Annotated in this window: 110 protein-coding genes, 1 other RNA gene, 1 pseudogene and 1 riboswitch (1 of these 113 only partly in view); of the genes and pseudogenes, 67 read left to right on the top strand and 45 right to left on the bottom strand. The window is 60.5% G+C overall.

Annotation, left to right across the window (positions count from 1 at the left end):
• Together garD and TK42_RS15675 are read left to right on the top strand one after the other, a co-directional pair.
• Positions 1-1,046, top strand: partial view of a galactarate dehydratase gene (gene garD, locus TK42_RS15680; protein ID WP_103734632.1) — the 3' portion only. 508 nt of this gene lie to the left of the window's left edge; only the last 1,046 of its 1,554 coding nucleotides appear in the window; the start codon falls outside the window, past its left edge; it ends in the stop codon at positions 1,044-1,046.
• A 174-nt stretch (positions 1,047-1,220) separates the two neighbouring features.
• On the top strand, positions 1,221-2,162 hold the full coding sequence (locus TK42_RS15675) for an AEC family transporter (protein WP_103734631.1): 942 nt from the start codon (positions 1,221-1,223) through the stop codon (positions 2,160-2,162).
• Here TK42_RS15675 and TK42_RS15670 read toward each other — a convergent pair.
• From TK42_RS15670 to gatC, 6 genes and pseudogenes are all read right to left on the bottom strand, one after another.
• A pseudogene (locus TK42_RS15670) lies at positions 2,159-2,531 on the bottom strand (carboxymuconolactone decarboxylase family protein). The gene TK42_RS15675 and the pseudogene TK42_RS15670 overlap by 4 nt on opposite strands.
• Positions 2,528-3,607 carry a calcium/sodium antiporter gene (locus TK42_RS15665; RefSeq protein ID WP_005784796.1) on the bottom strand — a complete coding sequence of 360 codons (1,080 nt, stop codon included), beginning with the start codon at positions 3,605-3,607 and terminating at the stop codon, positions 2,528-2,530. Before TK42_RS15665 ends, TK42_RS15670 begins: the two are co-directional and overlap by 4 nt.
• Positions 3,608-3,633: 26 nt before the next feature.
• The gene (locus TK42_RS15660) at positions 3,634-4,005 is read right to left on the bottom strand and encodes a septal ring lytic transglycosylase RlpA family protein (protein ID WP_005784798.1); all 372 of its coding nucleotides are present in this window, start codon (positions 4,003-4,005) and stop codon (positions 3,634-3,636) included.
• Between the two features lie 99 nt (positions 4,006-4,104).
• On the bottom strand, positions 4,105-5,550 hold the full coding sequence (gene gatB, locus TK42_RS15655; RefSeq protein ID WP_005784800.1) for an Asp-tRNA(Asn)/Glu-tRNA(Gln) amidotransferase subunit GatB: 1,446 nt from the start codon (positions 5,548-5,550) through the stop codon (positions 4,105-4,107).
• Positions 5,551-5,560: 10 nt separating this feature from the next.
• The gene (gene gatA, locus TK42_RS15650; RefSeq protein WP_032877795.1) at positions 5,561-7,012 is read right to left on the bottom strand and encodes an Asp-tRNA(Asn)/Glu-tRNA(Gln) amidotransferase subunit GatA; all 1,452 of its coding nucleotides are present in this window, start codon (positions 7,010-7,012) and stop codon (positions 5,561-5,563) included.
• 16 nt (positions 7,013-7,028) lie between these two features.
• Positions 7,029-7,316, bottom strand: coding sequence for an Asp-tRNA(Asn)/Glu-tRNA(Gln) amidotransferase subunit GatC (gene gatC / locus TK42_RS15645; protein WP_005784804.1), 288 nt, complete (start codon positions 7,314-7,316; stop codon positions 7,029-7,031).
• A gap of 210 nt (positions 7,317-7,526) precedes the next feature.
• Here gatC and mreB point away from each other — a divergent pair, with 210 nt between their 5' ends.
• The 8 genes from mreB (at position 7,527) to tldD (ending at position 18,717) form a co-directional block, all read left to right on the top strand.
• Positions 7,527-8,564: a rod shape-determining protein MreB gene (gene mreB, locus TK42_RS15640; RefSeq protein ID WP_002555108.1), complete on the top strand. Its 1,038-nt coding sequence runs from the start codon at positions 7,527-7,529 to the stop codon at positions 8,562-8,564.
• A gap of 139 nt (positions 8,565-8,703) precedes the next feature.
• Positions 8,704-9,804: a rod shape-determining protein MreC gene (mreC, locus tag TK42_RS15635; protein WP_103734630.1), complete on the top strand. Its 1,101-nt coding sequence runs from the start codon at positions 8,704-8,706 to the stop codon at positions 9,802-9,804.
• Positions 9,804-10,292 carry a rod shape-determining protein MreD gene (gene mreD, locus TK42_RS15630; protein ID WP_003188558.1) on the top strand — a complete coding sequence of 163 codons (489 nt, stop codon included), beginning with the start codon at positions 9,804-9,806 and terminating at the stop codon, positions 10,290-10,292. Before mreC ends, mreD begins: the two co-directional genes overlap by 1 nt.
• 50 nt (positions 10,293-10,342) lie before the next feature.
• Positions 10,343-10,939 carry a nucleoside triphosphate pyrophosphatase gene (locus TK42_RS15625; protein WP_103734629.1) on the top strand — a complete coding sequence of 199 codons (597 nt, stop codon included), beginning with the start codon at positions 10,343-10,345 and terminating at the stop codon, positions 10,937-10,939.
• A gap of 70 nt (positions 10,940-11,009) precedes the next feature.
• Positions 11,010-12,467 carry a ribonuclease G gene (gene rng / locus TK42_RS15620; RefSeq protein ID WP_046070915.1) on the top strand — a complete coding sequence of 486 codons (1,458 nt, stop codon included), beginning with the start codon at positions 11,010-11,012 and terminating at the stop codon, positions 12,465-12,467.
• 78 nt (positions 12,468-12,545) lie between these two features.
• On the top strand, positions 12,546-16,361 hold the full coding sequence (locus TK42_RS15615) for a YhdP family protein (RefSeq protein WP_103734628.1): 3,816 nt from the start codon (positions 12,546-12,548) through the stop codon (positions 16,359-16,361).
• Positions 16,362-16,409: 48 nt separating this feature from the next.
• Entirely contained in the window at positions 16,410-17,258 is an 849-nt protein-coding gene (locus TK42_RS15610; RefSeq protein WP_032877791.1) for a carbon-nitrogen hydrolase family protein, read from the top strand.
• A gap of 16 nt (positions 17,259-17,274) precedes the next feature.
• The gene (gene tldD / locus TK42_RS15605) at positions 17,275-18,717 is read left to right on the top strand and encodes a metalloprotease TldD (RefSeq protein WP_012722229.1); all 1,443 of its coding nucleotides are present in this window, start codon (positions 17,275-17,277) and stop codon (positions 18,715-18,717) included.
• Between the two features lie 44 nt (positions 18,718-18,761).
• Here the strand turns inward: tldD and yjgA are convergent, their stop codons facing one another.
• Positions 18,762-19,283: a ribosome biogenesis factor YjgA gene (yjgA, locus tag TK42_RS15600; RefSeq protein ID WP_103734627.1), complete on the bottom strand. Its 522-nt coding sequence runs from the start codon at positions 19,281-19,283 to the stop codon at positions 18,762-18,764.
• Positions 19,284-19,391: 108 nt separating this feature from the next.
• Here yjgA and pmbA point away from each other — a divergent pair, with 108 nt between their 5' ends.
• The 6 genes from pmbA (at position 19,392) to TK42_RS15570 (ending at position 24,645) form a co-directional block, all read left to right on the top strand.
• Positions 19,392-20,738, top strand: coding sequence for a metalloprotease PmbA (gene pmbA / locus TK42_RS15595; protein WP_103734626.1), 1,347 nt, complete (start codon positions 19,392-19,394; stop codon positions 20,736-20,738).
• Positions 20,739-20,885: 147 nt separating this feature from the next.
• Complete coding sequence (locus TK42_RS15590; protein ID WP_032877790.1) at positions 20,886-21,281, top strand: hypothetical protein; 396 nt, start codon at positions 20,886-20,888, stop codon at positions 21,279-21,281.
• On the top strand, positions 21,274-22,650 hold the full coding sequence (locus tag TK42_RS15585) for an aspartate ammonia-lyase (RefSeq protein WP_078820293.1): 1,377 nt from the start codon (positions 21,274-21,276) through the stop codon (positions 22,648-22,650). The genes TK42_RS15590 and TK42_RS15585 overlap by 8 nt, the downstream gene beginning before the upstream one ends.
• A 27-nt stretch (positions 22,651-22,677) precedes the next feature.
• Positions 22,678-23,106, top strand: coding sequence for a hypothetical protein (locus TK42_RS15580; protein WP_005784824.1), 429 nt, complete (start codon positions 22,678-22,680; stop codon positions 23,104-23,106).
• Position 23,107: 1 nt separating this feature from the next.
• The gene (locus TK42_RS15575) at positions 23,108-23,719 is read left to right on the top strand and encodes a superoxide dismutase (RefSeq protein ID WP_032877788.1); all 612 of its coding nucleotides are present in this window, start codon (positions 23,108-23,110) and stop codon (positions 23,717-23,719) included.
• 32 nt (positions 23,720-23,751) lie between these two features.
• The gene (locus TK42_RS15570) at positions 23,752-24,645 is read left to right on the top strand and encodes a ZIP family metal transporter (protein ID WP_005784830.1); all 894 of its coding nucleotides are present in this window, start codon (positions 23,752-23,754) and stop codon (positions 24,643-24,645) included.
• Between the two features lie 21 nt (positions 24,646-24,666).
• Here TK42_RS15570 and TK42_RS15565 read toward each other — a convergent pair whose 3' ends face one another.
• From TK42_RS15565 to TK42_RS15520, 10 genes are all read right to left on the bottom strand, one after another.
• Complete coding sequence (locus TK42_RS15565) at positions 24,667-24,939, bottom strand: HPr family phosphocarrier protein (protein ID WP_032877786.1); 273 nt, start codon at positions 24,937-24,939, stop codon at positions 24,667-24,669.
• Positions 24,940-24,955: 16 nt separating this feature from the next.
• The gene (gene rapZ, locus TK42_RS15560) at positions 24,956-25,813 is read right to left on the bottom strand and encodes an RNase adapter RapZ (RefSeq protein ID WP_005784834.1); all 858 of its coding nucleotides are present in this window, start codon (positions 25,811-25,813) and stop codon (positions 24,956-24,958) included.
• Between the two features lie 2 nt (positions 25,814-25,815).
• Positions 25,816-26,280, bottom strand: coding sequence for a PTS IIA-like nitrogen regulatory protein PtsN (ptsN, locus tag TK42_RS15555; protein ID WP_032877784.1), 465 nt, complete (start codon positions 26,278-26,280; stop codon positions 25,816-25,818).
• Positions 26,281-26,289: 9 nt separating this feature from the next.
• Positions 26,290-26,595 carry a ribosome hibernation-promoting factor, HPF/YfiA family gene (hpf, locus tag TK42_RS15550; RefSeq protein WP_003171804.1) on the bottom strand — a complete coding sequence of 102 codons (306 nt, stop codon included), beginning with the start codon at positions 26,593-26,595 and terminating at the stop codon, positions 26,290-26,292.
• 75 nt (positions 26,596-26,670) lie between these two features.
• A complete protein-coding gene (locus TK42_RS15545; protein ID WP_005784839.1) occupies positions 26,671-28,164 on the bottom strand; it encodes an RNA polymerase factor sigma-54 in 1,494 nt (497 codons plus the stop codon).
• Positions 28,165-28,347: 183 nt separating this feature from the next.
• On the bottom strand, positions 28,348-29,073 hold the full coding sequence (gene lptB, locus TK42_RS15540) for an LPS export ABC transporter ATP-binding protein (protein ID WP_005784841.1): 726 nt from the start codon (positions 29,071-29,073) through the stop codon (positions 28,348-28,350).
• A complete protein-coding gene (gene lptA, locus TK42_RS15535; RefSeq protein WP_032877782.1) occupies positions 29,073-29,606 on the bottom strand; it encodes a lipopolysaccharide transport periplasmic protein LptA in 534 nt (177 codons plus the stop codon). The genes lptB and lptA overlap by 1 nt, the downstream gene beginning before the upstream one ends.
• Positions 29,593-30,165 (bottom strand): LPS export ABC transporter periplasmic protein LptC, encoded by a 573-nt coding sequence (gene lptC / locus TK42_RS15530; protein WP_032877780.1) that lies wholly within the window; start codon positions 30,163-30,165, stop codon positions 29,593-29,595. The genes lptA and lptC overlap by 14 nt, the downstream gene beginning before the upstream one ends.
• Before the next feature lie 8 nt (positions 30,166-30,173).
• Positions 30,174-30,698, bottom strand: a complete 525-nt coding sequence (locus tag TK42_RS15525; RefSeq protein ID WP_005784847.1) for an HAD family hydrolase — start codon at positions 30,696-30,698, stop codon at positions 30,174-30,176.
• Complete coding sequence (locus TK42_RS15520) at positions 30,699-31,673, bottom strand: KpsF/GutQ family sugar-phosphate isomerase (protein WP_032877777.1); 975 nt, start codon at positions 31,671-31,673, stop codon at positions 30,699-30,701.
• Between the two features lie 298 nt (positions 31,674-31,971).
• On the opposite strand from TK42_RS15520, the gene TK42_RS15515 reads away from it, so the two are divergent.
• The 10 genes from TK42_RS15515 to hisC all read left to right on the top strand — a co-directional run bounded on the left by TK42_RS15515 (position 31,972) and on the right by hisC (position 39,935).
• Positions 31,972-32,781 (top strand): ATP-binding cassette domain-containing protein, encoded by an 810-nt coding sequence (locus TK42_RS15515; protein WP_005784851.1) that lies wholly within the window; start codon positions 31,972-31,974, stop codon positions 32,779-32,781.
• Positions 32,781-33,578 (top strand): lipid asymmetry maintenance ABC transporter permease subunit MlaE, encoded by a 798-nt coding sequence (mlaE, locus tag TK42_RS15510; RefSeq protein WP_005784853.1) that lies wholly within the window; start codon positions 32,781-32,783, stop codon positions 33,576-33,578. Before TK42_RS15515 ends, mlaE begins: the two co-directional genes overlap by 1 nt.
• Complete coding sequence (mlaD, locus tag TK42_RS15505) at positions 33,578-34,045, top strand: outer membrane lipid asymmetry maintenance protein MlaD (protein WP_005784855.1); 468 nt, start codon at positions 33,578-33,580, stop codon at positions 34,043-34,045. Before mlaE ends, mlaD begins: the two co-directional genes overlap by 1 nt.
• 11 nt (positions 34,046-34,056) lie before the next feature.
• Positions 34,057-34,704 carry a phospholipid-binding protein MlaC gene (locus TK42_RS15500; RefSeq protein WP_032877773.1) on the top strand — a complete coding sequence of 216 codons (648 nt, stop codon included), beginning with the start codon at positions 34,057-34,059 and terminating at the stop codon, positions 34,702-34,704.
• A complete protein-coding gene (locus tag TK42_RS15495) occupies positions 34,701-35,006 on the top strand; it encodes a lipid asymmetry maintenance protein MlaB (RefSeq protein WP_103734625.1) in 306 nt (101 codons plus the stop codon). Before TK42_RS15500 ends, TK42_RS15495 begins: the two co-directional genes overlap by 4 nt.
• Before the next feature lie 116 nt (positions 35,007-35,122).
• Complete coding sequence (locus TK42_RS15490) at positions 35,123-35,362, top strand: BolA family protein (protein WP_003188597.1); 240 nt, start codon at positions 35,123-35,125, stop codon at positions 35,360-35,362.
• 23 nt (positions 35,363-35,385) lie between these two features.
• Positions 35,386-36,651 (top strand): UDP-N-acetylglucosamine 1-carboxyvinyltransferase, encoded by a 1,266-nt coding sequence (gene murA, locus TK42_RS15485; protein ID WP_005784861.1) that lies wholly within the window; start codon positions 35,386-35,388, stop codon positions 36,649-36,651.
• Between the two features lie 147 nt (positions 36,652-36,798).
• Complete coding sequence (gene hisG / locus TK42_RS15480; RefSeq protein ID WP_003188599.1) at positions 36,799-37,434, top strand: ATP phosphoribosyltransferase; 636 nt, start codon at positions 36,799-36,801, stop codon at positions 37,432-37,434.
• Between the two features lie 128 nt (positions 37,435-37,562).
• On the top strand, positions 37,563-38,879 hold the full coding sequence (gene hisD / locus TK42_RS15475; protein WP_003188601.1) for a histidinol dehydrogenase: 1,317 nt from the start codon (positions 37,563-37,565) through the stop codon (positions 38,877-38,879).
• A 3-nt stretch (positions 38,880-38,882) separates the two neighbouring features.
• Positions 38,883-39,935 (top strand): histidinol-phosphate transaminase, encoded by a 1,053-nt coding sequence (hisC, locus tag TK42_RS15470; protein ID WP_032877769.1) that lies wholly within the window; start codon positions 38,883-38,885, stop codon positions 39,933-39,935.
• Between the two features lie 130 nt (positions 39,936-40,065).
• Here the strand turns inward: hisC and TK42_RS15465 are convergent, their stop codons facing one another.
• Positions 40,066-41,340, bottom strand: a complete 1,275-nt coding sequence (locus TK42_RS15465; protein WP_032877767.1) for a uracil-xanthine permease family protein — start codon at positions 41,338-41,340, stop codon at positions 40,066-40,068.
• Between the two features lie 2 nt (positions 41,341-41,342).
• The gene (upp, locus tag TK42_RS15460; RefSeq protein WP_003188608.1) at positions 41,343-41,981 is read right to left on the bottom strand and encodes a uracil phosphoribosyltransferase; all 639 of its coding nucleotides are present in this window, start codon (positions 41,979-41,981) and stop codon (positions 41,343-41,345) included.
• A gap of 164 nt (positions 41,982-42,145) precedes the next feature.
• On the opposite strand from upp, the gene TK42_RS15455 reads away from it, so the two are divergent.
• From TK42_RS15455 to TK42_RS15445, 3 genes are all read left to right on the top strand, one after another.
• Positions 42,146-42,703: a hypoxanthine-guanine phosphoribosyltransferase gene (locus TK42_RS15455; protein ID WP_005784869.1), complete on the top strand. Its 558-nt coding sequence runs from the start codon at positions 42,146-42,148 to the stop codon at positions 42,701-42,703.
• 3 nt (positions 42,704-42,706) lie between these two features.
• The gene (locus TK42_RS15450; protein WP_032877765.1) at positions 42,707-43,174 is read left to right on the top strand and encodes a WbuC family cupin fold metalloprotein; all 468 of its coding nucleotides are present in this window, start codon (positions 42,707-42,709) and stop codon (positions 43,172-43,174) included.
• 72 nt (positions 43,175-43,246) lie between these two features.
• The gene (locus TK42_RS15445) at positions 43,247-43,534 is read left to right on the top strand and encodes a PA4642 family protein (RefSeq protein WP_078820296.1); all 288 of its coding nucleotides are present in this window, start codon (positions 43,247-43,249) and stop codon (positions 43,532-43,534) included.
• Positions 43,535-43,587: 53 nt separating this feature from the next.
• Here TK42_RS15445 and mqo read toward each other — a convergent pair whose 3' ends face one another.
• Positions 43,588-45,096, bottom strand: coding sequence for a malate dehydrogenase (quinone) (mqo, locus tag TK42_RS15440; RefSeq protein WP_103734624.1), 1,509 nt, complete (start codon positions 45,094-45,096; stop codon positions 43,588-43,590).
• 726 nt (positions 45,097-45,822) lie between these two features.
• Positions 45,823-46,056 (bottom strand): hypothetical protein, encoded by a 234-nt coding sequence (locus tag TK42_RS15435; protein ID WP_032877761.1) that lies wholly within the window; start codon positions 46,054-46,056, stop codon positions 45,823-45,825.
• A gap of 182 nt (positions 46,057-46,238) precedes the next feature.
• Between TK42_RS15435 and TK42_RS15430 the strand changes: the two genes are divergently transcribed.
• Positions 46,239-46,823: a YajG family lipoprotein gene (locus TK42_RS15430; protein ID WP_032877759.1), complete on the top strand. Its 585-nt coding sequence runs from the start codon at positions 46,239-46,241 to the stop codon at positions 46,821-46,823.
• Between the two features lie 59 nt (positions 46,824-46,882).
• On the opposite strand, the gene TK42_RS15425 is transcribed toward TK42_RS15430, so the two are convergent.
• Entirely contained in the window at positions 46,883-47,092 is a 210-nt protein-coding gene (locus tag TK42_RS15425) for a hypothetical protein (RefSeq protein WP_005784881.1), read from the bottom strand.
• 182 nt (positions 47,093-47,274) lie between these two features.
• Between TK42_RS15425 and TK42_RS15420 the strand changes: the two genes are divergently transcribed.
• Positions 47,275-47,523 (top strand): hypothetical protein, encoded by a 249-nt coding sequence (locus TK42_RS15420; protein WP_032877757.1) that lies wholly within the window; start codon positions 47,275-47,277, stop codon positions 47,521-47,523.
• 166 nt (positions 47,524-47,689) lie between these two features.
• On the opposite strand, the gene TK42_RS15415 is transcribed toward TK42_RS15420, so the two are convergent.
• Positions 47,690-48,853 (bottom strand): 1-acyl-sn-glycerol-3-phosphate acyltransferase, encoded by a 1,164-nt coding sequence (locus TK42_RS15415; RefSeq protein WP_177464492.1) that lies wholly within the window; start codon positions 48,851-48,853, stop codon positions 47,690-47,692.
• A 132-nt stretch (positions 48,854-48,985) separates the two neighbouring features.
• On the opposite strand from TK42_RS15415, the gene TK42_RS15410 reads away from it, so the two are divergent.
• The 4 genes from TK42_RS15410 to TK42_RS15395 all read left to right on the top strand — a co-directional run bounded on the left by TK42_RS15410 (position 48,986) and on the right by TK42_RS15395 (position 51,046).
• A complete protein-coding gene (locus tag TK42_RS15410) occupies positions 48,986-49,168 on the top strand; it encodes a CPXCG motif-containing cysteine-rich protein (RefSeq protein WP_032877753.1) in 183 nt (60 codons plus the stop codon).
• Between the two features lie 31 nt (positions 49,169-49,199).
• Entirely contained in the window at positions 49,200-49,460 is a 261-nt protein-coding gene (locus TK42_RS15405; protein WP_032877751.1) for a putative signal transducing protein, read from the top strand.
• Positions 49,461-49,497: 37 nt separating this feature from the next.
• A complete protein-coding gene (locus tag TK42_RS15400; RefSeq protein ID WP_005784892.1) occupies positions 49,498-50,118 on the top strand; it encodes an SOS response-associated peptidase in 621 nt (206 codons plus the stop codon).
• A 109-nt stretch (positions 50,119-50,227) separates the two neighbouring features.
• Positions 50,228-51,046 (top strand): M48 family metallopeptidase, encoded by an 819-nt coding sequence (locus TK42_RS15395; protein ID WP_078820301.1) that lies wholly within the window; start codon positions 50,228-50,230, stop codon positions 51,044-51,046.
• Between the two features lie 66 nt (positions 51,047-51,112).
• Here TK42_RS15395 and TK42_RS15390 read toward each other — a convergent pair whose 3' ends face one another.
• The 3 genes from TK42_RS15390 to TK42_RS15380 form a co-directional block, all read right to left on the bottom strand.
• Complete coding sequence (locus TK42_RS15390) at positions 51,113-51,697, bottom strand: TMEM165/GDT1 family protein (RefSeq protein ID WP_005784895.1); 585 nt, start codon at positions 51,695-51,697, stop codon at positions 51,113-51,115.
• Between the two features lie 88 nt (positions 51,698-51,785).
• Positions 51,786-51,904: riboswitch (yybP-ykoY riboswitch) on the bottom strand.
• A gap of 51 nt (positions 51,905-51,955) precedes the next feature.
• Positions 51,956-52,954, bottom strand: coding sequence for a class I SAM-dependent methyltransferase (locus tag TK42_RS15385; protein ID WP_032877748.1), 999 nt, complete (start codon positions 52,952-52,954; stop codon positions 51,956-51,958).
• Between the two features lie 30 nt (positions 52,955-52,984).
• Complete coding sequence (locus tag TK42_RS15380) at positions 52,985-53,947, bottom strand: 2-hydroxyacid dehydrogenase (RefSeq protein ID WP_282443223.1); 963 nt, start codon at positions 53,945-53,947, stop codon at positions 52,985-52,987.
• Between the two features lie 87 nt (positions 53,948-54,034).
• Here TK42_RS15380 and TK42_RS15375 point away from each other — a divergent pair, with 87 nt between their 5' ends.
• The 5 genes from TK42_RS15375 (at position 54,035) to TK42_RS15355 (ending at position 63,197) form a co-directional block, all read left to right on the top strand.
• Positions 54,035-54,667: a LysE family translocator gene (locus tag TK42_RS15375; RefSeq protein ID WP_078820303.1), complete on the top strand. Its 633-nt coding sequence runs from the start codon at positions 54,035-54,037 to the stop codon at positions 54,665-54,667.
• Between the two features lie 265 nt (positions 54,668-54,932).
• Positions 54,933-56,615 carry a fatty acid--CoA ligase gene (locus TK42_RS15370; protein ID WP_103734623.1) on the top strand — a complete coding sequence of 561 codons (1,683 nt, stop codon included), beginning with the start codon at positions 54,933-54,935 and terminating at the stop codon, positions 56,613-56,615.
• Between the two features lie 332 nt (positions 56,616-56,947).
• Positions 56,948-58,807, top strand: a complete 1,860-nt coding sequence (locus TK42_RS15365; protein WP_032877744.1) for a DUF1302 domain-containing protein — start codon at positions 56,948-56,950, stop codon at positions 58,805-58,807.
• A 42-nt stretch (positions 58,808-58,849) separates the two neighbouring features.
• Entirely contained in the window at positions 58,850-60,214 is a 1,365-nt protein-coding gene (locus TK42_RS15360) for a DUF1329 domain-containing protein (protein ID WP_005784906.1), read from the top strand.
• Between the two features lie 250 nt (positions 60,215-60,464).
• On the top strand, positions 60,465-63,197 hold the full coding sequence (locus TK42_RS15355) for a LuxR C-terminal-related transcriptional regulator (protein ID WP_103734622.1): 2,733 nt from the start codon (positions 60,465-60,467) through the stop codon (positions 63,195-63,197).
• 12 nt (positions 63,198-63,209) lie between these two features.
• Here the strand turns inward: TK42_RS15355 and TK42_RS15350 are convergent, their stop codons facing one another.
• The 4 genes from TK42_RS15350 to TK42_RS15335 are packed head-to-tail and all read right to left on the bottom strand — an operon-like array spanning position 63,210 to position 66,643.
• Entirely contained in the window at positions 63,210-63,767 is a 558-nt protein-coding gene (locus TK42_RS15350; protein WP_032877738.1) for a membrane integrity-associated transporter subunit PqiC, read from the bottom strand.
• A 14-nt stretch (positions 63,768-63,781) separates the two neighbouring features.
• Positions 63,782-65,431, bottom strand: a complete 1,650-nt coding sequence (locus TK42_RS15345; RefSeq protein ID WP_032877736.1) for an intermembrane transport protein PqiB — start codon at positions 65,429-65,431, stop codon at positions 63,782-63,784.
• Entirely contained in the window at positions 65,412-66,056 is a 645-nt protein-coding gene (locus TK42_RS15340; RefSeq protein ID WP_032877734.1) for a paraquat-inducible protein A, read from the bottom strand. Before TK42_RS15340 ends, TK42_RS15345 begins: the two co-directional genes overlap by 20 nt.
• Positions 66,053-66,643, bottom strand: coding sequence for a paraquat-inducible protein A (locus TK42_RS15335; RefSeq protein WP_005784917.1), 591 nt, complete (start codon positions 66,641-66,643; stop codon positions 66,053-66,055). The genes TK42_RS15340 and TK42_RS15335 overlap by 4 nt, the downstream gene beginning before the upstream one ends.
• Positions 66,644-66,792: 149 nt before the next feature.
• Here TK42_RS15335 and TK42_RS15330 point away from each other — a divergent pair, with 149 nt between their 5' ends.
• Positions 66,793-67,437, top strand: a complete 645-nt coding sequence (locus tag TK42_RS15330; RefSeq protein ID WP_032877732.1) for an MBL fold metallo-hydrolase — start codon at positions 66,793-66,795, stop codon at positions 67,435-67,437.
• 174 nt (positions 67,438-67,611) lie between these two features.
• Positions 67,612-68,391 carry an OmpA family protein gene (locus TK42_RS15325; protein ID WP_103734621.1) on the top strand — a complete coding sequence of 260 codons (780 nt, stop codon included), beginning with the start codon at positions 67,612-67,614 and terminating at the stop codon, positions 68,389-68,391.
• 69 nt (positions 68,392-68,460) lie between these two features.
• Here the strand turns inward: TK42_RS15325 and TK42_RS15320 are convergent, their stop codons facing one another.
• From TK42_RS15320 to TK42_RS15305, 4 genes are all read right to left on the bottom strand, one after another.
• The gene (locus tag TK42_RS15320; RefSeq protein WP_005784922.1) at positions 68,461-69,042 is read right to left on the bottom strand and encodes a BON domain-containing protein; all 582 of its coding nucleotides are present in this window, start codon (positions 69,040-69,042) and stop codon (positions 68,461-68,463) included.
• Positions 69,039-69,632 (bottom strand): phosphoheptose isomerase, encoded by a 594-nt coding sequence (locus tag TK42_RS15315; RefSeq protein WP_007904374.1) that lies wholly within the window; start codon positions 69,630-69,632, stop codon positions 69,039-69,041. The genes TK42_RS15320 and TK42_RS15315 overlap by 4 nt, the downstream gene beginning before the upstream one ends.
• Before the next feature lie 93 nt (positions 69,633-69,725).
• Positions 69,726-70,097 (bottom strand): YraN family protein, encoded by a 372-nt coding sequence (locus tag TK42_RS15310; RefSeq protein ID WP_005784926.1) that lies wholly within the window; start codon positions 70,095-70,097, stop codon positions 69,726-69,728.
• On the bottom strand, positions 70,097-71,908 hold the full coding sequence (locus tag TK42_RS15305; RefSeq protein ID WP_078820309.1) for a penicillin-binding protein activator: 1,812 nt from the start codon (positions 71,906-71,908) through the stop codon (positions 70,097-70,099). Before TK42_RS15305 ends, TK42_RS15310 begins: the two co-directional genes overlap by 1 nt.
• Before the next feature lie 176 nt (positions 71,909-72,084).
• On the opposite strand from TK42_RS15305, the gene rsmI reads away from it, so the two are divergent.
• The 18 genes from rsmI (at position 72,085) to lpxC (ending at position 91,617) form a co-directional block, all read left to right on the top strand.
• Positions 72,085-72,990, top strand: coding sequence for a 16S rRNA (cytidine(1402)-2'-O)-methyltransferase (gene rsmI / locus TK42_RS15300; protein WP_164699512.1), 906 nt, complete (start codon positions 72,085-72,087; stop codon positions 72,988-72,990).
• 95 nt (positions 72,991-73,085) lie between these two features.
• Positions 73,086-73,439, top strand: an RNA gene (gene rnpB, locus TK42_RS15295) — RNase P RNA component class A.
• Between the two features lie 355 nt (positions 73,440-73,794).
• Positions 73,795-74,250: a division/cell wall cluster transcriptional repressor MraZ gene (gene mraZ, locus TK42_RS15290; protein ID WP_003171868.1), complete on the top strand. Its 456-nt coding sequence runs from the start codon at positions 73,795-73,797 to the stop codon at positions 74,248-74,250.
• Positions 74,247-75,194 carry a 16S rRNA (cytosine(1402)-N(4))-methyltransferase RsmH gene (gene rsmH, locus TK42_RS15285; RefSeq protein WP_005784932.1) on the top strand — a complete coding sequence of 316 codons (948 nt, stop codon included), beginning with the start codon at positions 74,247-74,249 and terminating at the stop codon, positions 75,192-75,194. The genes mraZ and rsmH overlap by 4 nt, the downstream gene beginning before the upstream one ends.
• A complete protein-coding gene (gene ftsL / locus TK42_RS15280; RefSeq protein ID WP_003188663.1) occupies positions 75,191-75,484 on the top strand; it encodes a cell division protein FtsL in 294 nt (97 codons plus the stop codon). Before rsmH ends, ftsL begins: the two co-directional genes overlap by 4 nt.
• Positions 75,484-77,226, top strand: coding sequence for a penicillin-binding protein 2 (locus TK42_RS15275; protein ID WP_164699553.1), 1,743 nt, complete (start codon positions 75,484-75,486; stop codon positions 77,224-77,226). Before ftsL ends, TK42_RS15275 begins: the two co-directional genes overlap by 1 nt.
• Positions 77,226-78,689 (top strand): UDP-N-acetylmuramoyl-L-alanyl-D-glutamate--2,6-diaminopimelate ligase, encoded by a 1,464-nt coding sequence (locus tag TK42_RS15270; RefSeq protein ID WP_005784935.1) that lies wholly within the window; start codon positions 77,226-77,228, stop codon positions 78,687-78,689. Before TK42_RS15275 ends, TK42_RS15270 begins: the two co-directional genes overlap by 1 nt.
• Positions 78,682-80,052, top strand: a complete 1,371-nt coding sequence (murF, locus tag TK42_RS15265; protein ID WP_103734620.1) for a UDP-N-acetylmuramoyl-tripeptide--D-alanyl-D-alanine ligase — start codon at positions 78,682-78,684, stop codon at positions 80,050-80,052. Before TK42_RS15270 ends, murF begins: the two co-directional genes overlap by 8 nt.
• Positions 80,052-81,134, top strand: coding sequence for a phospho-N-acetylmuramoyl-pentapeptide-transferase (gene mraY, locus TK42_RS15260; RefSeq protein ID WP_005784939.1), 1,083 nt, complete (start codon positions 80,052-80,054; stop codon positions 81,132-81,134). Before murF ends, mraY begins: the two co-directional genes overlap by 1 nt.
• A 6-nt stretch (positions 81,135-81,140) precedes the next feature.
• Positions 81,141-82,487, top strand: a complete 1,347-nt coding sequence (gene murD, locus TK42_RS15255; RefSeq protein WP_005784940.1) for a UDP-N-acetylmuramoyl-L-alanine--D-glutamate ligase — start codon at positions 81,141-81,143, stop codon at positions 82,485-82,487.
• Positions 82,484-83,707 carry a putative lipid II flippase FtsW gene (gene ftsW / locus TK42_RS15250; protein WP_005784942.1) on the top strand — a complete coding sequence of 408 codons (1,224 nt, stop codon included), beginning with the start codon at positions 82,484-82,486 and terminating at the stop codon, positions 83,705-83,707. Before murD ends, ftsW begins: the two co-directional genes overlap by 4 nt.
• Entirely contained in the window at positions 83,697-84,767 is a 1,071-nt protein-coding gene (gene murG / locus TK42_RS15245) for an undecaprenyldiphospho-muramoylpentapeptide beta-N-acetylglucosaminyltransferase (RefSeq protein ID WP_103734619.1), read from the top strand. Before ftsW ends, murG begins: the two co-directional genes overlap by 11 nt.
• A complete protein-coding gene (gene murC, locus TK42_RS15240; RefSeq protein ID WP_005784945.1) occupies positions 84,760-86,208 on the top strand; it encodes a UDP-N-acetylmuramate--L-alanine ligase in 1,449 nt (482 codons plus the stop codon). The genes murG and murC overlap by 8 nt, the downstream gene beginning before the upstream one ends.
• Positions 86,205-87,161: a D-alanine--D-alanine ligase gene (locus TK42_RS15235; RefSeq protein WP_032877721.1), complete on the top strand. Its 957-nt coding sequence runs from the start codon at positions 86,205-86,207 to the stop codon at positions 87,159-87,161. The genes murC and TK42_RS15235 overlap by 4 nt, the downstream gene beginning before the upstream one ends.
• Positions 87,162-87,164: 3 nt before the next feature.
• Positions 87,165-88,034 (top strand): cell division protein FtsQ/DivIB, encoded by an 870-nt coding sequence (locus TK42_RS15230; protein WP_103734618.1) that lies wholly within the window; start codon positions 87,165-87,167, stop codon positions 88,032-88,034.
• 15 nt (positions 88,035-88,049) lie between these two features.
• Positions 88,050-89,312, top strand: a complete 1,263-nt coding sequence (gene ftsA / locus TK42_RS15225) for a cell division protein FtsA (RefSeq protein WP_003188682.1) — start codon at positions 88,050-88,052, stop codon at positions 89,310-89,312.
• Between the two features lie 75 nt (positions 89,313-89,387).
• The gene (gene ftsZ, locus TK42_RS15220) at positions 89,388-90,593 is read left to right on the top strand and encodes a cell division protein FtsZ (protein WP_005784951.1); all 1,206 of its coding nucleotides are present in this window, start codon (positions 89,388-89,390) and stop codon (positions 90,591-90,593) included.
• Between the two features lie 112 nt (positions 90,594-90,705).
• Positions 90,706-91,617, top strand: coding sequence for a UDP-3-O-acyl-N-acetylglucosamine deacetylase (gene lpxC / locus TK42_RS15215; RefSeq protein WP_003171886.1), 912 nt, complete (start codon positions 90,706-90,708; stop codon positions 91,615-91,617).
• Positions 91,618-91,679: 62 nt separating this feature from the next.
• Here the strand turns inward: lpxC and TK42_RS15210 are convergent, their stop codons facing one another.
• The 6 genes from TK42_RS15210 to TK42_RS15180 all read right to left on the bottom strand — a co-directional run bounded on the left by TK42_RS15210 (position 91,680) and on the right by TK42_RS15180 (position 101,272).
• The gene (locus tag TK42_RS15210) at positions 91,680-93,164 is read right to left on the bottom strand and encodes a diguanylate cyclase (RefSeq protein ID WP_103734617.1); all 1,485 of its coding nucleotides are present in this window, start codon (positions 93,162-93,164) and stop codon (positions 91,680-91,682) included.
• Between the two features lie 105 nt (positions 93,165-93,269).
• Complete coding sequence (locus TK42_RS15205; RefSeq protein ID WP_103734616.1) at positions 93,270-94,592, bottom strand: OprD family porin; 1,323 nt, start codon at positions 94,590-94,592, stop codon at positions 93,270-93,272.
• A gap of 382 nt (positions 94,593-94,974) precedes the next feature.
• On the bottom strand, positions 94,975-96,339 hold the full coding sequence (locus tag TK42_RS15195) for a heavy metal sensor histidine kinase (protein WP_032877717.1): 1,365 nt from the start codon (positions 96,337-96,339) through the stop codon (positions 94,975-94,977).
• On the bottom strand, positions 96,329-97,006 hold the full coding sequence (locus TK42_RS15190) for a heavy metal response regulator transcription factor (protein ID WP_005784958.1): 678 nt from the start codon (positions 97,004-97,006) through the stop codon (positions 96,329-96,331). Before TK42_RS15190 ends, TK42_RS15195 begins: the two co-directional genes overlap by 11 nt.
• Before the next feature lie 7 nt (positions 97,007-97,013).
• The gene (locus TK42_RS15185; RefSeq protein WP_103734614.1) at positions 97,014-100,109 is read right to left on the bottom strand and encodes a multidrug efflux RND transporter permease subunit; all 3,096 of its coding nucleotides are present in this window, start codon (positions 100,107-100,109) and stop codon (positions 97,014-97,016) included.
• Positions 100,106-101,272: an efflux RND transporter periplasmic adaptor subunit gene (locus TK42_RS15180; protein WP_103734613.1), complete on the bottom strand. Its 1,167-nt coding sequence runs from the start codon at positions 101,270-101,272 to the stop codon at positions 100,106-100,108. The genes TK42_RS15185 and TK42_RS15180 overlap by 4 nt, the downstream gene beginning before the upstream one ends.
• Positions 101,273-101,465: 193 nt before the next feature.
• Here TK42_RS15180 and TK42_RS15175 point away from each other — a divergent pair, with 193 nt between their 5' ends.
• Both TK42_RS15175 and TK42_RS15170 read left to right on the top strand, forming a co-directional pair.
• Positions 101,466-101,699 carry a hypothetical protein gene (locus TK42_RS15175; RefSeq protein WP_103734612.1) on the top strand — a complete coding sequence of 78 codons (234 nt, stop codon included), beginning with the start codon at positions 101,466-101,468 and terminating at the stop codon, positions 101,697-101,699.
• 162 nt (positions 101,700-101,861) lie between these two features.
• Complete coding sequence (locus TK42_RS15170) at positions 101,862-102,644, top strand: transporter substrate-binding domain-containing protein (RefSeq protein WP_103734611.1); 783 nt, start codon at positions 101,862-101,864, stop codon at positions 102,642-102,644.
• Between the two features lie 51 nt (positions 102,645-102,695).
• Here TK42_RS15170 and TK42_RS15165 read toward each other — a convergent pair whose 3' ends face one another.
• The 4 genes from TK42_RS15165 to TK42_RS15150 all read right to left on the bottom strand — a co-directional run bounded on the left by TK42_RS15165 (position 102,696) and on the right by TK42_RS15150 (position 106,109).
• The gene (locus tag TK42_RS15165; protein ID WP_103734610.1) at positions 102,696-103,439 is read right to left on the bottom strand and encodes a YkgJ family cysteine cluster protein; all 744 of its coding nucleotides are present in this window, start codon (positions 103,437-103,439) and stop codon (positions 102,696-102,698) included.
• A gap of 108 nt (positions 103,440-103,547) precedes the next feature.
• The gene (locus TK42_RS15160) at positions 103,548-104,030 is read right to left on the bottom strand and encodes an N-acetyltransferase (RefSeq protein ID WP_032877712.1); all 483 of its coding nucleotides are present in this window, start codon (positions 104,028-104,030) and stop codon (positions 103,548-103,550) included.
• A 3-nt stretch (positions 104,031-104,033) separates the two neighbouring features.
• Positions 104,034-104,936, bottom strand: coding sequence for a chemotaxis protein CheV (locus tag TK42_RS15155; protein WP_005784972.1), 903 nt, complete (start codon positions 104,934-104,936; stop codon positions 104,034-104,036).
• 198 nt (positions 104,937-105,134) lie between these two features.
• The gene (locus TK42_RS15150; protein WP_103734609.1) at positions 105,135-106,109 is read right to left on the bottom strand and encodes a D-glycerate dehydrogenase; all 975 of its coding nucleotides are present in this window, start codon (positions 106,107-106,109) and stop codon (positions 105,135-105,137) included.
• A gap of 210 nt (positions 106,110-106,319) precedes the next feature.
• Between TK42_RS15150 and TK42_RS15145 the strand changes: the two genes are divergently transcribed.
• Positions 106,320-106,712, top strand: coding sequence for a hypothetical protein (locus TK42_RS15145; protein ID WP_103734608.1), 393 nt, complete (start codon positions 106,320-106,322; stop codon positions 106,710-106,712).
• A 56-nt stretch (positions 106,713-106,768) separates the two neighbouring features.
• Here the strand turns inward: TK42_RS15145 and TK42_RS15140 are convergent, their stop codons facing one another.
• Positions 106,769-107,737, bottom strand: coding sequence for a LysR family transcriptional regulator (locus TK42_RS15140; RefSeq protein ID WP_032877708.1), 969 nt, complete (start codon positions 107,735-107,737; stop codon positions 106,769-106,771).
• 181 nt (positions 107,738-107,918) lie between these two features.
• On the opposite strand from TK42_RS15140, the gene TK42_RS15135 reads away from it, so the two are divergent.
• The 4 genes from TK42_RS15135 to TK42_RS15120 are packed head-to-tail and all read left to right on the top strand — an operon-like array spanning position 107,919 to position 112,679.
• A complete protein-coding gene (locus TK42_RS15135; protein WP_103734607.1) occupies positions 107,919-109,430 on the top strand; it encodes an efflux transporter outer membrane subunit in 1,512 nt (503 codons plus the stop codon).
• 10 nt (positions 109,431-109,440) lie between these two features.
• Positions 109,441-111,618: an FUSC family protein gene (locus tag TK42_RS15130; protein ID WP_103734606.1), complete on the top strand. Its 2,178-nt coding sequence runs from the start codon at positions 109,441-109,443 to the stop codon at positions 111,616-111,618.
• A complete protein-coding gene (locus tag TK42_RS15125; RefSeq protein ID WP_046070983.1) occupies positions 111,608-111,808 on the top strand; it encodes a DUF1656 domain-containing protein in 201 nt (66 codons plus the stop codon). Before TK42_RS15130 ends, TK42_RS15125 begins: the two co-directional genes overlap by 11 nt.
• 10 nt (positions 111,809-111,818) lie before the next feature.
• On the top strand, positions 111,819-112,679 hold the full coding sequence (locus TK42_RS15120; RefSeq protein ID WP_032877703.1) for an HlyD family secretion protein: 861 nt from the start codon (positions 111,819-111,821) through the stop codon (positions 112,677-112,679).
• The last annotated feature ends 124 nt before the right edge of the window (positions 112,680-112,803 follow it).

Genomic DNA, 112,803 nt, shown 5'->3' with positions numbered 1-112,803 from the left:
TGACTCACAGCTACGGCTGCGGCGTGGCGATTACGGCGACGGATGCCTATATCCCGATCCGCACCGTGCGCAATCTGGCGCGCAACCCGAACCTGGGCGGTGAAGCCCTGGTGATCAGCCTGGGCTGCGAGAAATTGCAGGCCGGCCAGGTGATGCACGATAACGACAGCTCGGTGGACTTGAGCGAGCCGTGGTTGTATCGCCTGCAGGATTCCAGCCATGGCTTTACCGAAATGATTGAGCAGATCATGGCGCTGGCCGAGGTGCGCTTGAAGAAACTCGACCAGCGCCGTCGGGAAACCGTGCCGGCTAGCGAGCTGATCCTGGGTATGCAGTGCGGTGGTAGTGATGCGTTTTCCGGTATCACCGCCAACCCGGCGCTGGGGTATGCCTCGGACTTGTTACTGCGGGCCGGCGCGACGGTGATGTTTTCCGAAGTGACTGAAGTGCGCGATGCCATTTACCTGCTGACTTCCCGGGCGCAGAACCAGGAGGTTGCCCGGGAACTGGTCAGGGAAATGGACTGGTATGACCGTTACCTGGCCAAGGGTGAAGCAGACCGCAGTGCCAATACCACGCCGGGCAACAAGAAGGGCGGGCTGTCGAATATTGTCGAGAAGTCATTGGGCTCCATCGTCAAGTCCGGCAGCAGCGCGATCAACGGCGTGCTCGGCCCCGGCGAGCGCTTGAAGGGCAAGGGCCTGATTTTTTGCGCCACCCCGGCCAGTGATTTTGTGTGCGGCACCTTGCAACTGGCGGCAGGGATGAACCTGCATGTATTCACCACCGGGCGTGGCACGCCGTACGGGCTGGCGATGGCGCCGGTGGTCAAGGTGTCGACCCGCACCGAGCTGGCCCAGCGCTGGCCGGACCTGATCGATATCGACGCCGGGCGCATTGCCACCGGGCGCGCGAGCATCGAGGAGCTGGGCTGGGAGTTGTTTCACTTCTACCTGGACGTGGCCAGTGGCAGGAAGCAGACGTGGGCGGAGCATCACAAGTTGCATAACGACATCACGCTGTTCAACCCGGCGCCGATTACCTGAGACCGAGTCGCCTGCATCGGGAGCAAGCCCCCTCCCACATTGGTCCGCATTTCAACAGAATGAATGCGTTCAAATGTGGGAGGGGGCTTGCTCCCGATAGCGGTAGACCAGACGACACGGGCTGCATGGCTTATCATTAGCCAACTAACGACGCCCACCAAGGTTCTCCCCGGCATGCTGGCAATCTTCCTTACCACCCTCACCATCACCGCGCCGGTGTTTGCCATGCTGTTTCTGGGTGTGCTGCTCAAGCGCATCAACTGGATCAACGACAACTTTATCCATACCGCGTCGTCGCTGGTGTTCAACGTCACCATGCCGGCGCTACTGTTCCTGGGCATCCTGCATGCCGATCTGCACGCGGCACTCAAGCCGGGTTTGCTGGTCTATTTTGCCGTCGCCACCCTGGCGAGCTTTGCTTTGGCCTGGGGCTGGGCGATTTTTCGCTGCAAGCGTGAAGACCGGGGCATTTACACCCAGGGTGCGTTTCGCGGCAATAACGGGGTGATCGGCCTGGCGCTCGCCGCCAGTATGTACGGTGACTACGGGATCTCCCTGGGCGCAATCCTCGCGGCGCTGGTGATCCTGTTTTACAACACGCTGTCGACCATTGTGCTGGCGGTGTACAGCCCGGTGATCAAGTCCGACCCGTGGAGCATTTTCAAGAGTGTGGTGGCTAACCCACTGATCATCAGCGTGATCGTTGCTGCGCCGTTCGCGTACTTTCAGATCAGCTTGCCCGGCTGGTTCGAAAAGTCCTTGCAGTACCTGTCGGATACCACGCTGCCGTTGGCGTTGATTTGCATCGGCGGCACCTTGTCCATGGCCGCGCTGCGCAAGAGCGGCAACATGGCGTTGAGTGCGAGCCTGATGAAGATGATCTGGTTGCCGGTGATCGCAACCTTGGGCGCTTGGTTGCTGGGCTTTCGCGGGCCGGAGCTGGGGATTCTGTTCCTGTACTTCGGCGCGCCGACAGCCGCGGCCAGCTTCGTGATGGCCAGGGCGGCGCAAGGCAATCATGAGCTGGCGGCGGCGATTATCGTGATCACTACGCTGATGGCGGCGGTGACCACCAATATCGGGATTTTCGTATTGCAGGCGGGTGGCTGGATCTAGGCGTCTTTCTGGTAGCTTTCGATCACTTCCTGCGCCGCCCGAAAGGCATCAATCGCCGCCGGCACACCGGCATACACCGCGCAGCGCTTCGCGAATCTCGTCTACCGTGCAGCCATTATTAAGTGCACCGCGCACGTGGCCCTTGAGTTCCTGCGGGCATTTGAGGGCTGTCAGGGCGGCGAGGGTGATCAGGCTGCGGGTCTTGAGCGGCAAGCCTTCGCGGTTCCAGACAGCGCCCCACGCATGTTCATTGACGAAGTCCTGCAGCGGCTGGGTGAACGCCGTGGCATTACCCAGGGCGCGGTCGACGAATGCGTCGCCCATGACTTGGCGTCGTACCTCAACTCCGGGTTTTTTCTGATCGGTCATTTCGATTCCCTCTTGTGTTGGCGGTGCCAGGCGCGCACAGAGGTGAACAACAGCAAAGCCACCAACGCCGGCAGGACGTAATACAGCATCAATTGTTCAAGCTTGTTGGCCAGGGGCATACCGGTGGTGAAGGCCATTACGTGCAGCCCGTACGCCAGGTACAACCCCAGCAGCACCAGCCCTTCGATACGCGTCACGCGGTAGCCGGTATAAAACACCGGCAGGCACAGGACGATGGCACCGAGCATTACCGGCAAATCGAAGTCCAGGGCATTGGGTGATACCGACAGCGGCGACGGCGCCACCAGCGCGGTAAAGCCCAGCACTCCCAGCAGGTTGAACAGGTTGCTGCCGATCACGTTGCCCACCGCAATTTCCCGCTCGCCCCGCAAGGCGGCGATCAGCGATGTGGCAAGGCAGGGTAGCGAGGTGCCCACGCCGATGAGCGTCAGGCCGATGACGCGCTCCGACAAGCCCAGGTCGCCCGCCACTTCCACCGCGGCGCCCAGCAACAAATGCCCGGCCAGTACCAGCACCAATAGCCCGGCGAACATCAGCAACGCGCTGCTCAACCAGGGTGCCTTGGCCACGGTGTCCAGGGTGCGCGGGCGGCGTGAGTGACGCGTCTGGTGGTGCAGCACGCCAAGGTAAGCTACCAGCGCCACCAGCAGCAAAACACCATCGAGCGGGGTCAGCACTTCATTGGCGGCCAGGATAAACACCAGCAGACCGGCGAATATCATCACCGGGATATCCACACGCACCAGTTGCCGTGAGACCCGCAGTGGAATGATCAGCGCCGACAGGCCCAGGGTGACGAGGATATTGAAAATGCTGCTGCCAATAACGCTACCCACGGCGATATCGGTATTGCCGGCCAGCGTGGCCTGGAGGCTGACGGCCATCTGCGGCGCGCTGCTGCCGAAGGCGACAACGCTCAAGCCGATGATCAGCGGTCGCACTTTGAGGCTGGCCGCCAGGCGCACGGCGGCGCGTACCAGGATCTCGGCGCCGACGATCAACAGCAGCAAGCCGCCGACCAGTTCGAGCAGGCTCCAGGGCGAAAGGGCGTTCAATCCGAAAATACTCAAGGCGGCCTCAATCAGTTGTTCAGGGCTTGCACGCGAACCCGTGCGGTGCCGCTGCCCAGCATACGCAGTTGCTCGGCAGCCTTGCGGGAAACGTCGATCAGGCGCCCACGGGTGTGCGGGCCGCGGTCATTGATGCGCACCACGACCGATCGGTCGTTGTTCAGGTTGGTCACTTTGACCCGCGTACCGAAGGGCAGGCGCCGATGCGCAGCGGTCAAGGCGTTCTGGTTGAAGGGTTCACCACTGGCGGTTCTTTTGCCATGGTGTTTGGCGCCGTAATAGGAGGCGGTGCCGGTTTCGTCGTAACCGTTGGGGTCGATGAGACCGCTGGCGCAACCGGCCAGCAGGGAGGACAAGGCCAGGAGGCCGAGTAGACGTTTCATTGTCAGGACATCCCCAATAAAAAATGTGGAGAGGGAGCAAGCCCCCTCCCACACAGGTTGGAGCCAGACCTTGAAGTCTGCTCCAACCATTCACCGCAATCAGCCTTCGAGCTTGCTTTTAAGCAGTTCGTTCACCTGTTGCGGGTTGGCTTTGCCCTTGGAGGCTTTCATGGCCTGGCCGACAAAGAAGCCGAACATCTTGCCGCGCTTGGCTTCGTCTGCGGCGCGGTATTGCTCGACCTGTTCGGCATTCGCCGCGAGCATTTCATCGAGTACGGCCGAAATCGCGCCGCTGTCGGTGACTTGCTTGAGACCACGCTTCTCGATGATCTCGTCGGCGTTGCCTTCACCCGCGGCCATCGCTTCGAACACCGTCTTGGCGATTTTGCCGGAGATGGTGTTGTCCTTGATGCGCAGCAGCATGCCGCCCAATTGTTCGGCAGTGACGGGCGCTTCGTCGATTTCCAGGCCCTGTTTGTTCAGCAGGCTGCCCAGTTCGACCATCACCCAGTTGGCCGCCAGCTTGGCGTCGCCGGCAATGCTCACGACTTTTTCGAAGTAGTTGGCTTGTTCACGGCTGGAGGCCAGCACGCTGGCATCGTAGACCGACAGGCCGAACTGCTCCTGGAAGCGCTCGCGTTTTTGCTGCGGCAGTTCCGGCAGGGTGGCGCGGATGTCGTTGAGGAACGAATCTTCCAGCACCACCGGCAACAGGTCCGGGTCGGGGAAGTAACGGTAGTCGTTGGCTTCCTCTTTGCTGCGCATGGCGCGGGTTTCGTCTTTGTTCGGGTCGTACAGGCGCGTTTGCTGGATCACCTTGCCGCCGTCCTCGATCAATTCGATCTGGCGACGCACTTCGCTGTTGATCGCCTTCTCGATGAAGCGGAACGAGTTGACGTTCTTGATCTCGCAGCGGGTGCCGAACTCAACCTGGCCCTTTGGCCGGATCGACACGTTGCAGTCGCAACGCAGCGAGCCTTCGGCCATGTTGCCGTCGCAGATGCCCAGGTAGCGCACCAGCGCGTGGATGGTCTTGACGTAGGCCACGGCTTCCTTGGCACTGCGCATGTCCGGTTCGGAGACGATTTCCAGCAGCGGCGTGCCGGCACGGTTCAGGTCGATACCGGTGGCGCCGGGGAATTCTTCGTGCAGGCTCTTGCCGGCGTCTTCTTCCAGGTGCGCACGGGTTACGCCGACACGCTTGATGGTGCCGTCTTCCAGCGGGATGTCCAGGTGGCCCTTGCCGACGATCGGCAGTTCCATCTGGCTGATCTGGTAGCCCTTGGGCAGGTCCGGATAGAAGTAGTTCTTGCGTGCAAACACGTTGTGCTGGCCGATTTCGGCGTCAATCGCCAGGCCGAACATCACCGCCATGCGCACCGCTTCCTGGTTCAGCACCGGCAGCACACCGGGCATGCCCAGGTCGACCAGGCTGGCCTGGGTGTTGGGCTCAGAGCCGAACGTGGTGGCGCTACCGGAGAAAATCTTCGATTGGGTGGCGAGCTGGGTATGAATCTCCAGCCCGATCACAACTTCCCATTGCATAGTGTTCTCCTCAGAAGCCGGTAGGGGTGCGGGTGTGCCAGTCGGTGTGCAACTGGTACTGGTGCGCCACATTGAGCAGGCGGCCTTCCTGGAAATACGGGGCGAGCAATTGTACGCCTACCGGCAAGCCATCGACGAAACCGGCGGGCATGGACAAGCCCGGCAGGCCCGCGAGGTTGGCGGTAATGGTGTAGAGGTCTTCCAGGTACTCGGCGATCGGGTCGCCGGTCTTGGCGCCGATTTTCCAGGCCGGGTTCGGCGTGGTCGGGCCGAGGATCACGTCGACTTCTTCGAAGGCGGCCATGAAATCGTTCTTGATCAGGCGACGGATTTTCTGCGCCTTGAGGTAGTACGCGTCGTAGTAGCCGGCGGACAGGGCATAGGCACCGACCATGATCCGGCGCTGGACTTCACTGCCGAAGCCTTCGCCACGGGAGCGTTTGTACAGGTCGGTGAGGTCTTTCGGGTTTTCGCAGCGATAGCCGAAGCGCACGCCATCGAAGCGCGACAGGTTGGAAGACGCCTCTGCCGGCGCGATCACGTAATAGGCGGGAATCGCGTGCTGGTTGTTCGGCAGGCTGATTTCCTTGATCACGGCGCCTAGCTTTTCCAGCTCTTTGATGCTGTTTTGCACCAGATCGGCGATACGCGGGTCGAGGCCGGCGCTGAAGTACTCTTTCGGCACGCCGATGCGCAGGCCCTTGAGCGAGGTATTCAGGCTGGCGCTGTAGTCCGGCACGGGCTCATCGATGCTGGTGGAGTCCTGTTTATCGAAGCCTGCCATGCCTTGTAACAATATTGCACAGTCTTCAGCGGTGCGTGCCAGGGGGCCGCCCTGATCGAGACTTGAGGCGTAGGCGATCATGCCCCAGCGGGAAACGCGACCGTAGGTCGGCTTCAGGCCGGTGAGGTTGGTGAACGCGGCGGGCTGGCGGATCGAACCACCGGTGTCGGTCGCCGTAGCGGCGGGCAGGAAGCGTGCGGCCACGGCCGCAGCCGAGCCACCCGACGAACCGCCGGGCACGTGCTCAAGGTTCCACGGGTTTTTCACCGCGCCGTAGTAGCTCGACTCGTTGGCCGAACCCATGGCGAACTCGTCCATGTTGGTCTTGCCCAGGGTCACAGCCCCGGCGGCGGCCAGCTTGGAGACCACGGTGGCGTCGTAGGGCGCCTTGAAGTTGTCGAGCATCTTCGAGCCGCAGCTGGTGCGAATGCCCTGGGTGCAGAACAGGTCCTTGTGGGCGATGGGGGCGCCCAGCAGAGGGTTGTTTTCACCGTTGGCGCGACGTGCGTCGGCGGCCTTGGCCTGGCTCAGGGCCAGCTCTTGGGTGAGGCTGATGAAGCTGTTGACCTTGGGATCGTGCTCGGCGATACGCGCAAGCAGGGTTTTGGTCAGCTCTTCGCTGGAAAACGTTTTGTCGGCGAGACCGCGGGCGATCTCGGCCAGAGTCATGTGATGCATGAAAGGCTCTTTCCCTTTAGTCGATGACTTTCGGAACCAGGTACAGGCCGTTTTCGACCGCTGGCGCGATGGACTGGTAGGCCTCGCGGTTATTGCGCTCGGTCACGACGTCTGCGCGCAGGCGCTGACTGGCTTCCAGCGGGTGAGCCAGGGGCTCGATGCCGTCGGTATCGACGGCCTGCATTTGGTCAACCAGCCCGAGAATGCTGTTCAGGGCTGCGGTGGTCTGTGGAAGATCGGCGTCATTGAGGCCAAGCGAGGCCAGATGCGCGATTTTTTCCACGTCGGAGCGTTCAAGCGCCATGGGATTCTCCAGTGGAAAACAGAACGGAAGGCGTCCGTGTGTTAGATTGTCGGAACACTACCGCATTTCTACGGTCATATGGCCGCGATTGTGGGGGTTGGTGCACAGAAAGTCGGCCAATTTAGCACATTGGCGCCTTGCCCAAAATCCCTGTCGTTGTTAGAGTTTGCCGCACTTTTTTACCCACGCGTTGCCTAGGGTCCCTTTCCCATGTTCAAGAAACTGCGTGGCATGTTTTCCAGCGATCTTTCCATTGACCTGGGCACTGCCAACACCCTTATTTACGTGCGCGAGCGCGGTATCGTTCTGAATGAGCCATCGGTTGTGGCCATTCGGACCCATGGTAATCAGAAAAGTGTCGTTGCCGTTGGCACCGAGGCCAAGCGTATGCTCGGCCGTACACCAGGCAACATTGCTGCCATTCGTCCGATGAAGGATGGCGTGATCGCCGATTTCAGCGTCTGCGAGAAGATGCTGCAGTACTTCATCAACAAGGTTCACGAAAACAGTTTTCTGCAGCCCAGCCCTCGTGTGCTGATCTGCGTTCCGTGCAAGTCCACCCAGGTTGAGCGTCGTGCCATCCGTGAGTCGGCCCTTGGCGCCGGTGCCCGCGAAGTGTTCCTGATCGAAGAGCCGATGGCGGCTGCGATCGGTGCCGGCCTGCCGGTTGAAGAAGCCCGCGGCTCGATGGTGGTGGATATCGGTGGTGGTACGACCGAAATCGCCCTGATTTCCCTGAACGGTGTGGTGTATGCCGAATCCGTGCGCGTGGGTGGCGACCGTTTCGACGAAGCGATCATCACGTATGTGCGTCGCAACTACGGCAGCCTGATCGGCGAATCCACCGCCGAGCGCATCAAGCAGGAAATCGGCACCGCCTACCCGGGCGGCGAAGTTCGCGAAGTCGATGTTCGCGGTCGCAACCTGGCCGAAGGCGTTCCACGTGCCTTCACCCTGAACTCCAATGAAGTGCTGGAAGCTCTGCAAGAGTCCCTGGCCACCATCGTTCAGGCCGTGAAGAGTGCCCTGGAGCAGTCGCCGCCGGAGCTGGCTTCCGATATCGCCGAGCGTGGCCTGGTGCTGACCGGTGGTGGCGCCTTGCTGCGCGACCTCGACAAGCTGCTGGCCCAGGAAACCGGTCTGCCGGTGATCGTTGCCGAAGACCCGCTGACCTGCGTTGCTCGTGGTGGTGGTCGTGCGCTGGAAATGATGGATAAACACACCATGGACCTGCTCTCCAGCGAATAAGATTGCCTGGATGGTTCATGCTTGGTCGGCAGGCAGCACTTTGCAGTGCTGCCTGTTGGCGTTTATCTTCTTCAATCTGCATCCAGGCCGGTTTGATGCCGTATGAATAAAGAGAACATTTGCCTGGGAGGAGCGGCTTATTAAACCGCTTTTCGCCAAAGGCCCCTCATTGGGCGTGCGCTTATTGGTGCTGACCGTGCTTTCGGTCGCGCTGATGGTGGTCGATGCCCGCTTTGCACTGCTCAAGCCCGTGCGTAGCCAGATGTCGCTGGTGTTGATGCAGACCTACTGGATCACCGACCTGCCACAACGTCTCTACCAGGGCGTGGCCAGCCAATTTGGCAGCCGCACCGAGCTGATCGCCGAGAACGAAAAACTCAAGACTGAAAACCTGCTGTTGCAGGGGCGCATGCAAAAGCTGGCGGCCCTCACCGAGCAGAACGTTCGTCTGCGCGAGTTGCTCAATTCTTCCGCGTTGGTCAATGAAAAGGTTGAAGTCGCCGAGCTGATCGGCATGGATCCGAACCCGTTCACTCATCGCATCATCATCAATAAGGGTGAGCGCGACGGTGTGGTCCTCGGCCAGCCGGTGCTCGATGCCCGTGGCCTGATGGGCCAGGTGGTGGAGTTGATGCCCTACACCTCGCGCGTCCTGCTGCTGACGGACACGACCCACAGCATTCCGGTTCAGGTCAACCGCAACGGCTTGCGCGCGATTGCCAGCGGTACCGGCAACCCCGAACGCCTCGAACTGCGCCATGTTGCCGACACTGCGGATATCAAGGAAGGCGACCTGCTGGTCAGCTCCGGCCTGGGCCAGCGCTTCCCGGCCGGCTACCCGGTGGCGACGGTCAAGGAAGTGATCCACGATTCTGGCCAACCATTCGCGATCGTTCGGGCCGTGCCGACGGCTGCCCTTAACCGTAGCCGTTACCTGCTGCTGGTGTTCAGCGATAACCGCACCCCGGAGGAGCGCGCCAACGACGCCGCCCAGGCCCAGGAAGCGGAAGACAAGCAGAACGGCACCGCGCCGGTCGTCCCCGCCATTGTGCCCAAACCGGCCTTCGTCGGGCCACCAGCGCCTGCGGCTGCGCCGGCCGTTCCGGCAACCGCAGCGCCTGTCGCCACACCAGCCAAGCCTGCTGCACAGAGTGCTCGCCCGGCTAAACCGGCGGCGACCACCGCGCCTGCGAGGCCTGCGACAATCGCTCCGGCCACCACACGGCAGAGGGAGGAATAATGGCCGGTACTCATTCGCGCAATGGCTGGATCGTCTGGCTGACTTTCGCTATTGGCTTGCTGCTCAGCGTTTCGCCGCTGCCGCAATTCATGGAAATCCTGCGCCCGCTCTGGCTGGCCTTGTTGCTGGCGTTCTGGTCTTTGAACCTGCCGCACAAGGTGGGCATGGTCACTGCGATGTGCCTGGGCTTGGCGGAGGATGTGCTCTATGGCACCTTGCTGGGCCAGAATGCGTTGATCCTGACCCTGATCACTTTCCTGGTGCTGTCGTTGCAACAGCGCCTGCGCATGTTCCCTATGTGGCAGCAGTGCCTGGTGATCCTGGTGATTTTCGGTTTGGCGCAGTTGGTGCAATTGTGGCTGAGCGCATTGACCGGCAACCGTCAGCCCACCCTGGCGCTGGTCTTGCCGGCCCTGGTCAGTGCACTGCTGTGGCCCTGGATCAGTTTTGGCCTGCGTGGGCTGCGTCGCCGCTATAAAATCAATTGAATGGTTGCGAGGCTCTGCCTGGTTATCGAACCCAACAGGGAGAGGCTGCAATGATTTCGCTTTATCTGGCCTCGGGCTCCCCGCGGCGACGTGAGCTGCTGACCCAGATCGGTGTGCCTTTCACCGTAGTCAGCGCCGCGATTGATGAAACACCGCTTACCCACGAACCTGCCGTTGCCTATGTCGAGCGTCTTGCACGCGGCAAGGCAACGGCGGGTTTTGTTGCGCTTGGCCAAACCTCGGGCGCCTGCGTATTGGGCGCCGATACGGCGGTGATTATTGATGGCCAGATCCTGGGCAAACCCGTGGACCAGGCCGACGCGCTGGCAATGCTGATGGCCCTTTCGGGCCGCGAGCATGAAGTTCTCACCGCGATTGCCCTCACCGACGGCCAGCGCTGCGAAACTCGATATGTAAGCAGTCTTGTACGTTTTCGCCAGCTTTCTGTCGAAGAGGCTACAACCTACTGGCACAGTGGCGAACCCCAGGACAAGGCCGGCGGCTATGCTATCCAAGGCCTGGGTTCGGTGTTCGTTGCCGGCCTCAATGGCAGTTATTCTGCGGTGGTTGGCCTGCCCGTGTGCGAAACCGCGCAACTGCTCGTCCAATTCGGCATACCCTGTTGGCAAAACATTACCGTGCGCTGAACGCCGTATTCCAGCGCCAAGCCTTGAGCGATCGGTCACTATTGTGAAAACGCCTGAACGAGACCCAGCCATGAGTGAAGAGATTCTGATCAATATCACGCCGATGGAATCGCGCGTGGCGGTGGTAGAGAACGGTGTTCTGCAAGAAGTGCATGTCGAGCGTACCCAAAAGCGTGGGATCGTCGGCAATATCTACAAAGGCAAGGTGGTGCGCGTACTGCCAGGTATGCAGGCAGCATTTGTCGATATCGGCCTGGACCGTGCTGCGTTTATCCACGCTTCGGAAATTTCCCTGCGCGAAGGCCCTGCGGTGGAAAGCATCAGCGCCCTGGTGCATGAAGGGCAGAGTCTGGTGGTGCAAGTCACCAAGGACCCTATCGGCTCCAAGGGCGCACGCTTGACCACCCAGTTGTCGATTCCCTCGCGCTACCTGGTGTACATGCCGCGCACTGCCCATGTCGGCATTTCCCTGAAGATCGAAGACGAAGCCGAGCGTGACCGCCTGAAAAAGGTGGTCAGCGACTGCGTGGCTGCCGAGGGCATCAAGGAAGCGGGCGGGTTTATCCTGCGTACCGCCGCCGAAGGCGCCGGCGCTGATGAGATCCTTATGGATATCCGCTACCTGCGGCGGTTGTGGGATCAGATCGACGCACAGATCAAGACCATTGGCGCGCCCAGCGTCATCTATGAAGACCTGGGCCTGGCGCTGCGTACGCTGCGTGACCTGGTCAGCCCGAAAATTGAGAAAATCCGTATCGACTCGCGGGAAACCTTCCAGCGCACCACGCAATTTGTTGCCGAGCTGATGCCGGAAATTGCCGACCGCCTGGAGCACTACCCCGGCGAGCGGCCGATCTTCGACCTGTATGGCGTTGAAGACGAAATCCAGAAAGCCCTGGAGCGCAAGGTGCCGCTCAAATCCGGCGGCTACCTGGTGGTGGATCCGGCCGAAGCCATGACCACCATTGACGTTAACACTGGCGCATTCGTGGGCCATCGCAACCTCGAAGAGACCATCTTCAAGACCAACCTGGAAGCCGCCACGGCGATCGCTCGCCAACTGCGCCTGCGCAACCTCGGTGGCATCATCATCATCGACTTCATCGACATGGAAGATGAGGAGCACCAGCGCCAGGTATTGCGCACCCTCGAAAAGCAGCTGGAGCGCGATCACGCCAAGACCAACATCATCGGCATCACCGAGCTGGGCCTGGTGCAGATGACCCGCAAGCGCACCCGCGAAAGCCTTGAGCAGGTGCTGTGCGAGCCGTGCAGCAGTTGCCAGGGGCGGGGTAAATTGAAAACCCCGGAAACCGTTTGCTACGAAATTTTCCGCGAAATCCTGCGTGAGGCACGTGCCTATCAGGCCGAGGGTTATAGAGTGCTTGCCAACCAGAAAGTGGTCGATCGCCTGCTGGACGAAGAGTCGGGGAACGTCGCGGAGCTGGAGAGCTTTATCGGTCGCACGATTCGCTTCCAGGTCGAAACCATGTATTCCCAGGAACAATACGACGTGGTGCTGCTCTGATCCCCAATTGCTTGCCTTATTCGAGACCGGCGGACCTTGATCTGCCGTCCGCCAACTGTTTTTTGAGGGTCGCCTGACATGGAGCGTCTGATACGCTTTTTTGCCGCTTTGACCCGCTGGGGCTTGGGCCTGTGTGCGTTGCTGCTGGTATTGGCGGCGGTGTACGTAAGCCTGGGGCGTGAATTGACCCCATTGGTCGCCGAATATCGCGCCGAAATCGAAGCCAAGGCCCAGGCTGCAGTGGATACACCGCTGCATATCGGCAGCCTTGAAGGCCGCTGGAGCGGGTTTGCTCCGGTATTGCTGGCTCACGATGTGATGGTCGGCGAGGGCAGCAGTGCCTTGCGCCTGGACCAGGTGGAAGTGGTACCGGATATGTGGGCCAGCCTGTTGGCCCGTGAAGTGCGCATCGCCCACCTTCAAGTCAGCGGCCTGCAATTGAGCGTCAAGGAAGACAAGGACGGCCGCTGGACGCTGCAAGGCTTGCCGGTTCAGGACGACCAGCCGCTGGACCCGCAACAGTTGCTGACGCGCATGCAAATGGTCAAGCGCGTGTCGGTGCTGGACAGTCAGGTTACCTTGCAGCCCTTCGATCAGGCGCCGGTGACCGTGACCTATGTAGGCCTGAGCCTGCATACCGGCATGAGCCATCAGCGTCTGGATGCACGGCTGACCTTGCCTGATGGCCAGCCGCTTGCTGTCAGCCTGCGTAGCCGTATTCGCGCCAGCCAGTGGAAGGACGCAGAGATCGACGCCTACCTGAGCCTGCCGCAAAGCGACTGGGCCAAATGGATTCCCGCCCGGCTAACCCAGCAATGGAAACTCACGCGGTTCAAAGCCGGCGGTGAGTTTTGGCTCAGTTGGGCCAAAGGCACCGTGCAAAGCGCTGCTGTTCGCCTCAACTCGCCGCAAGTGAAGGGCAGCTACGCCGACCGCAAGCCCGTGCATCTGGAGAATCTGGCGCTGACGGCCTACCTGCAACGCAGTGATAGTGGCCTTGAAGTGCTGTTCGATTCGCTGGCAATGAACATTGGCGACACCCGCTGGGAGTCGCGCATTCAATTGCAGCAAAACCTGGCGACCGATAAAGAACAGGAAGTGTGGAAGTTGCAGGCCGATCGTCTTGACCTGACGCCGATCACGCCGCTGCTCAATGCCTTGGCGCCGTTGCCCGAAGGTTTCGCCAAGACCGTCGAGCATCTCAAGGCCACTGGCCTGTTGCGTAATGTGCTGGTGGATTTCCGCCCTCAGGACGCCACCGACCAGAAAGTCAGCTTTGCCGCGAACCTTGAGCGTGTCGGTTTCGACGCGTATTTCGGTGCGCCGGCCGCGCGTAATGTGTCCGGCAGCATCAGTGGCGACCTGGGCCATGGCGAACTGCGCATGGACAGCAAGGATTTTTCCCTGCATCTGTTCCCCATCTTCGCCAAGCCCTGGCAGTACATCCAGGCCAATGCACGCCTGACCTGGAAACTCGACAAACAGGGTTTCACCCTGATCGCTCCGTACATCAAGGTGCTGGGCGAAGAGGGCAAGGTCGCGGCGGACTTCCTGATTCGCCTGCATTTCGATCATAGCCAGGAAGACTACATGGACCTGCGGGTCGGCATGGTCGATGGCGATGGCCGTTTTACCCCCAAATACTTGCCGGCCGTGTTGAGCCCGGCGCTGGATGAGTGGCTGCGTACCGCGATTCTCAAAGGGGCAGTGGATGAAGGCTTTTTCCAGTACCAGGGGTCGCTGAGCCACAACGCCCTGCCGGCGTCGCGCAATATCAGCCTGTTCTTCAAGGTGCATGACGCCGAACTGGCCTTCCAGCCGGGTTGGCCCCATGTGAACAAGGTTAATGGTGAAGTGTTCGTCGAGGAAAGCGGCGTGCGCATCCTGGCGAGCAAGGGGCAGTTGCTCGACACCCGGGTCAAGGATGTGTACGTCAATATTCCTCACGCACCGGCCGGCAAGGACAGTCATCTGTTGCTCACCGGCGGGTTTTCCGGTGGCTTGGGTGATGGTCTGAAAATTCTTCAGGAAGCGCCCATCGGTACCGCGTCCACGTTCGCCGGCTGGAAAGGCGAGGGTGACCTGCAAGGTAGCCTGGACCTTGACGTTCCCCTGGCCAAGGGCACCGAGCCCAAGATCGTGGTGGACTTCAAGACCGACAAGGCACGCCTGCAATTGGCTGAGCCGCCCTTGGACCTCACCCAGCTCAAGGGTGATTTTCGCTTCGATAGCGCCAAGGGCCTGAGCGGTCAGAACATCTCGGCCCAGGCATTCGAGCAACCTATCACTGCGCAGATCTTCGCCGAGGGCAAGCCGGGCAATATCAGCACTCGCGTGACTGCCAAGGGGCAGGTGGCGGTCAAACGTCTTACGGATTGGCTGAACGTCAGTCAGCCGTTGCCGGTATCCGGCGATATTCCTTACCAGTTGCAGGTTATTCTGGACGGTGCGGACAGTCAGTTGATGGTCAACTCCAACCTCAAGGGTGTTGCGGTGGATCTACCGGCGCCGTTCGGCATGCCGGCCAGCCAGGGACGTGACAGCACCTTTCGCATGACGTTGCAGGGCGCTGAGCGACGTTACTGGTTTGATTACGGCGAGCTGGCGAATTTCACCTTTGCGGCACCGCCGGACAACTTCAATAACGGCCGTGGCGAATTGTTCCTGGGTGACGGTGACGCGCTGTTGCCCGGGGCCAAGGGCTTGCGCATTCGTGGCGTGCTGTCGGAACTGGATATCGATCCCTGGAAAAAGCTCGTGGACCGCTACGCGGGTAACGACCCAGGTGGCAATGCCAAGCAACTGCTAAGTGGCGCCGACTTCAGGGTAGGCAAGCTGACCGGATTTGGTACCCAGTTTGACCAGGTCAAGTTGCAGCTTGATCGCAAGCCGGCTGCCTGGGGCCTGCAGCTCGACAGCCAGCAAGCCAACGGCACGGTGAACCTGCCCGATGCCAAGGGCGCGCCGATTGCGATCAACCTCAAGTACGTCAAATTGCCCGCAGTGGACCCGACAGCCCAGGCCGACGAAAACGCACCGGACCCGCTGGCCGATATCGACCCCAAAAGCATCCCGGCACTGGACATCGCCATTGACCAGCTGTTCCAGGGCCCCGATCTGATAGGGGCATGGTCGCTGCGGATTCGTCCGACCGCCAAGGGCCTGGCCTTCAATAACCTGGACCTGGGCCTCAAGGGGATGCTGCTCAAGGGCGCCGGTGGCTGGGAGGGCGCGCCGGGCGCCAGCAGCAGTTGGTACAAGGGCCGCCTCGATGGCAGAAATATCGCCGATGTGCTCAAGGGCTGGGGTTTTGCGCCTACGGTGACCAGTGAGGATTTCCATCTGGACGTGGATGGCCGTTGGCCGGGCTCGCCGGCCTGGGTTGGGCCCAAGCGCTTTTCCGGCAGCCTGGATGCCGCATTCCGTAAAGGTCAGTTCGTTGAAGTGGAAGGGGGCGCCCAGGCATTGCGGGTGTTTGGCCTGCTTAACTTCAACTCCATTGGCCGGCGTTTGCGTTTGGACTTTTCCGACCTGTTTGGCAAAGGCTTGAGCTATGACCGAGTCAAGGGCTTGCTGGCTGCCAGTAATGGTGTGTTCGTGACCCGTGAGCCCATCACCATGACCGGGCCCTCGACCAATCTTGAGCTTAACGGCACCCTGGATCTGGTCGCCGATCGCGTCGACGCCAAGCTGCTGGTCACGTTGCCGGTGACCAACAACCTGCCCATCGCGGCGCTGATTGTCGGTGCGCCTGCCATTGGTGGTGCGTTGTTCCTGATCGACAAGCTGATCGGTGATCGGGTTTCGCGCTTTGCCAGTGTGCAGTACAAGGTGCAAGGCCCTTGGAAGGATCCGAAAATCACCTTCGACAAGCCATTTGAAAAGCCAAACTGAGAGCCTGTGGAGTAGCATGGCCCCATGCCCTGTCTGGAGTGTCGGCCCATGTCCTTTGCAGTAATCCAAATGGTCAGCCAGAGCGACGTGCTGGCCAACCTCGCCCAGGCACGCCGCCTGCTGGAGCAGGCGGCGGCAAACGGCGCGAAACTCGCGGTTTTGCCGGAGAACTTCGCCGCCATGGGACGCCGTGACGTGGCCGACATTGGCCGCGCCGAAGCATTCGGTGAAGGCCCGATCCTGCCATGGTTGAAACAGGCTGCCCGCGACCTCACCTTATGGATAGTGGCCGGCACGTTGCCGCTGCCGCCCAGGGACCATCCCCACGCCAAGGCCAACGCTTGCTCGCTGCTGATCAATGATCAGGGTGAAATCGTCGCTCGCTATGACAAGCTCCACTTGTTTGATGTGGACGTAGCGGATGCTCGCGGTCGCTATCGCGAATCCGACGACTATGCTTTTGGAAGCAATGTAGTGGTGGCGGATACGCCAGTGGGCCGCGTGGGGCTGACGGTGTGCTATGACTTGCGCTTTCCCGAGCTGTACAGCGAATTACGCGCTGCGGGGGCTGAATTGATTACCGCGCCCTCGGCCTTTACGGCGGTGACTGGGGCCGCCCATTGGGATGTGCTGATTCGGGCGCGGGCCATTGAAACCCAGTGCTACCTGCTGGCAGCGGCTCAAGGCGGTGTGCACCCAGGCCCACGGGAAACCTTTGGCCACGCGGCAATCATCGACCCTTGGGGGCGGGTGCTGGCGCAACAGGATCAAGGCGAAGCGGTGCTACTGGCCGAACGCGATAGCGGTGAACAAGCGTCGATACGGACGCGCATGCCGGTGGCGAACCACCGGCGCTTTTTCTCGCAGGGCGCGCAGCGGCCTGCTTCAGAACGATGAATTTAAGGCCAAACCTATGAGCGAGTTGTTGTCCTCAGTCAGTGAACACCTCCTGGCACCCGGTGGCGTGACCATCGAAAGTTTGCAAACCGTGCTGGGCGATCTCGCCGGGCCAGGCATTGACGCGGCTGACCTGTATTTCCAGGGGCAGATTTCCGAGTCCTGGGCCCTGGAAGACGGCATCGTCAAGGAAGGCAGTTTCAACCTCGACCAGGGAGTGGGCGTGCGTGCCCAGTCTGGTGAAAAAACGGGTTTTGCCTACAGCAATGCGATCACCCTGGAGGCGCTGGGCCTGGCAGCACGTGCTGCGCGCTCGATCTCCCGCGCTGGACAAAATGGTACGGTGCAGGCGTTCAGCACCCAGGATGTGGCTCAGTTGTATGCGCCGGATAACCCCCTGGAAGTGATCAGCCGTGCGGAAAAAGTCGAGCTGCTAAAACGTATCGACGCCGCTACTCGTGCCTTGGATCCCCGTATCCAGCAGGTTACCGTAAGCATGGCCGGTGTGTGGGAGCGCATCCTCGTTGCCTCCACCGACGGCGGGCTGGCGGCGGATGTACGGCCGCTGGTGCGTTTCAACGTGAGTGTGATCGTCGAGCAGAACGGTCGCCGCGAACGCGGTGGCCATGGCGGCGGCGGGCGTACCGACTACCGCTATTTCCTCACCGATGACCGTGCCATGGGTTATGCCCGTGAAGCGCTGCGCCAGGCGCTGGTCAACCTCGAAGCCATCCCTGCACCGGCGGGTACCTTGCCGGTGGTGCTGGGCTCGGGTTGGTCCGGCGTGCTGTTGCACGAAGCGGTCGGTCATGGCCTGGAAGGGGACTTTAACCGCAAGGGCAGTTCGGCCTACAGCGGGCGAATGGGGGAGATGGTTGCGTCCAAGCTCTGCACCATCGTGGACGACGGCACGCTGGCCGGGCGCCGTGGTTCGCTGAGCGTCGATGACGAAGGCACACCGACCGAATGCACCACCCTGATCGAAAACGGCGTGCTCAAGGGCTATATGCAAGACAAGCTCAACGCTCGCCTGATGGGCGTGGCGCGCACCGGTAACGGCCGTCGTGAGTCCTACGCGCATTTGCCGATGCCACGCATGACCAATACCTACATGCTCGGTGGCGAAAGCGATCCGGCGGAAATCATCGCCTCGGTGAAACGCGGCATCTATTGCGCCAATCTGGGCGGTGGACAGGTCGACATCACCAGCGGCAAGTTCGTGTTCTCCACCAGCGAGGCGTACCTGATCGAAGACGGCAAGATTACCGCGCCGGTCAAAGGGGCGACCTTGATTGGTAACGGGCCGGAGGCCATGAGCAAGGTGTCGATGGTCGGTAACGACCTGTCGCTGGACAGCGGCGTGGGCACATGCGGGAAGGATGGGCAGTCAGTGCCGGTAGGCGTGGGGCAGCCAACCCTGAAAATTGATGCGATCACCGTGGGTGGCACGGGGTCGTAAGGACGGAGCTTCGGGTGGCGAAGATCGCCACCCGTGGAAGAGGATCAGCGCAGGCCGCGTTGAGTCTCGTCCAGCTCACGGATGTACTTGAAGATTTTACGGCTGGTGGCCGGCGCTTTGTTGTGCGCCTGCTCGTGCTGGGCCTGACGGATCAGGGAGCGCAATTGCTGGCGGTCCGCATCCGGGTAGTCCATCACGAATTTCTCCAGCACGGTGTCATCGCCCGCGATCAGGCGGTCACGCCAACGTTCCAGGTTATGGAAGCGTTCGTTGTACTGGCGAGTGGAGGCATCGGTTTGATCAAGCAAGGTCAGAATGGCGTCAATGTCCTGATCGCGCATCAGTTTGCCGATGAACGAGATGTGCCGTTTGCGCGCGATATTCGCGGTGTGCTTGGGCGCATCAGCCAGGGCCCGGCGCATTTCGTCGGTCAATGGCAGTTTGGCAATCAAATCTTTTTTGAGCGTTGTAAGGCGCTCGCCGAGGTCAACCAGAGCATGCAGCTCGCGTTTGACCTGGGTTTTGCTTTTCTCCCCATCGAGGGAGTCGTCGTAAGAATCAACCATGGTGGCAGTCCGCAAAGAAACGCCGCCATGATAACCAGTCGGGGGCCGCTTGTCCGGCCCGGTCGCTCGATGGCCTTAACCGAAAGCAGAATTTGAGTGGAGAAAACCATGAGTGCAGCCCAAAGCGTCGGTCCGCAAGCGTTACCGGCACTGCAGGAACAAGTCGAGCAGATCCTCGCCGAGGCCAAGCGCCAGGGGGCCAGCGCCTGTGAAGTGGCGGTGTCGCTGGAGCAGGGGCTGAGGACTTCGGTGCGCCAGCGGGAAGTGGAAACGGTCGAGTTCAACCGCGACCAGGGGTTCGGCATCACCTTGTACGCAGGCCAGCGCAAAGGCTCGGCCAGCACCTCGGCCAGCGGCCCTGAAGCGATTCGCGAGACCGTTGCCGCTGCGTTGGCGATTGCCAAGCACACCTCCGAGGATGAAAGCTCGGGGCTGGCCGACAAGGCGCTGATGGCCAGGGATGTGCAGGATTTCGATCTGTTCCACGCCTGGGACATCACCCCGGAGCAAGCCATTGAACAAGCGCTGATCTGCGAAGCGGCGGCTTTCGATACCGACCCTCGGATCAAGAATGCTGATGGCACCACGCTGAGCACTCACCAGGGCTGCCGTGTGTACGGCAACAGCCATGGTTTTGTCGGCGGTTATGCGTCCACGCGTCACAGCCTCAGTTGCGTGATGATCGCCGAAGCCAACGGCCAGATGCAGTGTGACTATTGGTACGACGTGAACCGCCAGGGTGATTTGCTGGCAGACCCCGTCAGCATTGGCCAACGGGCTGCACAGCGTGCCGCCAGTCGCCTGGGCGCGCGCCCGGTGCCGACGTGCGAAGTGCCGGTGCTGTTTTCTGCGGAACTGGCCGGTGGTTTGTTCGGTAGCTTCCTGGGGGCGATTTCCGGTGGCAACCTCTATCGAAAATCGTCATTCCTTGAAGGCGCAATCGGCCAAAAGCTGTTTCCTGAGTGGTTGACCATCGATGAGCGCCCGCATTTGATGCGTGCGATGGGCAGTTCGTCGTTCGACGGTGATGGCCTGGCGACCTATGCCAAGCCGTTTGTCGAAAATGGTGAGCTGGTCTCGTATGTGTTGGGTACCTATGCCGGTCGCAAGCTTGGCCTGCCGAGTACCGCCAACTCCGGTGGCGTGCATAACCTGTTCGTGACCCATGGTGACGAAGACCAGGCTGCATTGCTGCGACGCATGGGGCGTGGCTTGCTGGTGACTGAGTTGATGGGCCAGGGCCTGAATATGGTCACCGGTGATTACTCCCGGGGCGCGGCAGGTTTCTGGGTGGAAAATGGCGAAATTCAATTCGCCGTCCAGGAAGTGACGATCGCCGGCAACATGCGCGATATGTTCAAGCAAATTGTCGCTGTGGGTAATGATCTGGAGTTGCGCAGCAATATCCGCACGGGGTCTGTGCTGATCGAGCGGATGACGGTCGCCGGTAGCTAACCTCTCCGGTACTCAAGGAAAGGCGCGCCATCCCAAGGATGGCGCGCCTTTTTTATTGCCCATGTCACAGAGGTATTAATCGGGTACTCTTGTTTTGATTCTCAATATCATTTAATAATAAATATCATTACCGAATGAGTGTGGATCATGAGTTCTGTCCTGCATGAGGATCCGTATCTGGAAAGCTGGCGCTGGATGAGCCGCCAGATTCGCTGTGGCCTCGATCCCAATGAACCTCGCCTGATCGAACATTACCTCAATGAAGGTCGATACCTGGCCTGTTGCACCGCGACCCATCCGTGGACGATCGCCGAAACTTCATTCCGCCTGCTGATCGACACCGCCAGCGATATCGCGCTGCCCTGGCATTGGCGTTCGATGTGCCTGGACCAAGCGTGGCGCCCGCTGCGCGACCTGGAAAAACTCTCCCAGTGTGCCTGCCGCCTCAAGCGCTGGCAGACCTTTGCCTGGCAGTTGGCGACCTGTGAATTACTGCCTTCGATTTCCGTTTCTGACTTGGTGCAAGGATCTAATGATGAGTAATACCCGTATCGAACGCGACAGCATGGGCGAACTGCATGTGCCGCAAGACGCGTTGTATGGCGCGCAAACCCAGCGAGCGGTGAACAACTTCCCGATCAGTCATCAGCGTATGCCCGCGCAATTCATCCGCGCCCTGATCCTGGCCAAGACAGCCGCGGCCAAGGTCAACGTCGACCTCAAGCAGATCAGCGAAGGGCAGGGCAAGGCCATTGTCGATGCCGCCCAAGGCTTGCTCGAAGGTGACTACATGCAGCACTTCCCGGTGGATATCTTCCAGACCGGTTCCGGCACCAGCTCCAACATGAACGCCAATGAAGTGATTGCGACCCTTGCCAGTCGTTTGCTTGGCGAGGTGGTCAACCCTAACGATCACGTCAACTGCGGCCAAAGCAGCAACGACATTATCCCCACCACCATTCACGTCAGCGCCGCCTTGGTACTGCATGAGCAAACGCTGCCAGCCCTGCTGCACCTGGTGCAGGTGATCGAGCAGAAGGCTGAAGAGGTGCATCCGTTCATCAAGACCGGCCGTACCCACTTGATGGACGCCATGCCGGTGCGCATGAGCCAGGTGCTCCATGGCTGGGCGCAGCAGCTCAAGGCCAATATCGGGCACTTGCAGGACCTGCTTCCGGCCTTGCAGGCACTGGCCCAGGGCGGCACAGCGGTGGGCACCGGGATCAACGCGCATCCTGAATTTGCCGGGCGTTTCAGTCAGCAACTGAGCCATTTGACCGGGGTGAAGTTCACGCCCGGCAAGGACCTTTTTGCATTGATTGGCTCCCAGGACACTGCCGTCGCAGTTTCCGGCCAGTTGAAGGCCACGGCTGTATCGCTGATGAAGATTGCCAACGACCTGCGCTGGATGAACTCCGGCCCCTTGGCCGGCCTCGGTGAAATCGAGCTGGAGGGCTTGCAGCCGGGCTCGTCGATCATGCCCGGCAAAGTCAACCCTGTGATCCCGGAAGCCACGGCGATGGTCGCCGCGCAGGTCATCGGCAATGACACCGTCATCACAGTTGCGGGTCAATCGGGCAACTTCGAGCTGAACGTGATGTTGCCGATCATCGCCCAGAACCTGCTCAGCAGCCTTGAGTTGCTGGCCAACTCCAGTCGTTTGCTGGCGGACAAGGCCATTGCCAGCTTCAAGGTCAACGAAGCCAAGCTCAAAGAAGCACTGTCGCGCAACCCGATCCTGGTCACCGCCCTTAACCCGATCATTGGTTACCAGAAGGCCGCTGAAATTGCCAAGAAGGCTTACCAGCAAGGCCGCCCGGTCATCGATGTCGCCCTTGAGCACACCGACCTGCCGCGCAGCCAACTGGAAGTCCTGCTGGACCCGGAAAAGCTCACGGCTGGCGGCGTGTAATTAACCACCCTGCTTTGGAGGCTCACCATGGAGCACTGGAAACGTACGATCGAACGGGCCAATCGCTGCTTTATGGCGGGCGAGCTGGTGGATGCCCGCGAGGCCTATCTGCAAGCCCTGGCCCTGGCCCAAGTGTTGTTCGAACGCTGGGCGGATGCCGACGAAGCAGTGGCGGCCTGCGTCATTTCTCATCACAACCTGGCGGACCTGCACTTGCGCCTGAATCAACCTGAGGAAAGCGCGGAATACCTCTGCGCCATTCACCAGCGATTGTTGCAGACCATGCAGGACCCGCGCCTTAACCCGCAGTTGCGCGAGGCGGCGTTGCGCCAGAGCAGCAAGACCTACGTCGAGCTGTTGAATTTCATCAGCGATCACGGCGAGTACCCCCGCACCCACCGGTTGCTGGGCGATGCTGCGCCGCAGTCGACCTCGTCTCACTATGGAGCACATTGATATGACTTACACCCTGCCGGCCCTGCCTTACGCCTATGACGCCCTTGAGCCGCATATCGACGCGCAAACCATGGAGATTCACTACACCAAGCATCACCAGACTTACATCAATAATCTGAATGCTGCCGTGGAGGGCACGGAATTCGCCGGTTGGCCGGTGGAGAAGCTGGTGTCCAGCGTGCAGAAATTACCGGAGAAATTACGCGTTGCCGTGGTCAATCAAGGAGGCGGCCATGCAAACCATTCGTTGTTCTGGGCGGTCATGTCACCTACAGGGGGCGGTAAACCTGAAGGCACGCTGGGCAAGGCTATCGATGAGCAATTGGGCGGTTTTGACAGTTTCAAGGAGGCATTCACCAAGGCTGCGCTGACCCGCTTCGGCAGTGGCTGGGCCTGGTTGAGCGTCACCCCGCAAAACACGCTGGTCGTGGAAAGCAGCGGCAACCAGGACAGCCCGCTGATGAGCGGCAACACGCCAATCCTCGGTCTGGACGTCTGGGAACATGCCTACTATTTGCGTTACCAGAACCGTCGCCCTGAATACATCAATGCGTTCTACAGCGTAATTAACTGGCCGGAAGTTGCTGCCCGCTACCAGGCCGCCTTGGCCTGACATTCACTCTAAAACAAGATCTAAGGGCGACTATGGGCACTGAAACACTGGCGATCAGCAGCGTGCGAATGTTCCGTTATGCGTTCGGTTCACTGCTGTTATTGGCAGGGACTGCGTTGCTGGTGGCCCATGGGCTGGCCTGGTTGGACCTTGAGCCGCGTATCCTGCGCGCGTTGCAGGGCGGCGCGATTTGCGCGCTCGGCACGGCGCTGGGCGCGGTGCCGGTCCTGGTGATACGGCGGATGCCGGTAGCGTTGAGCGACACCTTGCTGGGCTTCGGTGCAGGTGTGATGCTCGCAGCGACCGCTTTTTCCCTGGTCGTGCCGGGTATCGCCGCGGCTGAAGGCCTGGGCCTTTCGCCGTGGGGTGCGGGTGGGCTGATCAGCTTCGGCATCATGCTGGGCGCATTCGGGTTGTATCTGGTGGATCGCAAGGTCTCCGGCGCCAGCCCGGAGATGCTGGTGGGGACGCCGGATAAGCCGGTGATCCCGCCGCGCATCTGGCTGTTTGTATTCGCCATCATTGCGCACAACATTCCCGAAGGCATGGCAGTGGGCGTCTCCGCGGGAGGAGGGATGGCGGATGCTGACAGTCTCGCCATGGGCATTGCCTTGCAGGATGTACCCGAGGGCTTGGTGATCGCGCTGGTATTGGCTGGGGCGGGGATGTCGCGGATCAAGGCGTTCCTGATCGGCGCCGCATCAGGATTGGTTGAACCGGTATTTGCGGTGCTCTGCGCCTGGCTGGTGAGCCTGGCTGAGGTGTTGCTGCCGTTGGGGCTGGCGCTGGCCGCCGGTGCGATGTTGTTGGTAGTGACCCATGAAGTCATCCCCGAATCGCGTCGCAACGGTCACGAAAAGCTCGCCAGCCTGGGGTTGTGTATCGGGTTTTGCCTGATGATGGTGATGGATACGGCGTTGGGCTGAAGCCAGCTCTCGTATCGGCGGTTATTCGCCTTCATCGAATTTGTTGTTGATCAGCTCAACCAACGCCGCCATCGCTTCCTGCTCTTGCTCGCCTGCAGTGTGCAGATGAATCGTGGTGCCCTTGCCGGCTGCCAGCATCATCATCGCCATGATGCTCTTGCCATCGACCATGGACTCCGGTGTGCGCCCGGCGCGGATCTGGCAGGGAAACTTTCCGGCCACGCCGACGAACTTTGCCGACGCCCGGGCGTGCAGGCCCAGCTTGTTGATGATTTCAATTTCCAGAGCGGGCATCGCGCAGGTGTTCCTTTCAGCTTAGGTCGCGGTGGCGAACCTGGACATTCTTGAGGGTTTGTTGCAGCACCTGGCCCAGCCGCTCAGTCAGGTAAACCGAGCGGTGATGGCCACCCGTGCAGCCAATGGCAATGGTGACATACGCCCGATTGCTCGCGGCAAAACGCGGCAACCATTTAAGCAGGTAGCTGGAGATGTCCTGGAACATCTCTTCCACATCCGGCTGCGCGGCGAGGTAGTCGGCGACGGGCTGATCCAGCCCCGACTGATCGCGCAATTCCGGCTTCCAGTAAGGGTTGGGCAGGCAGCGCACATCGAACACCAGGTCGGCATCGACCGGCATGCCACGCTTGAAGCCAAACGACTCGACCAGGAACGCTGTGCCCGGCTCGGGCTGATTCAGCAGGCGCAACTTGATCGCGTCACGCAACTGGTACAGGTTCAGGCTGGTGGTGTTGATCTTCAGGTCGGCCAGATCAATGATCGGCCCCAGCAGTTTGGTCTCGTCTTCAATGGCTTCGGCCAGGGAGCGGTTGGCGCTGCTGAGCGGGTGGCGTCGACGGGTTTCGGAGAAACGCTTGAGCAGGGTTTCTTCATCGGCATCCAGGTACAGCACATCGCAATGAATGTGCTTGGCGCGCACTTCTTCGAGCAGTTCCGGGAACCGCGAGAGGTGGCTGGGCAGGTTGCGGGCGTCGATCGACACAGCGACCAGCGGCTGCGCCAGCTCGGTGTGGATAAGGGCGCGCTCCGCCAACTCCGGCAGCAGGCCGGCCGGCAGGTTGTCGATGCAATAGAAGCCGTTGTCCTCAAGCACATTGAGGGCGGTGCTTTTACCTGAGCCGGAGCGGCCGCTGACGATGATCAAACGCATGATTACTGCCCGTTTTGTTCATCCAGGACGACCTGATACAGCGCCTCGTTGCTGCTGGCACTGCGCAACTTGTCACGTACTTCCTTACGGTCGAGCATACTGGCTATCTGCCGGAGCAGTTCCAGGTGCGCATCGGTGGCGGCTTGCGGGACCAGCAGCACGAACAGCAGGTCAACCGGAGCACCGTCGATGGCGTCGAAGTCGATGGGTTTTTCCAGGTGTAGCAAGGCGCTGACCGGGGTCTGGCAGCCTTCGAGACGGCAGTGAGGAATAGCGATGCCGTTGCCAAAACCGGTGGAGCCGAGTTTTTCACGGGCAATCAGAGCCTCGAAAACATCTTGCATCTCCAGCTCAGGCACTTGGCTGCTGATCAGGTTGGCAATTTGTTCCAGGGCGCGCTTTTTACTGCCGCCCGGCACGTTCACAAGGGAGCGGCCGGGGGTCAGGATGGTTTGAAGTTGGATCATGGGGGAGGGTTAACGACCTGTACCTTGCATCAGGTGCAGATTCTTTTCCTTATGCTTTATGAGTTGGCGGTCGAGCTTGTCGTAGAGCGAGTCAATCGCCGCGTACATGTCTTCGTGTTCCGCATTGGCGACGAGCTTGGCATTCGGTACGTGCAGGGTGGCCTCGATTTTCTGCTTGAGCTTATCGACCTCCATGATGACCTGCACGTTGGTGATCTTGTCAAAATGCCCCGCAAGCTTGTTCAGCTTGCTCTCGGTGTATTCACGCAGGGGCTTGGTGACTTCCAGCTGGTGTCCACTGATGTTGACTTGCATACAGCTTCTCCTTCGTTGCCAGTGCATAAAGCGGTGGGCAGGAATACCCACCACTGGAACGCTGTGGCCCGCCCGTCACATCAACCGCTTACGCTCGCTGGAAGGCGCGATCCCAAGGGACTCACGGTACTTGGCGACGGTTCGACGGGCGACCTGAATACCTTGTGCCTCCAGTAAACCAGCGATCTTGCTGTCACTCAACGGCTTTTTCTGATTTTCCGCGGCAACCAGTTTTTTGATGATCGCGCGGATCGCCGTGGACGAGCATTCGCCGCCTTCGGAGGTGCTGACGTGGCTGGAGAAAAAGTATTTCAGCTCATAAATACCGCGCGGGGTATGCATGAATTTTTGCGTGGTTACCCGGGAAATTGTCGATTCATGCATGCCTACCGCTTCGGCGATATCGTGCAGCACCAGAGGCTTCATGGCTTCGTCCCCGTATTCCAGGAACCCGCGCTGGTGCTCGACGATCTGGGTGGCGACTTTCATCAGGGTTTCGTTGCGGCTTTGCAGGCTCTTGATGAACCATCGCGCTTCCTGCAACTGGTTGCGCATGAAGGTATTGTCGGCGCTGGTATCGGCGCGGCGCACAAAACCTGCGTATTGCGGGTTGACCCGCAGCCGTGGCACCGATTCCTGGTTCAACTCCACCAGCCAGCGCTCGTTGTCCTTGCGCACGATCACGTCGGGAACCACGTATTCGGCTTCGCTGGATTCAATCTGCGAACCGGGGCGCGGGTTGAGGCTTTGCACCAACTCGATGACCTGGCGCAAGTCGTCTTCCTTGAGCTTCATGCGGCGCATCAACTGGCTATAGTCGCGGCTACCCAGCAGATCGATGTAGTCGCTGACCAGGCGCTGGGCCTCGGCGAGCCATGGCGTCTTGGCAGGCAACTGGCGCAGTTGCAGCAACAGGCACTCGCTGAGCGTGCGGGCGCCGATGCCGGCGGGCTCGAATTGCTGGATGCGGTGCAGGACGGCTTCGATTTCGTCCAGCTCGATGTCCAGTTCCGGGTCGAAGGCTTCGAGGATCTCGTCGAGGGTTTCGTCCAGGTAACCCTGGTTATTGATGCAATCGATGAGCGTAACCGCGATCAGGCGATCAGTGTCCGACATCGGCGCCAGGTTGAGTTGCCACAGCAAGTGGCTCTGCAGGCTCTCGCCAGCCGAGGTGCGGGTGGTGAAGTCCCACTCGTCATCATCATTGCTCGGCAGGCTGCTGGCGCTGGTCTGGTAAACGTCTTCCCATGCGGTATCCACGGGAAGCTCGTTGGGAATGCGTTCGTTCCATTCGCCTTCTTCCAGGTTGTCCACCGTAGGGGCGGTTTCCTGGTAGGAGGGTTCCTGCACGTCGGGATTGGGTTTTTGCTCGATGTTGTCGGCCAGTGGGTCGGCATTGTCGAAGTCGTCGCCTTCTTCCTGGCGTTCGAGCATCGGATTGGACTCCAGGGCCTCCTGGATTTCCTGCTGCAGGTCCAGGGTCGACAATTGGAGCAGGCGGATGGCCTGTTGCAGCTGCGGTGTCATCGTCAGCTGCTGGCCCATTCTCAGGACTAGCGATGGTTTCATGGCAGGGGCTTAACACCTTATTCGCCGGCGCAATGCGCCATCCACGACAGGGCGCGTGAGCGCCAACATAAGCAAATTATATGCCTGATATCAGGGCCTTTGCCTAGAGCGCGGTAACAATAAAAAAACCAAGGTTTCTATTGACTCCTGCGCGCTCCGGCGAAAGGCGCGATACCACTCCGTCTACAGGCGGAACTCGTGACCCAGATAAACTTCCTTGACCAGTTCATTGGCCAGGATGGTCTCGGCGTCGCCTTCAGCAATCAACTGACCATCGTTGACGATATAGGCGGTTTCACAGATATCCAGCGTCTCACGGACGTTGTGGTCGGTGATCAGCACGCCAATACCCTTGGCCTTGAGGTGGTGAATGATCTGCTTGATATCGCCGACCGAAATCGGGTCAACGCCGGCAAACGGCTCATCCAGCAGGATGAACTTCGGTGCGGTGGCCAGGGCGCGGGCGATTTCCACGCGGCGGCGCTCACCACCGGACAGGCTCATGCCGAGGTTGTCGCGAATATGGTTGATGTGGAACTCCTGCAACAGGCTTTCCAGCTCTTTGCGGCGGCCGTCGCGGTCGAGTTCCTTGCGGGTCTCGAGGATCGCCATGATGTTGTCGGCTACCGACAGTTTGCGGAAGATCGACGCTTCCTGGGGCAGATAACCGATACCGGCGCGTGCACGACCGTGCATGGGCTGGTGGCTGACGTCCAGGTCGTCGATCAATACGCGACCCTGATCCGCCTGGACCAGCCCGACGATCATATAGAAACAGGTGGTCTTGCCAGCACCGTTAGGGCCGAGCAAGCCGACGATCTGGCCGCTGTCGATCGACAGGCTGACATCACGTACCACCTGGCGGCTTTTATAGGCCTTGGCCAGATGCTGGGCTTTCAGGGTTGCCATTACTGGGCCTTCTTCTTCGGCTGGATAACCATGTCAATGCGCGGACGTGGCGCGGTGACCTTGGTGCCATTGGCGCGGCCAGCAGTGGCGACCTGCTTGACGGTGTCGTAGACGATTTTCTCGCCTTCGGTCGAGTTGCCGTCGCTGCTGATCACTTTGGCGCGGTCAGTCAGTACGATGCGGTTCTGCGGCGCGTGGTACTGGATGGTTACGCCGTAGCCTTTGATCGGGCCTGGATCGGCGGCGTTTTGCTTCTGTTCGAAATAGGCAAGGTTGCCCACCGAGGTCACGACGTCGATATCGCCGGCCGGGGTGCGGGTCAGGGTGACGGTATTGCCGGTAATCTTCATCGAACCTTGAGTGATGATTACGTCGCCCTTGTAGGTCGCGACACCTTGCTTGTCATCGAGCTGCGCATCGTCAGCCGAGATGTGGATCGGTTGCTGGCTATCGTTCGGCAGAGCCCAGGCGCTCACGCTTCCCAGTGCTGCGCCCAGACCGAGCAAAATAGGGAGGGTTTTAACGAGCCTCATACTGTCCTCTTACGTTCGATAGCAGGTGTATCCTGCTTTCTTTCAAATACGCTTTCATTCCCTTGCCAGTCGATACACCGCCAGCGCCGTCGATTCTAACGTCTTGCTCGGTCTGCGCATATTGCTTCTGTGGGAATACCGTCATGCGACTGCTGGTAATGATGGTGTCGCGGTTCTGCGCGTCTGTACGTGCGACGCGTACCGAGTCGATCAGTTCAACTTCGGTGCCGTCCGAGTTCACCTCGCCACGCTTGCTGGTCACGTGCCAGGGAAATTCGGTACCGCGATACAGATTCAGGTCCGGGTTGGTCAGCAGGCTGACATCGGCTACCTTCAAGTGCTCGACCTTGTCCGATGTCATTTCATACTGCACCTTGCCGTCTGGCAGGAACTGAATGCTGTAGGCGTTGGTGGCGTAATAGTCGATAACACCTTCGTCAACCTGCGCAACAGGCTTGTCGAGAAAGCGCTCCGGGCTGATATTCCAGTAGCCCACCGCCAGGAACAGCGCGGCAATGACCCCGAATAGCAGGAAGTTGCGAATCTTTTTGCTCAGCATATAACGCTCTATAGGTAGGCGGCGTGGGCCGCTTCAAGGCTGCCCTGGGCACGCAGGATCAACTCGCAGAACTCGCGGGCAGCACCTTCGCCGCCACGGGCGGTGGTGATGCCATGGGCGTGTTCGCGCACAAACGCCGCGGCATTCGCGACCGCCATGCCCAGGCCCACCCGGCGAATCACCGGCAGGTCGGGCAGGTCGTCACCCAGATAGGCGACTTGTTCATAGCTTAGGTTGAGTTGGCCAAGAAGCTCGTCCAGCACCACCAGTTTATCCTCGCGGCCCTGATACAGGTGAGCAATTCCGAGGTTTTGTGCGCGGCGTTCCACAACCGGCGTCTTTCGACCACTGATAATCGCCGTTTGCACACCCGCCGCCATCAACATCTTGATGCCCTGGCCATCGAGCGTATTGAATGTCTTGAATTCGCTGCCGTCTTCGAGAAAGTACAGGCGGCCGTCGGTCAGCACGCCGTCTACGTCGAAAATCGCCAGCTTGATGTTTTTACCGCGTTGCAACAGATCGCTGGTCATTTACATCACTCCTGCGCGCAGCAAGTCGCCAAGGTTAAGGGCTCCGATCGGTCGATCATCGTTATCGACGACGATCAGCGCGCCGATCCGGTGGTCTTCCATGATTTTCAGCGCTTCAGCCGCGAGCATTTCAGCGCGGGCGGTCTTGCCGTGGGGTGTCATCACCGCGTCGATGGTGGCGGTGTGAATATCAATGGTGCGGTCCAGGGTACGGCGCAGATCACCGTCGGTGAATATCCCGGCCAAGCGTCCGTCGGTCTCCAGGATTGCCGTCATGCCCAGGCCCTTGCGGGTCATTTCCATCAGCGCATCCCTGAGCAGGGTACCGCGTGGAACGCTTGGCAGTTCGGCGCCCGAATGCATGACATTTTCCACTTTCAGCAGCAAGCGACGGCCGAGGGCACCGCCTGGATGGGAAAATGCGAAGTCTTCTGCAGTAAACCCACGGGCCTCCAGCAGCGCCACCGCCAGGGCATCGCCCATGACCAGTGCGGCGGTGGTGGAGGAAGTCGGTGCCAGGTTCAACGGGCAGGCCTCATGGGCCACGTGCACGTTGAGGTTGACGTCGGCGGCCTTGGCCAGGGTCGATTCCGGGTTGCCCGTGAGGCTGATCATCTGGATGCCCAGGCGCTTGATCAACGGCAACAGGGTCACGATTTCGTTGGTGGTGCCGGAATTGGACAGCGCCAGAATCACGTCATCCTTGGTGATCATGCCCATGTCGCCGTGGCTGGCTTCGGCCGGATGCACGAAAAAAGCGGTGGTCCCGGTGCTTGCCAGGGTGGCGGCGATCTTGTTGCCGATGTGGCCGGATTTACCCATGCCGACCACGACAACGCGGCCCTTGCTGGCCAGGATCATCTCGCAGGCGCGCACGAAATCCGCGTTGATATGGGCCAGCAAGCCTTCTACGGCTTCAAGCTCTAGGCGGATAGTGCGTTGTGCGGATTGAACAAGTTCGCTGGATTGGCTCATGTCTGAAATCGTATAGCCTGACGAAAAGGCGGCGATTATAGCGGTAATGATCAATTCCCTCACGTAAGTTCGTCAGGCTTTGTGCGCGAAGTTCCAGCCAATCACCTTCGGTAACGGTTATTCCCTGTCCTAAATCTGAACGAGCGCTGTTCCGGCCTTGGGGGCGCCGCACCAGCGGTGATATAGTTCGCCGCCAGTTCGGTCCGCCCAACCCATGTGCCTAATTATTGCGCATCCGTTGCAAACCAAAGTCGCACACATGGTGTCTGAGTGAAAGGCTGCATCCCAAGGAGATTAGATGAGTGCCGATAACGCCTACGCGGTCGAGCTGAAGGGCCTTACCTTCAAGCGCGGTTCGCGCAGCATCTTCAATAACGTCGATATTCGCATTCCTCGCGGCAAGGTCACGGGCATCATGGGGCCTTCCGGTTGCGGCAAGACCACCCTGTTGCGCCTGATGGGCATGCAATTGCGCCCCAGTGCCGGCGAAGTGTGGGTCAACGGCCAGAACCTGCCGACGCTGTCGCGCAGCGATCTGTTCGATGCGCGCAAGCATATGGGCGTGCTGTTCCAGAGCGGCGCGCTGTTTACCGACCTCGATGTTTTCGAAAACGTAGCGTTCCCGCTGCGGGTGCATACCCAGCTGTCCGATGAAATGATTCGTGACATTGTGTTGCTGAAGCTGCAGGCCGTTGGCCTTCGCGGTGCCATCGACTTGATGCCGGACGAACTGTCCGGCGGTATGAAGCGCCGTGTCGCCCTGGCGCGGGCCATTGCCCTCGACCCGCAGATCCTTATGTACGACGAGCCATTCGTGGGTCAGGACCCGATCGCCATGGGTGTGCTGGTGCGCCTGATCCGCCTGCTCAATGATGCATTGGGAATCACCAGCATCGTGGTGTCTCACGATCTGGCCGAAACCGCGAGCATCGCCGACTACCTGTACGTAGTGGGTGATGGCCAGGTGCTGGGGCAGGGTACGCCTGAAGAGCTGATGAACGCCGATAACCCGCGTATCCGCCAATTCATGACCGGCGATCCCGATGGCCCGGTGCCTTTTCACTTTCCGGCAGCGGACTACCGCTCAGATCTTCTGGGGAAGCGCTGATGCGCAAGACATCTCTTATCGAAAAGGTTCGCCTTTTCGGTCGCTCGGGCATCGACATCATCGAAGTCCTGGGGCGTTCGACCATTTTCCTGTTCCACGCCTTGCTGGGCCGCGGCGGCATCGGCGGCGGCTTCGGCCTGCTGCTCAAGCAGTTGCACGCAGTGGGTGTGATGTCCCTGGTGATCATTGTGGTCTCCGGGGTGTTCATCGGCATGGTGCTGGCGCTGCAGGGCTTCAACATCCTGTCCAGCTACGGCTCGGAGCAGGCGGTAGGCCAGATGGTGGCCTTGACCCTGCTGCGTGAGCTCGGCCCGGTGGTCACTGCCTTGCTGTTCGCGGGGCGCGCAGGTTCGGCGCTGACCGCCGAAATCGGCAACATGAAGTCCACCGAGCAACTGTCCAGCCTGGAAATGATCGGTGTGGACCCGCTCAAGTACATTGTTGCCCCGCGCCTGTGGGCCGGCTTTATTTCCCTGCCATTGCTGGCGATGATTTTCAGCGTGGTGGGTATCTGGGGCGGTTCGTGGGTGGCGGTTGACTGGTTGGGCGTCTATGACGGCTCCTACTGGGCCAACATGCAAAACAGCGTGACCTTCACCGGTGACGTGCTCAACGGCATCATAAAGAGCATTGTCTTTGCCTTTGTAGTGACGTGGATTGCCGTATTCCAAGGCTATGACTGCGAGCCCACCTCAGAAGGGATCAGTCGTGCCACTACCAAGACCGTTGTGTACGCCTCGCTGGCGGTACTGGGCCTTGACTTCATTTTGACCGCCTTGATGTTTGGAGATTTCTGATGCAAAACCGCACTGTGGAGATCGGTGTCGGCCTTTTCTTGCTGGCTGGCATCCTGGCTTTACTGTTGTTGGCCCTGCGAGTCAGCGGCCTGTCGGCCAGCCCCACCGCCGATACCTATAAACTTTACGCGTATTTCGACAATATCGCCGGTTTGACGGTCAGAGCCAAAGTGACCATGGCCGGCGTTACCATCGGCAAGGTCACGGCAATCGATCTGGACCGCGACAGCTTCACCGGGCGAGTGACCATGCAGGTGGACAAGAAGGTAGATAACCTGCCGACCGACTCCACGGCATCTATCCTCACTGCGGGGCTACTGGGCGAGAAATACATCGGTGTCAGCGTGGGCGGGGAAACAGCCTTGCTCAAGGATGGCTCTACAATCCACGACACACAGTCGTCGTTGGTACTTGAAGACCTGATCGGTAAATTCCTGCTCAATACGGTCAATAAAGACGCTAAATGAGGAATCTGTTCATGATCTCTACCTTGCGACGTGGCCTGCTGGTACTGCTTGCAGCGTTGCCGCTGATGGCCAATGCGGCAGGTTCTGCGCACGATTTGGTGCAGGACACGACCAGCAGGATGCTGGCCGACCTGAAGGCCAACAAAGAGCAGTACAAGCAAGACCCTTCCAGGTTCTACGAAGCACTCAACACGATTGTTGGCCCGGTGGTCGATGCCGAAGGTATTTCCAAAAGCATCATGACGGTCAAGTATTCGCGCAAGGCAACCCCGGCGCAGATGCAGACGTTCCAGGAAAACTTCAAGCGTGGTCTGTTCCAGTTTTACGGCAACGCTCTGCTGGAATACAACAACCAGGGCATCGTCGTTGACCCTGCCAGGGAGGAGTCGGGCGACCGTGCCGAGGTCGGAATGAAAGTCTCGGGCAGCAATGGCGCGATCTATCCGGTGTCCTACACCCTGACGAAAATCAACGGTGAATGGAAGCTGCGCAACGTGGTCATCAACGGCATCAACATCGGCAAGCTGTTCCGTGACCAGTTCGCCGATGCGATGCAGCGCAATGGCAATAACCTGGACAAGACCATCAATGGTTGGGCCGGTGAAGTGGCCAAGGCCAAGGAAGAAACCGACAAAGCTGCCGGGAAGCCTGCGCAATGACCGAGGCGGCTGTTCGTATCGGCGACGCCGGCGAGCTGTTGCTCAGCGGCGTGCTCGATTACCGTACCGGGCCTGACCTGCGCAAGCAGGGCCAGGCACTGATCAAGGCCAGCAATGCGCCTGCGCTGGTGGTTGACTGTTCGGCGGTGACCAAGTCCAGCAGCGTCGGTCTGTCGTTGCTGCTGTGCTTCATGCGCGATGCCGCAGCAGCAAAAAAGCCGCTCAGTATCCGTGCCTTGCCTGAAGACATGCGCGAGATTGCCGAGGTTTCCGGCCTGACCGAGCTGTTGGCACACCCTTAATACACATTTATCAGAAAAGCCCCCCCGTCAGAGTCCTGCTATGCGGGGTTCGCAGGCGCGGGGCTTTTTTGTATGATGTGCGACCCGTGCGCACTGGGCGCCGATAGAGGTTGAGCATGCAGGCCCTAGAAGTTAAGAGCTTCCTTGAAGGAAAGCTGCCGGAAACGACTGTTGAAGTTGAAGGCGAAGGCTGCAATTTCCAGCTGAACGTGATTAGCGATGAACTGGCGGCATTGAGCCCGGTCAAGCGTCAGCAGCAGATCTATGCCCATTTGAACCCATGGATCACCGATGGCAGCATCCATGCGGTCACTATGAAATTTTTCAGCCGCGCGGCCTGGGCCGAGCGCACCTGAGCCCCCAAGGCGTCGAGATTCTTATGGATAAATTGATTATTACCGGCGGTGCCCGCCTTGATGGCGAGATCCGCATTTCCGGTGCGAAAAACTCCGCCTTGCCGATCCTGGCAGCGACCCTGCTGTGCGATGGCCCGGTGACTGTAGCCAACCTGCCGCACCTGCACGACATTACCACCATGATCGAGCTGTTCGGCCGCATGGGCATTGAGCCGGTGATCGACGAGAAGCTGGCCGTCGAAATCGACCCGCGCACCATCAAGACCCTGATCGCACCGTACGAACTGGTGAAAACCATGCGTGCGTCGATCCTGGTGCTGGGCCCGATGGTTGCTCGTTTCGGCGAAGCCGAAGTGGCCTTGCCTGGCGGTTGCGCCATTGGTTCGCGTCCGGTCGACCTGCACATCCGTGGCCTTGAGGCCATGGGCGCAGTCATCGACGTCGAAGGCGGCTACATCAAGGCCAAGGCGCCGGAAGGCGGCCTGCGTGGCGCGAACTTCTTCTTTGATACCGTCAGTGTGACAGGTACCGAAAACATCATGATGGCCGCTGCCCTGGCCAAAGGCCGCAGCGTGCTGCAAAACGCCGCACGTGAGCCGGAAGTGGTCGACCTGGCCAACTTCCTCAACGCCATGGGCGCCAAAGTTTCCGGTGCTGGCACCGACACCATCACCATTGATGGTGTAGAGCGTCTGCACACCGCCACCTACAAAGTCATGCCTGACCGCATCGAGACCGGTACCTACCTGGTTGCCGCTGCCGTGACCGGTGGTCGCGTGAAGGTCAAGGACACCGATCCGACCATCCTTGAAGCCGTCCTGGAAAAACTCAAGGAAGCCGGGGCAGAGATCACCACCGGCGAAGACTGGATCGAGCTGAACATGCACGGCAAGCGGCCAAAAGCCGTCAACGTGCGTACCGCTCCATACCCGGCGTTCCCGACCGACATGCAAGCGCAGTTCATCTCCCTGAACGCGATTGCCGAAGGCACGGGTGCCGTGATCGAGACCATCTTTGAAAACCGCTTCATGCACGTGTACGAACTGCACCGCATGGGCGCCAAGATCCAGGTCGAAGGCAATACCGCCATCGTCACCGGCATCGACAAGCTCAAGGGCGCGCCAGTAATGGCTACCGACCTGCGTGCTTCCGCCAGCCTGGTGATCTCGGCACTGTGCGCCGAAGGCGACACCCTGATCGATCGCATCTACCACATAGACCGTGGCTACGAGTGCATCGAAGAAAAACTGCAGATGCTCGGCGCGAAGATCCGCCGCGTACCGGGCTAGTTCCCTGTTTGTGGCGAGGGAGCAAGCTCCCTCGCCACAGTTTGTTGTTAACTGGTTTGTTTCAAATCGAGGCTGTCATGGCCTCGATCTGTGTCTGGCACTGTTTGTGACCGGACAGCAATAGCCTGATGAAGGACTGACGTTCCCATGTTGACCATCGCACTGTCCAAGGGCCGCATCCTTGACGACACGTTGCCGCTTCTGGCTGAAGCGGGCATCGTGCCGACCGAGAATCCGGACAAGAGCCGCAAGCTGATCATCCCCACGACCCAGGACGACGTTCGCCTGCTGATCGTGCGGGCTACCGACGTGCCGACCTACGTTGAACATGGTGCCGCCGACCTCGGTGTCGCGGGTAAGGATGTGCTGATGGAATACGGTGGCCAGGGCTTGTATGAGCCACTGGACCTGCGTATCGCCCTGTGCAAGTTGATGACCGCTGGCCGTGTCGGTGATGTCGAGCCCAAGGGCCGCCTGCGGGTGGCGACCAAGTTCGTCAACGTCGCCAAGCGCTACTACGCCGAACAGGGCCGCCAGGTCGATATCATCAAGCTCTACGGCTCGATGGAGCTGGCACCGCTGATCGGCCTGGCCGACAAGATCATCGACGTGGTCGACACCGGCAACACCCTGCGCGCCAACGGTTTGGAGCCACAGGATTTCATCGCCGACATCAGCTCTCGCCTGATCGTCAACAAAGCTTCTATGAAGATGCAACACGCCCGTATCCAGGCGTTGATCGACACCCTGCGCAAGGCAGTGGAGTCTCGACACCGCGGTTGACTCACCCGCGTAGCCCAAAGGCTGCGCCCGTCTATCCGCCTCATAGCCAGAATTCTCAGGTGCCCAAGCGGAAACGACTGCTAGTTTAGGGCGCCTGAGTTTTTGCCAATTCTATTGAGGCCCTCGCTATGACCACGTCCACTGCAATTGCCCGACTCAACGCTGCCGACCCGGATTTCGCCCATCATCTGGATCATCTGCTGAGCTGGGAAAGCGTGTCCGACGATTCGGTCAACCAGCGGGTGCTCGACATTATCAAGGCCGTGCGCGAGCGCGGTGATGCGGCGCTGGTGGACTTCACCCGTCAGTTCGACGGCCTGGACGTCAAGTCGATGGCGGACCTGATCCTGCCCCGCGAGCGCCTTGAGCTGGCCCTGACGCGTATCACCGCGCCCCAGCGCGAAGCCCTGGAAGTCGCAGCGGCGCGGGTACGCAGCTACCACGAAAAGCAGAAGCAGGACTCCTGGAGCTACACCGAAGCCGATGGCACCGTACTGGGCCAGAAGGTCACGCCGTTGGACCGTGCCGGCCTTTACGTGCCGGGCGGTAAAGCCTCTTATCCGTCGTCCGTGTTAATGAACGCGATTCCGGCCAAAGTGGCGGGCGTCACTGAAGTGGTCATGGTGGTGCCGACCCCTCGTGGTGAAATCAACGAACTGGTGCTGGCTGCCGCCTGCATCGCGGGTGTCGACCGCGTGTTCACCATCGGTGGCGCCCAGGCCGTCGCGGCCTTGGCCTATGGCACCGAAAGCGTGCCGAAGGTCGACAAGGTTGTTGGCCCAGGCAACATCTACGTCGCCACCGCCAAGCGCCATGTGTTCGGCCAGGTCGGCATCGACATGATCGCCGGCCCTTCGGAAATTCTGGTGGTGTGTGACGGCCAGACCGATCCGGACTGGATCGCCATGGACCTGTTCTCCCAGGCTGAGCACGACGAAGATGCCCAGGCGATCCTGGTCAGCCCCGATGCCGAGTTCCTCGACAAGGTCGCCGCCAGCATCAATAAGCTGCTGCCGACCATGGAGCGTGCCGAAATCATCGAGAAGTCGATCAATGGCCGCGGCGCCCTGATTCTGGTGCGTGATATGGAGCAAGCCATCGAAGTGGCCAACCGCATCGCGCCGGAACACCTAGAGCTGTCCGTAGCGGATCCACAGGCCTGGTTGCCGTCGATTCGTCACGCCGGTGCGATCTTCATGGGGCGTCACACCAGCGAAGCCCTGGGCGACTACTGCGCCGGGCCTAACCACGTGTTGCCGACCTCCGGCACTGCGCGTTTTTCATCGCCGCTGGGGGTGTATGACTTCCAGAAGCGTTCGTCGATTATCTTCTGCTCGCCACAAGGTGCTTCCGAGCTGGGCAAGACTGCCTCGGTGCTGGCCCGTGGTGAATCCCTCAGCGCTCACGCACGCAGCGCTGAATACCGCATCGTCAAGGGAGAGTAAGGCATGAGCAAATTCTGGAGCCCTTTCGTCAAGGACCTTGTGCCTTACGTACCCGGTGAGCAACCGAAGCTGACCAAGCTGGTCAAGCTCAACACCAACGAAAACCCATACGGCCCATCGCCCAAGGCATTGGCAGCGATGCAGGCCGAGTTGAACGACAACTTGCGCCTGTACCCGGACCCCAACAGCGACCTGCTTAAACAGGCAGTGGCCAGGTATTACGGAATCGACGCCGGGAAGGTATTCCTGGGCAACGGTTCCGATGAAGTCCTGGCGCACATCTTTCATGGCCTGTTCCAGCACGATCTGCCGCTGCTGTTCCCGGATATCAGCTACAGCTTTTACCCCGTGTATTGCGGCCTCTACGGCATCAAGTACGACGCGCTGGCGTTGGACGAGCAGTTCCAGATTCGCGCATCTGACTATGCCAGGCCCAACGGCGGGATCATCTTCCCCAACCCTAACGCACCCACCGGCTGCGTACTGGCGCTGGATGCGGTGGAGCAGATCCTCAAGGCCAGCCCGGATTCGGTGGTGGTGGTCGACGAAGCCTACATCGACTTCGGTGGCGAAACCGCCATCAGCCTGGTGGACCGTTACCCGAACCTGCTGGTGACCCAGACCCTGTCCAAATCGCGCTCACTGGCCGGTTTGCGTGTGGGCCTGGCCGTGGGTCATCCGGACCTGATCGAGGCGCTGGAGCGGGTCAAGAACAGCTTCAACTCCTACCCGCTGGATCGCCTGGCGATTGTTGGCGCGGCGGCGGCGTTCGAAGACCGTGAATACTTCGAGCAGACCTGCCAGATGGTGATCGACAGCCGCAACAAGGTGGTCGCGCAACTGGAAGGCAAAGGGTTTGAAGTGTTGCCCTCGGCGGCGAACTTCATCTTTGCGCGCCACCCACGGCATGACGCTGCTGGATTGGCAGCCAAGTTGCGTGAGCAGGGGGTTATCGTGCGGCACTTCAAGCAGGAGCGGATTGCCCAGTTCCTGCGGATCAGTATCGGTACGCCTGAGCAGAACCAGGCGCTGGTTGATGGCCTGGGCGAGCTCTAAGCCACACTGAAAATCAAAAAAATGTGGGAGGGGGCTTGCTCCCGATAGCGGTGGATCAGTCGATTAGATGTCGACTGGCACTCCGTCATCGGGGGCAAGCCCCCTCCCACATTCTATTTTGCGGCGTTAGTTAAAGAAGCGGCTCATCCGGCTTCTTGTTCTTCCAGCCATCATTGCCCGGCAGCAGCAGGTTCAAGCCAATCGCCACCACCGCACACAGGGCAATGCCCTTGAGGCCGAAATCGTCCGGGCCGGTGCCGGTGCCGACCAGCACACCGCCAATCCCGAATACCAGGGTTACCGACACAATCACCAGGTTGCGTGCTTCACCCAGGTCGATCCTGTGGCGAATCAGCGTGTTCATCCCCACCGCGGCAATCGAGCCGAACAGCAGGCACAGAATCCCGCCCATCACTGGCACGGGGATGCTCTGCAGCAGTGCGCCGAACTTTCCGATAAACGCCAGGCTGATGGCAAACACTGCCGCCCAGGTCATGATTTTCGGGTTGTAGTTCTTGGTCAGCATCACTGCGCCGGTCACCTCGGCGTAGGTGGTGTTCGGCGGGCCGCCAAACATGCCGGCAGCCGTAGTGGCGATACCGTCACCCAGCAAGGTGCGGTGCAGGCCGGGCTTTTTCAGGTAGTCGCGACCGGTCACGCTGCCCACCGCAATCACACCGCCGATATGTTCGATCGCCGGGGCCAGGGCCACCGGGACGATAAACAGGATCGCCTGCCAGTTGAACTCCGGCGCGGTAAAGTGGGGCAGGGCGAACCACGGCGCAGCCGCGATCTTTGCGGTGTCGACCACGCCAAAATAGAACGACATGGCAAAGCCCACCAGCACGCCGGAGATGATCGGCACCAGGCGGAAAATACCTTTGCCGAACACGGCCACGATCAAGGTGGTCAGCAGCGCGGGCATCGAGATCAGCATCGCCGTCTGGTAATGGATCAACTCGGCTCCGTCGCCGGACTTGCCCATGGCCATATTGGCGGCAATCGGCGCCATGGCCAGGCCGATCGAGATGATCACCGGGCCGATGACCACCGGTGGCAGCAGTCGATCGATAAAGCCGGTGCCCTTGACCTTCACGGCCAGGCCCAGGAACGTATAGACGAAACCGGCCGCCATCACCCCACCCATGGTCGCCGCCAGGCCGAATTGGCCTTTGGCGAGGATGATCGGGGTGATAAACGCGAAGCTCGATGCCAAAAATACCGGCACCTGCCGCCCTGTCACCACCTGGAACAGCAATGTGCCCAGGCCGGCGGTGAACAGTGCGACGTTTGGATCAAGACCTGTGATCAGCGGCATCAACACCAGCGCGCCAAATGCTACGAAGAGCATCTGTGCGCCAGACAGGATCTGGCGCCAAAGCGGGTCGTTGAATTCATCCTGCATGTTCACGCGTCCTTCTGCTTGGTGCCGAAGATCTTGTCACCGGCATCGCCAAGGCCTGGGATGATGTAGCCGTGTTCATTCAAGCGCTCATCAATGGATGCGGTGTAGATCTGCACATCCGGATGGGCTTTCTCGACGGCGGCGATGCCTTCGGGCGCGGCCACCAGCACCATGGCACGGATGTCCCGGCAGCCGGCTTTTTTCAGCAGGTCGATGGTCGCGACCATGGAGCTACCGGTGGCGAGCATCGGGTCGATGATCATGGCCAGGCGCTCGTTGATTTCCGGAACGAGCTTCTCCAGGTAGGTGTGGGCCTGCAGTGTTTCTTCATTGCGGGCAACGCCCACGGCGCTGACCTTGGCGCCCGGGATCAGGCTGAGTACACCTTCGAGCATGCCGATACCGGCGCGCAGGATAGGGACGACGGTAATTTTCTTACCGGCGATTTTTTCCACTTGTACGGGACCGGCCCAACCGGGGATCTCGTAGGTTTCCAGGGGTAAATCCTTGGTGGCTTCGTAAGTCAGCAGCGCTCCGACTTCCTGAGCAAGCTCACGGAAATTCTTCGTGCTAATGTCGGCACGGCGCATAAGGCCGAGTTTGTGTCGGATCAGCGGGTGGCGGATCTCGCGAGTGGGCATGGGAAAGGCTCCGGCGGCGGGCAAAAAAACCGGCCTAGATTAATCTATCCGAGAGTGTTGTCCTATAGACATCAAGTACGTTAGTCCATAAAGGCTTGATTGGAGCGCACGAGAAGCGTACCTTCGCCCGCTTTTCTTGCCACAGCACCCCCTTGGAGAGCGCCATGTCTGCTGATCTCGAGCATATCCGTCAAATCATGCACGAGGCTGACTGCCTGTACACCGAAGCGCAGGTCGAAGCAGCAATCGCCAAGGTCGGCGAGCACATCACCCGCGAAATGGCCGACACCAACCCGGTGGTCTTTTGTGTGATGAACGGTGGCCTGATCTTCGCCGGTAAATTGCTCACCCACCTGCAATTCCCACTGGAAGCCTCTTACCTGCACGCCACCCGTTATCGCAACGAAACCAGCGGCGGCGATCTGTTCTGGAAGGCCAAGCCGGAAGTTTCGTTCATTGACCGCGATGTGCTGATCATTGATGACATCCTCGATGAAGGTCATACCCTGGGCGCGATCATCGATTTCTGCAAACATGCCGGCGCGCGCAAAGTGCATACCGCTGTGTTGATCGATAAAGACCACGACCGCAAGGCCCGCCCTGAATTGAAAGCCGATTTTGTTGGGCTGCCTTGCGTCGACCGCTATATCTTCGGGTATGGCATGGACTACAAAGGCTACTGGCGTAACGCCAATGGCATCTTTGCCGTTAAAGGAATGTAATCGATGGCCCGCTTTCTTGATCAGACCCTGTTTGCCGAATTGGCCGAGAAAGCGGCCGCCAGCCCTCGTGGCCGGTATCACCATAATTTCCATCAGATGGAAGAACCTTGCCATCGCTTGGCTGTGGCCCTGCAACCGAGCACATATGTACCGCCCCATCGTCACCTGAGTGCCGACAAGGCGGAGACCTTGCTGGTGCTTCAGGGGGCCCTGGGTCTACTGATATTCACCGAAACGGGTGAAGTGATTGCCAAGCGCGTGATGCAGGCGGGTGGTAAGTGCGCCGGTGTCGACTTGCCGCCGGGCGTATTCCATGGCCTGGTGGTGCTGGAGCCTGACACTGTGATGTTCGAATGCAAGGCCGGGCCTTATCGACCGGTGGGTGAGGGGGAGCTGGCTGATTGGGCGCCGCGAGAAGGTGATGCCGGTGTGGCTGACTACCAACGCTGGATGCTTGCCCAGTTCGATTGAGCCCCTCCCACATCCTGCGTCGCGCAGGTAGACTTCAAACCCCGTGTAAATGTCTGCAGGCTGGAGTCGGTAATGCGTAAAGATAAGAAACAGGTGATTGGCGACGAGATCGGTGACGACCAAATCAAGTTGTTCCTGGACTTCGAGCCGGTTGATGCGACTTCGCCGTCCCTGCACAAACTGATCAAGGCCTATCGCGGCCTGCGTATCGACGACTTCGAGCGTTTCCTGGGCTTTTTCCAAGAAGCAGGCCTGGACCTGGATGGCCAGGACGAGCATGGCCAGACCTTCGTTGACCTGATCAAGGACCAGCGCAACGCCGCCGAGTACATCGAGCTGATCGAAAAAGCCCGCGGCTGATTATCCGAGCCACAAAAAAACGCCCCGAGGGGCGTTTTTTTTGCATTCAAACCTTAAGCGTAGCTTTGGGCTTCGTTGCTTGGCTCCACCAGCTCAAGGCTGATGTTGTTCTGCGTGTTGATCTTGCGATACAGCTCGGCATCCGTCTCCAGGACCTTTTCCCGCGCCGGGAAGATCTCGTGCAGCTTGCTCGCCCATTCACCGGCAGCCTTCTGCGGGAAGCAGCGTTCAATCAGCTCCAGCATGATCGATACGGTCACCGAGGCACCCGGAGATGCGCCCAGCAGCGCCGCGAGCGAACCGTCCTTGGCCGCCACCAGCTCGGTGCCGAATTGCAGCACGCCGCCTTTCTTCGGGTCTTTCTTGATGATCTGCACCCGCTGGCCGGCCACTTCCAGGCGCCAGTCTTCGGCTTTTGCCTCGGGGTAGAAGCGACGCAGGGATTCCAGGCGCTGCTCCATGGATTGGCGCACTTCGCTGACCAGGTACTTGGTCAGATCCATGTTGTCGCGGGCCACGGCCAGCATCGGGCCAATATTGCCAGCGCGAATCGACATCGGCAGGTCAAGGAACGAGCCGTGCTTGAGGAACTTGGTGGTAAAGCCTGCGTATGGCCCGAACAGCAGCGACTTCTTGCCATCCACCACGCGGGTGTCCAGGTGCGGCACGGACATGGGCGGCGAACCCACGGCAGCCTGGCTGTAGACCTTGGCCTGGTGCTGTTTGACCACTTCCGGGTTGTCGCAACGCAGCCACTGGCCACTGACCGGGAAACCGCCGAAGCCTTTGCTTTCTTCGATGCCCGAGGTTTGCAGCAGCGGCAGGGCCGCACCACCGGCGCCGAGGAACACGAACTTGGCGTCCACTTCGCGGCTGTTGCCGCTGTTGACGTCCTTGATGCTCACGGTCCAGCCGGCGCCGTTACGCTTGAGGCCGGTGACGCGCTTGCAGTATTTGACCTGGGCATCAGGCGAACTGGTCAGGTGGCTGAGCAACTGATTGGTCAGGGCGCCGAAGTTGACGTCGGTGCCGTTCATCACGCGGGTCGCGGCGATTTTTTCGTCAAGCGGACGGCCCGGCATCATCAGCGGCATCCACTCGGCCATTTCGCTGCGGTCTTCGGTGTAGTGCATGTCCGAAAACGCGTGATGTTGGCTGAGGGTCTCAAAACGCTTCTTGAGGAAGGACACGCCTTTGTCGCCCTGCACGAAGCTCAGGTGCGGGACCGGGCTGATGAACGACTTGGACGAGCCGAAGGTGCCCTTCTTGGTCAGGTACGCCCAGAACTGTTTCGACACCTCGAACTGGGTGTTGATGTGCACGGCTTTCTTGATGTCGATGGAGCCATCGGCGGCCTGTGGCGTGTAGTTCAGCTCACACAGCCCGGCGTGGCCGGTACCGGCGTTGTTCCACGGGTTGGAACTCTCCGCGGCACCCGAATCCATCAGCTCAACGACTTCCAGCTTGAGGCCGGGGTCGAGCTCCTTGAGCAGTACGGCCAGGGTGGCACTCATGATGCCGGCCCCTACCAGAACTACGTCGACTGCTTCGTTATGCGCCATTTAACGCGTCTCCAAAATCTGCAGCACCAAATTGACGGCATGGCTGCCAGGAGTGACGGGGCGGTTCACGTGTTGCCCCAGGTTACCCATGGCCAGGATCGCCATGTCCGTTTCGCAATTCTTTGCAACTTCAGCACACGCTTCCTGCCGGGCTAATCTGCCTATGAACGCATTCATAGGCGCCTGTGGCAATTCGACTTATGGTCAAAGCGTGCGATTCGTGCAACCAATCCGTAGCGGACAGGCTCAAGCTCCGGTTTTTGAAGAAGGCTCGATCCTGTGTAATTGGGCTGCCCCAGACGCTGATGGTGCTTGTACAAACGCCAAACTATTCATTTGCTCGCCACACTCTTGTGAAGTTGTGAAAACCCGTTTTTTCACGCTCTTTTGAAGACGTGAACCTCAAAAAAGGGCTGCCCCAGCCTGGCACCTGGCCCGTAAACCTCTGCCGACATGCGGCAAAACGGGCAAACAACACAAGTGGCCGAGCGCAATGGCAGCTCTGGCAGATCCGATAAAGGCGGGGTGGTTTGCAAAGGAAACAGCAAGCACGCCAGCTTCACTTGATCTGTGTGGGCGGCTCTCTGTGGGCGATTTTGGGGTTAATGCCTGGGCATTAACGATGCTGCGGGGCCCGATCAGGAGACGTCCTTATAATCGGGGGGAGATTGTAGCGAAGAACGCCAGGGAAATGGGCGTGTTTTATGACTTTTATTCGGGTCCCGGTCAGGAGGCCAACGCTTGCCGGTGTTGTGCGCGAAAAACCTGCGGCTTGACCCGGGCGCTGGCCGGCAGAGGGCGGTGCATCCAGCCCAGATGAGTCTCGGTCACTTCTACCCAACCTTCACCGACGGGCGGCAGGCTGCATTGCTTGAATGCCTGGCAATGGCCCTGGGCGTCGAGCAGGGCGAAGTGGCGGTGACGGGCGTGTGACATGAACAGTGTCTTGAGAAGGCGCATGGCTGTGTACCTGGTGTGTTACATGCTTGAAGATTGCCAGTGTGGCATGACACTGCGGTGACCAATTTATGCGAATTTGTAATTTGCCCGTGGCTTCAGCCACTGTTCAGGATTGCTGGTGAGTGGCGTGCGTGCACCGTTATACTGGCGACCTGTCTGCACCTAGTCCTGGAGAAATGAGTATGTTGCAACGCCTGTTGTTCGGTTTGATCACTGTGACCAGTTTGACCCTGGTTGGCTGCGCCAACAGCCCGCAACAACTCAGCCCGCAACCTAAAGTCACCGCGCCGTTGGCTGCGGTAGGTCATGGCCAGCCGGTGTCGGTACGTGTGGTCGACGGTCGTCCGTCGCCAACCCTGGGCTCGCGTGGCGGCCTGTATCCGGAGACTGCGCTGATTTCGGTGACCGGCCAGGATGTGCTGCCCAAGCTGCAGGCCCAGGCTGAAGCCGCTGTGCGCTTGCTGGGCTTTACACCGACCAACTCGCCAGGTGTGCCGCAACTGACCGTGACCCTGGCCGAGCTGAAGTACCAGTCGCCCAAAGAGGGGCTGTATGTGACCGAAGCCTCCATCGGTGCGACCTTCAAGTCTGACGTCAGCGCCGGTACCCGTCGCTACAGTGGCCGCTACGCCGCATCGCTGAATCAGCGCTTCGGCATGTCGCCCAACCAGGAAACCAACACCAAGCTGGTCAGCGATGTGCTCAGCGATGCACTGACCCGCCTGTTCAAGGACCCAAGCATCAGCCAGTTGCTCAGTTCGCAATAAACCGTGCACAAAAAACCGGGCTCAGTGATGAGCCCGGTTTTTTTATGCCCGTGGTTTGGTCATGCCGCCGTATCGACATAGAAGTCCAGCACACTCACGCCGGTGAGCAAATCCAGTTCCGGCAAGTCCGCATGTTGGTGGCCGCCGAGGGCGCAATACACCAGCCAGTGGCGATCCTGGACGTTGAACGCAAGGCTGCCGACCAGCGCCTCTTGCTCATCGTTTGGGGCGATCAGATACAGCCGATCCTGGTTTTGCGCGTGCAACATGACTTGCTCCTCAAGCGTCGAAGGGCAACAGAGTGGCTTGTTAAGGTGACGTTCAGGTGACGCTGTAAATTACTGGATACATTAGCCGTCAACGGAGAAGGAGCATTAAAGGCGCAGGAGGCGACTATCGTTCAGGTTGGTATCTGGACTGATATCCGAATACTGATTCGCCGAGGTTTGCGATGGCGCTGCTCATCAATGCTGTTGCCCTGTTGGTTGCCTGCTCGGGCGCCTTGGTGCTGTTTATCACCCGCCTGCATGCGCAACGTGCGATGGCTGAACTCGCCATGCGTAGTGAAGAGCGTGCTATCGACCAGCCGATGCTTTTTCTGGATACGCACACCGAACGGGCGCATCGTCAGGCTTACCGTGTGGGGTTCGGCTGCCTTGGCTTGGCCCTGGCCGCCTCCTGGCTCAGCACCCATTTCTAATTCCACTGCAAAACCAAATGTGGGAGCGGGCTTGCCCGCGAAGGCGGTGTATCAGCCACTGAATCTTTAACTGAACCACCGCTATCGCAGGCGAGCCAGCTCCCACACTGGCCATGTACTGCCCGTAGAATCAGCGCCTGCCACATATCCCCTGTAGGGTCACATATTACAGGGGGATCCCGGCCTTGACTCGGTATTGATTGCGTACCGGCGTCGCATACTGCACCACCAGATAAGGCCGGTGTTCGGCCGGGCATTCGTTCAAGCGTCGCTCCCATTCTGCCTTGGCCTTGGCCAGCTCATCGGCGGGGAATACATCCGCCGCTTTAGGCACTTGCAACTGCGGATCGGCATCATCCCACTGTGCGTACGCCAGGTAATGCACCGGAAACAAGCGGTAGCCACCGAGGATCTGCCGGTCCATTTCCACTGCAAGCAGCTTGGTATCTTCGAAACGCTCGGTAATCGGCGGCGCAAAGTTCACATGTACGCGGCCCTTGTAGCCGGTGATACCCAGGGCGATGCTCACGTCGTCCTCGCCCGGTGCCTTGGTGTAGGTGCCGGTGGTGGCGCGGATATACAACTCGCGGGCCTTGGCGGCATCGCAAGGGTCGTACTCGTAGCTGATGGATACCGGCGTCAGGTTCAACGACTGGATGACCTCGGCAAACGGCTCGTCCTTGCGGCTGACGTGGAACATCTTGAGAATCGCCGATTCGGTACGGTCATCGCCATCCTTGGCCCGGCCTTCAGCCTGGGCGATCCAGATCGACTGGCAGTCGTTGCGGATCGAATGGTTGATATAGGCCGACAGCAGGTTGTAGGCCGCCATCTTCTCCTTTCGCCCGGTGATCGAACGGTGCACGATGAAGCTCTTGTTCAGGCGCATCAGGTCGCTGACAAACGGCTTTTGCAGCAGGTTGTCACCAATGGCGATGCGTGGCGTCGGCAGGCCGGCGTGATACACGGCATAGTTGACGAAGGCCGGGTCCATCACGATGTCGCGGTGGTTGGCCAGAAACAGGTAGGCGGTGCCGGATTTGAGCTGCTCGACGCCGGTGTAGGTTACGCCGTCGGTCGCCCGGTCAATCGTGTGGTCAACGTAGTATTCGACTTTGTCTTGCAGCGTCGCCACGGTGGTGACGCCGGCAAACTCACGGCGCAATTTGCGCGCGATCATCGGCTTGAGCAACCAGCCCAGGGCGCCGGCAAAGCGCGGGAAGCGAAAGTGGGTCAGGATGTCCAGAAAGGCCTTGTCACTGAACAGACGCGCCAGCACTGCCGGGACTTCGCTGTCGTTGTAAGGTCGGATGGTATCGAATTCGCCCATCATGCTCTCTTGTTAGAAACGGCTAGGGTAAGTAAAGGAAATAGCAGGGGCGGCGTGAGTAAACTGGCTCTGCCGGAAATAGCCCTGTAAATAGACCGGCGATTATACGCACAAGTCACCTTGGAGACTGCGATGCTGGAAACTGCGATGTACGATTGTCCTTATTGTGGCGAAGTGGTCGAGACAACAGTGGATTTGTCTGGCGGGGACCAGACCTATATAGAAGACTGCCAGGTGTGTTGCCGGCCGATCACGTTCAACCTGCAAGTGCATGGTGACGAGTGGATGCTCGAAACCCGCAGCGAAAATGAATGATGCGTAGCGAAAACGAATAACAGGTACGCCCATGCAGCGAATCTACGAGCCGGAAAACCTGATGGAAGGCGAGCTGTTGCAACAGATGCTGGCCAGTGAGGGCATCGAAGCGCACTTGATGGGCCGCCACTTGCTCGGTGGTACCGGCGAGTTGCCGATCTTCGGTTTGCTGGGGCTGGAGGTCGATAATGATCAGGCGGCGTACGCCCGCGAGCTGATCACGGCCTATATCGGCGCGCAACCCTTGCCCGGCGACGAACCCGACAGCTTCCCCGACGTATTGGTCTGTTAGGCTGTCGGTCGGTTTACCCCAAGAGTCGTGTTGCCCCATGTGTGGACGTTATGCCCTGTTTCGCTGGAACCCTGCCTTTGCTGCCTTGCCCGGCTTCCCCGCCGACCAGCAGGCCCAGTGGAACATTTCCCCCAATGATTCGGTGCTGATCCAGCGCCTGAGCGAAGGCCAGCTCACCCTGGCGCGTGCCCGTTGGGGGCTGACGCCGCCTTGGTTGACGGATCTTTCCCGTACTCCGGCCCATGCCCGCGCCGAAACGCTCGCCGAGCAACCGATGTTCCGCGAGGCATTCCGCCAGCGCCGCTGCCTGTTGCCAGCCAACGGTTTCTACGAATGGCGCGGTACCCAGCGCAAGCGCCCGTATTGGTTGACGCCGGGGGAGGGCTCCACCCTGTTTTTTGCTGCGATCTGGGAAGCGTATCCCGTGCAGGAGCAGGTGTGGCTGAGCACCGCCGTGGTCACCCAGGCAGCGCAAAGCCAACGTCGGCCGTTGATTCTTGATGCAGCGGGGCAAGCCGCCTGGCTCGACCCCGAGACGCCGCTGCACGTGTTGCAAGGGTTGCTGGCCGGTGAGCCCAGCGCTTTACGTGAGCGCGTGTTGGCCAATATGGTCAATGATCCCAAGCTCAATGGGCCGGAGTGCCTGACCCCGGCTTGAGCCTGCACTGTGGGATGTGTCCGAAATTCAGCGGTTAAATGTCTGATGTATCTGGCGCCAATACAAACGACCGCCTACGATACGCGCCATGTTTTCAGGGAGCGTGTTCATGAAGAAGTCATTGGCGGTAAGCGGTTTGGTTACAGCGATGTTGCTGGCGGGTTGCCAGTCGGTCAACACGACCAGCGGCGGTGCTGTTGGGGTTGAGCGCAAGCAATACATGTTCAGCATGTTGTCGAGCCAGGAAGTCGACCAGATGTACGCACAGTCTTACCAGCAGACCCTGGGTGAAGCCAGTGGCAAAGGCGTTCTGGACAAGACCAGCGCCAACGCCAAGCGTGTGCAGGCCATCGCCAAGCGCCTGATCGCCCAGGCGCCGACCTTTCGCGCAGATGCCGCCCAGTGGAACTGGGAAGTGAACCTGATCAAAAGCGACGAGATGAACGCCAACTGCGGGCCTGGCGGCAAGATCCTGGTGTACAGCGCGCTGATCGACAACCTCAAGCTCACCGATGACGAGTTGGCTGCGGTGATGGGCCATGAAATCGCCCACGCCCTGCGTGAGCACGGTCGTGAAGCGATGTCCAAGGCGTACGGTATTGAAATGGCCAAGCAGGGCGCTGGTGCAATATTCGGTCTCGGCCAGGACAGCCTGGCACTGGCCGATACCGTGGCCAACTATGGCATGACCTTGCCCAACAGCCGCAGCAACGAAAACGAAGCCGACCTGATCGGCCTGGAGCTTTCGGCGCGTGCCGGCTACAACCCGAACGCCGCGATCACCTTGTGGAACAAAATGGCCAAGGCTTCCGAAGGCGCGCCGCCGGAATTCATGAGTACTCACCCAGCTTCCGACAGCCGGATTGCTTCGTTGCAGGCAGCGATTCCGAAGGTAATGCCGCTGTACCAGCAGGCCAAGAAATCCTGAGGCTTGATGACGATCCAAATGTGGGAGGGGCGCACCGCCCCTCCCACAATAGATCGGGTTGCAGTCTTAGATCCAGCCGCTGCTTTGCATGGCTTTGTAGACCGCCACAATCGCCAGTACAAAGAACGCTGTGGCCGCCAATCGACGAATCAAGGTCAGCGGCAGTTTCTCCGCCGCGAAATTCCCCGCCAGAACCACCGGTACGTTGGCAATCAACATGCCCAGCGTGGTGCCGATAATCACCAGCCACAACTCCGGATACTGCGCTGCCAGCATCACCGTGGCGATCTGGGTCTTGTCACCGATTTCCGCAAGGAAGAACGCAATCAGCGTGGTCAGAAATGGCCCGAACTTGCGGGTGGTACTGGCTTCGTCATCATCGAGTTTGTCTGGCACCAGGGTCCAGAGTGCCGTGGCACAGAAGCTCGCCGCGAGGATCCAGTGCAGCACCGCATCCGAGAAGAAACTCCCGAACCAGGCGCCCACGGCACCGGCGGCCGCATGGTTGGCCAGGGTTGCGGCGACAATGCCGGCAATGATCGGCCAGGGTTTGCGAAAGCGGGCAGCAAGAATGAGCGCGAGTAACTGCGTCTTGTCGCCGATTTCGGCCAAGGCAACGATTGCGGTAGGAACGAGTAGTGAATCCAGCATCAGGTAGTTTCCAGGGGCGGGTCGACACGGCTATGACACGTACAGCCTTCCCGCCCCGGGTAAGGTGTGCGTGTCATAGGTCTTGTCAAACCCCGGTCCGTCTGTGCGGACTCCTGGGTCGCATACGCCATGGTCTGCTGACCAAGTATGTTGACGTATGCCGGACGAGCATGGGCTCGTGGGAGACTACTCCCCTAGGACGCTGCGGATTCTGCCTAGGCAAAATCCATTCGGCAAGCGTTCTTTTTCAAACGCCCGTCAGGGGCGCTTGGCTCGGTAGATGCGAAAACCATTGCCTTCGGCCTTGATTGCGCAGATACCCAGATGCTCTTCGATCAGCGGCTGATACTTCAGGAAGCTGTTGGCAACCAAGCGCAGTTCGCCACCTTTTGCCAGATGTTTGGCTGCTTTTCGCAGCAGGTTTTCCGTGGCGAAGTAATCGGTATGCACCCCGACATGGAACGGCGGGTTGCTCAAAATCGCGTTTAGCCCCATTGGCGCGGCATCGATTCCATCCCCGGTCAGTACCTCGGCTTCCAGGCCGTTCGCCGCCAACGTCAGCCGACTGCTGGCAGCTGCGAAGGCATCCACATCCAGCATTGTCACGGTGTTATGCGGGTAGCGACGCTTGACCGCAGCCCCCAGTACCCCGGCGCCGCAACCGAAATCGAGCAGATGCCCGCTGGGCAGCTTGTCCAGGTGCTCCAGCAGCAACTCGGTGCCGCGGTCCAGGCGGCCATGGCTGAACACTCCCGGCAAGCTCACCACCTTCAGCGGGCCTTCGGCCAGTAGTACATCGAAGACCTGTGCCAGGCTCTCCAGTTCGACCGCTTGCGGGGCGTTGGCGACGGTGACTTGCCATAGCTGGCAATGCCGCGCGTTATCCAGCTTGCGCGGCTTGCCGAAGGGGGTCATCTGCTTGGCAGCGCTTTCGATACCGCCTTTTTTCTCACCCACCAGAAACAGCTCGGCGCCAGGCAGGCGAGCGGCCACGGCGTTGAGCAGGTAGTCGGTGAGGTCCTTGGACTTGGGCAGGAAGATCACCGCGGCATCGAAGGCACGCTCGGGCACATTCACCCCGAACTGGCTGCGCTCGGGAAACCGTGCATCAAGCGCGGCCTGGTCGCCGGCGTGCCAGCACCAGCCATGGGCGTTGGGCAAGCGCCCGAGCAAGTCGTCGGCAGGCAAACCTACCAGCAGCAGGTTGCCTTGAAAAAGTTCGGCCTGGCGAAGCAGTACTTCACTGCGCGGATCCATGGTCTGCTCCTTGAAAAGGGGCGCAGTTTATCAACTGACGACGCGCAGCGGGGCACCGCTGAAAAAGCCTCGGGCGTTTTCCGTCAATTGGCCGACGATGCGTTGCCGCGCTTCGCGACTGCCCCAGGCATTGTGGGGCGTGACAATCAACCGAGGAATATCGCCGGCCAGCAGCGGGCTGCCATTGATCGGCGGCTCCACACTCAACACGTCGGTCGCCGCGCCGCCCAGATGACCACTGCGCAGCGCGTCCGCCAAGGCCTGTTCGTTGATCAAGCCACCACGGGCGGTGTTGACGATAAAAGCGCCGGGCTTGAGCAGCGCCAGTTCACGGGCGCCGATAAAGTCGCGGGTGTGTTCATTGAGCGGGCAATGCAAGGTCAGCGCATCGACCTGGGCCAGCAGTTGATCCAGTGGCACGCGGTCGGAGCGGGCAGGGCGCCCGGGAATCGCGCCGAGTACCACGCGCATGCCGAAGGCTTCGGCCAGGCGCGCCACCGCGCTGCCCAGTTCGCCATGGCCGAGCAGGCCGAGGGTTTTGCCTTCCAGCTCGACAATTGGATGGTCCAGCAGACAGAACTGCCTGGCCTGCTGCCATTTGCCGGCGGCCACATCCTGTTGGTAGTCCTTCAAGCGCGTGGCGAGGTTGAGCAGCAGCATGATCGTGTGCTGGGCCACCGACGGCGTGCCGTAACCCTGGCAGTTGCTCACGGTGATGCCGTGGGCGCGGGCGGCTTCGAGGTCGATATTGTTGGTGCCGGTGGCTGAAACCAGGATCAGCTTGAGCTCGGGGCACGCCGCCAGGGTTTGCGCCGTGAGCGGGATTTTGTTGCTGATCGCGACTTGAGCGCCCTGCAAGCGTTCCACCACATTCTGTGGCGTGGTCTGCTCAAACAGCTGCAACTGGCTGAAGCAGTCGCGCAAACCGCTGAGGTCGAGGTCGCCCAAGTCCAGTGAAGGGTGGTCGAGGAAGACGGCGCGGCGATTGTTCATGATCAACTGTACCTTTTGCGACGAGGTTCGAAGGCGTAATCTTCCGAGCCTATCAGATGAAATAATCAGTTACTTAATGGAGTGAGCATGTACGTCGCCGAGTTTTTGACCGTAGCCTTGATTCACTTGTTGGCGGTGGCCAGCCCTGGCCCGGATTTCGCCGTGGTGGTCCGTGAGAGCGTGACCCACGGACGCCGCGCCGGCACCTGGACGGCCCTGGGCGTCGGCACGGCGATTTTCGTGCATGTGGGTTACTCGTTGCTGGGGATCGGTTTGATCGTGTCCCAGTCCATCGTGTTGTTCAATGCGCTCAAATGGGCCGCAGCGGCCTACCTGTTGTATATCGGTTTCAAGGCCTTGCGTGCGCAGCCGGCCAAGCCCGCCGCCGAGGGCGAGTTGCACCGCGAAGCGGGCGAGCGCACCCCACGCGGTGCATTTACCGCAGGCTTTGTGACCAACGGCCTGAACCCCAAGGCGACGCTGTTCTTCCTCTCGCTGTTCACCGTGGTGATCAACCCGCATACGCCACTGGCGGTACAAGCGGGTTATGGCGTGTACCTAGCGGTGGCGACGGCGGTGTGGTTCTGCCTGGTGGCCATGTTGTTCAGCCAGCAGCGTGTACGCGCCGGCTTTGCGCGCATGGGGCATTGGTTTGATCGGACCATGGGCGCGGTGTTGATCGCCATTGGGGTGAAGTTGGCGTTTACCAGCATGAAGTAATCAATTTTCTCAAGGGTACACAGCTCAAATGTGGGAGGGGGCTTGCTCCCGATAGCGGTGTGTCAGCCCTACATAAGCTGACTGACACCCTGCTATCGGGAGCAAGCCCCCTCCCACATTGGTCTTCCATAAGCCGCAGATACTGGCGCAAAGCTAGCATTTGCTGAGTTCCGCAAATCATTCCTTTGGCTGATTTGGTTGAAACATAAGCCCTCTACAGTGCAGGTCTTCAAGTCAAGACCGTGCAGTCATTAAAGGGATTCGTATGTTGCAGACCCGTGTTATCCCGCCCGCCGAAGGTGCGTACCAATACCCGCTGCTGATCAAGCGCCTGTTGATGTCCGGGACTCGCTACGAGAAGACCCGGGAAATCATCTACCGCGACAAGCTGCGCTACACCTACCCGACGCTGATCGAGCGCGTTGCGCGCCTGGCCAATGTGCTGACCGAAGCCGGGGTCAAGGCTGGTGATACCGTGGCGGTGATGGATTGGGACAGCCACCGTTACCTGGAATGCATGTTCGCCATTCCGATGATCGGCGCGGTGATCCACACCATCAACGTGCGCCTGTCACCGGAACAGATTCTCTACACCATGAACCACGCCGAAGACCGCTTCGTGCTGGTCAACAGTGAGTTCGTGGAGCTCTATCAGGCGATTGCCGGGCAGCTCACCACCGTCGACAAGACCCTGTTGATTACCGATGGTGACACCCACACCGCCGAACTACCCAACCTGGTCGGTGAGTACGAAACCCTGCTGGCCGCCGCCAGCCCCCAGTACGACTTCCAGGACTTCGACGAAAACTCCGTCGCCACCACCTTCTACACCACCGGCACTACCGGTAACCCCAAAGGGGTGTATTTCACCCATCGCCAATTGGTGCTGCACACCATTGGCGTGGCGACCATCATGGGCAGCGTCGACAGCGTGCGTCTGTTGGGCACCAACGATGTGTACATGCCGATTACACCGATGTTCCACGTACACGCCTGGGGCCTGCCCTATGTGGCGACCATGCTCGGCTTGAAGCAGGTCTACCCCGGGCGCTACGACCCCGAATACCTGGTGCAGCTGTGGCGCAAGGAGAAGGTCACGTTCTCCCATTGCGTGCCGACCATCCTGCAAATGGTGCTCAACGCCAAGGCTGCCCAGGGCGTGGATTTTGGTGGGTGGAAAATCGTCATTGGTGGCAGCGCGCTCAACCGCTCGCTGTACGAAGCCGCCAAGGCCCGCGGCATTCAATTGACCGCCGCGTATGGCATGTCCGAGACCGGGCCGCTGGTGTCGTGCGCGCACCTCAATGAAGAGCTGATGGCCGGCAGCGAAGACGAACGCACCACCTATCGCATCAAGGCCGGTGTGCCTGGGCCGCTGGTGGAGGCGGCAATCATGGACACCGACGGCAATTTTCTCCCCGCCGACGGCGAAACCCAGGGCGAACTGGTGCTGCGCGCGCCCTGGCTGACCGAGGGTTATTACAACGAACCGCAAAAGGGCGCCGAGCTGTGGGCCGGCGGCTGGATGCACACCGGCGACGTTGCCACACTGGACGCGTTTGGTGTGATCGATATCCGTGATCGCATCAAGGATGTGATCAAGACCGGTGGGGAATGGATCTCGTCCCTGGCCCTCGAAGACCTGGTCAGCCGCCACCCGGCGGTACGCGAGGTAGCGGTGGTGGGCATCGCCGATCCGCAATGGGGCGAGCGCCCCTTTGCCTTGCTGGTGGTGCATGAGGGCCAAGTGATTGGGGCGCGGGAGCTCAAGGAGCACCTCAAGCCTTACGTTGAACTGGGGCATTTGAGCAAGTGGGCGATTCCGAGCCAGATCGCCGTTGTTACTGAAATTCCCAAGACCAGCGTAGGTAAGCTCGACAAAAAACGTATCCGTATCGACATCATCGAATGGCAGGCCAACAACAGCACCTTCCTGTCTACGCTTTGACGCCCCTCGCCGCGCCCTTTCGGGCGCGGCGCTGCTCTATCTCAAGCCTCTACTTGTGATTTGCCGAATTTCAGCCATCCTTCCCGCGTCGACCTTCGTCGGCGTGGCGAAAGGGTTGTGGCAGACAGGTTGGTGATGCAAATCACACTTTAGAGGGATCAAGCACTACCCCCCTCTGGCTATAGTCCCTTTCAGAGTTTTTCGCGGATGTTGCGCGTCGAGCCAGGGAGGCTCGGTTGCGGTTCGGCATTGGAATCGTTGTATCCCGGCCGTTACATCTGAAGAAAGGGCTCACTGCCATAACAATAAAATATGCACATGGAGTAGCGTCGATGACCCAAGTAAACCAGTTCTGGCGCCGGGCAAGACTGCCCCTGGCCGTCAGTCTCGCTTCTACGCTCGCCGGGCCTGCATTCGGCGTCAGTTTCAACATCGGTGAAATCGAAGGGAGCTTTGACTCCTCGCTTTCGGTGGGTGCGAGCTGGTCTACGGCCAAGCCCAATCGTGATCTGATCGGCGCCAACAATGGCGGCAAGGGCCTGTCCCAGACTTCCGATGACGGTCACTTGAACTTCAAGCGCGGCGAGACGTTCTCGAAGATCTTCAAGGGTATTCATGACCTGGAACTGAAGTACGGCGACACCGGCGTGTTTGTGCGCGGCAAGTACTGGTACGACTTTGAACTCAAGGACGAGAGCCGTCAGTTCAAGGACATCAGCGACAACAACCGCAAGGAAGGCGCCAAGTCTTCTGGCGGTCAGATTCTCGATGCGTTCGTCTACCACAACTACTCGATTGCCGATGCGCCGGGTTCCGTGCGTTTTGGTAAGCAGGTCGTGAGCTGGGGCGAAAGTACCTTCATCGGCGGCGGCATCAACTCCATCAACCCGATCGACGTGTCGGCGTTTCGTCGCCCGGGGGCCGAGATCAAGGAAGGCCTGATTCCGGTCAACATGTTCTACGTGTCCCAGACGCTCACCGACAACCTGTCGGCCGAAGCGTTCTATCAACTGGAATGGGACCAGACTGTCACTGATAACTGCGGCACTTTCTTCTCCCAGCCAGACGTGATCTCCGATGGTTGCAGCAATAACCTGCGGGTGTTGAACAAGCGCTCGACCATTCCCGCTGCGGCACTGCCGACCCTGGGTGCCCTGGGCGTGGACGTGAACAGCGAAGGCGTGCTGGTGCGCCGTGGGCCGGACCGTGATGCGCGTGACAGCGGCCAGTTCGGTGTGGCCATGCATTACAACTTCGAACCGCTGGACACCGAGTTCGGCGCCTACTTCATGAACTACCACAGCCGTGCGCCGATCTTTAGTGCGCAGGGTGCGCCGTCCGCGGCCTACACCCGTCCATTGGGCCCGCTGGGGGCACTGCGTCCACTGATCGTGGCGGGCAGTTCGAACTACTTCGTCGAGTACCCGGAGGATATTCGTCTCTACGGCTTGAGCTTCTCCACCACGCTGCCTACCGGCACCGCCTGGAGTGGTGAATTGAGCTATCGGCCGAATGCGCCGGTGCAGTTGAGTACCACCGACATTCTGTTTGCCGGTGTCACGCCGATCCCTGGCTTTGGCAATGCTTCGGTGCTCAAGGGCTCGCCGGGCCAAGACCTGCATGGCTACAACCGCAAGGAAGTCACCCAGTTCCAGACCACCTTTACACACTTCTTCGACCAGGTGATGGGCGCCAGTCGCCTGACCACGGTCGGTGAAATCGGTGTGACACATGTGGGTGGCCTGGAAAGCAAGTCCCAGGCTCGCTATGGTCGCGATCCGGTGTTCGGCCCAGGCACGCTGCCGGGTGGGTTCTGCAACGCGCTGAACAACTCCACCGCCAACGGCGCCGGGCTGCCCAACGCTGCCGGCCTGAACACCAACTGCAACAACGACGGCTACACCACTGCAACGTCCTGGGGCTACCGTGCCCGTGCCATCTGGGAATACCCGGACGTGTTCGCTGGCGTGAACCTCAAGCCCAACGTGGCCTGGTCCCATGACGTCAAAGGTTACTCGCCAGGTCCCGGCGGCAACTTTGAAGAGGGTCGCAAGGCGGTCAGCCTTGGCCTGGATGCCGAATACCAGAACACCTACACCGCGAGCCTGGCGTACACCAACTTCTTTGGTGGCAAGTTCAGCACCGTGGATGATCGCGACTTTGTCGCCTTGAGCTTCGGCGCCAACTTCTAAGCACACTCTTTTCAAGTGGCATGTATTCAGGAAGACCAGAGTATGAAAATAACTAAAAGTCTGTTGCACGTCGGTGTGCTTGGGCTGTCGATCCTGGCGAGCAACGTCATGGCGGCAGTCTCGGCGGATGAAGCTGCCAAGCTCGGTACTACCCTGACCCCGATGGGCGCCGAGATGGCGGGCAACGCGGCCGGCACCATCCCCAAATGGTCACCCCTGCCAACCAACGCCGGCGCCGTGGATGCCCGTGGCTTCCTGGCCAACCCATATGCCAGCGAGCAACCGCAATTCACCATCACCGCGCAGAACGTCGAGCAGTACAAAGACAAACTGGCTCCAGGGCAGTACGCGATGTTCAAGCGTTACCCGGACAGCTTCAAGATGCCGGTCTACCCGACTCATCGCGGTGCCACGGTGCCGGCTGACGTGTTCGCTGCCATCAAGAAAAACGCCACCACTACCAACCTGGTGTCCGGCGGCAACGGTCTGGAAAACTTCGAGACCGCCGTGCCGTTCCCGATTCCCAAAACCGGCGTTGAAGTCATCTGGAACCACATCACCCGTTATCGCGGCGGCAGCGTAACCCGTCTGGTCACCCAGGCCACGCCGCAAACCAACGGTTCCTACAGCCTGGTGTACTTCCGCGATCAGTTTGTGTTCCGCGACAAGATGAAGGACTTCGATCCGAAAAACCCGGGCAACATCCTGTTCTACTTCAAGCAGCAAGTCACCGCGCCAGCGCGTCTGGCCGGTGGTGTACTGCTGGTGCACGAAACCCTGGACCAGGTCAAGGAACCGCGTTCGGCGTGGGTCTACAACGCCGGCCAGCGCCGTGTGCGCCGGGCCCCGCAAGTGTCCTATGACGGGCCGGGTACTGCTGCCGATGGCCTGCGCACCTCCGACAACCTCGACATGTACAACGGTGCGCCGGATCGCTACGACTGGAAGCTGGAAGGCAAGAAAGAAATCTACATCGCCTCCAACAGCTACAAGATCGACGATCCGAAGCTCAAGTACGCCGACATCATCAAGGCCGGCCACATCAACCAGGACCTGGCGCGCTATGAGCTGCGCCGCGTCTGGCACGTGGTCGCCACCTTGAAGGAAGGCCAGCGCCACATCTACGCCAAGCGTGACTTCTTCATCGACGAAGACACCTGGCAAGCGGCGGTGATCGACCACTACGACGGCCGTGGCCAACTGTGGCGCGTTGCCGAAGCCCATGCCGAGAACTACTACGACAAGCAAGTGCCGTGGTACGCCCTGGAAACCCTGTACGACCTGCAGTCCGGCCGCTACCTGGCCCTGGGCATGAAGAACGAAGAGAAACAGGCTTATGACTTCGGCTTCACCGCCACCACCAGCGACTTCACCCCAGCGGCCCTGCGCCAGGACGGTGTTCGCTAACCAACACTAGTGCACCCCTGTGGGAGGGGGCTTGCCCCGATGGCGGTCTGACAGTCGATTAAAATTCTGACTGATCCACTACCATCGGGAGCAAGCCCCCTCCCACTTTTTGTGTGTGCTGTTTGTAGGGATATTTCTTGTCGCAGTTCTTTTTCAGCCAATTGTTGCAAAGATCTACAATCCCGCCGCTTTTACCGCTAGTCTGCGGACATCTGCAATGCCGACAACAGCCTTCTACAAGAGCCCGGCGATGACTGATCTGTCCCGAATCCAAGGGCCTGCCAGTGTGGTGATGCCAACCCTGGAAGGCCGCTTCTACAGGCCCCCATTGCCTGACGGCTACGTGCTGCGCCCGCGCCTGTGCCAACGGTTGAACGCGGGCCTGGACGGGCGATTGTTGCTGGTCTGCGCACCGGCGGGGTTCGGCAAGAGTTCGTTGGCGGTGGAGTTCTGCCAGGGCCTGCCGGCCCACTGGCAAAGTCTGTGGCTGGGCCTGAGCCCACGGGACAATGACCCCGGCCGCTTCCTGGAGCGATTGCTCGACGGCTTGCAGCACTATTTTCCGCAGTTGGGCGCCCAATCCCTGGGTTTGCTGAAAATGCGTCAGCGTCATCAACCCTTTGCCTTTGAAGAATGGCTGGATGGCCTGCTCGATGAGCTGGCGGAGCATCTGTCCACGCGCTCGCCGCTATTGCTGGTGCTGGATGACTACCACCTGGCCCAGGGCCCGGTGCTGGATCGTTGCCTGCAATTTTTCCTCAATCATTTGCCCGACGGTCTGTTGGTACTGGTCACCAGCCGGCAGCGTCCGGACTGGCACCTGGCGCGCCTGCGTTTGTCGCGGCATCTGCTGGAGCTGCATGAACAAGACCTGCGCCTGACTCACGACGAATCCCTGGCCGTGCTGGATGGGCACAGCGGCGCGTTAGGCGGCGAAGCGTTGGAAAACCTGATCCGCCGCAGCGAGGGATGGGTCGCCGGCCTGCGCTTCTGGCTATTGGCGGCGTCCGAAGCCGGTGGCAATGAGGGGGGCTTGCCCCAAAGCCTTCACGGTGGCGAAGGGCTGATTCGTGATTACCTGCTTGAAGAAGTCATCGACTGCCTGCCTGCCGACGTGCAAGCGTTCCTGTACGACACTGCTCCCCAGGAGCGTTTTTGCAGCGAGTTGTGCGACGCGGTCCGCGAAGCCCATGACAGCGCCGAAATCCTGAATTATTTGCAGGCCCATCAGGTTTTCCTGGTGCCGCTGGATGAACAGGGCCACTGGTACCGCTATCACCATTTGTTTTCCGACCTGCTGCGTACCCGCCGCGAGAAGAGCACCACATTGCCGCCTGCCAGCTTGCACTTGCGCGCCTGCCGCTGGTTCAACGCCCAGGGTTTGATCGACGAGGCAGTAGAGCAGGCGCTGCGGGCCGGCCATCTGGACGTGGCGGCGAACCTGGTCCAGAACCTGTCCGAAGAGCAACTGTTGGCAGAGCAGAATGTTGGCATGTTGCTGCGCTGGAAGATGGACTTGCCCGACAGCCTGCTGATCAGCACGCCGCGCTTGATCGTGCTCTACAGCTGGGCATTGGGGCTGGCGTGCCAATTGGACGCGGCCCAGGAGCTTTCCAGCTACCTCAGTCGCTTCCTGCCGGCACCCTCGGCGACCGCGCAAAGGTCCATGTTGGCCCAATGGCTGGCGTTGAGCGGGATCATCGCCCGTGGGCGCGGGGAGCGCGAATTGACCCTGCGCTATTGCAACGAGGCACTGGAGAGCCTGCCGCAAAAGCGCTACGGCCAGCGCCTGATGTGCCTGTCGACCCTGTCCAACCTGGCAATTGTCGATGCCGACCTGTGGCGCGCCCGCGGTTTGAACCGCGAATCCCTGGAGCTGGCGCAGCGCGTCGGTAATCCGTTGTTTGAAGCCTTGGCCCATTACGACCGGGCGCGGGTGTTGCAGTCACGCGGCGAAATCCTGCGCTCCCTGGACGAAGTGCGCCAGGGCCTGGAACGCTTGCACGGCCTGGCGCCCCAGCGCCTGTATGCGGTGCGTGCGCGGTTGTCGCTCTACGAAGGTTACCTGCTGCTGGCGCGTTACCAGCCCGAAGCCGGCCTTGTGCGTTTGCGCGCCGGCCTGGCCGAAGCCCGTGCCTGCCGGGATATCAGCGTGCTGATCGGGCATTGCGTGATCGCCAACTTTGAAGGGCGGCGCGGCCAGTTTTCCAATGCCTTTGCCGAGCTGGCCGAGGCCGAGCGCTTGATGCACATCTGGGACGTACCGCCGATCTATTACCTGGCGATGATTACGTTGATCAAATGCGAGCTATGGCTGGCCCAGGGTCGTACCGAGCTGGCGGACGCCTGGCTGACCAGGCTGGGGCAGACCTACAACGGCGAGCACGCCGCTGCCGCGCCGGAGTTCCACCCACACCTGCCACAACATATCGAACTGCAACAAGCCGCGCTCGATGCCATACGCCATCAGCCCGACACCGCGTTGCAATGTCTGGAAGCATTGGCGCAACAGTCCCAGAACAGTGGGCGACAGATGATTGCCTTGATGGCGCTGACCCAGCAGGTGCAGCTTCTGTTGGCGGGCGGCCAGGAGGCCAAGGCCGGACAGGTATTGGCCCGTGCACTTGAAGCCGGCTCGGGCGGCGCGTTGCAGCCGTTCCAGCGGTTGCTGGAGGGCTACCCGGACTGGATGCGTGAGCAGTTGGGCAAAGATCCCCATGGTCTGCTGAACCAGAGCTTGCTGGCGCTGCTGCCCCAAGTCAGCGTGGTCCAGGCCCCAGCTCATCAAGAAACCCTGAGTACGCGAGAGCTGGCGGTGCTGCGACTGATTGCCCAAGGCTGTTCAAACCAGGAAATCAGCAACCAGCTGTTTATTTCCTTGCACACCGTCAAGACCCACGCCAGCCATATCAACAGCAAGCTCGGCGTGGAGCGCCGAACCCAGGCAGTGGCGCGAGCCAAGGCCATGGGCTTGCTGGTCTGAGCCCAGCGCAGTTTATGGCGCGGCAGGGCAGCCTTTGAGTGACGTGCCGATGGTTTGATTGATCAGTGCCGCGAACCGCTTGAGGTTGTTCTGATGCGCCACCACCAGATCGTCGATGCCTGGCCCCGCGGGTGACTGCAAGGTGCTGCGACAAGTCAGGGCTGGGCGGTCGCCATTGATCTGGCGCAGGCGCCAGCGCACGTCGAGCAGCGCGTACTGCCCGGGGACCGAGTCAAAGCGTTGCACTTCAAGGCGCAGGGCCACAGCGTGGCGTGGATCGCTATTGGCCAATTGATCCACCAACGCGCTCCTGAGTTCGTCAGCGAGGCTGGCGGCCCACCACTGGGTTTCAAGAATCGCCAACCCACTGTCACCCTGGCGCACCACTATCTGCGCGCGGTCGACCTGGGGCGGCACGCTGAGGCTTTCAATCCGTACACCACCAGCATCTGCGCGTGAGCTGTTGCTCGCATGTGCCGGGGTCAGGGTGTGGAAGGCGATGGGGTCACTGCGACAGGCCGCGAGCAACAGCATCGTGGTCAGCAGTGTGATCTTCAACGGCGACGTCATGGCGGCTCCAATGGTCATTTGCGGGGTGGCCCTTGCAGGTCGTTCGGCGCGGCGTTATCAGGACGACCGCGAATCAGCGACTCCGGATGCCGGCCCAGGTAATCGGACAGCTCGCGCAAGGAGCGCGACATGCGTGCCAGTTCATCCAGGGTCTGGGTCAGTTGTTCACGCTGGGGTGAGTCTTCTGCCAGGGTTGAGCTGGCCGATTGCAGGGTCTTGCTCACGTCGGCCAGTGTCGTCTGCACACCCGGCAGTGTCTTGGCGTTGAATTGCGCCAGGCCCTTGCGCAGTTCGACCAGGCTGGCATCGAGGTTGCCGGCAATCCGCTCGACCGGCAGTTGGCTGAGCTTGTTGACGATACCTTCGAACTTCTCCTGCAGTTGTTCCAGGTTGCCCGGGATGGTGGGAATGCCCACGGGGCGCTGGTTCGGATCGAACGCCACTTTCTCGGCCTTGGGGTAGAAGTCCAGGGCGATGTACAACTGGCCGGTCAGCAGGTTACCGCTGCGGGCCTGGGCGCGCAGGCCGTTTTCAATGAAGCTGCCGATCAGGCGCACGCCGGCCGCCTCATCGTCAGGGTTGTTGTTCATGGCCTTGAGCAGCTTGGTATGGGCCGCGCCGAGCAGTTGCGGGTAGATCACGATGCCGACATTGACCGGGAAGCTGCGTTTCTTCGCATCGAAATCCAGATTGATCGACACCACCTTGCCGAACTCGACGCCGAGGAACTCAACCGGTGCGTCAACTTTCAGCCCACGCAGGGCCTGATCAAAGCGCAGGACCATGTATTGCCCTTTGCCATTGGGCGGTGCGAGGGCGCTTTGCTGGTCTTCGAACAATTCAAAGCCGCGATTTTCCTCGGCCGGCTTGTCGTTGGGGTTGTAGGGTGGGGCCTGGAAGGAGATCCCGCCCATCAGCATGGACGACACCGATTCGGTCTTCAGCGCAAAGCCATTGGCACCGACGCTCAGATCGACACCGCTGGCATTCCAGAACCGCGTGTTCTCGGTGACATACCCATCATTGGGCGCGTGTATGAAGACTTCGACGTTCACGCCCTTGCCTTCGCTGTCCAACTCATAAGCCACCACCTGGCCTACCGGGATTTTGCGGTAATAGACCGGCGAGCCGATGTCCAGGGAGCCCAGCGTCTGCGTGTGCAGGGTGAAACGCTTGCCAGGCTCGCCATAGGTGATGGGGGGCGGGTTTTCCAGGCCGGTGAAATGTTTGGCGCGGGTTTCGGACTGGCCGATATCCGCGCCGATGTAGTCGCCGGACAGCAGCGTGTCGATACCGGATACGCCGCCTGCGCCGATACGTGGGCGCACCACCCAGAATTTAGAGTCCTCGCGGGTGAAGCTTTCGGCCTGTTTGGATAGCTCGATGGTGGCGTTGACACTTTTCTGGTCACCACTCAAGGCCACGGCGGTCACTTGGCCGATCACCACGTTGCGGTATTTGACCTCGGTCTTGTTGGCGACCAGCCCGCTGCCGGTCTTGAAGTTGAGGACGATGGTCGGCCCTTGTTGCATGACGCTGTGAATCACCAGCGAGATCCCCACCAGCACGGCGACAATCGGCACGATCCAGACCAGCGAGACACTGAAGCGACGCGTCTTGATCGCGGGTTGCCCCGCAGGGGTGTCAGCCTTGGATGCGCTCATCCGAGGTCTCCTCGTTATGTGGGTTTTCCCAGATTAGCCGGGGATCAAAACTCATGGCCGCGAGCATGGTAAATACCACCACCAAGCCAAAAAACAGAATGCCCAGGCGCGGTTCGATCGTGCCCAGGGCTTGAAACTTAACCAGCGCGGCCACCAGTGCGACCACGATGACGTCCAGCATCGACCAATAGCCGATCAGCTCGATAAACCGAAACAGCTTTGAGCGTTCCTTGCGCGCCCACTGGCTGTTGCGCTGCACGGTGATCAGCAGCAACCCCAGTGACAAGAACTTGATGCCCGGCACGGCAATGCTGGCGATGAAAATGATCAGGGCAATGTCCCAGGCGCCATGCTGCCAGAACTCCAGCACGCCGCTCATGATGGTGCTGTCTGCGCCGGAGCCGAGCATGGTGGTGTTCATCACCGGCAGCAAATTGGCCGGTATGTAAAAGGCGAGGGCGGTGAGCATGTAGGCCCAGGTGCGTGTCAGCGATTGCGTTTTGCGCCGGTGCAAGGGCGCGCCGCAGCGCTCGCATTCAGTGGGCTCCAGGCGCATGTCGCAGGCCTGGCCGCAGGTATGGCACAGGCACAGGTTGAGCTCGCGGGCGGTGGGCGGTGAATTCATACGGTGTCCCACAGGTCGCGGACATCGCGCCCTGCAATGCGGATCAGCAACAGGCTGAGGGCGGCCAGGGCAAACAGGCCGGTACCGGGGATCACATCCAGCATACCCGCCAGTTTGAACACGGCAACCATGGCGCCCAGCAGGCAGACTTCCAGCATACTCCAGGGCCTGAGCGCTTCCAGCCAGCGCATGCACAGTTTGAACGCCGGCGAACGCTGGCCGGCCAAGGCAAAACTCAAAACCCAGATCAGCAAGACCAGCTGAAACACCGGCGCGATGATGATGGAGATCGCCGCCACCAACGCAATGAACGTGATCGGCCCCAGGCTCAGCGCCACCACCGAATCCCACAGCGTCGCACTGTTTTTCAAGCCCTGCAGGCTGATGCTCATCACCGGATAAAAGTTGGCAAAGGTCCACAGCACTGCTGCGGTCACCGTCAGCGCGAGGCGTTGTTGCACCGACAGGCCGTTATAGCGCTGCAGCACACCCGAGCACCGCACACACAGGGCTTTTTGATGTTTGGCGAGCGTGACCTTTTCGTACACGCAGTCGCAGTGCTCGCAGATGATCTGTTGATTCGCCATGGGTGTTGCTCCAAATGCGACGGACTGCAGCGGGGGATGGCGCTTGTGTAGCTTAGCAGTGGATACACCGCCGAATCGATCCCTTCCAGAGTGGGGGCAACCTCCACCATACTGCACTTGGAACGCGCCAGAGAGCTTGCAGGACACTCATGACTACCGAAAAACCACCACTGATTCGCGAAACCTTCCCCGTCGGCCCGTTGCAGTGCAACTGCACCATCATTGGCGACCCGATCACTAAAAAAGCCATCGTAGTCGACCCCGGCGGCAATCACGAATTGATCCTGTCGCGTCTTGATGCGTTGGGTCTGAAGGTGGTGAGCATTATCCACACTCATGCTCACCTGGATCACTTCCTGGCCTCTGGCCAATTGAAAGAAAAAACCGGAGCCACGCTGCACCTGCACAAAGATGATCAATTTCTATGGGATAACCTGGAAATGCAATGCCAGATGTTTCGCGTGCCCTATGTGCCAGTGCCGTCGCCGGATCGCTGGCTGGAACACGATGAAGAATTGGCCTGTGGATGCGGTGTTGCCTTGCACACCCCTGGGCATACGCCGGGTTCGATGAGCTTCTGGTTTGCCGATGCCAAGCTGCTGATTGCCGGTGACACCTTGTTCCGGCGCGGCGTTGGGCGCACGGATTTGTGGGGCGGCGACCAGGCGACGATCGTGCGGTCGATCAAGCAGCGCTTATACACGCTGGATGAGCGCGCGACAGTGGTGACAGGGCATGGGCCGGATACGTTGCTGGGCGATGAGATGCGAGAGAACCCTTTCGTGCGTGCGTGATGGGTTGTCGGCTCTGATACAAGTCGGTACAGACACGCAGGCACAGGCTCGAGCCAAAGACAGCTATGCTTTGCGTACCCACGGAATTTTTGCCGCTTGTCGCGTTCCAAACTCGGCACAGGTCCATTGCCAATGTCCTCTGCATCACAGAATGCAAAAGTAGGAGCTCCCTTCATGTTTACTCCGCGTCGTCTGCTTGTTGTCGCTACCGCCGTAGCCCTGTTGTCTGGCTGTGCCTCACCTAATCCTTATGACGGCAGCCAGGGACAGGCCGGCAATGGTTCTGAAAGCGGTATGAGCAAGACCGCCAAGTACGGCGGCCTCGGCGCGCTGGCCGGTGCATTGGCCGGTGCGGCCATCGACCATAACAACCGTGGCAAGGGCGCGCTGATTGGCGCCGTCGTTGCAGGTGCCGGTGCTGCCGGCTATGGCTACTACGCCGACCAGCAGGAGAAAAAACTGCGTGAAAGCATGGCCAACACCGGTGTGGAAGTGCAGCGCCAGGGTGACCAGATCAAGCTGATCATGCCGGGCAACATCACCTTCGCCACCAACTCGGCCGCGATCGCCAGCAGCTTCTACCAGCCGCTCAATAACCTGGCCAACTCCCTCAAGCAGTTCAACCAGAACACCATCCAGATCGTCGGCTACACCGACAGCACCGGTAGTCGCCAACTGAACATGGACCTGTCCCAGCGCCGTGCGCAGAGCGTGGCCGACTACCTGACTTCCCAGGGTGTCAGTGCTGCCAACCTGAGTGCTCGCGGTGCCGGCCCGGATAACCCGATTGCCAGCAACAGCGATGTGAATGGCCGTGCCCAGAACCGTCGTGTCGAAGTCAACCTCGGCCCGATCCCAGGCCAGCAATACGGCCAGCCTGGTCAACAGCAGCAACAACAGGCGCCGCAGCAGAACAACCAGTTCCAGGGCAACCCGTACCAGCAGTACCAGTAAACACTGGCCACTAAAAAGGGCGCCGTGCAGTCAATGCACGGCGCCCTTTTTTGTGGCTGTGTGTCTACATCAGTCGATGTATTCGAACACCTTCACGATCTTCTGTACGCCCGACACGCCCTGCACCAGGTTGGCGGCACGGGTCGCTTCGGCCTGGGTCAGCAGGCCCATCATGTAGACGATGCCATTATCGGTAACGATCTTGATGCGCGAGCCCGGCACCGCGCTGTCGGTGAGCATCTGCGCTTTGATCTTGGTGGTCAGCAGCGCATCGTTGCTGATGGCCAGCAGGGTGATCGGGTCCATGACCTGCAATTCGTTGTGGACCTTCTTGACTCGTTGCACGCCCGCAGCGGCTTGTTCAGCCTGGGCCTTGAGGTCGGCGCGCGGGGTTTGCCCTGCCAGCAGGACGACGCCGTTGAAGCTGGTCACCACGATGCGCGAGGCGCCGTTGCCCAGGTCTGTGGCGGCCTTGGCGACATTGACCTTGACCTTGGTTTCGATCAGCGAATCATCGATGGTGCTGCCGAAAGTACGTGTGCCCCGGTCGTCCTGGATGGGGGTGTCCCGTGTAGCGGTGATTGCCGAGCTGCAGCCGCTGATGGCGAGGCACAGCGTAATGGCCAAAAGGCTGAGGCGGTTAACGGTCATTCTTCACTCCCGAACAGTTGGCTGTCGATCAGATCGCACAGGCAGTGGATCGCCAGCAGGTGGACTTCCTGAATGCGTGCAGTGACATTGGCCGGGACGCGAATCTCCACGTCCTCAGGCAGCAGCAGCGAAGCCATGCCGCCACCATCGCGACCGGTCAAGGCTACGACAATCATTTCACGATCATGTGCGGCCTGGATCGCTTGAATAATATTCGCCGAGTTGCCGCTGGTGGAAATCGCCAGCAACACATCGCCCGGCTGGCCGAGGGCGCGGATCTGCTTGGAGAAGATTTCGTTGTAGCTGTAGTCGTTGGCAATCGAAGTGATTGTCGACGAGTCGGTAGTCAAGGCAATGGCCGGCAGGCTCGGGCGCTCGCGCTCGAAGCGGTTGAGCAGCTCTGAAGAGAAATGCTGGGCATCGCCAGCCGAACCACCGTTGCCGCACGAAAGCATTTTGCCTTCGTTGAGCAAGGCGTTGACCATGACCTGACTGGCTTGCTCGATGTGCGGTGCAAGTACGTCCATCGCCTGTTGCTTGGTGTCGATGCTGGCCTGAAAAAGCTGGCGAATTCGGGATTGCATGTCCATCTGTGTGACCTTAAGTAGCGCGGCTGTTTGGCACAGGTAATGTGCAGCCCGCAATGCAAAGAGCAAAAGTGTGTGGTGAAGGTGCCGGGTGCGTCAGCTGTCGAAGGCATCTTTGAGCCAGTTCAGATCAGCAGGACCCGACGGTGTGCTTTCTATGGCGACCACATCGAAACGGCAGGGGCTGTCAGCCCAGCGATGCTCTTTTAGCAGAAAAAACTGCGCGGCGAGTATCAGTTTCTGACGCTTGCGCCCGTCGATACTGGCGAGCGCGCCACCCCATTGTGCGTGTTTTCTGTAGCGGACTTCGACGAATACTACTGTATCGCCGTCAAGCATGACCAGATCAAGCTCGCCGCGTTTACATAACCAGTTCTGCGCCAGAAGGCGCAGACCCTGTTGTTGCAGATATTTCAGCGCTTGAAGTTCGGCATCCTTGCCGCTTTGTGCGCTGGACCGCTCAGGCATCAGCGTGGGGTATCGGGCAGGCGCTGAATGGCGCCGCCGACGAACTTCGCCCATGGCATCTGGCGGTCAACGCGCTGGTTGGCGCTGATGCCCAGGTTGCCCGAGAGACCGTCGACACGGGTGTCCGGCAACGCCTTGAGTTGGCCAAGGCGCGGTGCCAGGCGGTAGGCGTCGACGCCCATCGCGTACAGGCGGCCCAGGCTGCCATTGGCTTGCGGCCATTGCGCGGCGACCTGGTTGCGCAGCGGGTCGGTGGTGTCAAGCAGCCAAGGGGTTTCGCAGAACATCACGTTGGTCATGTCCAGGTACTGGTTGCGGTCGCCGCTGGCACTGAAGACATGGGACGTGGCGTAGACCGGCACATCGCCGGCGTACTGGAAGTTCAGGGTCGGCTTGATCTGCTGGGCCAGTTGCGGGGTGACCGCCAGGAAGATGAACTCGATGTCCTGGCGACGCGAAGGCTGGGCGGCAACGTCGGTGCCGACCGTGCTTTGCAGGCTCTTGGCGCGACCTTCACTTTTACGCAACTGGAACAGGTCGGCGATCTGCTGGGCAAGTGCCACTGGCTGATCGACATACTCGACGCCCATCACAGTGCCGCCATTGGCTTCCCAATCCTGGCGGAAGGCCTTGTAGACACGCTCGCCCCATTCGCCACGCGGCACCATGGCAGCGGCGCGATGCAGGCCATCGGCACGGGCGCGGCGCGACACTTCACGGGCTTCGTCTTCAGCGGCCAGGCCAAACTGGAACAGTTGCGCCGGGCCTTGGTCGGTCTCGCTGTAATTGAGTGCCAGGGTGGTGATCGGCAATTGCGGGCGTGCACTGAGTTGTTTCACCAGTGGTTTTTCCAGCGGGCCGACCACCAATTGCACGCCGGCGGCCTGGGCCTTGGCGTAGAAGTCATCGAGGGAGCTCAGGCGCGAGCTGTCGTAGAACTCGATGACCGGCGCCTTCTGCCCGGCCTGTTCGGCCTGGTAGTGAGCCGCCATGAAACCCTCTCGCAATGCCTTGCCGACCGAAGCCAATGGGCCTTCCTGCGGGAGCAGCACGGCGATCTTGTTCAGGGGCTGGCTGGCCAGTTCCTTGAGCCTGGTCAGCGGCGTGGGCAGTTGCACCGCTGCCGGGTGGCCCGGGTTCTGTGCGCGCCAGGTATCGATAGCAGCCTGTTGTTGCTCCAGGGTGCCGGCGCCCTTGACCGCCTGGGCCAGGGTCACCCAGCCATCGAGTGTCGGGTTGCCGGTGGCTTGCAACTGTTCGGCCGGCAGCGCGGCAATCAGCACCCAGATGGCTTCGTGGTTGCTTGCAGCGGCATCGCCGGTCAGCAGCGGCGCCATGGCGACCCGCTCGCGAGCGGCGGCCAGGGTCTGGCCGTCGGCTTCGTAAGCGCGGGCGTGCACGGTACCGGTGCGGATCTGCTGGTCTGCCGGCAGCTCCTTCAGGCTTTGCAGGCTGGGATGGTTCAGCGCCGCCAATGCCGCCTTGGGCTGGTTGCGAGTCATCGCCAGTTCGGCGGCCAGGGTGCTGGCAAATATCTGCGCGGCGGGTTTGAGGACGTCCAGGGGCACCTGCGCAAGGATCTGCGACGAGCGGCCGGCATTGTTCTGCTGATAGGCCAGGTCTGCCGCACTCAGGCGCAGCATGGCGGCCTTTTCTGGCGTGTTGGCGTTCGTTGCCTGTTCGAGCAGTTGCTCGATACTGGCATCCGGAGTCCGTGGCAGGTCGCCAAGGCTGGACGAGGGCGAGCTGGCACACGCGGCCAGCAAGGCAGCGAGGCAGAGGGCGGAGAGCAGCCGCAGGCAAGCGATCATGTAAGTGTTCCTGATACCGATCAAATTAGCGTGGAAGTGTACCCAAGCACTGGCCCAGGCGCGATGTTAGTGGCGTGAAACCGTGGATTTAGGTCGTGTAAATGTTGCGATTGGCAAAGGCTGGCTGAAACGGCATCCACCGTGATGGCATATTTTCAAGGCGTCTACGCGCTACAATGTGGCTTTTGCCAACCATCGAGGTGTGCGTTTTGACTGCTCCAGGTCCATTGAATTCCACTGCTGGCTCGCTTTTTGTGGTGGCGACGCCGATTGGCAACCTGGACGACATCAGTGCCCGGGCGCTGAAGGTGTTGCGCGAGGTTAAATTGATCGCGGCGGAAGACACGCGGCACTCCCAACGGTTGATGCAGCATTTTGGAATCAGCACGCCACTGGCGGCGTGCCATGAGCACAATGAGCGTGAAGAAGGCAGCCGTTTCATCACCCGCTTGCTGGCCGGTGATGACGTGGCATTGATCTCCGATGCGGGTACGCCGTTGATTTCCGATCCGGGATACCACCTGGTCCGCCAGGCACGCGCCGCTGGTATCAATGTAGTGCCTGTTCCGGGAGCGTGCGCGCTGATTGCCGCATTATCTGCGGCAGGCTTGCCGTCGGATCGGTTTATTTTTGAAGGTTTCCTGCCGGCCAAGGCAGTCGGCCGTCGCGCACGCCTTCAGGCCCTGAAGGAAGAGCCGCGCACCCTGATCTTCTACGAAGCTCCGCACCGCATCCTTGAATGCCTGCAGGATATGGAACTGGTGTTCGGCGGCGAGCGGCTGGCATTGCTGGCGCGGGAGTTGACCAAGACCTTCGAAACCCTTAAAGGGCTGCCGCTGGAGGCGTTGCGGGCGTTTGTCGAGGGCGACAGCAATCAGCAGCGAGGCGAATGTGTGGTGCTGGTGGCGGGCTGGAGTGCGCCGGAGAATGAAGATGCCGTGGGCAGCGAAGCCATGCGCATCCTCGACTTGTTGCTCAAGGAGATGCCGCTCAAGCGTGCCGCTGCCCTTGCCGCAGAAATTACCGGGGTGCGTAAAAACGTGTTGTATCAAGTGGCGCTCGATAAACAGAAGGCTGAATAGTTCCGGGGTCGAATCTGTATTTCGTCTGAACATGATGGCACTGCCGCACTTTAATACTTGTCCTCAGACCTTCGTGCCGTTAACCTGCGCGGCGGAGAGTCGATTGGACAGTCGCTGCCCTCTATGAAAATTAGGGGGGGGAGGAAAGTCCGGGCTCCATAGGGCGAAGTGCCAGGTAATGCCTGGGAGGCGTGAGCCTACGGAAAGTGCCACAGAAAATAACCGCCTAAGCGCTTCGGTGCCGGTAAGGGTGAAAAGGTGCGGTAAGAGCGCACCGCACGACTGGCAACAGTTCGTGGCTAGGTAAACCCCACTTGGAGCAAGACCAAATAGGGTCCCAAGGCGTGGCCCGCGCTGGGACCGGGTAGGTTGCTAAAGATGTCCAGTGATGGCCATCGTAGACGAATGACTGTTCAAGACAGAACCCGGCTTACAGATCGACTCTCCACCTTTTTTCCTTGCGTTCGAATCTCGTGCGCAAACCCGGTAGTAACGCAAGAATCCCTCCCTGCCAAATCATTGGCAGATGCGTCTTCGTAATACCAAAAAAATCTTACTCTTAATAAATTACTTTAACTTTAAGTCGTAGCTCCATGAGCTATTTGCCGTTGTTGAGTCAAAAACATCGTCAAACTCTCGTTTCTCCTCCTCTTACCCTCCTAAATCTCCGTTCTGTAAGGCTTTTCCTTGAATCCGCGCCTTGACGGTGTGGTAGGCGCATTCCTATAGTGTGCGCAAGTGGCGGAAAGTGGCACAAAGTGGGTTTTTTGAACGTAAAACGCTAAAATTTGGAGAAACGCATCTGTGTTTCGCGGAGCTAACGCTATCAGTCTCGATGCAAAAGGCCGTCTCGCCATGCCGAGCCGGTATCGTGACGAGCTCATTTCGCGAAGTTCAGGGCAGTTAATCATCACGATTGACGCCGTTGACCCTTGTTTGTGTGTTTACCCTCTCGATGAGTGGGAGTTGATTGAAACCAAGTTGCGCGCGCTGCCTTCATTGCGTGAAGAAAACCGCCGCCTCCAGCGTTTGCTGATCGGCAATGCCGTTGACCTTGAACTCGATGGCAGCGGTCGTTTCCTGGTGCCTCCGCGTCTGCGCGAGTACGCCAAGCTCGACAAGCGCGCAATGCTGGTGGGCCAACTGAACAAGTTCCAATTGTGGGACGAAGATGCCTGGGATGCTGTGTCTGCAGCTGACCTGGCTGCTATTCAACAACCGGGCGCCATGCCTGATGAACTGCGTGATTTGATCCTGTGACTATTGATAGCGGCTTTAACCACATCACCGTACTGCTTGACGAAGCCGTTGAGGCTCTCGCCGTACGCGCGGATGGCTGCTATTTGGATGGCACCTTCGGCAGGGGCGGGCACAGCCGTTTGATACTCAGCCAGCTCGGGCCCGACGGTAAGCTCCTCGGGTTCGACAAGGACCCTCAAGCGATTGCCACCGGGCAAGCGCTAGCGGCCGAAGACGGCCGCTTTGTCGTTGTGCAGCGCAGCTTTGCCGAGCTGGGTGCCGAAGTCGCCGAGCGCGGCATGGCAGGCAAGGTGGCCGGGGTTTTGCTCGACCTGGGCGTGTCTTCGCCGCAGCTCGACGACCCTGAGCGCGGCTTCAGCTTCATGAACGACGGCCCCCTGGATATGCGCATGGACCCCACCCGTGGGGTCAGCGCTGCCCAGTTCATCGCCACTGCACCGGTGGAAGAAATCGCCCGCGTATTCAAGGAATACGGCGAAGAACGCTTCGCCGGCCGGATGGCGCGTGCCGTGGTCGAGCGTCGGGAAATCCAGCCTTTCGAGCGTACCGCCGACCTGGCCGAAGTGTTGAAGGTCGCCAACCCTGCGTGGGAAAAGGGCAAGAACCCGGCAACTCGCGCGTTCCAGGGTCTGCGCATTCACGTCAACAACGAATTGGGCGATCTGGAAGCCGGCCTCGAAGCCGCTCTGGATGCTCTGGAAGTGGGCGGTCGCCTGGTGGTGATCAGCTTCCACTCCCTGGAAGACCGCATCGTCAAACTGTTCATGCGTCGTCTGGTCAAGGGCGAGTCCGACAACCTGCCGCGCAACCTGCCGGTACGTTTCGAAGCCTTTGTGCCGAAAATCAAAATCCATGGCAAAGCGCAGTTCGCTTCCGAAGCCGAACTCAAGGCCAACCCACGTTCCCGTAGCGCCGTCATGCGCGTCGCGGAGAAGCTGCGGTGAGCAAGCTTTTCGCCAAACCCCTGCCGGGCGGCAGCTTCTTTATGTTGCTGCTGTTTGTCGGCGTGCTGGTGTCCGCGATTGCGGTGTCCTACAGCGCCCACTGGAACCGTCAGTTGCTCAATACCCTGTATGGGGAGTTGAGCGTGCGTGACAAGGCGCAGGCGGAGTGGGGCCGGTTGATCCTCGAACAAAGTACCTGGACAGCCCACAGCCGTATCGAAGTGCTGGCCACCGAGCAGTTGAAGATGCACATCCCGGGCGCGGCCGAAGTTCGCATGGTGGCGCCATGATGAAGCTCGAAGGCGCACTCTACCCGTGGCGTTTCCGCCTGATGCTCGGCTTGCTGGCATTGATGGTGGGTGCCATCGTCTGGCGCATCTTCGACCTGCAGGTGGTCGACCGCGACTTCCTGATCGGCCAGGGTGACGCCCGCAGCCTGCGGCATATTCCAATTCCTGCGCACCGCGGCCTGATCACCGACCGTAATGGCGAGCCCCTGGCCGTCAGTACCCCGGTGACGACGCTGTGGGCCAACGCTAAAGAGCTGCAAGTTGCCAAGGACAAGTGGCCCGAGCTGGCCGCCGCCCTTGGTCAGGACCGCAAGGCCCTGACCGATCGCCTCGAAGCCCAGGCCAACAAGGAATTCATCTATCTGGTTCGCGGGCTCACCCCCGAGCAAGGCCAGCAGGTGCTCGACCTTAAAATCCCCGGTGTCTACGGCATCGAGGAGTTTCGTCGTTTCTACCCGGCCGGTGAAACCACCGCGCACATGGTCGGCTTTACCGATATCGATGATCATGGTCGCGAAGGCGTTGAGCTGGCGTACGACGAATGGCTGGCCGGAGTTCCGGGCAAGCGGCAGGTCATCAAGGATCGGCGCGGCAGGCTGATCAAGGATGTCCAGGTCACCAAAAACGCCAAGGCCGGCAAGCCTCTGGCGTTGTCGATCGACCTGCGCCTGCAATACCTGGCCAACCGCGAACTGCGTAACGCGATCATCGAGAACGGCGCCAAGGCCGGTAGCCTGGTGATCATGGACGTGAAGACCGGCGAGATCCTCGCCATGGTCAACCAGCCGACCTACAACCCCAACAACCGTCGCAACCTGCAGCCGGCGATGATGCGTAACCGCGCAATGATCGACGTGTTCGAGCCCGGTTCGACCATGAAAGCCATCTCCATGAGCGCTGCCCTGGAAACCGGGCGCTGGAAACCTACCGACAAGGTCGAGGTTTACCCAGGCACCTTGCAACTTGGCAAATACACCATTCGTGACGTATCCCGCAGCGAAGGTCCGGTGCTGGATCTGACAGGCATCCTGATCAACTCCAGTAACGTGGGCATGAGTAAGGTTGCCTTCGACATTGGCGGCGAAACGATCTATCACCTGGCGCAGAAAATCGGTCTGGGGCAACCCACCGGTCTCGATTTTCCGGGTGAGCGCGTGGGCAACCTGCCGAACTACCGCGAGTGGAGAAAGGCCGAGACTGCCACGCTGTCCTACGGCTACGGCCTGTCGGTCACTGCGATCCAGCTGGCCCACGCGTTTTCGGTGTTGGCCAATAACGGCCGCATGGTGCCGCTGAGCCTGATCCATGTGGACGAACCGCCGAAAGCCAACCAGGTCATTCCGGAAAAAGTCGCCAAGACCATCCAGGGCATGCTGCAACAAGTGATCGAAGCTCCACGCGGTGTATTCCGGGCTCAGGTGCCGGCTTATCACGTGGCAGGCAAGTCCGGTACTGCGCGTAAGACGTCCGTGGGCACCAAAGGCTACGCCGAAAATTCCTACCGCTCGCTGTTCGCTGGCTTCGGCCCGATGAGCGACCCGCGCTACGCCATCGTCGTGGTCATCGACGAACCGAGTAAAGCCGGCTACTTCGGTGGCCTGGTCTCGGCGCCGGTGTTCAGCAAAGTGATGTCCGGCACCCTGCGCCTGATGAACATCACGCCGGACAATCTGCCGCCGACCCAACAAGCCAACGCCGGACCACCGGCCGCCGCTGTCAAAGCCAATGGAGGGCGCGGCTGATGTCTCTGAGCCTCAACAAGATTTTTGCCCATGCCGGCCGCGATCTGCTGATTCGCGAATTGAGCCTGGACAGCCGCAACGTACGCGCCGGTGACCTGTTCCTGGCGGTGCCTGGCGGCAAGTTCGATGGTCGTGCGCATATCGCAGACGCCCTGCAGCGCGGCGCGGCGGCTGTGGCCTATGAAGTGGAAGGCGCCACTGTGCTGCCGATCACCGACGTGCCGTTGATTCCAGTCAAGGGCCTGGCTGCGCAGCTCTCTGACATCGCCGGGCGTTTTTACGGCGACCCGAGCCGCCAACTCAACCTGATCGGCGTGACCGGCACCAATGGCAAGACCAGCGTGACCCAGTTGGTCGCCCAGGCTCTTGACCTGTTGGGCCAGCACTGCGGCATCGTCGGCACCCTGGGCACTGGCTTTTATGGTGCGCTGCAAAGCGGCCTGCACACCACGCCGAACCCGATTGCCGTGCAAGCGACCCTGGCCGACCTGAAAAAGGCCGGCGCCAAGGCGGTTGCCATGGAAGTTTCCTCACATGGTCTGGATCAGGGGCGAGTGGCTGCCCTGGCCTTTGACGTTGCGGTGATGACCAACCTGTCCCGTGATCACCTCGACTACCACGGCACCATGGAGGCGTACGCCGCCGCCAAGGCCAAGCTGTTTGCCTGGAATGACCTGAAGTGCCGGGTGATCAACCTGGACGACGCATTTGGCCGTCAACTGGCTGGCGAAGAAAGCGAAGCACGCCTGATCAGTTATAGCCTGAAAGATTCCAGTGCCTACCTGTATTGCCGCGAAGCCCAGTTCAATGACGAGGGCGTACGCGCCACGTTGGTCACGCCCCAGGGCGAACACCACTTGCGCAGTACCTTGCTCGGCCGCTTCAACCTGAGCAACGTACTCGCTGCCATCGGCGCGCTGCTGGGTCTGGATTACGCCCTGGATGAAATCCTGCGCGTACTGCCCAAGCTTGAGGGCCCGGCTGGCCGTATGCAGCGCCTGGGTGGCGGCAAACAGCCGCTGGTGGTGGTCGATTACGCCCATACCCCGGATGCCCTGGAAAAAGTTCTCGAAGCCCTGCGCCCACATGCCAAGGGCAAATTGCTCTGCCTGTTCGGCTGCGGCGGTGATCGCGATCGCGGCAAGCGTCCGTTGATGGCTGAGATTGTCGAGCGTTTGGCCGACGGCGTACTCGTCACCGACGACAACCCGCGCAGTGAAGACCCAAGCCAGATTTTCGATGACATCCGTGTCGGCTTCAAAGATGCCTCCAAGGCCACCTTCGTTGCTGGTCGTGGTGCCGCCATTGCCCAACTGATTGCCAGCGCCAGCGCTGACGATGTGGTGGTGCTGGCGGGCAAGGGGCACGAGGACTACCAGGAAATCAACGGCGAGCGCCATGCCTTCTCCGATCTGGTCGAGGCTGATCACGCCTTGACTGCCTGGGAGGTCGCCCATGCTTAAAGTCATGCAGTTCAGCCAACTTACCCAGGCCCTGTCGGCCCGCGTAGTGTCGAGCGATTGCACCTTCAACGGCGTGAGTATCGACAGCCGCAACATTCAGCCTGGGCAGTTGTTTGTCGCCTTGGCAGGCCCGCGCTTCGATGGTCACGACTACCTGAACGAAGTCGCCGCCAAAGGTGCCGTCGGTGCCTTGGTACAGCGTGAAGTGCCCGACTCCACCTTGCCGCAATTGCTGGTGCCCGATACTCGCTTGGCCTTGGGTCAATTGGGTGCGCTCAACCGCGCTGCTTTTGACAAGCCGGTGGCGGCCATTACCGGCTCCAGCGGCAAGACCACGGTCAAGGAACTGCTTGCCGGTGTCCTGCGTACGCGCGGGCCGGTGCTTGCGACCCGGGGCAACCTCAACAATGATTTCGGCGCACCGCTCACCCTGCTCGAACTGGCCCCGGAGCACACGGCAGCCGTGATCGAGCTGGGGGCTTCGCGTATCGGCGAAATCGCCTACACCGTGGCGCTGACCAAGCCTCACGTGGCGATCATCAACAATGCCGGTACCGCCCATGTCGGCGAGTTCGGCGGCCCGGAAAAAATCGTCGAAGCCAAGGGTGAAATCCTTGAAGGGCTCGACGCCTCGGGCACCGCTGTGCTGAACCTGGACGACAAGGCTTTCGAGACCTGGCGTGTACGCGCCGCCGGCCGCAAGGTGATGACGTTTGCGGTGCTCAATGCCGCGGCCGACTTCCATGCTTCAAATATCACCGTCGACGCCCGCGGTTGCCCGTCCTTCACCTTGCATACCCCGCAAGGCAGCGAACACGTGCAGCTGAACCTGCTGGGCAACCATAACGTTGCCAACGCCCTGGCCGCCGCCGCCGCCGCCCATGCCCTGGGCGTGTCGCTGTTCGGTATCGCTACGGGCCTGGGCGCGGTGCAGCCGGTCAAGGGCCGCACTGTGGCGCAATTGGCTGCCAACGGGATGCGCGTGATTGATGACACCTACAACGCCAACCAGTCCTCGGTCTGCGCCGCCATAGATCTGCTCAAGGGTTTCGATGGCCGCAAAGTACTGGTGCTGGGCGATATCGCCGAGCTGGGCGACTGGGCCGAGCAGTCCCATCGCGAAGTGGGTGCCTACGCCAGCGGCAAGGTCGACGCGCTCTACGCGGTCGGCCCGAACATGACTCACGCCGTGAGCGCCTTCGGTCCCGGTGCGCGGCATTTTGCGACGCAAGCTGAATTGATCCAGGCGCTGACGGCGACTGAACACGACAAACACACAACCATTTTGATCAAGGGATCGCGCAGCGCGGTGATGGAAAACGTCGTCGCAGCCTTGTGTGGCTCAAGTACGGAGAAACATTAATGCTGCTGCTGCTGGCTGAGTATCTGCAACAGTTCCACAAAGGCTTCGCGGTCTTTCAGTACCTGACCCTGCGCGGGATCCTGGGTGTGCTGACCGCGCTGTCTTTGTCACTGTTTCTGGGGCCGTGGATGATCCGCACCCTGCAGAACCTGCAAATTGGTCAATCGGTTCGCAATGACGGCCCGCAGTCGCACCTGTCCAAGTCCGGCACGCCGACCATGGGCGGTGCGCTGATCCTGTCGTCCATCGGCGTCAGCACCTTGCTCTGGGCCGACCTGCATAACCGCTACGTGTGGGTGGTGCTGCTGGTGACCCTGCTGTTCGGTGCCATCGGCTGGGTGGATGACTACCGCAAAGTGATCGAGAAAAACTCCAAGGGGCTGCCAAGCCGCTGGAAGTATTTCTGGCAGTCGGTGTTCGGTCTCGCTGCGGCAGTCTTCCTGTACACCACTGCGCCAAGCGCCGTGGAAACCACCTTGATCATCCCGATGCTCAAGGATGTGAGCATTCCACTGGGTGTCGGCTTCGTGGTGCTGACCTATTTCGTGATCGTCGGCTCCAGCAACGCGGTGAACCTGACCGACGGCCTTGATGGCCTGGCGATCATGCCGACGGTGATGGTTGGCGGTGCACTCGGCATCTTCTGCTACCTGTCGGGCAACGTGAAATTCGCAGAATACCTGCTGATCCCTTACGTACCGGGCGCTGGTGAGCTGATCGTGTTCTGCGGCGCGCTGATCGGTGCCGGCCTGGGGTTCCTGTGGTTCAACACCTACCCGGCACAAGTCTTCATGGGCGACGTCGGCGCGCTGGCGCTGGGCGCTGCCCTTGGCACCATAGCGGTGATCGTTCGCCAGGAAATCGTGCTGTTCATCATGGGCGGTGTATTCGTGATGGAAACCCTGTCGGTGGTCATCCAGGTGGCTTCCTTCAAATTGACCGGGCGTCGTGTGTTCCGCATGGCGCCGATCCACCACCACTTTGAACTCAAGGGCTGGCCCGAGCCACGTGTGATTGTCCGTTTCTGGATCATCACCGTGATTCTGGTACTGGTCGGCCTTGCCACCCTGAAACTGAGGTAGAAACGAGTGTCCCTGATCGCTTCAGACCACTTCCGCATCGTTGTCGGCCTCGGCAAGAGCGGCATGTCCCTGGTTCGCTTCCTGGCGAACCGGGGCACGTCGTTTGCCGTGGCCGACACGCGGGAAAATCCACCGGAGCTGGTCACGCTGCGCCGTGACTACCCGCACGTGGAAGTGCGTTGTGGCGAGTTGGATGTCGAGTTTCTGTGCCGTGCCGATGAGCTCTACGTGAGCCCCGGCCTGGCGCTGGCTACACCCGCCCTGCAAGCTGCTGCAGCGCGTGGCGTCAAGTTGTCCGGCGATATCGATCTGTTTGCGCGTAACGCCAAGGCGCCGATCGTGGCCATCAGCGGTTCCAATGCGAAGAGCACCGTGACCACCCTGGTCGGCGAAATGGCGGCTGCGGCCGGCAAGCGCGTGGCCGTGGGCGGCAATCTTGGTGTGCCGGCGCTGGACCTGCTCAGCGACGACGTCGAGTTGTACGTGATGGAGTTGTCGAGCTTCCAGCTGGAAACCACCCACGATCTCGGCGCTGAAGTGGCCACCGTGCTGAATGTCAGCGAAGACCATATGGACCGCTACAGCGGCCTGCCGGCTTATCACCTGGCCAAGCACCGGATCTTCCGTGGCGCCAGGCAATTTGTAGTCAATCGCCAGGATGCCCTGAGCCGTCCGCTGATGGGCGAGGGCATGCCTTGCTGGACTTTCGGTCTGGGCAAACCCGATTTCAAAGGCTTCGGCATTCGCGAAGAGAACGGCGAGAAGTACCTGGCCTTCGAATTCCAGAACCTGATGCCGGTACGCGAGCTTAAGATCCGTGGCGCACATAACCAGTCCAATGCCCTGGCTGCACTGGCGCTCGGTCATGCGGTTGGCCTGCCATTCGACGCCATGCTCGCCAGCCTGCGTACGTTCGCTGGCCTTGAGCATCGCTGCCAGTGGGTACGCGACCTCAATGGCGTGAGCTACTACAACGACTCCAAGGCCACCAACGTCGGTGCCGCCTTGGCTGCCATCGAGGGCCTGGGTGCCGATATCGACGGCAAGCTGGTGCTGATCGCTGGTGGTGATGGCAAGGGCGCCGACTTCAAGGACCTTGCAAATCCGGTCGCCGCCCATTGCCGCGCCGTGGTGCTGATGGGTCGCGATTCGGACCTGATCGCCGCCGCCCTCGGCGACGCGGTGCCGCAAGTACGCGCGACTTCGCTGGATGACGCCATTGCCCACTGCAAAGCCCTGGCCCAGCCGGGTGACGCGGTGCTGCTGTCGCCGGCCTGCGCCAGTTTCGACATGTTCAAGAATTACGAAGAGCGCGGTCAGCTGTTCGCCCGCGCCGTGGAGGCCTTGGCATGAGCCTCAACCTGAAAAACATCATCAAGCCGTACCCGTCGCCGATCATTACCGGGCGCGGCATCGACCTCGATTTTCCGATGCTCGCCGGGTGCCTGGCGCTGCTCGGCCTGGGCCTGGTGATGATCACTTCGGCTTCCTCCGAAGTGGCTGCCGTGCAGTCGGGCAATACCCTTTACATGATGATCCGTCACCTGGTGTATCTGGTGATCGGCCTCGGCGCGTGCATCGTCACCATGATGATTCCTATCGCCACCTGGCAGCGTCTGGGCTGGCTGATGCTGATCGGCGCGTTCGGCTTGCTGGTGATGGTGATCGTGCCCGGCATCGGCCGCGAGGTGAACGGTTCGATGCGCTGGATCGGCTTCGGCGCGTTCAACGTGCAGCCCTCGGAGATCGCCAAAGTGTTCGTGGTGATCTACCTGGCCGGTTACCTGGTACGCCGTCAGAAAGAAGTGCGCGAAAGCTGGATGGGCTTCTTCAAACCCTTCATCGTGCTGCTGCCCATGGCCGGGCTATTGCTGATGGAACCCGACTTCGGTGCCACCGTGGTCATGATGGGTGCTGCGGCGGCCATGCTGTTCCTCGGCGGCGTCGGCCTGTTCCGCTTCACCTTGATGGTGGTGCTGGCAGTCGCGGCGGTGACCATTCTGGTGCAGGCGCAGCCTTACCGGATGGCGCGTCTGATTACCTTTACCGACCCCTGGTCCGATCAGTTCGGTTCCGGCTACCAGTTGACCCAGGCGCTGATTGCCTTCGGTCGCGGCGAGTGGCTGGGCGTGGGCCTGGGCAACAGCGTGCAGAAGCAGTTCTACCTGCCCGAAGCCCACACCGACTTCGTGTTCTCGGTACTGGCCGAAGAGCTGGGTGTCGTGGGTTCGCTGTGCACTGTCGGCCTGTTTGTATTCGTCTGTGTACGCGCCATGTACATCGGTCTGTGGGCCGAGAAGGCCAAGCAGTTCTTTGCCGCCTACGTTGCCTACGGGCTGGCGTTCCTGTGGATCGGCCAGTTCCTGATCAACATCGGTGTGAACGTCGGCCTGCTGCCGACCAAGGGCCTGACCTTGCCGTTCCTCAGCTACGGTGGCAGTTCGTTGGTGATCTGCTGCGCCTGTCTTGGCTTGTTGCTGCGTATCGAGTGGGAGAGTCGAACCCACTTGGGCAGCGAAGAGATGGAGTTCAGCGAAAGCGACTTCGCCGAGGAGCCGACCCATGGGCGCTAACGTGCTGATCATGGCCGGCGGCACCGGGGGGCATGTGTTCCCGGCCCTGGCTTGCGCCCGTGAATTCCAGAACCGCGGCTATACCGTGCACTGGTTGGGTACGCCCCGTGGCATTGAAAACGAGTTGGTGCCCAATGCCGGTTTGCCCCTGCATTTGATCAACGTCACCGGCCTGCGTGGCAAGAGCAAGTTGTCTCTGCTCAAGGCGCCGTTCGTGTTGCTCAAGGCGGTCATGCAGGCACGCAGGATCATCCGCGAACTGAAGCCGGTGTGCGTGCTCGGTTTCGGTGGTTATGTGACCGGCCCTGGTGGCGTTGCGGCGAAGCTCGCTGGCGTACCGGTGATCGTGCACGAACAGAACGCCGTCGCCGGGACTGCCAACCGTCTGCTGGTGCCGTTGGCATCGCGGGTGTGTGAAGCCTTCCCGAAAACCTTCGCTGCCTCGGACAAGCTTCGCACCACCGGCAATCCGGTGCGTACCGAACTGTTCATGGCCATTGCGCGTGACGTTCTGGCCGGCCGCAAGGCACACCTGCTGATCCTGGGCGGAAGCCTGGGCGCCGAGCCACTGAACAAATTGCTGCCTGAAGCCGTTGCGCAACTTCCTGAGACTCTGCGCCCGGAGATCTTCCACCAGGCCGGCAAGAACCATGATGAAGTCACCGCCACGCGTTATCGCGAGGCCGGTGTGGAGGCCAATGTACAGCCCTTCATCAAAGACATGGCCCAAGCCTATGGCTGGGCCGACCTGGTGGTCTGCCGCGCTGGTGCGCTGACCGTCAGTGAACTGGCCGCTGCCGGTCTGCCGTCGTTGCTGGTGCCTTTGCCCCATGCGATCGACGATCACCAGACCCGCAACGCCGAATATTTGGCCGGGGAGGGCGCTGCCTTCCTGCTGCCGCAAAGAACGACTGGCGCCGCCGATTTGGCCGCACGCCTGACCGAGGTTTTGATGCAACCGGAACGACTCAACAGCATGGCGAGCACCGCAAGCCGCCTGGCCAAACCTGAAGCAACCCGCACCGTGGTCGATATCTGCCTGGAGGTGGCCCATGGTTGAGAATCAGAAAGCCATGCCGCAACCCGAGATGCGCCGCATCCGTCGCATTCACTTCGTCGGTATCGGTGGTGTGGGCATGTGCGGCATCGCCGAAGTACTGCTGAACCTGGGCTACCAGGTGTCCGGCTCGGACTTGAAAGAGTCGCCGGTCACCGAGCGTCTGAAGTCCTTCGGTGCGCAGATCTTTATCGGCCACCGTGCCGAGAACGCCGCCGAGGCCGACGTGCTGGTGGTGTCCAGTGCCGTGAACACGTCCAACCCGGAAGTGGCCACCGCCCTTGAACGCCGTATCCCGGTGGTGCCGCGTGCCGAGATGCTCGCCGAACTGATGCGCTATCGCCACGGCATCGCCGTCGCCGGTACCCATGGCAAGACCACCACCACCAGCCTGATCGCTTCGGTGTTCGCCGCCGGTGGCCTGGACCCGACGTTCGTCATCGGTGGCCGCCTGAATGCAGCCGGCACCAATGCCCAACTCGGCACCAGCCGCTATCTGATCGCCGAAGCCGATGAAAGCGATGCGAGCTTCCTGCACCTGCAACCGCTGGTCGCCGTCGTCACCAACATCGACGAAGACCACATGGCGACCTACGACGGTGACTTCAATAAACTGAAGAAAACCTTCGTCGACTTCCTGCACAACCTGCCGTTCTACGGTCTGGCGGTGGTGTGCCTGGACGATCCGGTGGTGCGTGAAATCCTGCCGCAGGTCAAGCGTCCGACCGTGACCTACGGCTTCAGCGAAGACGCCGATGTGCGCGCAATCAATGTACGCCAGGAAGGCATGCAAACCTTCTTCACCGTGCTGCGTCCCGACCGCGAACCGCTGGATGTCTCGGTGAACATGCCGGGCAACCACAACGTGCTGAACTCCCTGGCGACCATCTGCATCGCCACCGATGAGGGCGTCAGCGATGAAGCCATCGTCGAAGGGCTGTCGCGCTTTGCCGGTGTCGGCCGTCGCTTCCAGGTCTACGGCCAGTTGCCGGTTGAAGGCGGTGACGTCATGCTGGTGGACGACTACGGTCACCACCCGACCGAAGTTGCCGCTGTGATCAAGGCCGTGCGCGGCGGCTGGCCGGAGCGCCGCCTGGTGATGGTTTACCAGCCGCACCGCTACAGCCGTACCCGCGACCTGTACGACGATTTCGTCAATGTACTGGCCGATGCCAACGTGCTGCTGCTGATGGAGGTTTACCCGGCCGGTGAAGAACCGATCCCGGGCGCTGACAGCCGCAAGCTGTGCAACAGCATCCGCCAGCGTGGCCAACTGGACCCGATCTACATCGAGCGTGGCGTCGACCTGGCCCCTATCGTCAAGCCGTTGCTGCGCGCCGGCGACATCCTGCTGTGCCAGGGTGCCGGTGATATCGGTGGCCTTGCGCCCAAGTTGCTGGCGAGCCCGCTGTTTGCAGCCGTGGCAAAGGGGGCGTCGAAATGATCACTGACTACGGCTCCCTGTTTTCCACTGTCGCGCCTGCCGATTTCGGTCGCGTCGCTGTGCTGTTCGGCGGCAAGAGCGCTGAGCGCGAAGTGTCGCTCAAGTCCGGCAATGCCGTGCTCCAGGCGCTGCAAAGTGCCGGTGTGAACGCCTTTGGCATCGACGTCGGCGATGACTTCCTCGCCCGTCTGCAAGCCGAGAAGATCGACCGCGCCTTCATCATCCTCCATGGTCGTGGCGGTGAAGACGGCAGCATGCAAGGCCTGCTCGAATGTGCCGGCATCCCCTACACCGGTAGCGGTATCCTCGCTTCCGCGCTGGCGATGGACAAATTGCGCACCAAGCAGGTGTGGCACAGCCTGGGTATTCCGACCCCGCGTCACGCCGTGCTGTGCAGCGAAGACGATTGTATTTCTGCGGCCAAGGAACTGGGCCTGCCTTTGATCGTCAAACCAGCCCATGAAGGCTCCAGTATCGGCATGGCTAAAGTGAACTCGGCCGCCGAATTGATCGACGCATGGAAAGCGGCAAGTACCTACGATTCGCAAGTGTTGGTGGAACAGTGGATTTCCGGTCCCGAGTACACCATCGCCACCCTGCGTGGCCAGGTATTGCCGCCCATCGCTTTGGGCACGCCCCACACCTTTTATGACTACGACGCCAAGTACCTGGCTTCCGATACCCAGTACCGGATCCCATGTGGCCTCGAAGCAACCAAGGAACAGCAATTGATGGACCTCACGGCGAAAGCCTGTGAGGCGTTGGGTATCGCCGGTTGGGCGCGGGCAGACGTGATGCAGGATGACCAAGGGAATTTCTGGTTCCTTGAAGTCAACACCGCACCGGGGATGACCGACCACAGCCTGGTGCCGATGGCCGCTCGCGCAGCCGGCCTGGATTTTCAGCAGTTGGTGCTGGCGATCCTGGCGGCAAGTATCGAGTCACGAGGCTAAGACATGAAAGGCGCATCGCTTCGTCATCAGCCCCCACAAGCACCGAGCCGCAAGCCGGTGCCACGGGGTGCCAGCCGCATGGTGGCCAAAGAGCCGATGTCGGCGCGCCTGCCCAAAGCCAACTTTGGTTTTATCAAGGCGCTGTTCTGGCCGGTATTGCTGGTGGTGCTGGGGTTCGGTACCTACGAAGGCGCGCAACGCCTGCTGCCGTATGCCGACCGGCCGATCACCAAGATCAGCGTGCAGGGCGACTTGAGCTACATCAGCCAGCAGGCGGTACAGCAGCGCATCGGCCCGTACCTGGCCGCGAGCTTCTTTACCATCGACCTGGCCGGTATGCGCTCGGAGCTGGAACAGATGCCGTGGATCGCCCACGCCGAAGTGCGCCGCGTATGGCCCGACCAGGTCACGATCCGCCTGGAAGAACAACTGCCCGTGGCCCGTTGGGGTGATGAAGCGCTGTTGAACAACCAGGGCCAGGCGTTCACCCCGCGTGAGCTGGCCAACTATGAGCACCTGCCGCAGCTGTTCGGGCCGCAGCGGGCGCAGCAGCAAGTGATGCAGCAGTACCAGGCCTTGAGCCAGATGCTGCGGCCACTGGGCTTCTCCATTGCACGCCTGGAACTGCGTGAACGGGGCAGCTGGTTTTTGACAACCGGGGCAGGCAGTTCCGGCCAGGGCATCGAGTTGTTGCTGGGACGCGACCGCTTGGTGGAAAAGATGCGCCGCTTTATTGCCATCTATGAAAAAACCTTGAAAGAACAGATTACGAACATTGCGAGCGTCGACCTGCGTTACGCCAACGGCCTGGCCGTCGGCTGGCGTGCACCGGCCGCGCCCACGGCAGCACAACCCGCTGTCGCGAAGAATTAAGAAGAGGCAGGACCCATGGCAAACGTGCAAAGCGGCAAAATGATCGTCGGTCTCGATATCGGCACCTCCAAGGTGGTGGCGCTGGTGGGCGAGGTTGGGGAAGACGGCGCGATCGAAATCGTCGGTATTGGCACGCATCCGTCCCGGGGCCTGAAGAAGGGCGTGGTGGTGAACATCGAGTCCACCGTGCAATCGATCCAGCGCGCCATCGAAGAAGCGCAGCTGATGGCCGGTTGCCGGATTCACTCGGCGTTCGTCGGCGTGGCCGGCAACCATATCCGCAGCCTGAATTCCCATGGCATCGTGGCGATCCGCGACCGTGAAGTCAGCTCGGCCGACCTTGAGCGCGTCCTCGACGCCGCCCAGGCCGTGGCGATCCCGGCTGACCAGCGCGTGCTGCACACCCTGCCGCAGGACTACGTGATCGATAACCAGGAAGGCGTGCGCGAGCCCCTCGGCATGTCGGGCGTACGTCTGGAAGCCAAGGTCCATGTGGTGACCTGCGCCGTCAACGCCGCACAGAACATTGAAAAATGCGTGCGCCGTTGCGGCCTGGAAATCGACGACATCATTCTCGAACAGTTGGCTTCGGCCTACTCGGTACTCACCGACGACGAAAAAGAGCTGGGCGTGTGCCTGGTGGACATCGGCGGCGGCACCACCGACATCGCGATCTTCACCGAGGGTGCGATCCGTCACACCGCGGTGATCCCGATTGCCGGCGACCAGGTCACCAACGACATCGCCATGGCGTTGCGTACACCGACCCAGTACGCCGAAGAAATCAAGATCCGCTACGCCTGCGCCCTGGCCAAACTTGCCGGTGCCGGCGAGACCATCAAGGTGCCAAGCGTGGGCGACCGTCCACCGCGCGAACTGTCGCGCCAGGCTCTGGCCGAAGTGGTCGAGCCGCGCTACGACGAACTGTTCACCCTGATCCAGGCCGAACTGCGTCGCAGCGGCTACGAAGATTTGATCCCGGCCGGCATCGTGCTGACCGGTGGCACCTCGAAAATGGAAGGCGCGGTCGAACTGGCCGAAGAGATCTTCCACATGCCTGTGCGCCTGGGCGTGCCCCATGGCGTGAAAGGCCTGGGCGACGTCGTGCGCAACCCGATTTATTCCACCGGTGTGGGCTTGCTGTTGTACGGGCTGCAAAAGCAGACCGATGGCATTTCCTTGTCGGGCCCGAGCATCCGCGACAGCTACCGCAGTGACGACGAAGCCAAAGCGCCGTTGTTCGAGCGGTTGCAGGCTTGGGTCAAAGGCAATTTCTAAAGATTTACCGCGACACCGCAGCACCCGCAGTAAGCAGTAGGCGAAAAAACTAGAGAAAACGAAAGGAGAGGGAACATGTTTGAACTCGTAGACAACATCCCCGCTAGCCCGGTTATCAAAGTAATCGGTGTCGGCGGTGGCGGCGGCAACGCTGTCAACCACATGGTCAAGAGCAACATTGAAGGCGTTGAATTCATCTGCGCCAACACTGATGCCCAGGCGCTGAAAAGCATCGGCGCGCGGACCATCCTGCAATTGGGCACAGCGGTGACCAAGGGCCTCGGCGCTGGCGCCAATCCGGAAGTCGGCCGTCAAGCCGCTCTGGAAGACCGCGAGCGTATTGCCGAAGTGCTGCAAGGCACCAACATGGTGTTCATCACCACCGGCATGGGCGGCGGTACCGGTACCGGTGCTGCTCCGATCATTGCCGAAGTAGCCAAGGAAATGGGGATTCTGACCGTTGCGGTCGTGACGCGTCCGTTCCCGTTCGAAGGCCGCAAGCGCATGCAGATCGCCGACGAAGGTATCCGTCTGCTGTCTGAAAGCGTCGACTCGTTGATCACTATCCCCAACGAGAAACTGCTGACCATCCTGGGCAAGGACGCAAGCCTGCTGTCTGCGTTCGCCAAGGCTGACGATGTACTGGCCGGTGCCGTTCGCGGTATCTCCGACATCATCAAGCGTCCGGGCATGATCAACGTCGACTTTGCCGACGTTCGTACCGTCATGAGCGAAATGGGCATGGCGATGATGGGCACTGGCTGCGCCAGCGGTCCTAACCGTGCACGCGAAGCGACCGAAGCGGCCATCCGCAACCCGTTGCTCGAAGACGTGAACCTGCAAGGTGCACGCGGCATCCTGGTGAACATCACCGCAGGTCCCGACCTGTCCCTGGGTGAGTACTCCGACGTGGGTAGCATCATCGAAGCCTTCGCGTCCGAGCACGCCATGGTCAAGGTGGGTACCGTTATCGATCCGGATATGCGTGATGAACTGCATGTAACCGTGGTTGCGACCGGCCTGGGTGCGAAAATCGAGAAGCCTGTAAAGGTCATCGACAACACCCTGCACAACAGCCAGGTCAGCCAGGCTAATCAGGCAGCGGCCGCTGCAGCACCTGCTCGCCAGGAACTGCCGTCGGTGAACTACCGTGATCTGGACCGTCCGACCGTGATGCGCAACCAGGCCCAGGCCGGTGCTGCTGCATCCCGTAGCCTGAATCCGCAAGATGATCTGGACTACCTGGACATCCCGGCATTCCTGCGTCGTCAGGCCGATTAATGGAATGTATCAGGGCTATGAAGGTGATTGGTGTTCAGCAAAGGTCTGGTCTGTTATTATCGCCAGCCTTTGTTGATACCAGTTCGCAATTTGCGCTGAAGCGGTCCAAGCCATGATTAAACAACGCACCCTGAAGAATATTATCCGTGCCACAGGTGTAGGTCTGCACTCCGGGGAGAAGGTATACCTGACCCTCAAGCCCGCACCTGTCGACACCGGCATCGTGTTTGTTCGTGCCGACCTGGACCCTGTGGTGCAGATTCCTGCTCGCGCGGAAAACGTTGGCGAAACCACGATGTCGACCACTCTGGTCAACGGTGACGTCAAAGTGGACACGGTGGAGCACTTGCTCTCGGCCATGGCTGGCCTGGGCATCGATAACGCCTACGTCGAGCTCTCCGCGTCCGAAGTCCCGATCATGGATGGCAGCGCTGGACCCTTCGTATTCTTGATTCAATCTGCCGGCCTGGAAGAACAGGACGCAGCCAAGAAGTTCATTCGCATTCTGCGGGAAGTGACAGTAGAAGACGGCGACAAGCGCGCCACCTTCGTCCCGTTCGAAGGCTTTAAAGTGAGCTTTGAGATCGATTTCGATCACCCGGTATTCCGTGACCGCACCCAAAGTGCAAGCGTGGATTTTTCCAGCACTTCGTTCGTAAAAGAAGTCAGCCGCGCCCGTACCTTTGGTTTCATGAGTGATATCGAGTACCTGCGCAAGCACAACCTCGCACTCGGCGGCAGCGTTGAAAACGCCATTGTGGTCGACGCGGATGGTGTACTGAACGAAGACGGCCTTCGCTACGAAGACGAATTCGTGAAGCACAAGATCCTCGATGCAATCGGTGACCTCTACCTGCTGGGCAATAGCCTGATAGGCGAGTTCAAAGGCTTCAAGTCGGGCCACGCCCTTAACAACCAGTTGCTGCGCAAGTTGATTGAGCAGACAGACGCTTGGGAAGTCGTGACCTTCGAAGATGCCAGCACCGCACCGATCTCTTACATGCGTCCCGTTGCGGCGGTGTAAGTAACAACTCTCTTTCTTTAGTTTTTAAAGGCTGCCTTCGGGTGGCCTTTTTTTATGGCGTTTTATATGGGAAGGGTTGCCGCATCCACAATGCGGTTACGCCCACTGTGCTTGGCCTCATACAACGCTTGGTCAGCCTTGAGCAGCAAGTCCTCAAGGGTGATACGGCTGTGCTTGTGCCAGGTACTCATGCCGATGCTCACCGTGATCGGCTGATCATCCCCGGCCACCTGCGGCAAATGCTGAACGCTCTGGCGGATACGCTCGGCGATCACCCAGGCGCCCTTGGCGTCGGTATGGGGCAGCACCGCGGCGAACTCTTCACCGCCATAACGCGCGGCCAGGTCGGCCGGGCGACGGATAGTGCTGTTGATTACCTGCGCGACTGCCCGCAACGCATCATCCCCACCCTGATGGCCGTGGCGGTCGTTGAAGGCCTTGAAGTGGTCCACGTCGATCATCAGCACAGTCAGCGGCTCGGTTGAGCGCTGCGCACGGTCCCATTCCATACGCAAACGCTCGTCCAGAGTACGACGGTTGGCCAGGCCGGTGAGGGCGTCGGTGGCTGCCAGTTCTGACAGCACTTGCTCAGCACGATGGCGACGGCGCAATTCCATGCACAGCGCCCAGGTCAGCCACAACAGACCCACGCATAACACCCCCGTCGCAAGGCTGACCAGCCACGCTGCGCGCCGCCAGGGCGCGAACACTTCATCACTGGAAAGGGCCACCGCAACGATCAATGGCAAATTGCCCACATTGGAGAAACTGTAAAGGCGTGCCTGATGGTCGACACTGGAGATGCTTTGGAAACTGCCGTCCCGTTCACGCAGCATACGTGCGACGTTGGGGCGTTGGCTCAGGTCCTTATTGATGATATCCGCTTCCAGCAAAGGCTCTTGCGCCAGCAGGATGCCTTGGTGGTTGAGCAGGTTGATCGTGCTGTTGCTGCCGATATTCAGGCTGGTGAACAGCTGGTGGAAGTACGACAGGCGCATGGACGCGACGGCGACTCCCAGGAAGCGCCCGTCCGGTGACGAAACGCGGCGGCTGAACGCGATGCGCCATTGGTCATCGCACACACAGCGGGCCATGAACGGACGGCTGATGTACAACCCCACGTCCGGATTCTGGCGGTGAACCTGAAAATAGTCCCGATCAGCGAAGTTGCCGGGCTTGATCGTGAGCAGTGACGAGTCGGCAATCACCTCGCCGGTGGGATCCAGCAACAGGACATCGCCCTTGTATGGCGCGGCGGCGGAGCGGTCGAACAGCACCAACTGACGGATACTCGCGGATACATCCTGCAGGTCAGTACGTTCGGTAGCGGTGATCAAACCCTTGAGGCCCACATCGTAGAGTTCGACATTGCGCAACACGTCGGCGTCGATCAATTGGGTGATGGTATTGGCGGTGCGCTTGGCCGTCTGCAAGGTATTGGCGTGTTCACGAATCAGCAGCGCCGTGACGACTCCCACGATCAGCAACACTGTCAGCGTGCTGCCCAGAATAAGCAGGCGCTCAGGGCGGGTAAGGCTTGGGCTCATCGGACGCACTTCTGCTTTGAGGATGCCAATAGCTTAGTAGCAACTCTGGAATAGGTCGCAGAACCCAAATGTGGGAGCAATCCCCCTCCCACATTTGGAACGTTGTCAGAAGATGTTGATGGGGTAATCCACAATCACACGGTACTCATCCACATCCCGATCCACTGCCGAGTAGCCATTGCTTCCTCGATTAGTCGCCCATTGCAGGCGCACGGCCAGGTCCTTGGCCTTGCCACCCTGCACCACATATTTCACGTCGATATCCCGTTCCCAATGCTTGGCGTCCTTGCCGTCGGCGCTGTACCAACTGCTGTAGCCACGACTGTTGGGGTCGACCTTGGTCAGGTCGGTCTTGCCGCTGATGTAGGACACGGCAGACGTCAGCCCCGGCAGGCCGAGGCCGGCGAAGTCGTAGGCGTACTTGAGCTTCCAGGAGCGCTCGTTGGGGCCGTTGAAGTCCGAGTACTGCTGGGAGTTGTCCAGGTACACGCTGTCGCCCTGGGTGATGTAGTCGAACGGCGTGTTGCCGTTGACCCGCTGATAGGTGGCCGTGACGCTGTGGTTGCCCACGCCTACAGTGAAATGCAGGCTGTAGGTGTTGTTGTCGATATCACCCAGCAGCGATTGGCCGGTGTCCTGGGTGTGGTAGTAGTGCAGGCCGGGGGTCAGGCTGACCAGATCATTGAGGGCGTAGGTATATTCGAGGTCGTAGTAGTACTGGTGCCATACGTCCTTGAGTTCGGAGGCGTACAGGTTGCTGGTCAACCCGGCAATGCCGCTGAACGACACGCCGGCCCAGTCCAGGTGCTGGCTGTCGGCATTGGCCGGCAATGCACCGTAGCTGGTGCCGATGCGCCGATGGCCGCTCTGGTTGTAGAGCTTGGTAAAGCTGGCCTGGCCGCCTTCGATCATCCAGCCGTCAAAGCTGTGGTTGGTCAGGCTTACACCCCGGAACGTCTGCGGCAACATGCGCGTCATGCCGCCGGCGATCACCGGGTTGTTGAGGAACAGGTCGCCGGCTTTCAGTTCGGTATCGAAGGCACGCATTTTCAAGGTGCCGCCGGCGGTGGAAAACGAACCCGGTGCCTTGCCGTTGCCGCTGCCGTAGGGAAGGATGCTGGAGCCATCAGTGCCGCCGCCGCCGTCGAGCTTCAGGCCGAGCATGGCGTTGACGTCCAGGCCAAAGCCGACGGTGCCCTGGGTGTAGCCGGACTCGAAGGTGCCGATAAAGCCCTGGCCCCATTCCTTGCTGTCATCGATATGGATGTCACGACGGTCGCGGTTCATGTAGTAGTTGCGGGTGTTGACCGTGAGGTGCGAACCCTCGACGAAGCCTTCGTCGGGCGGGGCGTCCGCCGCGTGGGCAAGGGGGATGATCGTTGCTGCGATTGCGAGGAATAACGGGGTGAACGTCAGCGAGTTCTTCACCGGTGGAGCTCCTTTGGTCAATCATTAACGGCCAGTGTCGTGGGGTGTGCCCGGCCTTTTTTCACGGCAAAAAAAAGCCGCTGAAGTCAGCGGCTTTAAGACAGATTCCCAGTGTAGAGCCCTGGAAATAAGTCGAGGGAAATTCGGGTAAGCGGGTCAGCTGCCTTTGCCGTCGCGCTCATCGATGCGTCAAAGTAACGCAGGCGAGCGGTGCGATACAGAGTGTAACAAGATAATAACTATTGCCCAAATCGCAACAGTGTGGGCGATAGGATCTTCTGTGGGAGCTGGCTTGCCTGCGATGCAGACACCTCGGTATGCCAGGCGCACCGGGGTGATGCTATCGCAGGCAAACCAGCTCCCACATTTTTGACCGAGTTGTTTAGACCGGAAGGGTGATACCAAAGGTATTGCCACCGCCTTCGCTGCGCACAAACACATCCCCGCCATGCATCAACGCAATCGCCTTGACGATCGCCAGCCCCAGCCCGTGATTGGCCCCGCTGTTGCTGCGTGATGCATCCACCCGGTAGAAACGTTCGAACAGGCGTGGCAAGTGTTCGCTGGCGATCGCCTCGCCCGGGTTGGTCACGCCAATCGCTACCTGTTGCCCCTGCACCTGGATGTGCACGTTGATAACCTGTCCGGGCGCGGTATGTTGCACGGCATTGCTCAGCAGGTTGATCAGCGCACGCCGCAGGTGGGCCTTTTCGATATGCACCCGGGCGTCGCCGTGCACCCGCACCCGCACCTGAGCGTCTTCGAGGATGAAGTCCAGATAGTCGAGGGTGGTGGCCACTTCATCGGCCAGTGAGCATTCGATCAGCTTGGTGGCTTTGCTGCCCTGGTCGGCGCTGGCGAGGAACAGCATGTCGTTGATGATCGAGCGCAGCCGTTCCAGCTCTTCCAGGTTCGATTGCAACACCTCGAAATAGTGCTCGGCCGAACGCCCGCGTGTCAGTGCGACTTGGGTCTGGCCGATCAGGTTGGTCAGCGGCGAGCGCAGTTCATGGGCCACGTCGGCGTTGAATGATTCCAGGCGCGAGTAGGCTTGTTCCACGCGGTCGAGAGTGGCATTGAACGAATTGACGAACAGGCTCAACTCCGGCGGCAGCGGTGACAATTTCAAGCGCCCCGAGAGTTTGGGCGGGGCGAGTTTGCGCGCTTCGTCGGAGAGCTTTTCCAGTGGCTTCAAGCCGATGCGCGCAACCCAGAAACCCAGCAGCGCGGCCATGACCACACCCACCATTGCCAGGCTGATCAACGCCACCAGCAAATGATGCTGGGTGGCGCGGAAGTTTTCGGTGTCGATGGCGATCATAAAGCGCAACGCCGGGCGCTGGTCCTTGGCCGCAAACTGGCTGACCAGCACCTTGAACGGATAAGCGTGGCCGGGCAGGCGCAGGTCGCGCTTGCCCGTCGGGCCCTGTGCAAAGGCGCGGATTTGCGCGTCCGGCTCGCCATATTCATAGCTCGGGTCGCTGCTGACCACCCAGAATCGAATGCGCTTGTCTTCTTCGCCCAGCAGCTTGAGCTTGGACTTTATCTTGACCCAATGCTCCGGCGTGCCGAAGCGGTTCACCGACGATTCCAGCACGCTGTAGCGCGCATCCAGTTCGGCGCCCGGCAACAACCCCAGGCCGCGATCCACCTGCTGGTACAGCGCGCCGCCGATCAACACGAAGATCAGCAGCGCCACCAGGGTAAACATGCCGCTCAGGCGCAGGGCGATGGAGTTAGCCGACACTGCGGTTCTCCAGCACATAGCCCATGCCACGAATGGTGTGCAGCAGCTTGTGTTCGAACGGCCCGTCGAGCTTGGCGCGCAGGCGCTTGATCGCCACTTCCACCACGTTGGCATCGCTGTCGAAATTGATGTCCCAGACCATCTCGGCAATCGCGGTCTTGGACAGGATTTCTCCCTGGCGACGCGCCAACACGCTGAGCAGCGAGAACTCCTTGGCGGTCAGGTCCAGGCGTACACCGTTGCGACTGGCCTTGCGGCTGATCAAGTCGATCCACAGGTCGGCGACGGTTACCTGCACCGGCTCATGGCCTCCGCTGCGGCGGGTCAGGGCTTGCAGGCGCGCCACCAGCTCAAGAAACGAAAACGGCTTGCCCAGGTAATCATCGGCGCCCTCACGCAGGCCGCGAATGCGGTCCTCCACGCGCTCGCGGGCGGTGAGCATGATCACCGGCGTCTGCTTGCGGGCGCGCAACGCCCGCAATACGCCAAAGCCGTCCAGGCCGGGGAGCATCACGTCGAGCACGATCACCGCGTACTCATTCTCCAGCGCCAGGTGCAGGCCCTCGACGCCTTCGCGTGCCACATCGACGGTGTAGCCTTGCTCTGTCAGGCCACGGTGCAGGTAGTCTGCGGTTTTCTCTTCATCTTCAATAATCAGGACGCGCATGACCGCCTCAGTGTGTGGTCGCCAGCGCCAGCGCTGGTTTGGGCCTGTGGAAAGTCCGTTCAAGGTACAAGTATATGACCGGAGTCGTGAACAGCGTCAGCGCCTGGCTCACCAGCAAGCCTCCCACCACCGCAATGCCCAGCGGTTGACGCAGTTCCGCCCCCGGGCCCGAGCCCAGCATCAAGGGCACCGCGCCGAGCAGGGCGGCGAGGGTGGTCATGATGATCGGTCGGAACCGCGTGACGCAGGCTTCATAAATTGCATCCTCCGGCGTCAGCCCGCGCATGCGCTGGGCCTCCAGTGCAAAGTCGATCATCAAAATGCCGTTTTTCTTGACGATGCCGATCAGCAACACCAGGCCGATCAAGGCCATGATCGAAAAGTCCTGGCCCAGCAGCCACAGCATGATCAGCGCCCCCAGGCCCGCCGAGGGCAAGGTAGAAATGATCGTCAGTGGGTGCACGAAACTCTCGTACAGCACACCCAGGATGATGTACACCGCCACCAGCGCTGCGAGGATCAGCCACGGTTGGCTGGCCAGCGAACTCTGGAACGCCTGGGCCGCGCCCTGGAAGTTGCCGATGAGGGTGCTCGGCATACCGATGTCGCTCTTGGCCTGGTCGAGCATGATCACCGCGTCGCCCAGGGCCACGCCGGGCGCCAGGTTGAACGACAGGTTGGCGGCGGGGAACATGTCGTCATGGCTGATGGACAACGGCCCCACGCTGGGCGGCTCGACCCTGGCCAGTGCCGACAGCGGCACCATTTCGTTGGTCAGCGGCGAGCGCAGGTAAAAGTAGTTGAGGCTTTCGGCCTTGCCGCGTTGCTGGCTGTCCAGTTCGAGTATCACCTGGTACTGGTTGATCTCGGTCTGAAACTCGTTGATCTGGCGCTGGCCGAAGGCGTCGTACAGCGCCTGGTCGACATCGGTGGCGGTCAGGCCGAAGCGGGCAGCGGCCTGGCGGTCGATGTTGATGTGGGTAATGCTGCCGCCCAGTTGCAGGTCGTTGGACAGGTCACGAAACGCCGGGTTGCTGCGCAGTTTCTCGGTGAGGCGTTGGGTCCAGGTGTTGAGCGTCGGGCCGTCGTTGCTCTTGAGCACGTATTGGTACTGGGCGCGGCTGGGGCCGGAACTCAAGTTGATGTCCTGGCCGGCGCGCAGGTACAGCACGATACCGGGCACCTTCGCCAGTTGCGGGCGCAGGCGGTCGATGAACTGGCTGGCGGACACGTCGCGATCACCGCGATCTTTCAAGGCAATCCAGAAGCGCCCGTTGGCGATGGTCTGGTTGCTGCCGGTGACGCCCACCGAGTGGGAAAACGCCTGCACCGCCGGGTCGGCCTTGACGATGTCCGCCAGGGCCTTGTGCTTGGCGACCATGTCTTTGTAGGACACATCGGCCGCCGCCTCGCTGGTGCCGAGCACGAAACCGGTGTCCTGCACCGGGAAGAAACCCTTGGGGATAAACACATAACCGACCACGGCCAGGGCCAGGGTCACCACGAAGATCGCCGCCATGCTGCGTTGGTGCGCCAGTGCCCGGCGCAGATTGCGTGCGTAGCCGGCCAGCAGGCGCTCGCTGAAGGAGGGTTTGGCGTGGGCAGGATGGCTCGGTGCGCGCATGAACAAGGCGGCCAGGGTCGGCGCCAATGTCAGCGAAACCACCACCGAAATCAGGATGGTCGAAGTGGCCGTCAGCGCGAACTCCTTGAACAACCGCCCGACCACACCGCCCATGAACAGCAGCGGAATAAACGCCGCCACCAGCGAGAAGCTGATGGACACCACGGTAAAGCCGATTTCGCCGGCCCCCTTGATCGCCGCTTCGCGCTGGCCCAGGCCGGCCTCCAGGTGCCGATGGATGTTCTCCACCACCACAATCGCATCGTCCACCACGAAGCCCACGGCGATCACGATAGCGACCAGGGTCAGGTTGTTCAGGCTGAACCCCATCACGTACATCAGGGCAAAACTGGCCACCAGCGATACACCCAGCACGGCCGAAACAATCAGTGTCGCCGAGAGCTGGCGCAAAAACAGCGCCATCACCGCCACCACCAGCAGGATGGCGATCAGCAGGGTCATTTCCACTTCATGCAGGGAGGCGCGGATGGTCTTGGTGCGGTCGGTCAATACGCTGACCTGCACCGAGGCCGGCAACATGCCTTGCAGGCGCGGCAGTTCGGCCTGGATGCGGTCGACGGTTTCGACGATGTTGGCGCCGGGCTGACGCGAAATCACCAGGTTGACCCCTGGCGTATCGCCGGACCAGGCTTGCACGTAGGCGTTTTCCGAACCATTGATGACGTTGGCGATATCGCGCAGTTGAACCGGTGCGCCGTCTTTGTAGGAAACGATTAACTGGCCGTAGTCTTCGGGATGAAACAGCTGGTCGTTGGTCGAAAGAGTCGAGACGCTGTTCTCGCCATAGATCGCACCCTTGGCCAAGTTGAGGCTCGACTGCTGAATGGCCAGGCGTATATCGGCGAGGGTCAGGCCGATGGCCGCGAGTTTGTCGGGGGAGGCCTGCACGCGAATCGCCGGGCGTTGCTGGCCGGTGATGTTGATCTGGCCGACGCCGTCGATCTGGCTGATCTGGCGCGCCAGCAGGGTTTCCACGTAATCACTCAGCTCGGTGCTGGGCATGCTGCCTGAGCTGACGCTGAGGATCAGCACCGGGCTGTCGGCCGGGTTGACCTTTCTCCAAGTCGGCAAGTTCGGCATATCGCTGGGCAGCTTGCCGGAGGCGGTGTTGATCGCGGCCTGGACTTCCTGGGCGGCGGTGTCGATGCTTTTTTCCAGGGTGAACTGCAACGTCAAAAGGCTTGAGCCCAAGGCGCTGCTGGAGGTCATCTGGGTCACACCGGGGATGGCACTGAACTGCACCTCCAGGGGCGTGGCCACTGATGAGGCCATGGTGTCCGGGCTGGCACCGGGCAGTTGCGCGGTGACCTGGATCGTCGGAAATTCCGCTTCCGGCAGCGGGGCGATGGACAGGCGTGGGAAGGCGATGATCCCCAGCAGTACCAAGGCAAACGTCAACAGCAGGGTGGCGACCGGGTGATCAACGCACCAGGCCGAGGGCGAACGGCTGCCGCTCATGGTTGCACCGTGGCGTCAGCGGTCTGGATCACCTGTGGTGGCTCCTTGAGTACTTCCACCTGGGCGCCGGCCTTGAGCCGCGACTGACCGTCGCTGACCAGCACGTCCCCAGCCTGCACGCCTTTGATGATGTTGATCTCGCTGTCCTGATAGGCAACCTGTACCGGCACCACTTCTGCTTTATCACCGTTCACCCGGTACACGAAGTGCGAGTCCAGCCCACGCTGTACTACGGTCGGTGGCACCACTAGAACATGCTTGTCGAGGGCCGTCTGGATCTTGATGGTCACCAGTTGCCCCGGCCACAGCTTTTGCGATGGGTTGTTGAACTCGGCCTTGGCCCGCAGGGTGCCGGTGGTGGAGCTGATCTGGTTGTCGATCAGGCTCAGGTGGCCTTCGCCGAGCAGGTGGCCGGTGTCGCCGTCGGTATCGGCGCCCAGGTAGGCGTCGACGCTGGCCGGGGTTGGCGCCGCGATCAGGCCCTGCAGGGTCGGCAGCATCTGCTGCGGCAGGGAGAACTCAACGGCGATCGGGTCGAGCTGGGTGACGGAGAACAACCCCTGGGTGTCGCTCATGCGCAGGAAATTACCTTCATCCACACTGCGAATGCCCACGCGACCACTGACGGGGGAGCGAATCTGGGTGTAGGAAAGTTGTACCTGAGCAGCATCAATCGCAGCCTGATTGCCTTGCACGGTGGCCCTGAGCTGGTTCACCAATGCCTGCTGCTGGTCATAGGTCTGCTTTGATACGCCGTCGTCAATGCTCAGTGCCTTGTAGCGTTTGAGGTTGACCAGTGCCACTTGCAACTGCGCCTGGCTTTCACCCAGTTGCGCCTTGGCCTGGTCGAGGCTGGCGCGGATCGAGCGGTCATCGAGGGTCGCCAGCAGGTCACCGGCCTTCACCGACTGACCTTCTTTGACCAGCAATCGGGTGAGGATGCCGTCGATCTGCGGGCGAATCACCACATTGTGCAACGACAGCACCGAGCCGATGCCGCTGACAAACCGCGGAACATCTTGTTGCGTCACGCTCACCACCCGCACGGGAATGGCGGTAGGCGCCGCCAGCCGTGCTTTGACCGGCCGGGTCAATGCCCAGGCTGCGACAGCCAGTATCAGGAGGGCTCCCACTATCAGGGCCATGTTTCGTTTGATCTGCATAGGAGGGCGCCGGCGCAAACTGCACGTTGGAGTTTGGAAAGCTGCTTTATAGCGCTGTTTCACCGTCAGCACGGTGACGGCAAACTGACAGCCGTGACAGTTAGGCTGTGTGAGCCTGTCGCTTGAAGTTACTGCTGGCAGCCTCGGCCCCGTATACTCGCGTTTTTACACCTATAGCTGCGCCGGAGCCCCTATGACTTCCCCCACCCAACCCCCTGTTGAAGCGGCCGACCTCGTTGATTCGGCCACCGTCGACAGTGCTGAAAAAGCCGAGATCCCGGCGTTCAAGTTCCCCTTCAAGCCGGGTGAGCTGGCAGGCGCCAAAAACGCCAGCCAGCCCTGGTACAAAGGCGGCGCCAAGAACGGCCATACCAAGACCCCAGGCATGGCACCCCCAGGCACGCGCCGTTCGATGGGTAAACGTTAAGGCTAAATCGAAGCTCGCGTTATAGGCTGTTGCCTACGTCGCCTGTCGATATTTCTACTTGTAGGTCCGCGGTCGATTCTTGAAAGCTTGCACAGCGTTTGCTTCGTCCCGATGACGCTCCATCGGGACGAGTGAGTAAGCTTTCCGGAAAAGGACGTTCCCGTGGCCCTGATACACCTCTGTGCAGTGCTTGCCTTCTTGCTCTCGACGACTGCCGTTGCGGGCGACGTTCAACCGCGGCGCGAGATTCGTTTCGCCGTGGCCGCGCATTTTCCCCCCTTTCAGAGCCGCAACCCGCAAGGGCAATTGGTGGGGCTGAACATCGAACTGGGCAATGCCTTGTGCGAACAACTCAACGTGCGCTGTATCTGGGTTGACCAAGTCGTCATGGAAAATTTTCCGGCCCTCGAAGCCCGGCAGTTCGACGCGATCATGGGTATGGCGCCGACATGTCGGCGCCGACAACGGGTGAGTTTTACCGATGACCTCTACCCGATCACCACCCGCCTGGTGGGTCGTAAAGGCTCAGGCTTGCTCCCTGGCCGGCGCTCGCTCAAGGGCAAGCGCGTGGGGGTGTTGGTCAGGAGTAATCGTGAAGCCTTTGCGCTCTCGCAGTGGGCACCGGCGGGGGTGATCATCAGAAGTTTCTGGCTCAACGATCAACTGATTCAGAGCCTGGTGTCGGGTGATATCGATGCGACCTTGCAAGGTGCCGTGGAGATCCGTGAGGCGCTGCTCGACACCGCCGACGGCCTGGACTTCGGTTTCCTGGGGCCTGTGGTGTCATCGGGCTTGTTGGGCAACAGCGTGGCTATCGCGGTACGCAAACCTGATACCGCGCTGCGCAATGAGCTGAACCATGCGCTTGAACAGCTGATGCAAAACGGCGAATACCAACGCATCCTCCAGCCCTATGGTCTGGATGTAGCGCCTGCCACTCCATGATCGAGATAGATCTCAATGCGGGAGCAGACTCAGTCAAATCCCCGTCGGCGGTCAGGCAGCCCGCAACGAGATAAACGCATAGTTGGCCGGCACTTCGGTGGCAATCTGCGCCCCGGCGTCCAGCAGTTGTTCGGCGATGTCCATACCGGATACATGGAACACCCATTCATTGGCCATGCTCGGCTGGACCACTGCCTGCTCGACAGCTTGGGCAAACGCCTGCATATCCGGCAGGTAGGCGGTAAAGCCGTCGCCCTTGAGCGCTGTGGTACGAATGCCGAGCAACGCACACACCGCTTCCTTGGTTTGTACATCATCACGGTCGGCCTGGCGCGAGCGGCCGATCAGTTCAGCCAGTTCCTTGTCCATTAACTCGCCACCGACAATCAAAGCCGGGCCCTGTTCCCAGGATTCTGGCGGGCAATCCTTGGCACTCGGGTTCAGCGGGATATGCGGGTTGATCTCCATCGGGTAGATCCGGCACACCAGTGGGCGTCGTTCATAGATGCGGCAAAGGTTGTCTTCGTCAAGATTCCGGCAGCGTCCGGCGTTATAGGCGGCAAAGGTGATTGCCACAAACGCCTCGGTAGTGCCGCTGGGCACCATCACCGATCGGCGCTCGGCGTGTTCACGTTGTTGCAGGGGCAGGCCCAGGCCGTTGCCGAGGAAACCCTCGACCAGGACGATGACGTTACCGCCGTCCGCCGCCCAGCTACGGGCTTCTGCGAGGGTCAGGGGGACGTGATGGTCGCTGCAGCATTTGCCGCAACCTACGCAAGAAAACTGAGTGTTCATGGCGGATCTGTCACCAGGCTAGGTCAGAGGGCACGCTTGAGGGGTGACGGGTTTTTTACCTCTATCGACCGCTCGGCACTCTGGAAGCAAGTTATGCGCCAGGGGTTGTCAGCCCTTGGGCACAGTGTCGCGCAGGACAAATCTCATATCGGCACTTTCATACAGTTGCCGGGCACGCAGGTTGCTTTCCAGCACCTTGAGGTCGACATAAGGTTCGCCGCGCTGCTTGAACACCTGAAAGCTGTGCAGCAACAAGGCGCGCCCCAGCCCCTGGCCCTGGGCGCAAGGATGTATCGCAAGGTTCTTGATGAAGGCGCTGGTCCAGCACTGGGCGACACCGAGAATGCCGTCGGCGTTAATGGCGACCAGGCACAACGTCGGGTCGCACTCGGCATCGGTCACGAACTGTCGGCGCCATTCATCCAGGCTGGCGACACGGCCTCCGCCCTGGTCTTGAGTCATGCGCAACACGGCATGGATCGCCGGGGCCAATTCATCCCGGTAATGATCCAGCCTCGTATTCGCTGGCCACTGCGGGGCGGGCAGGCTGCCCGTGAGGTCGCGACGCAGCAGCTGGAAATACTCGGCCACTGCTTACAGGCCCTTTTGTGCCACGGTTTGCGCGGCGATGACCAGGTACTTGGTCAGCTCCGGGGAGGAGAACTTGGTGAGCACCGCATCGGCACCGGCCAGGCGGGCTTTCTCGCTGTTCATCGCGCTGTCCAGGGAAGTGTGCAACAGCACGTATAGGTCCTTGAAATCCGGGGTTTCGCGCAGGGTGCGGGTAAGGGCGTAGCCGTCCATCTCGGACATCTCGATATCCGACACCACCACATTGATCTGCTCGCCCGTGCCTTGCAGTTCCAGCAACACATCGATGGCTTCCTTGGCGCTGCGCGCGGTGTGGCAGGTCAGGCCAAGGTTACGCAGGGTGTGTACCGACTGCTGCAAGGCCACTTGGCTGTCGTCCACCACCAGGATGCGGGCGTTGCCGAGCACTTCGGCTTCTTCCATGGTCAGGTCGGTCGGCGCCGTTTCAATCGGTGCCGGGGCGATGCCGTGGATGACTTTCTCGATATCCAGCACCTGTACCAGGCCACCTTCCACTTGGGTTACCCCAGTGATAAATGCACGGTTGCCCCCGGAGCCGTAGGGTGGCGGGCGGATGTCGGTGGTCAGGCAATGCACGATCTTGCTCACTGCCTGCACATGCAAACCCTGCTTGGAACGGCTGACGTCGGTGACGATCAGGCAGCCGCCGTCCGGGTCTTGCAAGGGCATTTCACCGAGGGCGCGGCTCAAGTCGATCACCGACAGCGAGGTGCCGCGCAAGGTGGCAATGCCTTTGACGTGCGGGTGGGACTCCGGCAGCTTGGTCAGCGGCGGGCAGGGAATGATTTCACTGACTTTCAACAGGTTGATGGCCATCAGCTTGCCGCTGCGCAGGGTAAAGAGCAGAAGCGAAAGTGAGTCTGCGCGGGCTTTGGTGGTGGACATAAAAACCTTCTGTGGATCAGGGATGACGATCATCTATGGAAGGTTATCGACTCGGCTGGCCTGGGCTTTAACCGGATTTTGTGTCGGGCACTGCTAATGTGGGAGGGGGCTTGCTCCCGATATCGGCGTGTCAGTCAGCAGATGTACAACTGATCCACCGCCATCGGGAGCAAGCCCCCTCCCACATTGGGTTATGTATCAGCCTTTCCAGGCCTGGGGATTCACCAGGTCCTGCGGGCGCTGGCCCAGCAGTGCGCTGCGCAGGTTATCCAAAGCACGATTGGCCATGGCTTCGCGGGTTTCACCGGTGGCCGAACCGACGTGCGGCAGGGTCACGGCATTGCTCAACTGGAACAGCGGCGATTCGGCCAGCGGTTCCTTTTCATACACATCCAGCCCGGCACCGCGAATTTTCTGGGTTTGCAGGGCTTCGACCAGCGCCGGTTCATCCACCACCGGCCCACGGGAAATATTGATCAGGATCGCGTTGGACTTCATCAGGCCTAATTCGCGCGTGCTGATCAGGTGACGGGTCTTGTCGCTCAATGGCACCACCAGGCAGACAAAATCCGCCTCGGCCAGCAACTGGTCCAGGCTACGGAACTGCGCGCCCAGTTCTTGCTCCAGCGCGGTCTTGCGGCTGTTGCCGCTGTACAGGATCGGCATGTTGAAACCCAGGCGCCCACGCCGGGCCACGGCCGCGCCGATATTGCCCAGGCCGACGATGCCCAGGGTCTTGCCGTGTACATCGCAGCCAAACAACGGCGCGCCGACGCTGGCTTTCCACTGACCGGCCTTGGTCCAGGCGTCCAGCTCGGCTACCCGACGGGCGCTGCTCATCAGCAACGCAAAGGCCAGGTCGGCAGTGCTTTCGGTGAGTACATCGGGGGTGTTGGTCAGCATGATGCCGCGCTCGTTGAAGTACGGCACGTCGTAGTTGTCGTAGCCCACCGATACACTGGACACCACTTCAAGCTTGCTCGCGCCTTCAAGCTGTTCACGGCCCAGCTTGCGGCCCACGCCGATCAAGCCGTGGGCATGGGGCAGGGCGTCGTTGAACTGCGCGTTGATATCACCCAGTTTGGGGTGGGGCACGATCACCTCGAAATCCTGTTGCAGGCGTTCGATCATCGGTGGGGTGATGCGGCTGAAGGCCAGGACAGTCTTTTTCATGGCAGGCGGGCTCGTCGACTACGGAAGAATGCCAAGCACGCTAACATTCCCGATAAGAATTTTGCAGGGTTTTGATCGGTCCTGCTTCTCTTCCATTGGTTTTAATACCTGTCAACTGTGAAAACTACGAGCTGTTCGGCCAATACGTGAGCGCCTATTCTCGTTTTTCAAGGCTGGGTTGATGCCTTTGTTAAACAGGAGATCACTCTTATGAATATCGACGATGAGATAAAGCGAATCAGGGATTTTTTAGCCGCTGGTAAAACACGCAACGAGCCTGACGAGGCTTTGCCGCAGGCTCCCACAATCGAATTGATCGTCAATGGCGAGTTGTTCGTCGACCATGTACCTGGGACGGGGCTGAAGGTTGGGGTGGATTACGACACTATGCTGGAGGGGCAGGAGTTCGTTTTATATTTGTTCAGCAATACGCCTTCGGATGGCGACTATAACGAGACCGTTCCAGTGATAGAGGTGAAACCTTACGTTGTTACCGTACCCAAGGAAAAGATTGAAAAGTTGCATAAAAACGAGCTTGGTCTTTGTCTTTACTTCATCGATGGCAAAGAAACCTCTGAGTGGACGACCTTCACCGTCAGATGATGCGTCCTATCAAGGCATACGGTGACCTGTTCAAAACCAGTCACCGCATGCCTGGCTCAATTACTCAAGCGAGCACCACCTAAACCACCGCTCAATTCATACGCCACCAGCTCCGCCTGGTGCGCCGCCAGAATTTCCGGCAACGAACCACGCAGGTACTCCACCCAGGTCTTGATCTTCGCATCCAGGTATTGGCGCGAAGGGTAGATGGCGTACAGGTTCAGTTCCTGGGAGCGGTAGGTCGGCATCACCCGCACCAGTGTGCCGTTGCGCAGCCCTTCGATGGCGGCATACACCGGCAGCAGGCCTACGCCCATGCCGCTGGTAATTGCGGTTTTCATCGCGTCGGCCGAGTTGACCAGGAACGGCGAGCTGTTGATCGCCACGCTTTCCTGACCTTCAGGCCCGTTGAAGGTCCATTTGTCCAGTTGGATCACCGGGCTGACCAGGCGCAGGCACGCATGGTTGAGCAAATCCTGCGGCCGCTGTGCACAGCCCTTGGCCTTGACGTATTCCGGGGAAGCACAGGCAATGCTGTAGGTGATGCCCAGGCGCTGGGACACGAAACCCGAGTCCGGCAGTTCACTGGCCAGCACGATGGACACGTCGTAGCCCTCGTCGAGCAGGTCCGGTACGCGGTTGGCCAGGGTCAGGTCGAAGGTCACGTCGGGGTGGGTGCGGCGGTAACGGGCAATCGCGTCGATGACGAAATGCTGGCCGATCCCGGTCATGGTGTGCACTTTGAGCTGCCCGGCAGGGCGGGCGTGGGCGTCGCTGGCCTCGGCTTCGGCTTCTTCGACGTACGCAAGGATCTGCTCGCAGCGCAGCAAATAGCGTTTACCGGCCTCGGTCAGCGCGATGCGCCGGGTGGTACGGTTGAGCAAGCGGGTTTGCAGGTGGGCCTCAAGGTTGGAGACCGCGCGCGAGACATTGGCCGTGGTGGTGTCCAGTTGCACGGCGGCGGCGGTGAAGCTGCCGGCTTCGGCCACGCAACTGAAAGCGCGCATGTTTTGCAAAGTGTCCATGGAGTGTTCTCAAGGGAGATGACAAATTGTGACAGAAAGTTACGCCGACCAGTGATCCCTACCAACGGATTATCGCCTGAACGGTAACAAAGATTCACAGGAATGCCAGCTTATCGTCCTCCATGCCGCCGCCTAGAATTGCGCCACCTCTTGCGCAACACCTCTCAGGAATTCGCTTGCCGTGCCGCGTCGCATCAGCAGAGAGCTGAAGACTCTCAGTGTTTGGGCCTTATCGTTAGCCATCAGCGGTTGCATCGGAACCGGAGGAATTGCCCCCCAAGGCCAGGCCCTCAACGCCAATACCCTGGCCACCGATGAAGCCATTCAAGACGCCTCCCAGGACGCCCATTGGCCCACCGCCCAATGGTGGCAAGCCTACGGCGACCCGCAGCTCAACCGTTGGGTCGAACTCGCCACCCAGAACAGTCCCAGCCTGGCCGTGGCCGCCGCACGCGTGCGGCAAGCGCGGGCGCTGGCCGGGGTTGCGGAGTCGGCCGAGTCGTTGCAGATCAACAGCGACACCACCCTCAAGCGCCACAACTGGCCGAAAGATCAGTTCTACGGCCCCGGCGAATTGAGCGGCGCCAACACCTGGGACAACAACTCGTCCCTGGGCCTGAGTTACGCCCTCGACCTGTGGGGGCGGGAAAGCAACAGCACCGAACGTGCGGTCGACCTGGCGCACATGAGCGCTGCCGAAGCACGTCAGGCCCAGCTCGAACTGCAGAACAACGTGGTGCGCGCCTATATCCAGTTGTCGTTGCATTACGCCAACCGCGATATCGCCGCGGCCACCCTGGCCCAGCAACAGCAGATTCTCGACCTGGCCAACAAACGCCTTAACGCCGGGATCGGCACCCACTTCGACGTCAGCCAGGCCGAAACCCCGCTGCCGGAAACCCATCGCCAACTGGATGCCCTGGACGAGGAAATCGCCCTGAGCCGTAACCAGTTGGCGGCGCTGGCCGGTAAAGGCCCGGGCGAGGGTGCGCAGTTGCAACGCCCGACCCTGGCCCTCGCCGCGCCATTGAAGTTGCCCTCAAGCCTGCCTGCGCAACTGCTCGGCCAACGCCCGGATGTGGTCGCCAGCCGCTGGCAGGTGGCGGCCCAGGCCCGTGGCATCGATGTGGCCCACGCCGGTTTCTACCCCAACGTCGACCTGGTCGGCAGCCTCGGCTACATGGCCACGGGCGGCGGTATGCTGGAGTTCCTGGCTGGCAAGAAATTCAACTACAACGTCGGTCCGGCGATCACCTTGCCGATCTTTGATGGCGGCCGCCTGCGTGCTCAATTGGGCGAAGCCAGTGCCGGCTATGACATCGCGGTCGCCCAGTACAACCAGACGCTGGTCAATGCGCTCAAGGGCATCAGCGACCAGTTGATCCGCCGCGAGTCCATGGACAAGCAGTCGGCTTTCGCCGCGCAGTCGGTTGCCTCGGCGCAGAAGACCTACGACATCGCCATGATCGCCTACCAGCGTGGCCTCACCGACTACCTCAATGTGCTCAACGCCCAGACCCTGCTGTTCCGTCAGCAACAGGTCGAGCAACAGGTGCGGGCGGCGCGCCTGAGTGCCCATGCCGAACTGGTAACGGCATTGGGCGGCGGCCTTGGTGCCGGCAACGATGTGCCCCAGGATGCCAAGACCCTCCCGAGCAAGACCCCGGCGGCACTTGCCGTGTTCGACCACTGAGTAGGATTCGATGACTTCCTTGCCTGCACCGCTGCGCTGGTTGCATTCCCTTGAGTGGCGCCGTGGCTTTTTCGACTGGGCACGCAGCGACGGCGTGACCTGGGTGTATATCTTCAAGGTGCTGGTCGCCGCGTTCCTCACGCTGTGGCTGGCGATGCGCCTGGAACTGCCGCAACCGCGCACCGCGATGATCACCGTGTTTATCGTGATGCAGCCCCAGAGCGGCCAGGTGTTCGCCAAGAGTTTCTACCGTTTCCTCGGTACCTTGGCGGGCTCGGCGGTGATGGTGCTGTTGATCGCCTTGTTTGCACAGAACACCGAACTGTTCCTCGGCGCGCTGGCGATCTGGGTGGGCATTTGTACCGCTGGCGCTACGCGCAACCGCAACTTCCGCGCCTATGGGTTTGTGCTTGCCGGCTACACCGCCGCGATGGTCGGCCTGCCGGCACTGGCCCACCCGGACGGCGCCTTTATGGCGGCGGTGTGGCGGGTGCTGGAAATCTCTCTGGGGATTCTGTGCTCGACAGTGGTCAGCGCCGCCATCCTGCCGCAGACCTCCAGCGCCGCCATGCGCAACGCGCTGTACCAGCGCTTTGGCGTGTTCGCGCTGTTCGTCACCGACGGCCTGCGCGGGCGCAGCCAACGCGAAGGGTTCGAGGCCAGTAACGTGCGCTTTATCGCCGAAGCCGTGGGCCTGGAAGGGCTGCGCAGCGTCACCGTGTTCGAAGACCCGCACATGCGCCGACGCAACGGGCGGCTCAGTCGCCTCAACAGCGAATTCATGAGCATCACCACGCGCTTCAACGCCTTGCACCAGTTGCTTGAACGCTTGCGTGCCGATGAGGCCGATCATGTGGTCGCAGCGATCAAACCCGGCCTGCAAGACCTGGCCGAAGTGCTCGACAGCTTCTCGGGCCGCGCCCTCACCAGTCCGGATGCCACGCGCCTGGTCAATCAACTGAGCGCCTACAAGGACGACCTGCCCGCCAAGGTGCGCAGCCTGCGGGCGAGCTTCCAGTGCGATAACCCGACCGAAGCCGAGCAGTTGGACTTTCATACCGCCTACGAGCTGCTGTACCGCTTCGTCGACGACCTGCACAACTACGCGCAAACCCACGCGTCCCTGGCTGACCACCGCCACGCGCGGGAAGACTGGCACGAAGCCTATACGCCAAAAACCAACTGGCTGGCCTGCGCCGCCGCCGGGGTGCGGGCCTCGTTTATCCTGATCGTGCTGGGCAGTTACTGGGTAGCCACCGCCTGGCCCAGCGGCGCGACCATGACCTTGATCGCGGCGGCCACGGTGGGCCTCTCCGCTGCCACACCCAACCCCAAGCGCATGGCGTTCCAGATGGCTTGCGGCACCTTGATCGGCGCCTTGGTCGGCTTTGTCGAAATGTTCTTCGTGTTCCCCTGGATCGACGGCTTCCCGCTGCTGTGCGTGATGCTCGCACCGGTGATCATCTTCGGTGCTTTCCTCTCCTCCCGCCCGCAGTACGCCGGTGTCGGCGTGGGCCTGTTGATTTTCTTCAGCACCGGCTCGGTGCCGGACAACCTCACGGTCTACAACCCTTACACCTTTATCAACGACTACATCGCCATGGTCATCGGCATGTTGGTGTGCGCGGCGGCGGGGGCGATCATCCTGCCACCCAACAGCCGCTGGCTGTGGCGCCGCCTGGAGCAGGACCTGCGTGAGCAGGTGGTGTATGCGATCAGCGGCAAGCTCAAGGGCCTGGCGTCGAGTTTTGAAAGCCGTACCCGCGACCTGCTGCATCAGGCTTACGGCCTCGCGGCCGGCCAGCCGCAGGTGCAACGCGACCTGCTGCGCTGGATGTTCGTGGTGCTGGAGGTCGGCCACGCAATCATCGAGTTGCGCAAGGAGCAGGCGATCCTGCCGGTGCATCCGGCCTATGCCGAGTCCCAGCCGTGGCGCCAGGCAATCCGCGTGATGGGCCGTTCGCTGGTGCGCTTGTTCCTGCAACCCAGCGCCAGCAACCTGGAGCGCGGCTTGATCGCCGTCGACCATGCGATCAGCCGCGTGCAGGCCACCGACGAACCTTTCGCCCCGCACTTCGATACCTCAGCCCTGCGCCGGGTGAAGAGCTACCTGCACTTTATCCGCACTTCGCTGCTCGACCCGCAATCCCCACTGGCGGCCCTAAAAGGAGCCTCGAATGCCTCGTGAAATCGCATTTCATGGCATCTATATGCCGACCATGACCCTGATGTTCCTGATCGCCGCGGTGTTGGCCTGGGCGATTGATCGCTTCCTGGCCGGGTTCGACCTGTATCGGTTTTTCTGGCACCCGGCGTTGCTGCGCCTGAGCCTGTTCGCTTGCCTGTTCGGCGCCCTGGCGCTGAGCGTCTACCGTTGAGAATGCCCCGATGAAAAAGTTTTTCAGCCTGCTCGCGACCTTGCTGGTTCTGGCCTTGGCGATCTGGATTGGCCGCACGTTGTGGGTGCACTACATGCAAACGCCATGGACCCGCGACGGCCGCGTACGCGCCGACATCATCAACGTCGCGGCTGACGTGACCGGCGAGGTGGTGGACGTGCCGGTACGCGATAACCAGTTGGTAAAAAAAGGCGACCTGCTGATGCAGATCGACCCCGAGCACTACCGCATTGCCGTCAAGCAAGCTCAATCGCTGGTGGCCTCACGCAAGGCTACCTGGGAGATGCGCAAGCTCAACGCCCACCGCCGCGCCGACCTCGACGCCCTGGTGATCTCCAGGGAAAACCGCGACGACGCCAGTAATATCGCTGACTCGGCCCTGGCCGATTACCAGCACGCCCTGGCGCAACTGGAAGCCGCCGAACTCAACTTGAAACGTACCCGCGTGCTGGCGGCGGTGGATGGCTACGTCACCAACCTCAACGTGCATCGCGGCGACTATGCGCGTATCGGTGAAGCGAAGATGGCTGTGGTGGATATGAATTCGTTCTGGGTCTATGGCTTCTTTGAAGAAACCAAGCTGCCCCACGTCAACGTCGGGGATAAAGCCGATATGCAATTGATGAGTGGCGAGACACTCAAGGGTCACGTGGAAAGCATCTCCCGTGGCATCTACGACCGCGACAACCCCGAGAGCCGTGAGCTGATTGCCGATGTGAACCCGACGTTCAACTGGGTGAGGTTGGCGCAGCGTGTGCCGGTGCGGATTCACATTGATGAAGTGCCGGAGGGCGTGCTGTTGGCGGCCGGGATTACCTGCACTGTGATCGTCAACCCAACACAAAACTAAACTGTGGGAGGGGCATGAGTATCTACACAACTTTTCGGTATACCGCGGGCCCCTGTGGGAGGGGGCTTGCCCCCGATGGCGGCCTGACAGCCGACCAGGATGTTGGATCAGACCGAGTACATAT

Origin of the sequence: Pseudomonas sp. GZJR-8 (genome assembly GCF_002916705.1) — a bacterium.
In the GTDB taxonomy this organism is placed as follows: Bacteria; Pseudomonadota; Gammaproteobacteria; order Pseudomonadales; family Pseudomonadaceae; genus Aquipseudomonas; species Aquipseudomonas synxantha_A.
The sequence above is the reverse complement of the archived record's forward strand: the minus strand, read 5'-3'. Positions and strand labels throughout refer to the sequence as shown.

Coding starts and splice junctions, on each gene's coding strand:
- TK42_RS15675 (WP_103734631.1), top strand. CDS start 1,221: ATGCTGGCAATCTTCCTTACCACCCTCACCATCACCGCGCCGGTGTTT.
- TK42_RS15660 (WP_005784798.1), bottom strand. CDS start 4,005: ATGAAACGTCTACTCGGCCTCCTGGCCTTGTCCTCCCTGCTGGCCGGT.
- gatB (WP_005784800.1), bottom strand. CDS start 5,550: ATGCAATGGGAAGTTGTGATCGGGCTGGAGATTCATACCCAGCTCGCC.
- gatA (WP_032877795.1), bottom strand. CDS start 7,012: ATGCATCACATGACTCTGGCCGAGATCGCCCGCGGTCTCGCCGACAAA.
- gatC (WP_005784804.1), bottom strand. CDS start 7,316: ATGGCGCTTGAACGCTCCGACGTGGAAAAAATCGCGCATCTGGCCTCG.
- mreB (WP_002555108.1), top strand. CDS start 7,527: ATGTTCAAGAAACTGCGTGGCATGTTTTCCAGCGATCTTTCCATTGAC.
- mreD (WP_003188558.1), top strand. CDS start 9,804: ATGGCCGGTACTCATTCGCGCAATGGCTGGATCGTCTGGCTGACTTTC.
- TK42_RS15625 (WP_103734629.1), top strand. CDS start 10,343: ATGATTTCGCTTTATCTGGCCTCGGGCTCCCCGCGGCGACGTGAGCTG.
- rng (WP_046070915.1), top strand. CDS start 11,010: ATGAGTGAAGAGATTCTGATCAATATCACGCCGATGGAATCGCGCGTG.
- TK42_RS15615 (WP_103734628.1), top strand. CDS start 12,546: ATGGAGCGTCTGATACGCTTTTTTGCCGCTTTGACCCGCTGGGGCTTG.
- TK42_RS15610 (WP_032877791.1), top strand. CDS start 16,410: ATGTCCTTTGCAGTAATCCAAATGGTCAGCCAGAGCGACGTGCTGGCC.
- tldD (WP_012722229.1), top strand. CDS start 17,275: ATGAGCGAGTTGTTGTCCTCAGTCAGTGAACACCTCCTGGCACCCGGT.
- yjgA (WP_103734627.1), bottom strand. CDS start 19,283: ATGGTTGATTCTTACGACGACTCCCTCGATGGGGAGAAAAGCAAAACC.
- pmbA (WP_103734626.1), top strand. CDS start 19,392: ATGAGTGCAGCCCAAAGCGTCGGTCCGCAAGCGTTACCGGCACTGCAG.
- TK42_RS15590 (WP_032877790.1), top strand. CDS start 20,886: ATGAGTTCTGTCCTGCATGAGGATCCGTATCTGGAAAGCTGGCGCTGG.
- TK42_RS15585 (WP_078820293.1), top strand. CDS start 21,274: ATGAGTAATACCCGTATCGAACGCGACAGCATGGGCGAACTGCATGTG.
- TK42_RS15580 (WP_005784824.1), top strand. CDS start 22,678: ATGGAGCACTGGAAACGTACGATCGAACGGGCCAATCGCTGCTTTATG.
- TK42_RS15575 (WP_032877788.1), top strand. CDS start 23,108: ATGACTTACACCCTGCCGGCCCTGCCTTACGCCTATGACGCCCTTGAG.
- TK42_RS15570 (WP_005784830.1), top strand. CDS start 23,752: ATGGGCACTGAAACACTGGCGATCAGCAGCGTGCGAATGTTCCGTTAT.
- TK42_RS15565 (WP_032877786.1), bottom strand. CDS start 24,939: ATGCCCGCTCTGGAAATTGAAATCATCAACAAGCTGGGCCTGCACGCC.
- rapZ (WP_005784834.1), bottom strand. CDS start 25,813: ATGCGTTTGATCATCGTCAGCGGCCGCTCCGGCTCAGGTAAAAGCACC.
- ptsN (WP_032877784.1), bottom strand. CDS start 26,280: ATGATCCAACTTCAAACCATCCTGACCCCCGGCCGCTCCCTTGTGAAC.
- hpf (WP_003171804.1), bottom strand. CDS start 26,595: ATGCAAGTCAACATCAGTGGACACCAGCTGGAAGTCACCAAGCCCCTG.
- TK42_RS15545 (WP_005784839.1), bottom strand. CDS start 28,164: ATGAAACCATCGCTAGTCCTGAGAATGGGCCAGCAGCTGACGATGACA.
- lptB (WP_005784841.1), bottom strand. CDS start 29,073: ATGGCAACCCTGAAAGCCCAGCATCTGGCCAAGGCCTATAAAAGCCGC.
- lptA (WP_032877782.1), bottom strand. CDS start 29,606: ATGAGGCTCGTTAAAACCCTCCCTATTTTGCTCGGTCTGGGCGCAGCA.
- lptC (WP_032877780.1), bottom strand. CDS start 30,165: ATGCTGAGCAAAAAGATTCGCAACTTCCTGCTATTCGGGGTCATTGCC.
- TK42_RS15525 (WP_005784847.1), bottom strand. CDS start 30,698: ATGACCAGCGATCTGTTGCAACGCGGTAAAAACATCAAGCTGGCGATT.
- TK42_RS15520 (WP_032877777.1), bottom strand. CDS start 31,673: ATGAGCCAATCCAGCGAACTTGTTCAATCCGCACAACGCACTATCCGC.
- TK42_RS15515 (WP_005784851.1), top strand. CDS start 31,972: ATGAGTGCCGATAACGCCTACGCGGTCGAGCTGAAGGGCCTTACCTTC.
- mlaE (WP_005784853.1), top strand. CDS start 32,781: ATGCGCAAGACATCTCTTATCGAAAAGGTTCGCCTTTTCGGTCGCTCG.
- mlaD (WP_005784855.1), top strand. CDS start 33,578: ATGCAAAACCGCACTGTGGAGATCGGTGTCGGCCTTTTCTTGCTGGCT.
- TK42_RS15500 (WP_032877773.1), top strand. CDS start 34,057: ATGATCTCTACCTTGCGACGTGGCCTGCTGGTACTGCTTGCAGCGTTG.
- TK42_RS15495 (WP_103734625.1), top strand. CDS start 34,701: ATGACCGAGGCGGCTGTTCGTATCGGCGACGCCGGCGAGCTGTTGCTC.
- TK42_RS15490 (WP_003188597.1), top strand. CDS start 35,123: ATGCAGGCCCTAGAAGTTAAGAGCTTCCTTGAAGGAAAGCTGCCGGAA.
- murA (WP_005784861.1), top strand. CDS start 35,386: ATGGATAAATTGATTATTACCGGCGGTGCCCGCCTTGATGGCGAGATC.
- hisG (WP_003188599.1), top strand. CDS start 36,799: ATGTTGACCATCGCACTGTCCAAGGGCCGCATCCTTGACGACACGTTG.
- hisD (WP_003188601.1), top strand. CDS start 37,563: ATGACCACGTCCACTGCAATTGCCCGACTCAACGCTGCCGACCCGGAT.
- hisC (WP_032877769.1), top strand. CDS start 38,883: ATGAGCAAATTCTGGAGCCCTTTCGTCAAGGACCTTGTGCCTTACGTA.
- TK42_RS15465 (WP_032877767.1), bottom strand. CDS start 41,340: ATGCAGGATGAATTCAACGACCCGCTTTGGCGCCAGATCCTGTCTGGC.
- upp (WP_003188608.1), bottom strand. CDS start 41,981: ATGCCCACTCGCGAGATCCGCCACCCGCTGATCCGACACAAACTCGGC.
- TK42_RS15455 (WP_005784869.1), top strand. CDS start 42,146: ATGTCTGCTGATCTCGAGCATATCCGTCAAATCATGCACGAGGCTGAC.
- TK42_RS15450 (WP_032877765.1), top strand. CDS start 42,707: ATGGCCCGCTTTCTTGATCAGACCCTGTTTGCCGAATTGGCCGAGAAA.
- TK42_RS15445 (WP_078820296.1), top strand. CDS start 43,247: ATGCGTAAAGATAAGAAACAGGTGATTGGCGACGAGATCGGTGACGAC.
- mqo (WP_103734624.1), bottom strand. CDS start 45,096: ATGGCGCATAACGAAGCAGTCGACGTAGTTCTGGTAGGGGCCGGCATC.
- TK42_RS15435 (WP_032877761.1), bottom strand. CDS start 46,056: ATGCGCCTTCTCAAGACACTGTTCATGTCACACGCCCGTCACCGCCAC.
- TK42_RS15430 (WP_032877759.1), top strand. CDS start 46,239: ATGTTGCAACGCCTGTTGTTCGGTTTGATCACTGTGACCAGTTTGACC.
- TK42_RS15425 (WP_005784881.1), bottom strand. CDS start 47,092: ATGTTGCACGCGCAAAACCAGGATCGGCTGTATCTGATCGCCCCAAAC.
- TK42_RS15420 (WP_032877757.1), top strand. CDS start 47,275: ATGGCGCTGCTCATCAATGCTGTTGCCCTGTTGGTTGCCTGCTCGGGC.
- TK42_RS15415 (WP_177464492.1), bottom strand. CDS start 48,853: ATGGGCGAATTCGATACCATCCGACCTTACAACGACAGCGAAGTCCCG.
- TK42_RS15410 (WP_032877753.1), top strand. CDS start 48,986: ATGCTGGAAACTGCGATGTACGATTGTCCTTATTGTGGCGAAGTGGTC.
- TK42_RS15405 (WP_032877751.1), top strand. CDS start 49,200: ATGCAGCGAATCTACGAGCCGGAAAACCTGATGGAAGGCGAGCTGTTG.
- TK42_RS15400 (WP_005784892.1), top strand. CDS start 49,498: ATGTGTGGACGTTATGCCCTGTTTCGCTGGAACCCTGCCTTTGCTGCC.
- TK42_RS15395 (WP_078820301.1), top strand. CDS start 50,228: ATGAAGAAGTCATTGGCGGTAAGCGGTTTGGTTACAGCGATGTTGCTG.
- TK42_RS15390 (WP_005784895.1), bottom strand. CDS start 51,697: ATGCTGGATTCACTACTCGTTCCTACCGCAATCGTTGCCTTGGCCGAA.
- TK42_RS15385 (WP_032877748.1), bottom strand. CDS start 52,954: ATGGATCCGCGCAGTGAAGTACTGCTTCGCCAGGCCGAACTTTTTCAA.
- TK42_RS15380 (WP_282443223.1), bottom strand. CDS start 53,947: ATGAACAATCGCCGCGCCGTCTTCCTCGACCACCCTTCACTGGACTTG.
- TK42_RS15375 (WP_078820303.1), top strand. CDS start 54,035: ATGTACGTCGCCGAGTTTTTGACCGTAGCCTTGATTCACTTGTTGGCG.
- TK42_RS15370 (WP_103734623.1), top strand. CDS start 54,933: ATGTTGCAGACCCGTGTTATCCCGCCCGCCGAAGGTGCGTACCAATAC.
- TK42_RS15365 (WP_032877744.1), top strand. CDS start 56,948: ATGACCCAAGTAAACCAGTTCTGGCGCCGGGCAAGACTGCCCCTGGCC.
- TK42_RS15360 (WP_005784906.1), top strand. CDS start 58,850: ATGAAAATAACTAAAAGTCTGTTGCACGTCGGTGTGCTTGGGCTGTCG.
- TK42_RS15355 (WP_103734622.1), top strand. CDS start 60,465: ATGACTGATCTGTCCCGAATCCAAGGGCCTGCCAGTGTGGTGATGCCA.
- TK42_RS15350 (WP_032877738.1), bottom strand. CDS start 63,767: ATGACGTCGCCGTTGAAGATCACACTGCTGACCACGATGCTGTTGCTC.
- TK42_RS15345 (WP_032877736.1), bottom strand. CDS start 65,431: ATGAGCGCATCCAAGGCTGACACCCCTGCGGGGCAACCCGCGATCAAG.
- TK42_RS15340 (WP_032877734.1), bottom strand. CDS start 66,056: ATGAATTCACCGCCCACCGCCCGCGAGCTCAACCTGTGCCTGTGCCAT.
- TK42_RS15335 (WP_005784917.1), bottom strand. CDS start 66,643: ATGGCGAATCAACAGATCATCTGCGAGCACTGCGACTGCGTGTACGAA.
- TK42_RS15330 (WP_032877732.1), top strand. CDS start 66,793: ATGACTACCGAAAAACCACCACTGATTCGCGAAACCTTCCCCGTCGGC.
- TK42_RS15325 (WP_103734621.1), top strand. CDS start 67,612: ATGTTTACTCCGCGTCGTCTGCTTGTTGTCGCTACCGCCGTAGCCCTG.
- TK42_RS15320 (WP_005784922.1), bottom strand. CDS start 69,042: ATGACCGTTAACCGCCTCAGCCTTTTGGCCATTACGCTGTGCCTCGCC.
- TK42_RS15315 (WP_007904374.1), bottom strand. CDS start 69,632: ATGGACATGCAATCCCGAATTCGCCAGCTTTTTCAGGCCAGCATCGAC.
- TK42_RS15310 (WP_005784926.1), bottom strand. CDS start 70,097: ATGCCTGAGCGGTCCAGCGCACAAAGCGGCAAGGATGCCGAACTTCAA.
- TK42_RS15305 (WP_078820309.1), bottom strand. CDS start 71,908: ATGATCGCTTGCCTGCGGCTGCTCTCCGCCCTCTGCCTCGCTGCCTTG.
- rsmI (WP_164699512.1), top strand. CDS start 72,085: ATGTGGCTTTTGCCAACCATCGAGGTGTGCGTTTTGACTGCTCCAGGT.
- TK42_RS15275 (WP_164699553.1), top strand. CDS start 75,484: ATGAAGCTCGAAGGCGCACTCTACCCGTGGCGTTTCCGCCTGATGCTC.
- TK42_RS15270 (WP_005784935.1), top strand. CDS start 77,226: ATGTCTCTGAGCCTCAACAAGATTTTTGCCCATGCCGGCCGCGATCTG.
- murF (WP_103734620.1), top strand. CDS start 78,682: ATGCTTAAAGTCATGCAGTTCAGCCAACTTACCCAGGCCCTGTCGGCC.
- mraY (WP_005784939.1), top strand. CDS start 80,052: ATGCTGCTGCTGCTGGCTGAGTATCTGCAACAGTTCCACAAAGGCTTC.
- ftsW (WP_005784942.1), top strand. CDS start 82,484: ATGAGCCTCAACCTGAAAAACATCATCAAGCCGTACCCGTCGCCGATC.
- murG (WP_103734619.1), top strand. CDS start 83,697: ATGGGCGCTAACGTGCTGATCATGGCCGGCGGCACCGGGGGGCATGTG.
- murC (WP_005784945.1), top strand. CDS start 84,760: ATGGTTGAGAATCAGAAAGCCATGCCGCAACCCGAGATGCGCCGCATC.
- TK42_RS15235 (WP_032877721.1), top strand. CDS start 86,205: ATGATCACTGACTACGGCTCCCTGTTTTCCACTGTCGCGCCTGCCGAT.
- TK42_RS15230 (WP_103734618.1), top strand. CDS start 87,165: ATGAAAGGCGCATCGCTTCGTCATCAGCCCCCACAAGCACCGAGCCGC.
- ftsA (WP_003188682.1), top strand. CDS start 88,050: ATGGCAAACGTGCAAAGCGGCAAAATGATCGTCGGTCTCGATATCGGC.
- ftsZ (WP_005784951.1), top strand. CDS start 89,388: ATGTTTGAACTCGTAGACAACATCCCCGCTAGCCCGGTTATCAAAGTA.
- lpxC (WP_003171886.1), top strand. CDS start 90,706: ATGATTAAACAACGCACCCTGAAGAATATTATCCGTGCCACAGGTGTA.
- TK42_RS15210 (WP_103734617.1), bottom strand. CDS start 93,164: ATGAGCCCAAGCCTTACCCGCCCTGAGCGCCTGCTTATTCTGGGCAGC.
- TK42_RS15190 (WP_005784958.1), bottom strand. CDS start 97,006: ATGCGCGTCCTGATTATTGAAGATGAAGAGAAAACCGCAGACTACCTG.
- TK42_RS15185 (WP_103734614.1), bottom strand. CDS start 100,109: ATGAGCGGCAGCCGTTCGCCCTCGGCCTGGTGCGTTGATCACCCGGTC.
- TK42_RS15180 (WP_103734613.1), bottom strand. CDS start 101,272: ATGCAGATCAAACGAAACATGGCCCTGATAGTGGGAGCCCTCCTGATA.
- TK42_RS15175 (WP_103734612.1), top strand. CDS start 101,466: ATGACTTCCCCCACCCAACCCCCTGTTGAAGCGGCCGACCTCGTTGAT.
- TK42_RS15165 (WP_103734610.1), bottom strand. CDS start 103,439: ATGAACACTCAGTTTTCTTGCGTAGGTTGCGGCAAATGCTGCAGCGAC.
- TK42_RS15155 (WP_005784972.1), bottom strand. CDS start 104,936: ATGTCCACCACCAAAGCCCGCGCAGACTCACTTTCGCTTCTGCTCTTT.
- TK42_RS15150 (WP_103734609.1), bottom strand. CDS start 106,109: ATGAAAAAGACTGTCCTGGCCTTCAGCCGCATCACCCCACCGATGATC.
- TK42_RS15145 (WP_103734608.1), top strand. CDS start 106,320: ATGAATATCGACGATGAGATAAAGCGAATCAGGGATTTTTTAGCCGCT.
- TK42_RS15140 (WP_032877708.1), bottom strand. CDS start 107,737: ATGGACACTTTGCAAAACATGCGCGCTTTCAGTTGCGTGGCCGAAGCC.
- TK42_RS15130 (WP_103734606.1), top strand. CDS start 109,441: ATGACTTCCTTGCCTGCACCGCTGCGCTGGTTGCATTCCCTTGAGTGG.
- TK42_RS15125 (WP_046070983.1), top strand. CDS start 111,608: ATGCCTCGTGAAATCGCATTTCATGGCATCTATATGCCGACCATGACC.
- TK42_RS15120 (WP_032877703.1), top strand. CDS start 111,819: ATGAAAAAGTTTTTCAGCCTGCTCGCGACCTTGCTGGTTCTGGCCTTG.